83 protein-coding genes (2 of these 83 only partly in view) are annotated in these 115,343 nt (G+C 41.6%); 54 read left to right on the plus strand and 29 right to left on the minus strand.

Features of this window, described 5'->3' with window-relative positions:
• Window positions 1-54, minus strand: partial view of a hybrid sensor histidine kinase/response regulator gene (locus QTN47_RS22450; RefSeq protein WP_369331678.1) — the 5' end (the start) only. 1,428 nt of this gene lie to the left of the window's left edge; 54 of the gene's 1,482 nt are visible here — the first part of the coding sequence; its start codon is at window positions 52-54; the stop codon falls past the left edge of the window.
• Window positions 55-170: 116 nt separating this feature from the next.
• Here QTN47_RS22450 and QTN47_RS22455 point away from each other — a divergent pair, with 116 nt between their 5' ends.
• The 4 genes from QTN47_RS22455 (at window position 171) to QTN47_RS22470 (ending at window position 7,985) form a co-directional block, all read left to right on the plus strand.
• On the plus strand, window positions 171-1,706 hold the full coding sequence (locus tag QTN47_RS22455; protein ID WP_369331679.1) for a malate:quinone oxidoreductase: 1,536 nt from the start codon (window positions 171-173) through the stop codon (window positions 1,704-1,706).
• A gap of 323 nt (window positions 1,707-2,029) precedes the next feature.
• Entirely contained in the window at window positions 2,030-4,825 is a 2,796-nt protein-coding gene (locus QTN47_RS22460) for a TonB-dependent receptor (RefSeq protein ID WP_369331680.1), read from the plus strand.
• Window positions 4,826-4,906: 81 nt separating this feature from the next.
• Entirely contained in the window at window positions 4,907-6,298 is a 1,392-nt protein-coding gene (locus QTN47_RS22465) for a beta-helix domain-containing protein (protein ID WP_369331681.1), read from the plus strand.
• Window positions 6,299-6,908: 610 nt separating this feature from the next.
• The gene (locus QTN47_RS22470; protein WP_369331682.1) at window positions 6,909-7,985 is read left to right on the plus strand and encodes an aldose 1-epimerase family protein; all 1,077 of its coding nucleotides are present in this window, start codon (window positions 6,909-6,911) and stop codon (window positions 7,983-7,985) included.
• Window positions 7,986-8,017: 32 nt separating this feature from the next.
• Here the strand turns inward: QTN47_RS22470 and QTN47_RS22475 are convergent, their stop codons facing one another.
• From QTN47_RS22475 to QTN47_RS22495, 5 genes are all read right to left on the minus strand, one after another.
• Entirely contained in the window at window positions 8,018-8,785 is a 768-nt protein-coding gene (locus QTN47_RS22475) for an SDR family NAD(P)-dependent oxidoreductase (RefSeq protein ID WP_369331683.1), read from the minus strand.
• Window positions 8,786-8,822: 37 nt separating this feature from the next.
• Complete coding sequence (locus QTN47_RS22480) at window positions 8,823-9,944, minus strand: BT3233 family polysaccharide utilization protein (protein WP_369331684.1); 1,122 nt, start codon at window positions 9,942-9,944, stop codon at window positions 8,823-8,825.
• 1,037 nt (window positions 9,945-10,981) lie between these two features.
• Complete coding sequence (kduI, locus tag QTN47_RS22485) at window positions 10,982-11,824, minus strand: 5-dehydro-4-deoxy-D-glucuronate isomerase (RefSeq protein WP_369331685.1); 843 nt, start codon at window positions 11,822-11,824, stop codon at window positions 10,982-10,984.
• Between the two features lie 30 nt (window positions 11,825-11,854).
• Complete coding sequence (locus QTN47_RS22490; RefSeq protein WP_369331686.1) at window positions 11,855-13,108, minus strand: DUF2264 domain-containing protein; 1,254 nt, start codon at window positions 13,106-13,108, stop codon at window positions 11,855-11,857.
• A gap of 32 nt (window positions 13,109-13,140) precedes the next feature.
• The gene (locus QTN47_RS22495; RefSeq protein WP_369331687.1) at window positions 13,141-14,328 is read right to left on the minus strand and encodes a glycoside hydrolase family 88 protein; all 1,188 of its coding nucleotides are present in this window, start codon (window positions 14,326-14,328) and stop codon (window positions 13,141-13,143) included.
• A gap of 174 nt (window positions 14,329-14,502) precedes the next feature.
• Between QTN47_RS22495 and QTN47_RS22500 the strand changes: the two genes are divergently transcribed.
• From QTN47_RS22500 to QTN47_RS22515, 4 genes are all read left to right on the plus strand, one after another.
• Complete coding sequence (locus QTN47_RS22500) at window positions 14,503-14,754, plus strand: DUF3098 domain-containing protein (protein WP_369331688.1); 252 nt, start codon at window positions 14,503-14,505, stop codon at window positions 14,752-14,754.
• Window positions 14,755-14,823: 69 nt separating this feature from the next.
• Window positions 14,824-15,618 (plus strand): undecaprenyl-diphosphate phosphatase, encoded by a 795-nt coding sequence (locus QTN47_RS22505; protein ID WP_369331689.1) that lies wholly within the window; start codon window positions 14,824-14,826, stop codon window positions 15,616-15,618.
• Between the two features lie 547 nt (window positions 15,619-16,165).
• A complete protein-coding gene (locus QTN47_RS22510; RefSeq protein ID WP_369331690.1) occupies window positions 16,166-17,530 on the plus strand; it encodes an MFS transporter in 1,365 nt (454 codons plus the stop codon).
• Window positions 17,531-17,556: 26 nt separating this feature from the next.
• The gene (locus QTN47_RS22515) at window positions 17,557-18,420 is read left to right on the plus strand and encodes an MBL fold metallo-hydrolase (RefSeq protein ID WP_369331691.1); all 864 of its coding nucleotides are present in this window, start codon (window positions 17,557-17,559) and stop codon (window positions 18,418-18,420) included.
• 123 nt (window positions 18,421-18,543) lie between these two features.
• On the opposite strand, the gene QTN47_RS22520 is transcribed toward QTN47_RS22515, so the two are convergent.
• From QTN47_RS22520 to trmB, 3 genes are all read right to left on the minus strand, one after another.
• Complete coding sequence (locus QTN47_RS22520) at window positions 18,544-18,927, minus strand: MGMT family protein (RefSeq protein WP_369331692.1); 384 nt, start codon at window positions 18,925-18,927, stop codon at window positions 18,544-18,546.
• Window positions 18,928-19,241: 314 nt separating this feature from the next.
• Window positions 19,242-19,451 carry a C1orf53 family protein gene (locus QTN47_RS22525; RefSeq protein ID WP_369331693.1) on the minus strand — a complete coding sequence of 70 codons (210 nt, stop codon included), beginning with the start codon at window positions 19,449-19,451 and terminating at the stop codon, window positions 19,242-19,244.
• Window positions 19,432-20,136, minus strand: a complete 705-nt coding sequence (gene trmB / locus QTN47_RS22530; protein ID WP_369331694.1) for a tRNA (guanosine(46)-N7)-methyltransferase TrmB — start codon at window positions 20,134-20,136, stop codon at window positions 19,432-19,434. Before trmB ends, QTN47_RS22525 begins: the two co-directional genes overlap by 20 nt.
• Window positions 20,137-20,748: 612 nt before the next feature.
• On the opposite strand from trmB, the gene QTN47_RS22535 reads away from it, so the two are divergent.
• Window positions 20,749-21,414: a GDSL-type esterase/lipase family protein gene (locus QTN47_RS22535; protein ID WP_369331695.1), complete on the plus strand. Its 666-nt coding sequence runs from the start codon at window positions 20,749-20,751 to the stop codon at window positions 21,412-21,414.
• A gap of 201 nt (window positions 21,415-21,615) precedes the next feature.
• Here QTN47_RS22535 and QTN47_RS22540 read toward each other — a convergent pair whose 3' ends face one another.
• Window positions 21,616-23,301: a GH39 family glycosyl hydrolase gene (locus QTN47_RS22540; RefSeq protein ID WP_369331696.1), complete on the minus strand. Its 1,686-nt coding sequence runs from the start codon at window positions 23,299-23,301 to the stop codon at window positions 21,616-21,618.
• A gap of 472 nt (window positions 23,302-23,773) precedes the next feature.
• Window positions 23,774-24,697, minus strand: coding sequence for a helix-turn-helix domain-containing protein (locus tag QTN47_RS22545; RefSeq protein WP_369331697.1), 924 nt, complete (start codon window positions 24,695-24,697; stop codon window positions 23,774-23,776).
• 222 nt (window positions 24,698-24,919) lie between these two features.
• On the opposite strand from QTN47_RS22545, the gene QTN47_RS22550 reads away from it, so the two are divergent.
• From QTN47_RS22550 to QTN47_RS22565, 4 genes are all read left to right on the plus strand, one after another.
• On the plus strand, window positions 24,920-25,384 hold the full coding sequence (locus QTN47_RS22550) for an RDD family protein (protein ID WP_369331698.1): 465 nt from the start codon (window positions 24,920-24,922) through the stop codon (window positions 25,382-25,384).
• 57 nt (window positions 25,385-25,441) lie between these two features.
• Window positions 25,442-25,906: an RDD family protein gene (locus tag QTN47_RS22555; RefSeq protein WP_369331699.1), complete on the plus strand. Its 465-nt coding sequence runs from the start codon at window positions 25,442-25,444 to the stop codon at window positions 25,904-25,906.
• Between the two features lie 277 nt (window positions 25,907-26,183).
• The gene (gyrB, locus tag QTN47_RS22560; RefSeq protein WP_369331700.1) at window positions 26,184-28,163 is read left to right on the plus strand and encodes a DNA topoisomerase (ATP-hydrolyzing) subunit B; all 1,980 of its coding nucleotides are present in this window, start codon (window positions 26,184-26,186) and stop codon (window positions 28,161-28,163) included.
• Between the two features lie 152 nt (window positions 28,164-28,315).
• The gene (locus QTN47_RS22565; RefSeq protein WP_369331701.1) at window positions 28,316-28,522 is read left to right on the plus strand and encodes a hypothetical protein; all 207 of its coding nucleotides are present in this window, start codon (window positions 28,316-28,318) and stop codon (window positions 28,520-28,522) included.
• 90 nt (window positions 28,523-28,612) lie between these two features.
• On the opposite strand, the gene QTN47_RS22570 is transcribed toward QTN47_RS22565, so the two are convergent.
• Together QTN47_RS22570 and QTN47_RS22575 are read right to left on the minus strand one after the other, a co-directional pair.
• Window positions 28,613-29,683, minus strand: coding sequence for a phosphotransferase enzyme family protein (locus tag QTN47_RS22570; RefSeq protein WP_369331702.1), 1,071 nt, complete (start codon window positions 29,681-29,683; stop codon window positions 28,613-28,615).
• A 157-nt stretch (window positions 29,684-29,840) separates the two neighbouring features.
• Entirely contained in the window at window positions 29,841-30,875 is a 1,035-nt protein-coding gene (locus QTN47_RS22575; RefSeq protein WP_369331703.1) for a LacI family DNA-binding transcriptional regulator, read from the minus strand.
• A 278-nt stretch (window positions 30,876-31,153) separates the two neighbouring features.
• Here QTN47_RS22575 and QTN47_RS22580 point away from each other — a divergent pair, with 278 nt between their 5' ends.
• Window positions 31,154-32,290, plus strand: coding sequence for an acyltransferase family protein (locus tag QTN47_RS22580; protein WP_369331704.1), 1,137 nt, complete (start codon window positions 31,154-31,156; stop codon window positions 32,288-32,290).
• A 324-nt stretch (window positions 32,291-32,614) separates the two neighbouring features.
• On the opposite strand, the gene QTN47_RS22585 is transcribed toward QTN47_RS22580, so the two are convergent.
• A complete protein-coding gene (locus tag QTN47_RS22585) occupies window positions 32,615-33,553 on the minus strand; it encodes a DUF3078 domain-containing protein (RefSeq protein WP_369331705.1) in 939 nt (312 codons plus the stop codon).
• A gap of 415 nt (window positions 33,554-33,968) precedes the next feature.
• On the opposite strand from QTN47_RS22585, the gene QTN47_RS22590 reads away from it, so the two are divergent.
• Window positions 33,969-34,808: a hypothetical protein gene (locus tag QTN47_RS22590; RefSeq protein ID WP_369331706.1), complete on the plus strand. Its 840-nt coding sequence runs from the start codon at window positions 33,969-33,971 to the stop codon at window positions 34,806-34,808.
• Between the two features lie 371 nt (window positions 34,809-35,179).
• Here QTN47_RS22590 and QTN47_RS22595 read toward each other — a convergent pair whose 3' ends face one another.
• On the minus strand, window positions 35,180-36,673 hold the full coding sequence (locus QTN47_RS22595) for a TlpA family protein disulfide reductase (RefSeq protein WP_369331707.1): 1,494 nt from the start codon (window positions 36,671-36,673) through the stop codon (window positions 35,180-35,182).
• A 330-nt stretch (window positions 36,674-37,003) separates the two neighbouring features.
• Between QTN47_RS22595 and QTN47_RS22600 the strand changes: the two genes are divergently transcribed.
• The 3 genes from QTN47_RS22600 (at window position 37,004) to QTN47_RS22610 (ending at window position 43,319) form a co-directional block, all read left to right on the plus strand.
• Window positions 37,004-39,874, plus strand: coding sequence for a helix-turn-helix and ligand-binding sensor domain-containing protein (locus tag QTN47_RS22600; protein WP_369331708.1), 2,871 nt, complete (start codon window positions 37,004-37,006; stop codon window positions 39,872-39,874).
• A 301-nt stretch (window positions 39,875-40,175) separates the two neighbouring features.
• Window positions 40,176-41,831: a DUF4983 domain-containing protein gene (locus tag QTN47_RS22605; RefSeq protein ID WP_369331709.1), complete on the plus strand. Its 1,656-nt coding sequence runs from the start codon at window positions 40,176-40,178 to the stop codon at window positions 41,829-41,831.
• Window positions 41,832-41,987: 156 nt separating this feature from the next.
• Complete coding sequence (locus QTN47_RS22610; RefSeq protein WP_369331710.1) at window positions 41,988-43,319, plus strand: hypothetical protein; 1,332 nt, start codon at window positions 41,988-41,990, stop codon at window positions 43,317-43,319.
• Between the two features lie 258 nt (window positions 43,320-43,577).
• Here the strand turns inward: QTN47_RS22610 and QTN47_RS22615 are convergent, their stop codons facing one another.
• The 4 genes from QTN47_RS22615 to QTN47_RS22630 form a co-directional block, all read right to left on the minus strand.
• Window positions 43,578-45,275, minus strand: a complete 1,698-nt coding sequence (locus tag QTN47_RS22615; RefSeq protein WP_369331711.1) for a SusD/RagB family nutrient-binding outer membrane lipoprotein — start codon at window positions 45,273-45,275, stop codon at window positions 43,578-43,580.
• A gap of 36 nt (window positions 45,276-45,311) precedes the next feature.
• On the minus strand, window positions 45,312-49,055 hold the full coding sequence (locus QTN47_RS22620) for a SusC/RagA family TonB-linked outer membrane protein (RefSeq protein WP_369331712.1): 3,744 nt from the start codon (window positions 49,053-49,055) through the stop codon (window positions 45,312-45,314).
• 261 nt (window positions 49,056-49,316) lie between these two features.
• Window positions 49,317-50,381 carry a FecR family protein gene (locus QTN47_RS22625; protein WP_369331713.1) on the minus strand — a complete coding sequence of 355 codons (1,065 nt, stop codon included), beginning with the start codon at window positions 50,379-50,381 and terminating at the stop codon, window positions 49,317-49,319.
• Window positions 50,382-50,438: 57 nt separating this feature from the next.
• Window positions 50,439-51,059, minus strand: coding sequence for an RNA polymerase sigma factor (locus tag QTN47_RS22630; protein WP_369331714.1), 621 nt, complete (start codon window positions 51,057-51,059; stop codon window positions 50,439-50,441).
• A gap of 715 nt (window positions 51,060-51,774) precedes the next feature.
• Between QTN47_RS22630 and rlmD the strand changes: the two genes are divergently transcribed.
• The 7 genes from rlmD (at window position 51,775) to QTN47_RS22665 (ending at window position 63,069) form a co-directional block, all read left to right on the plus strand.
• The gene (gene rlmD / locus QTN47_RS22635; RefSeq protein ID WP_369331715.1) at window positions 51,775-53,199 is read left to right on the plus strand and encodes a 23S rRNA (uracil(1939)-C(5))-methyltransferase RlmD; all 1,425 of its coding nucleotides are present in this window, start codon (window positions 51,775-51,777) and stop codon (window positions 53,197-53,199) included.
• 16 nt (window positions 53,200-53,215) lie between these two features.
• Window positions 53,216-53,920 carry a rhomboid family intramembrane serine protease gene (locus tag QTN47_RS22640; protein WP_369331716.1) on the plus strand — a complete coding sequence of 235 codons (705 nt, stop codon included), beginning with the start codon at window positions 53,216-53,218 and terminating at the stop codon, window positions 53,918-53,920.
• 46 nt (window positions 53,921-53,966) lie between these two features.
• A complete protein-coding gene (locus tag QTN47_RS22645; protein WP_369331717.1) occupies window positions 53,967-54,905 on the plus strand; it encodes a rhomboid family intramembrane serine protease in 939 nt (312 codons plus the stop codon).
• A 308-nt stretch (window positions 54,906-55,213) separates the two neighbouring features.
• Window positions 55,214-56,326, plus strand: a complete 1,113-nt coding sequence (locus QTN47_RS22650; protein WP_369331718.1) for an endonuclease/exonuclease/phosphatase family protein — start codon at window positions 55,214-55,216, stop codon at window positions 56,324-56,326.
• A gap of 84 nt (window positions 56,327-56,410) precedes the next feature.
• Window positions 56,411-57,532, plus strand: coding sequence for an endonuclease/exonuclease/phosphatase family protein (locus QTN47_RS22655; RefSeq protein ID WP_369331719.1), 1,122 nt, complete (start codon window positions 56,411-56,413; stop codon window positions 57,530-57,532).
• Window positions 57,533-57,663: 131 nt separating this feature from the next.
• On the plus strand, window positions 57,664-59,166 hold the full coding sequence (gene cysS, locus QTN47_RS22660; protein ID WP_369331720.1) for a cysteine--tRNA ligase: 1,503 nt from the start codon (window positions 57,664-57,666) through the stop codon (window positions 59,164-59,166).
• A 381-nt stretch (window positions 59,167-59,547) separates the two neighbouring features.
• A complete protein-coding gene (locus QTN47_RS22665; RefSeq protein WP_369331721.1) occupies window positions 59,548-63,069 on the plus strand; it encodes an SNF2-related protein in 3,522 nt (1,173 codons plus the stop codon).
• A 309-nt stretch (window positions 63,070-63,378) separates the two neighbouring features.
• Here QTN47_RS22665 and QTN47_RS22670 read toward each other — a convergent pair whose 3' ends face one another.
• Complete coding sequence (locus tag QTN47_RS22670) at window positions 63,379-64,266, minus strand: sugar phosphate isomerase/epimerase family protein (RefSeq protein ID WP_369331722.1); 888 nt, start codon at window positions 64,264-64,266, stop codon at window positions 63,379-63,381.
• 173 nt (window positions 64,267-64,439) lie between these two features.
• Here QTN47_RS22670 and QTN47_RS22675 point away from each other — a divergent pair, with 173 nt between their 5' ends.
• From QTN47_RS22675 to QTN47_RS22745, 15 genes are all read left to right on the plus strand, one after another.
• Window positions 64,440-65,921: a BAR domain-containing protein gene (locus QTN47_RS22675; protein ID WP_369331723.1), complete on the plus strand. Its 1,482-nt coding sequence runs from the start codon at window positions 64,440-64,442 to the stop codon at window positions 65,919-65,921.
• 104 nt (window positions 65,922-66,025) lie between these two features.
• A complete protein-coding gene (locus QTN47_RS22680) occupies window positions 66,026-66,922 on the plus strand; it encodes a hypothetical protein (RefSeq protein WP_369331724.1) in 897 nt (298 codons plus the stop codon).
• Between the two features lie 7 nt (window positions 66,923-66,929).
• The gene (locus QTN47_RS22685) at window positions 66,930-67,769 is read left to right on the plus strand and encodes a hypothetical protein (RefSeq protein ID WP_369331725.1); all 840 of its coding nucleotides are present in this window, start codon (window positions 66,930-66,932) and stop codon (window positions 67,767-67,769) included.
• A gap of 19 nt (window positions 67,770-67,788) precedes the next feature.
• Entirely contained in the window at window positions 67,789-68,958 is a 1,170-nt protein-coding gene (locus QTN47_RS22690) for a hypothetical protein (RefSeq protein ID WP_369331726.1), read from the plus strand.
• 27 nt (window positions 68,959-68,985) lie between these two features.
• The gene (locus tag QTN47_RS22695; RefSeq protein WP_369331727.1) at window positions 68,986-70,212 is read left to right on the plus strand and encodes a hypothetical protein; all 1,227 of its coding nucleotides are present in this window, start codon (window positions 68,986-68,988) and stop codon (window positions 70,210-70,212) included.
• 2 nt (window positions 70,213-70,214) lie between these two features.
• Window positions 70,215-73,721 (plus strand): hypothetical protein, encoded by a 3,507-nt coding sequence (locus tag QTN47_RS22700; RefSeq protein WP_369331728.1) that lies wholly within the window; start codon window positions 70,215-70,217, stop codon window positions 73,719-73,721.
• 5 nt (window positions 73,722-73,726) lie between these two features.
• Window positions 73,727-78,829: a DUF6443 domain-containing protein gene (locus QTN47_RS22705; protein WP_369331729.1), complete on the plus strand. Its 5,103-nt coding sequence runs from the start codon at window positions 73,727-73,729 to the stop codon at window positions 78,827-78,829.
• 11 nt (window positions 78,830-78,840) lie between these two features.
• Window positions 78,841-79,593 carry a hypothetical protein gene (locus tag QTN47_RS22710; protein ID WP_369331730.1) on the plus strand — a complete coding sequence of 251 codons (753 nt, stop codon included), beginning with the start codon at window positions 78,841-78,843 and terminating at the stop codon, window positions 79,591-79,593.
• Between the two features lie 110 nt (window positions 79,594-79,703).
• On the plus strand, window positions 79,704-80,021 hold the full coding sequence (locus QTN47_RS22715) for a hypothetical protein (RefSeq protein WP_369331731.1): 318 nt from the start codon (window positions 79,704-79,706) through the stop codon (window positions 80,019-80,021).
• Window positions 79,984-80,610 (plus strand): RHS repeat-associated core domain-containing protein, encoded by a 627-nt coding sequence (locus QTN47_RS22720; RefSeq protein WP_369331732.1) that lies wholly within the window; start codon window positions 79,984-79,986, stop codon window positions 80,608-80,610. The genes QTN47_RS22715 and QTN47_RS22720 overlap by 38 nt, the downstream gene beginning before the upstream one ends.
• Window positions 80,520-81,260 carry a hypothetical protein gene (locus QTN47_RS22725; RefSeq protein WP_369331733.1) on the plus strand — a complete coding sequence of 247 codons (741 nt, stop codon included), beginning with the start codon at window positions 80,520-80,522 and terminating at the stop codon, window positions 81,258-81,260. The genes QTN47_RS22720 and QTN47_RS22725 overlap by 91 nt, the downstream gene beginning before the upstream one ends.
• The gene (locus tag QTN47_RS22730) at window positions 81,257-81,790 is read left to right on the plus strand and encodes a hypothetical protein (protein WP_369331734.1); all 534 of its coding nucleotides are present in this window, start codon (window positions 81,257-81,259) and stop codon (window positions 81,788-81,790) included. The genes QTN47_RS22725 and QTN47_RS22730 overlap by 4 nt, the downstream gene beginning before the upstream one ends.
• 1,447 nt (window positions 81,791-83,237) lie before the next feature.
• Window positions 83,238-83,735, plus strand: a complete 498-nt coding sequence (locus tag QTN47_RS22735) for a hypothetical protein (protein WP_369331735.1) — start codon at window positions 83,238-83,240, stop codon at window positions 83,733-83,735.
• Window positions 83,736-83,929: 194 nt separating this feature from the next.
• Window positions 83,930-84,607, plus strand: coding sequence for a hypothetical protein (locus tag QTN47_RS22740; protein ID WP_369331736.1), 678 nt, complete (start codon window positions 83,930-83,932; stop codon window positions 84,605-84,607).
• Between the two features lie 938 nt (window positions 84,608-85,545).
• A complete protein-coding gene (locus QTN47_RS22745; RefSeq protein ID WP_369331737.1) occupies window positions 85,546-88,578 on the plus strand; it encodes an eCIS core domain-containing protein in 3,033 nt (1,010 codons plus the stop codon).
• A gap of 195 nt (window positions 88,579-88,773) precedes the next feature.
• Here the strand turns inward: QTN47_RS22745 and QTN47_RS22750 are convergent, their stop codons facing one another.
• Window positions 88,774-90,285 (minus strand): DUF4832 domain-containing protein, encoded by a 1,512-nt coding sequence (locus tag QTN47_RS22750; protein WP_369331738.1) that lies wholly within the window; start codon window positions 90,283-90,285, stop codon window positions 88,774-88,776.
• 259 nt (window positions 90,286-90,544) lie between these two features.
• Here QTN47_RS22750 and QTN47_RS22755 point away from each other — a divergent pair, with 259 nt between their 5' ends.
• The 3 genes from QTN47_RS22755 to QTN47_RS22765 all read left to right on the plus strand — a co-directional run bounded on the left by QTN47_RS22755 (window position 90,545) and on the right by QTN47_RS22765 (window position 94,269).
• Window positions 90,545-91,756 (plus strand): acyltransferase family protein, encoded by a 1,212-nt coding sequence (locus QTN47_RS22755; protein WP_369331739.1) that lies wholly within the window; start codon window positions 90,545-90,547, stop codon window positions 91,754-91,756.
• A gap of 743 nt (window positions 91,757-92,499) precedes the next feature.
• Window positions 92,500-93,540, plus strand: coding sequence for a sensor histidine kinase (locus QTN47_RS22760; protein WP_369331740.1), 1,041 nt, complete (start codon window positions 92,500-92,502; stop codon window positions 93,538-93,540).
• A gap of 15 nt (window positions 93,541-93,555) precedes the next feature.
• Window positions 93,556-94,269 (plus strand): LytR/AlgR family response regulator transcription factor, encoded by a 714-nt coding sequence (locus tag QTN47_RS22765; RefSeq protein WP_369331741.1) that lies wholly within the window; start codon window positions 93,556-93,558, stop codon window positions 94,267-94,269.
• Window positions 94,270-94,355: 86 nt separating this feature from the next.
• Here QTN47_RS22765 and QTN47_RS22770 read toward each other — a convergent pair whose 3' ends face one another.
• Window positions 94,356-95,411: a phosphorylase family protein gene (locus QTN47_RS22770; protein ID WP_369331742.1), complete on the minus strand. Its 1,056-nt coding sequence runs from the start codon at window positions 95,409-95,411 to the stop codon at window positions 94,356-94,358.
• A 479-nt stretch (window positions 95,412-95,890) separates the two neighbouring features.
• Between QTN47_RS22770 and QTN47_RS22775 the strand changes: the two genes are divergently transcribed.
• On the plus strand, window positions 95,891-96,457 hold the full coding sequence (locus tag QTN47_RS22775; protein WP_369331743.1) for a carboxymuconolactone decarboxylase family protein: 567 nt from the start codon (window positions 95,891-95,893) through the stop codon (window positions 96,455-96,457).
• Window positions 96,458-96,524: 67 nt separating this feature from the next.
• Here the strand turns inward: QTN47_RS22775 and QTN47_RS22780 are convergent, their stop codons facing one another.
• Complete coding sequence (locus QTN47_RS22780) at window positions 96,525-99,287, minus strand: FG-GAP-like repeat-containing protein (protein WP_369331744.1); 2,763 nt, start codon at window positions 99,285-99,287, stop codon at window positions 96,525-96,527.
• A gap of 222 nt (window positions 99,288-99,509) precedes the next feature.
• Window positions 99,510-99,752 (minus strand): T9SS type A sorting domain-containing protein, encoded by a 243-nt coding sequence (locus tag QTN47_RS22785; RefSeq protein WP_369331917.1) that lies wholly within the window; start codon window positions 99,750-99,752, stop codon window positions 99,510-99,512.
• Between QTN47_RS22785 and QTN47_RS22790 the strand changes: the two genes are divergently transcribed.
• The gene (locus QTN47_RS22790) at window positions 99,682-99,918 is read left to right on the plus strand and encodes a hypothetical protein (protein WP_369331745.1); all 237 of its coding nucleotides are present in this window, start codon (window positions 99,682-99,684) and stop codon (window positions 99,916-99,918) included. The two genes, QTN47_RS22785 and QTN47_RS22790, sit on opposite strands and share 71 nt — an antisense overlap.
• Here the strand turns inward: QTN47_RS22790 and QTN47_RS22795 are convergent.
• On the minus strand, window positions 99,896-102,379 hold the full coding sequence (locus QTN47_RS22795; RefSeq protein ID WP_369331746.1) for an FG-GAP-like repeat-containing protein: 2,484 nt from the start codon (window positions 102,377-102,379) through the stop codon (window positions 99,896-99,898). The two genes, QTN47_RS22790 and QTN47_RS22795, sit on opposite strands and share 23 nt — an antisense overlap.
• Before the next feature lie 342 nt (window positions 102,380-102,721).
• On the opposite strand from QTN47_RS22795, the gene QTN47_RS22800 reads away from it, so the two are divergent.
• The 3 genes from QTN47_RS22800 (at window position 102,722) to QTN47_RS22810 (ending at window position 104,958) form a co-directional block, all read left to right on the plus strand.
• Window positions 102,722-103,177, plus strand: coding sequence for an SRPBCC domain-containing protein (locus QTN47_RS22800; protein ID WP_369331747.1), 456 nt, complete (start codon window positions 102,722-102,724; stop codon window positions 103,175-103,177).
• Window positions 103,178-103,219: 42 nt separating this feature from the next.
• Window positions 103,220-104,005, plus strand: coding sequence for a DUF5995 family protein (locus QTN47_RS22805; RefSeq protein WP_369331748.1), 786 nt, complete (start codon window positions 103,220-103,222; stop codon window positions 104,003-104,005).
• Between the two features lie 125 nt (window positions 104,006-104,130).
• Entirely contained in the window at window positions 104,131-104,958 is an 828-nt protein-coding gene (locus QTN47_RS22810) for an alpha/beta hydrolase (protein ID WP_369331749.1), read from the plus strand.
• A gap of 79 nt (window positions 104,959-105,037) precedes the next feature.
• On the opposite strand, the gene QTN47_RS22815 is transcribed toward QTN47_RS22810, so the two are convergent.
• The gene (locus tag QTN47_RS22815; RefSeq protein ID WP_369331750.1) at window positions 105,038-105,790 is read right to left on the minus strand and encodes an SDR family NAD(P)-dependent oxidoreductase; all 753 of its coding nucleotides are present in this window, start codon (window positions 105,788-105,790) and stop codon (window positions 105,038-105,040) included.
• A 217-nt stretch (window positions 105,791-106,007) separates the two neighbouring features.
• On the opposite strand from QTN47_RS22815, the gene QTN47_RS22820 reads away from it, so the two are divergent.
• Both QTN47_RS22820 and QTN47_RS22825 read left to right on the plus strand, forming a co-directional pair.
• Window positions 106,008-107,027 carry an alpha/beta hydrolase gene (locus QTN47_RS22820; RefSeq protein WP_369331751.1) on the plus strand — a complete coding sequence of 340 codons (1,020 nt, stop codon included), beginning with the start codon at window positions 106,008-106,010 and terminating at the stop codon, window positions 107,025-107,027.
• 232 nt (window positions 107,028-107,259) lie between these two features.
• Window positions 107,260-108,228, plus strand: coding sequence for an alpha/beta fold hydrolase (locus tag QTN47_RS22825; protein WP_369331752.1), 969 nt, complete (start codon window positions 107,260-107,262; stop codon window positions 108,226-108,228).
• Here QTN47_RS22825 and QTN47_RS22830 read toward each other — a convergent pair.
• From QTN47_RS22830 to QTN47_RS22840, 3 genes are all read right to left on the minus strand, one after another.
• Window positions 108,225-108,770 (minus strand): DUF6992 family protein, encoded by a 546-nt coding sequence (locus tag QTN47_RS22830; protein ID WP_369331753.1) that lies wholly within the window; start codon window positions 108,768-108,770, stop codon window positions 108,225-108,227. The two genes, QTN47_RS22825 and QTN47_RS22830, sit on opposite strands and share 4 nt — an antisense overlap.
• Before the next feature lie 188 nt (window positions 108,771-108,958).
• On the minus strand, window positions 108,959-110,737 hold the full coding sequence (locus tag QTN47_RS22835; RefSeq protein ID WP_369331754.1) for an acyl-CoA dehydrogenase FadE: 1,779 nt from the start codon (window positions 110,735-110,737) through the stop codon (window positions 108,959-108,961).
• A 103-nt stretch (window positions 110,738-110,840) separates the two neighbouring features.
• Window positions 110,841-111,287 (minus strand): MarR family winged helix-turn-helix transcriptional regulator, encoded by a 447-nt coding sequence (locus QTN47_RS22840; RefSeq protein ID WP_369331755.1) that lies wholly within the window; start codon window positions 111,285-111,287, stop codon window positions 110,841-110,843.
• 218 nt (window positions 111,288-111,505) lie between these two features.
• Between QTN47_RS22840 and QTN47_RS22845 the strand changes: the two genes are divergently transcribed.
• From QTN47_RS22845 to QTN47_RS22860, 4 genes are all read left to right on the plus strand, one after another.
• Window positions 111,506-112,309 (plus strand): alpha/beta hydrolase, encoded by an 804-nt coding sequence (locus QTN47_RS22845; RefSeq protein WP_369331756.1) that lies wholly within the window; start codon window positions 111,506-111,508, stop codon window positions 112,307-112,309.
• 125 nt (window positions 112,310-112,434) lie between these two features.
• Window positions 112,435-113,574, plus strand: a complete 1,140-nt coding sequence (locus QTN47_RS22850; protein ID WP_369331757.1) for a glycosyltransferase — start codon at window positions 112,435-112,437, stop codon at window positions 113,572-113,574.
• 338 nt (window positions 113,575-113,912) lie between these two features.
• A complete protein-coding gene (locus QTN47_RS22855; protein ID WP_369331758.1) occupies window positions 113,913-114,968 on the plus strand; it encodes an ABC transporter permease in 1,056 nt (351 codons plus the stop codon).
• A gap of 73 nt (window positions 114,969-115,041) precedes the next feature.
• Window positions 115,042-115,343: the 5' portion of a Riean_0653 family protein gene (locus QTN47_RS22860; protein WP_369331759.1), read on the plus strand. It continues 619 nt past the right edge of the window; only the first 302 of its 921 coding nucleotides appear in the window; it begins with the start codon at window positions 115,042-115,044; its stop codon lies off the right edge, out of view.

Genomic DNA, 115,343 nt, shown 5'->3' on the forward strand with positions numbered 1-115,343 from the left:
GATTGATTTTAAAGAAAATATATTTTCTTGTTTATCGTCAACAATAAGTATCATCGGTAAGTATAAAGATTAGCGATCAACGTATGTTAATTTTTAAAATAAATAATTATTTGTTGCAATATAAACAGCGTTCGAACCATGGCTTGGTTTTAGCTGCTTGTTAGATAATTATGGACACAGCATACAATTCCGCAAAAATAGAGCCGCAAATAATACTTATTGGTGCGGGAATAATGAGTGCTACCCTTGCCATATTGGCGAAGGAACTACAGCCGGGAATAAAAATTGATGTTTTTGAACGATTGGATGTAGCCGCAGCAGAAAGCTCAGATGCGTGGAACAATGCTGGTACAGGGCATTCCGCCTTCTGTGAATTAAATTACACACCTGAGAAAGCTGACGGAAGCATTGATACTGCCAAAGCCGTTAAAATTGCTGAAGCTTTTGAAGTTTCCAGGCAATTCTGGTCCTATCTGGTTCAAAAGAAAATGATTGCCACGCCGGGCGATTTTATCCAAAATATTCCACACATGAGTTTTGTGTGGGGTGAAAAAAATATTGAATACCTGCGTAAGCGATATGAGGCCCTGACCAAATGCCATCTTTTCAAGGGCATGGCCTATACTGAAGATCATGACCGGTTAAAAAAATGGATTCCTTTAATGATGGAAGGGCGCGGTGATGATGAAAGGCTTGCTGCCACCTGCATGGAAATGGGAACGGATGTTAATTTCGGCAATCTTACGCGGATCCTGTTTCATCAACTCAAGAAGAGAGGTGGTTTTGCCCTGCATTTCAACCATGAGGTTAAAGATATTTATCGTGCAAAAAATAACGAATGGTGCATAAAGGTAAAGGATACGTCTAACGGGCATAAGCGTGTTGTTCAGGGCCGGTTTGTGTTTATCGGCGCAGGAGGCGGTTCGCTTCCGCTGTTGCTTAAATCCGGTATTCCGGAAGGAAAGGGTTTTGGAGGATTTCCTGTTAGCGGCCAGTGGCTTAAATGTTCCAATGTAGATGTTATTGAACAGCATCACGCAAAAGTGTATGGCAAAGCTTCTGTGGGAGCTCCGCCAATGTCTGTCCCTCACCTGGATACGCGCATCATTAATGGTCGTAAGGCATTGTTGTTTGGACCGTATGCCGGATTTTCAACCAAATTTTTGAAGAATGGATCATTCTTCGATCTGATCAAATCCATCAAATTCAGCAATATTAAAGCAATGCTCGGGGCAGGCATGCATAACATACCACTTACGCGTTACCTGATTGAGCAGGTGCGTCAATCACCGGAAGACAGGCTGGCCGCGTTGCGCGAGTTTTATCCGGAAGCGAAGATGGAAGACTGGCATCTTGAAATTGCCGGCCAGCGTGTGCAGGTAATTAAAAAAGATGAGGAAGAAGGCGGTGTGCTTGAATTTGGCACTGAAGTGGTGAGTTCATCCGACGGAACAATCGCTGCATTACTGGGTGCTTCTCCCGGAGCCTCAACGGCTGTATCAATAATGCTTGATTTATTAAAGCGCTGTTTTCCCGATAGAATAAACAGCGAGGCCTGGCTAGCTAAATTGAAGGAAATGATCCCTTCCTACGGTCAATCGCTCGCCAAAGATGAAAAACTCTGCAACGATATCCGTAACTGGACAAGCCGGATGCTGGCACTGAAGACGGAGGCTGTGGAGGAGGAGGTAAAAGACATCATTTAGAAGACAGTAAGAGAGTAAGACAGTAAGATCGTAAGACGTGTAAGACCGTAAGACGCGTGAGACTGTAAGACGTGTAAGAATGTAAAAGAAGAAGAGAATAAGAATATCTAAAACACCTGAGCTGCAAATAATAGCTAAAGAGTCTCGCCCTGAATCCTCAAATTTCAAATCTCAAATCTCAAATCGCTGAAACCTGGAAACCTGAAACCTGAAACCTGATACTTCATGCCTCATCCCTCACCCCCCATTTCATAACAATCAAGTAATAGCCACGTAACAATTTGTTAATGCACGGATAAGAATTTCGCCCCAAAATTTTTTACGTGAGAAACATCCGGTTAATACCCCTTATTGTATTGTTATTGAGTTTTACACAACTATCTGCACAGGCCTTGAGATTATCAGGTAAAGTGGTTGATGAAGAAAACGGGTCGCCCGTAGTTGGAGCTTCCATTGTAGTTACAGAAACTAAGAAAGGTGTGAGAACAGATGTTGAGGGAAGATTCTTTATTAATATAGAACAAGGGAAAAATTACACTTTGACCGTATCCAGCATAGGGTACGCATCAAAAGCAATTAATGAAATAAGCCAGGATAACATAAAGTCTGGCACGTTAGGCGACATTTTGCTGAAAAGAAGTAATAATCAGTTGCAGGCAGTGGTAGTTACATCCAGCGCGAGAAAAGAGACTGCAGCCTCATTATACCTTGCGCAGAAAAACAGTTCTTCTATTTCGGATGGCATTTCCTCTGAAATCATTAAACGCTCTCCGGATAAGAGCACCGGTGAAGTATTGAAACGTGTAAGTGGTGCTTCTGTTCAGGATAACAAATTCGTTGTTATCAGGGGATTGAATGAGAGATACAATGTTGCCTTGTTGAACAACTCCATCCTGCCCAGTACAGAACCTGACAAGAAAGCTTTTTCTTTTGATATCATTCCTTCTTCACTGATTGATAATCTCGTTATTTACAAATCGCCGTTGCCTGATTTGCCAGGTGATTTTTCCGGTGGTGCCATTAAAATAACAACGAAGGATTATCCTGCTAAGCCCATCAGTGAATTATCAGTATCAATAGGTTTTAACTCATTAACTACTTTCAAGAACTTTTACAACAGTTACCCCAAGGGTTCATTGGATTGGTTAGGTTTCTTCGATGATTCCCGTCTTATGCCGGGTTCTTACTACAGGCACAGGGGAGCAAGCTTTATCAATTTGCCTAACGATCAAAAGAATGCCATCACAAAGCAGTTTCCCAACACATTTGGTACGGAAGCGGCATATCAAAGCCTTCCCAACTTTGGTTTCTCCTATACGGGCGGTAATACCAAAATCCTGAAAGAGAATAAAAAGCTTGGCTACATCTATGCCATTAGCTACAACGAGGGCAGAAGAGTTTCAGACAGAGTAAGAACAGACTACCAGACACAGGCAGATCAGGATTATACCTATCAATATAATACCAACAATTACGATGTAAGAAATAACCTGTCTGCATTGTTGAATGTTACCTATGCTTACGGCCGCAGCAAAATTTCTCTTAAGAACCTCTTCAATAACGACTTTGTTAAGACTGCCGGCATTCGTGAAGGAGTTAACAAGCTGAATTTTGATCCGTTCTATATTAAAAGTAATAACAGTGAAGCTACAGGAAACGGTATCGTAAACTCTTCACTGGAAGGTACGCACAGTCTTAACAGCGGTTGGACAGTTGACTGGAACGGTTCATTCGGTTATACATACAGATGGCAACCTGATCAGCGTATTCTCGCTTTCAGATCTCCCGAAGGAATCAAGGATAATTATTATTTAAGTCTTTCTAACGAAAACTCTCCGGAGATCCGCAACGCGGGCCGTGTTTATTCTTACCTGCAGGAGTACATCTACGGAGCAAACGTGAATGTTACCAAGCAGTTCAGATGGCTGGGACAAACACAAAAACTTAAAATGGGTTCTGCCAACTACTATCGCGACAGAAATGTTGAAGTAGATGCATTGGGTTATGCAGGCTTTACAACCAATGTGAAGATCAATGAAACAAAAGAGACAACGTTCAACAATATATTCAGTCCTGAAAACATTGAGAAATATAATCTTACTGTAGCTAACATAGGCACGAACTCAACAGATTATAATGCGCATGCTTTGCTGAATGCCGGCTACATTATGCTGGACAATAAATTTTCCGACAGGGTTAAGTTGACCTGGGGTGCGAGAGTGGAGAATTATTCACAAAAACTTATAGCGCTTAATAAAGCTGATGTGAATGTAAGTAACCTGGATGTATTGCCATCCTTCCTGTTCACGTTTGCGTTGAATAACAAATCCAATCTTCGTCTGGCTGCTTCAGAGGCTGTAAACAGGCCTGAGTTTAGAGAGCTGGCTTCTTACAGCGTGTATGATTATGATAACAATCTTTCCATCACAGGTAATCCAAACCTTGTCAGATCAAAGAACACAAATGCTGACTTAAGGTATGAGTGGTTCCCTTCAGCAGGTGACATTGTTTCGATAAGTGCATTCTATAAATACTTTGATAAACCTATCGAACAAACAAACCAGGGTAACGATGTGCTGTCTTACGCCAACGCCAACAACGCATACATCTACGGAACAGAATTAGAGTTGAGAAAGAAACTTGATTTTTTTGGAAGTAGCATTTTGGACCATTTCACGTTCTATGCTAATGCGGCGTATATAAGAGGTTCTGTTAAGTTCAGTACAATGACAGTTAACAGTCCATTACAAGGGCAGTCGCCATATCTTGTTAATGGAGGCATTACTTATAGTACAAAGAATGATGATTTTGTAGTGAATGCATTATATAACAGGATTGGGCCAAGACTTCGTTTCAGAGCTGTTAGTGATGCCGGTAAAAATATCTTCGAGAAGCCAAGGGATGTGATAGATCTTCAGCTGACAAAGAAGTTCTATGGCAGCAAGTTAGAGATCAAACTTACCGTGAGTGATCTTCTTGCACAGGCCAATCAGTGGTATTACAAGTTTGAGTCTGGTACCTCAAATACCGGTTACAATCCATCTACAGATAAAATTATTTACGCTTATAAATACGGTACTACATCAACACTCGCAATTCGTTACAACTTTGGCAGATAATGATTTGGTAACCTGTGGGTAACATGCCGTTAATACGGCGCGGATAGATTTGCCGAAAATTAATAATTTACAAAACACACTATGAAAAGAATTGCTTTTACACTTGTACTCGGTGCCCTTATTGCCGGTACAGCATGTAAGAAAAGTGACAGTCAGTCGGATCCCAACCCGACACCTCCAACGCCTGTGGATACCGCTAAAAATCTTGATGTCCGCGGTATTATCACATCAGATCAACACTGGACAAAAGACAAAACTTATCGCCTACGCGGATACGTTTATGTAACTAACAATGCAACAATCACAATAGATCCGGGAACGAAAATCGTTTCTAACAAAGACTCTGCTGGCGTATTGGTTATCTACAGAACTGCCAAAATTCTTGCACAGGGTACAGCAGATGAGCCTATCGTGTTTACTTCTAATGAAACAACTCCTCAGCCTGGTGATTTAGGTGGTGTGGTACTTGTTGGTCAGGCGAAAGGTAACACCAACCACTCAGTAATTGAAGGTGGTGTTGATGCCCAGTTCAGCGTGTTTGGCGGAACGAATGATGCAGACAATTCTGGTGTAATGAAATATGTTAGAATTGAATATGCAGGTAAAGCAGTAAACCCCGGTGATGAGATCAATGGTCTTTCTCTTTACGCTGTAGGTTCTGGTACAACTATCGATTACGTACAGGTTGTACGTGGTTTGGATGACGCTTTTGAATTCTTCGGCGGTACGGTTAACTGCAAACACCTGATTGCTTACAATTGTGCTGATGATGATTTTGATATGGACGACGGTTACAGAGGTATGATCCAGTACGCTATTTCAATCAAAGACCCTAAGTTTACTGATAACAAAGGAACAAGCGGCGATATCTCTAACAACTTTGAAGTTGATAACGTAAACCCTTCAAACGGTTTCTTGTGGACAAAGGCTCCTATCACTTCTCCTGTATTGTCAAACTTCACAGCGGTTGGTCCTAACAACGCTACCGGTGTAAGCGCTGACTACGGTTACGGCATGCGTTGGAGAAGAGGTTCTAAATTTGTTCTTGCTAACTCAATCGTAATTGGTGGCCAGAGAGCTGGTTTAGATATCGATGACGATTCTACAGCTTCTTACTACAAACAGGATATCAGCAGGTTCTACAACAGCTTTTTGAATGCATATGGCAAACCTTTCCAGGTTGATAAACTGGTTAGCAGTCCTAAATTGTTTGATTCAGCAAGCCTTGCTGCAAAAGTAACTGGTAACGACAAGAGCGTTTACTATGCAAACGGTGCAGATATTAAATTGACTGATCCATATAACAACGCCGCTCCAAACATTAAGCCTGCTACCGGTTCTCCGGCTTTAACAACTGCAGGTAAGTTTGATTTTGGTGGATTGGATAACGCATTCTTCGATAAAACAACTTACGTTGGTGCTATTGATGCATCTAACGACTGGACAGCTAAATGGGCTGTTTGGGGTAAATAAATCGGCACAACAGAAAAGTACCTTGCATTAAAAAAGAGGTACTTTTTTGTTAATTTTCTCCCGCTAGTCATGGCGGGAGTTTTTGTTTTTAGAAACCACGGAGACATAACGACACGGTGTGACACGGCGGTTTTTTTGCCGCGAAGACTCGAAGGCGCAAAGAAACACAAAGGCTTTTAATTGATAGTGCCTGCCCGACTAAAATCATTCAGGCGGGGAGAATTGAAAATTGGAAATGATCGGAAGACGCAGAACTCCGTGTTCTCCGTGTCTTCTCCTGCCTCTTCTCTGTGTAACAATAACTCTACATTAATGGTACGCTTTACATCCAGGACTTTTCAGTCCATTTGCTCCAATAAGCGTATAACGTAAAACTTACAACACATCACTAGTTCTCAGCTTTAAGCTTTAAGCTTTCAGCTTCTCCCTCCCTTCGCTCCAATAAACGTATAACGTACAACTTACAACGTATCACCAGTTCTAAGCTTTAGGCTTTAAGCTTTCAGCTTCCCTCCCTCCATCCCGTACTGTCCTGAAATGCAAATCGTTTGCACAATTTGATTATTTTAGATGTTCACATTATACCTAACGATAAAAGCCGGGCACTCTTATGAGCAATTCAAACGCTTCGCAGCAGAAATGGCACAATAAAGTATCTCATGTGTCGCAACTTGGAGGAATTGAGACTTCAGTTCTGGACAATGGTCTCGGACGAGGAAGCCGTATCGCATGGATCAATACCGGCAGCGGTCTGCGTTACAAAATTTTATTAGACAGAGGGCTTGATATTGCCGATGCGTTTTATAACCAACATGGCCTCGCCTGGGTAAGTCATACAGGTGTAACACCTCCTCATCCTTTTATTTATCACGGACTCGACTGGCTGAAAACTTTTACTGGGGGACTACTCACTACATGTGGCTTATCACACGTCGGTGGTCCGGAAAAAGACGATTATGGTGAAAGAGGTCTGCATGGAGAGATCGGTAATACGCCGGCTGAAGTCATTTCTATCATACAACCGGATATTGCTGCAGGACAATTGGAAATGAGCATAACAGCAAGCATGCTGCAAACAAAAGTGTTTGGACCAACGCTTGAATTGCGAAGGACAATTTCCAGTACGCTGGGTGAAACCACCATTCGCATTCGTGATGAAGTGATCAACCGGGGAAACACGCCCGCGCCGCATATGTTATTGTATCATTTCAATCTGGGTTATCCGTTGGCTGATGAGGGCGCGGATATTGTGTGGAAAGGACAATGGCAAACCAGGCACAAGAACCTGGAATATAAGATCTTCAATGATCAACATAACTTCCGTAAATGTCCCCCGCCGTTAAAAATGCACAATGGCACCGGAGAAGAAGTCGCCTTTATTGATATAGAAGCAGATGATAAGGGTATGGCAACCTGCGGACTTCATAACGCAGACATTGGTATTGCACTGGCTTTCCGTTTCAAAAAGGAACAACTGCCCTGGTTAATCAATTGGCAGCATTGGGGAGAAGGGGAGTATGTGACTGGCATCGAGCCGGCAACCCATCCGCCGATAGGACAAGCTGCAGCGAGGGCAAACAATACGCTTATCTTCATTGAGCCTGGCGAAAGCAATATTTATGATGTTGAACTGGAAGTACTGACACAAAAAGATGCACTTGATGCATTCTTAAAATACGGGGGCTAATTTGTGATCAGGTAAATGCAGGTTGCGGTCAGCTATCTGCCCATCCATCCGCCATCAACAGTCAAAATAGTGCCGTGAACATAATCAGATGCAGACGATGCCAGGAAGACAACTGGTCCTTTAAAGTCCTGAGGCTCGCCCCATCTTGCGGCTGGTATTCTGTCAAGGATTGATTTGCTCCTGTTTTCATCACCGCGCAATGCACTGGTGTTGTCTGTCGCGATATATCCTGGTGCAATGGCATTTACATTTACACCTTTGGACGCCCATTCATTCGCAAACGCCTTTACCAGTGATCCCACTGCTCCTTTGCTGGCTGCATATCCCGGAACATTAATGCCGCCCTGGAATGTTAATAAAGATGCCGTAAATATGATCTTTCCGGATCCTCGCTGTATCATGTCTTTTCCAATCTCGCGTGTCAAAATAAATTGCGAAGTCTGATTGATGGCAATGATCTCATCCCAATATTCATCCGGATGTTCAGCGGCTGGTTTTCTTAAAATATTGCCTGCATTGTTGACAAGAATATCAATTTGCGGATGTTCTTTCTTTACAAGAAGTATGAAGTCGTATAACGACTGGCGGTCAGAAAAATTGCATTGATAAGGATAGAAGCTTCTTCCGGCTTTTTTTACATTTTCTTCTACATCGCTTCCGGGTTTTAAAGATGCCGAAACACCTATGATGTCTGCACCTGCCTCGGCCAGAGCTTCGGCCATGGCTTTGCCTATTCCGCGACTGCAACCTGTTACCAAGGCAATCTTATTATTCAGAGAAAAGTAAGATAGTATTGACATGAATTGTTATTCTAAAGTTTGAAAATGTTTTACAGGACTATTGTACTGTTATGATCAATGGCTGCTTTAACTTCTGCTGAAAATGTTGTACGTACTCGAACCACTGGTGTGCAGATGTTATTCTGTTTGCTTTGTTCCAGACCGCACCGGTAAAATATGTAATTGATTTTTGCGCATCGGTGGTTGTGATGGTCAAAACCTGCTCTTTAGTTACCAGCATTTGTCTGATTGGCTGGAGGTGGATTGTTGCTACGCCTGTAACACCATCATTGCCATGCTGCGGTTCCCAGTACGCTGAAATGCCATTCTGTTCATTTAAAAACAAAACGCCCGGGTCTTTACGCTTCGCAAGACCTGTTGCGACGGGTAAAGCAGCATCAGAAGTGTGATTATATGCAGCTGTTACCCTGTTTAATTGTGAACCTGCATCTATCGATATCGTTTTGATAACGGATACCGGCTTGCCGTCAACATTCCATTCATCATAGATCAGTTGAAATGAGGAGCGAAGTGGACCATTATCCAATACTTTGAATCTGTGATAATTTTTGGAATAGTAAACGGAGTCATTAACGTAGGGAGCTATGTTTCCGGCTCCAAGTGTATAGCCTACCTGGTAATAATCAAGTCCATCACCATGATCTTTATGATAATCATTTTTTTTGTAGCGGTCATCTACAACCAGTTTGTCGGTGCTTTTCACCCATACATCAAGACCATATGCATCTTCATTGCTTCCTTCTAATGCTTTGCCATACATGCGAAAAGCGATCTTGTCATTTTCCCAGGCAAAATCATCTTTTCTTTCGGGCACATAACGGCAAAATGTTTTTGGCGGGGAAAAAGCATGTTTTCCCTTTACCAGTTTGAATGACCGGGTTTTGTTTGCCGGGATTGATACCTGCAAGAGCAGATTTTGTATTGTTGGGTTACCTGCGTATTCCAACTGGAATGTTATTTCCTGTTGTGTTTTTGAATCAATCACCTTAAAGTCCGCGGTATCTATTGATGGCCATTTGGCGACAATGTCTTTCCACGGCACTTCAATTACATAATCCGAATAATCCAGTTGACTGTTATTGGTAATAGTCACACCAACGGATTGCGCATTTGTGCCCATCCATAAGAAAGTCAATAGTGAAAGAAATAGTTTGTTCATAATAAAAGGCTATGAGCTGTCAGCTATTAGCTTTCAGCTTGTTGAATATCGAATGATTATCAATTAATTTGGAACCTGGTGAACTTGTTTGCTTTCGTCCTTTCAGGGCTTGATCCCCATTTTCTATTTTTCGCCAGGGCGTTGCCCTGGGCTAGTGCTATGAGGCCTTCAGCCTCAGTCGAAGTGCGGTTATTTCGTAATTTGTACTTAAACCATGGAAATTACCTTCTTACGCCTCAAACCTTACGCCTCACACCTCCATTCTCATCGTACATTCTCACGCCTTCTCGCACATCGTACCCGCCCGAACGTACCGCCGGTACGGGCAGGCATCTAAAATCGTACCTCGTAATTCGTAATTAAACCTATGCGTTACACCCTTACGCCTTCACTCCATCGTACATTCTCATCACGCTTACCATCTCCCCGGCTTCCGTACCTCGTACTTCGTAATTCGTACTTAAACCATGCATGTTGCTTCCTTACGCCTCAAACCTTAATCCTCGCCCCTTCGCTCACACCGTACCCGCCCGAACGTGCCGCCGGTACGGGCAGGCATCTAAAATCGTACATCGTACATTCTCGCGCCTCCTCCCATATCGTACATCACACATCTAGCATCGTACATTCTCATCATGCTTACCATCTCTCCGGCTTCCGTACCTCGTACTTCGTAGTTCGTACTTAAACCATGCATGTTGCTTCCTTACGCCTCAAACCTCACACCTCAGGCCTCCAATCACATCGTACCCGCCCGAACGTGCCGCCGGTACGGGCAGGCATCTAAAACCGTACATCGTACATGCTTACGTATTCCCTACATCGTACATCACACATCTAACATCGTACATTCTAATCATGCTTACCATCTCTCCGGCTTCCGTACCTCGTACTTCGTAGTTCGTACTTAAACCATGCATGTTGCTTCCTTACGCCTCAAACCTCACACCTCAGGCCTCCAATCACATCGTACCCGCCCGAACGTGCCGCCGGTACGGGCAGGCATCTAAAATCGAACATCGTACATTCACACACCCTTACCTCAGTTCCGTAATCTTACAATGATCCATATCTCCATAATCCATATTCTCACCGGCCATTCCCCAGATAAAGCTGTAGTTGGACGTGCCTGCGCCGGAGTGTATGGACCAGTCTGGCGAGATTACGGCCTGTTCATTTTGCATCCAGATATGTCTTGTCTCTTGCGGCTGTCCCATAAAGTGACAAACACTTTGTCCTTCAGGAACCTGGAAATAAAAGTACACTTCCATTCTTCTGTCGTGTGTATGCGCAGGCATTGTGTTCCATACACTGCCCGGTTGCAACTCTGTTAATCCCATTTGGAGCTGGCAGGTTGGTAATACACTGTTGACAAGCAATTTATTGATTGTTCTGTGATTGGATTGTTCAAGAGCCCCGAGTGTTACCTTTTCCGCATCATCTTTTGAAACTTTGCGTGTCGGATACTCATGATGTGCAGGTGTTGAGTTAATATAAAATTTTGCCGGAGCATTGGCGTCTGCGGATGCGAAGGTTACTTCTTTTGTTCCTTTGCTTATGTACAATGCCTCTTTGTATTGCAGGGTGAAACTGTTTCCATCGGCGGTAACTGTTCCTGTTCCTCCAACATTGATAATGCCCATTTCTCTTCTGTCAAGGAAATAAGGCGCTTTAAGGCTGTCGGGATTTGGCAGCGCAAGTGTTTCTTTTACCGGCATTGCACCACCTGCTATAAAGCGGTCGTAGTGTGTAAGTGTAAAGTGAAATACATCAGCTTCGAAGATCTTTTCTATTAAAAACTTTTTTCTTAACCGGGTAGTGTCCAGGTTCATCACTTCATCGGGGCTGCTTGCAAACCTGTTGTCGAATGATACGTTCATAGTCAATGTGTTTAATCAATCAAAATTTTATCAATAATCAACTGCATAATCCTTTTTAAATGGCTGGCCGTTCCAGGCTTTTTTGGAGGTCCAGTCTTCCGCGTTGTCCGTCCAAAACGGATGATTCTCCGGCAGTCCCAGGGGCAAAAAGCCAACTGATGCCAGGTACATACTTCCACTATTTAAATAATAATCGGCCACATCAGGCTGATGGCCTGCAAAGCCTAATTGAAGCCAACCTTCCTTTGAAAAATTTCCTTCAATAGAAAACATGCGTTTCATAACGGTGGTTATTGCATTCCGGATCTGTCCGTTACTAAGGCCGTCGGGCAATTGCTGTAAAAGGCAAAGTTGCGCTAGTGGTTGAAAAATTGCGGTTCTATAGGTAATGGATCTGCCAAAGACAGGAAAGGTTCCTTCCGGCGAGATCATCCTTTCCATATAAGAACTGTAGCGTTGTGCACGCTTCAGTGTTAGGTCGTAGTCGGCTTTGCTGCATTTATTTTTTTGTAGCTGAATCGTTCTGATATCCAGCATCATTGGCTGAATAACAAAACTGTTATAATAATCAAAGTGAAATTTGCTGCCGTCGGAATACCAACCATCACCAACATACCATTCACTCATTTTGTTGAGCGCTATCTGTAAACGAAAAGCATCATATTCCTCATTGATGGATAACAAAAATGTCTCGATCAATGCAGCAAACAACATCCAGTTATTGTAGGGCGGCGATACTCTGCGCAGCGCTTTGAATTGCTGGATATAACGGCTTTTGGTATTTTTATCCAATGGTTGCCACAAAGCTTCCGGCGCCCGGATAAAGCTTTGTGCCAGGAACGCCGCATCTACCAATGGTTGTCCCTCCTTATCCCACAAAAGAAAATCTGGTGAAGCGGGATCTACCGCATTGGCATAACTCTTTAACGCCCACTCACGCAGTTGTTTTCTTTGCTTGTCTTCCGGAGAATTGTCATCTGCCAATGCAAGCCATGGTGCAAGGCCCGACATAAGCCTGCCAAAACATTCCATGTAGGCCAGATCTTTATTCCTGTTATCCCAGGAAGAACTGTATTCAACAGGCATGTTCTTTTTGAGTTTCCCTTGGCTCATGTTGCTCAGCACAGGCGCTGCTATTTTATAGAGTAATGATGTCCAATAGCTGCGGTCACTTTGCACTTCACCATTTACGTGGGTGCGGTTTGCCACTTGCAATGATGTTATGGGCAGACTTCCGGCCAAACCAAGCAATGATGAGTAGTGCAAGAACTTTCTTCGTAACATAGTGAAGATTTTCTCCGGGTGTATTTATCTGCTTACAGGTACCATTTCTTATATCTCGCCAACGCCTCGATAAAATAATAGTCGGCGTAAGTAAGCGGCACATCAACTTCTGATTTATGCGGAATTGATCCTACGCTATGCATCAGTAAAAATCCGCCGTTTGTTCCCGGCTGCGCACGATAGGCAGAGGATGATAATGCAGTAAGGATCTTCTTTGCAGCCGCTACATAAGTTTCTTTTTCTTTACCCTTGCTGTACTGACCAAGCTCTAACAATGCCGAAGCCATAACGGAACCTGCAGAAGCATCACGGTATGTATCAGGAATTCCGGGAGCGTCATAATCCCAGTAAGGGATAAGATCTGAAGGCAAATTCGGATTGGTCAACAGGAAATGTGCAATATGTTTTGCCTGGTCCAGGTAAGTTTTGTTTTTGGTGAAACGATACATCATTGTAAAACCGTAAAGGCCCCACGACTGACCGCGGCTCCACGCAGAGCTGTCCGCCGCTCCCTGGGCAGTTTTTTTAGCAGCCACTTGCCCGGTTACCAGGTTATAGTCAACCACGTGATAAGAACTGTAGTCTGGTCTGTAATGATTTTTGATGGTGGTATTGGCATGTGTTTCTGCAATGTTCTCCAGGTTTTTGCCGCCACCATTTCTGCCGGACCATTCCAATAACTCAAGATTCATCATATTATCAATTATCACGGGGCATCGAAAGCTTTTGCTTGAATCCCATGACTGAATGGACTTGATGGATGGCCTGTATCTCGTTGTGAGCGATTGTGCAGCGGTAAGGATCACATCCTTATAAGCCGGATTGTTTGTCAGGCGGTAGGCGTTTCCAAAACTGCAATACATCATAAATCCAAGATCGTGATTGCCGGTATAATGCTTTTCTTTTTCCAATATGCCAAGACGTTTTTCAGCTTCGTGTCGAATGGCTGTATCACCTGTGTACTCATATAGGTACCACAATGTGCCGGGGTAGAAGCCGCTGCACCACCATTTTGTATCACTTGTAACCAATTGGTTTTTAGAGGCATCATAGGTTTTGGGCATTACATCCGGTGGCAGGGTGTTCATCAGTACTTTGTATTGCTCAACAGCAAATCGCATATTGTCATCGATAAGCTGTTTCATATCATCACTCTTTTGCTGAGCAAAAAGTGTAAGTGTAAGCAGGCAGGCTAAGGCTGCGGTGCTGATTTTTTTCATGCAGTGGTTTATTTATACAATTAAAGCAAATCGTTTCTGAGCCAAAAAATTGAGTGAAAGTAAGCCTTTTTGATAAAATGAAAACGTTTTCATTTTAAAAAATCGGTAAACTCCTCCGGCTATTATAGCTTCTTTTAAAAAAAACATATATTGCAGCACTGAAAACTTAAAAAAATGTCAGAACATAAAAAAACAATCGCTCCTTTATTTACCAAAGACAATTATACATGGATGGGTATCGGGGCTGCCGTTATTGCCCTAGGCATGTTTTTAATGAGTGGCGGCAAAAATGAGGATCCGAATACATTTGATCCAAAGCTGGTGTACAGTGCTACGCGTATCACTGTTGCTCCAATTCTTATTATAGCAGGCCTGTTGATTGAGGTTTATGCTATATTTAAAAAGCCAAAAGCTGTTCAGCAATAAAAGAATTTCCTTTAAGATAAGCGGTGCTTGCACCGCTTTTTTGTTTGTATTAAAGTCAGCATTTTTAGTATGAATATTATACAGGCTATCGTCCTTGCAATTGTAGAAGGTCTTACAGAATTTTTACCCGTATCATCCACCGGTCACATGATCATCGCGTCCTGGCTGATGAAGGTTCCTAACAGCGACTTTACCAAGTTCTTTACGGTAGGTATTCAATTCGGAACAATTCTTTCCGTTGTTGTCCTGTACTTCAGACGTTTTTTCCAAAGCGTCAATTTCTACGTTAAACTTTTTGTGGCATTCATTCCCGCTGCAGTTTTCGGTGTTTTGTTTTCACATCAGATCGATGCATTACTCGAGAGTGTTTTAACTGTTGGCATCATGCTGCTGGTTGGTGGTATAATATTTATCCTGCTTGATAATTGGTTCAGGGCGACAGAAAATAACCGTGACAAAGAGATTAAATATGACAATGCATTTGTGATTGGACTGTTCCAGTGTTTGGCAATGATACCTGGTACTTCACGTTCGGCATCAACCATCATAGGCGGCCTTACGCAAAAGCTCAACAAAAAGCAAGCTGCGGAGTTCTCTTTCTTTCTTGCCGTACCAACCATGTTCGCTGCGACGGCCAAAAAAATGTATGACTTTTATAAAGAAGGCATTCATCTTTCTTCAGAAGAGTGGAAACTTTTTGGCATCGGCAACCTTGTCGGTTTTATAGTAGCGATCATTGCCATACGTGCCTTCATCGGTTATCTGACCAAACACGGCTTTAAGATGTTTGGCTGGTACCGCATCATCGTCGGAGCAGTTATTCTGATATTATATTTTATGGGGCACGATTTGCAATTGGTTTAAGAAGACAGTAAGATCGTAAGACAGTAAGAAAGTAAGAATCGGAGCTCTAAGCTGGTTGTACGTTTTACGTTTATTGAAGCGAAAAGAGGATAGTCCTGGATGTAAAGTTTATGACTAATGTAGGGTAATTGTTACACGAAGAAAAGGCAGGAGAAGACACAGCGAGCCACAGAGGGTTCCACGCAGCGGCTATTTTCGACTGGCAATTTTCAATTAATAATTCTTTGTGCTTCTTAGTGTCCTTCGTGTGTTTCAAAAAATCTTTGTGCTTCTTTGCGCTTTTGAGCCTTAGTGCCCGCCCGTGCCGGATCGGACGGGGCAACAGCTCGCCGTGTTTCTCCGTGTCGATTGTGCCTCCGTGCCCGCCCGTGCCGGATCGGACGGGGTTCAAAAAAACTTTGTGCTCCTTTCTGCCTTTGCGTCTTCGTGCCCGCCCGTGCCGGATCGGACGGGGCAAAAAATCACCGTGTTTCTCCGTGCCGCCCTGTCTCCGTGGTTCAAAAAAAACTTCATCTTTGCACGAGCCCCTGCGGCTAAAACTATACTTATGCAAACTGCTTCAAAACGTGTTATTAACGGTTGGGCCATGTACGACTGGGCCAACAGTGCTTACAATCTTGTCATTACCTCAACAATCTTCCCTGCTTATTATACGGCTATCACGGCCAACGACCGCACCGGTCACGAAGTAAGCTTTTTCGGAAAGAAAGTAGTGAATACAGTACTGTTCGATTATGTACTTTCCGCCGCTTATCTCATCATTGTTTTTCTTTCACCAATACTCTCATCTATTGCTGACTATAAAGGCAACAAGAAAAAGTTCATGCAATTCTTTTGCTACGTAGGAAGTATTAGCTGTTGCGGTTTATTCATTTTTGGTCCGCAGCAAGATGCTGGAGGTCACGCGGCAGGTTTTGCTCCTTATGTGCTTGAGGGTAGTATGTTGTTCTTTATGCTGGCTGCAGTAGGTTATTGTGGCAGCCTTGTTTTTTACAACTCTTACCTGCCTGAAATAGCCGGGGAAAAAGATCAGGACAGGGTTAGTGCAAAAGGATTTGCATTAGGATATATTGGCAGCATCATTCTCCAGGTAATCTGTTTTATTGTAGTGCTTAAGCCTGACTTATTTGGCATCAAGGATAATTTCCTTCCATCAAGAATTTCATTTTTCCTTGTAGGACTCTGGTGGGTCGGTTTTGCGCAAGTGACCTTTGCAAGATTGCCTGCATCACGTATTAACCCTGTCGAAAAAAGTGGTTCTGTAGTTGCTCATGGGTTTAATGAGTTGAAGAAGGTATATCGCCAGGTAGTTAAAATGCCGGTGTTAAAAAGATTTCTGCGTTCTTTCTTTTTCTACAGCATGGGCGTGCAAACCGTTATGCTTGTGGCTACAATTTTTGGAGGAAAAGAATTGGAGTTGCCATCTCAAACGTTGATCGTAACAATCATGATCATCCAGTTTGTTGCGATTGCAGGTGCTTATATGATGAGTAAGCTTTCAGAGAAGTTTGGCAACCTGCCGGTGCTGGCTTTTGTGATTATTATCTGGATCGGCATATGTATCGGTGGCTACTTTATTGAAAAGGGCAGTGCCAATCAGTTTTATATTTTGGGTGGAGTAGTTGGTTTGGTGATGGGAGGCATACAATCTTTAAGTCGCTCAACGTATTCAAAGCTGATGCCTGAAACAAAAGACACTGCTTCCTTCTTCAGTTTTTATGATGTTACGGAAAAGCTGGCAATTGTTATCGGTACATTCAGTTTTGGACTTGTTGAAGCTGTTGCAGGGAATATGCGTAATTCCGTTTTGGCATTAATGGTTTACTTTGTGATCGCTTTTGTATTAATGCTTTTTGCCATAAAGAGATTTAACCAGGAAAAAAGAGCAGCAGTGCAGGAAGCTGTATTATAACCAACCCTGACATAAAACCTTTTATTATGCAATTGTACACGATCGACACGGAACTGTTTAAACTGGACGGCGGCGCTATGTTTGGCGTTGTTCCCAAAACCATCTGGAACAAGCTTAATCCTTCTGATGAAAACAATCTTTGTACATGGGCGATGCGTTGCCTGCTGATAGAGGATGGTAACAGGTTAATGCTGATCGACAATGGCATCGGTGATAAACAGGATGCAAAATTTTTCAGCCATTATTATCTGCATGGTGACAATACGCTCGAAAAATCTTTAAAGAAACATGGTTTTAGTAAAGAGGATATAACAGATGTCATTCTCACCCACCTGCATTTTGATCATTGCGGTGGTAGTGTTGACAGGGTTGATGGAAAGCTTGTGCCGGCTTTTAAAAATGCAGTATACTGGAGCAATGAACGCCACTGGAAATGGGCAACGGAGCCGAATGCACGTGAAAAGGCTTCGTTCCTGAAAGAAAATATTCTACCAATACAAGAAGCAGGGCAGCTTAAATTTATTGAAACGCCGGAAGGTGATAGTGGTGACAAACTCGCTTCTACACATTTTACAGATAACATATCCATGAGATTTGTAAATGGTCATACCGATATGATGATGCTTCCGCAGATCGCTTATAAAGGGAAAACACTTGTGTACGCCGCAGATCTGTTGCCTTCTGTCGCTCACCTGCCTTTGCCTTATGTTATGGCGTATGATATGTTTCCATTAACCACATTAACTGAAAAACAGCAGTTTCTTAAAGAAGCGATCGAAAACGATTATATTCTCTTCTTTGAACATGACAAAGACATTGAATGCTGCAGCCTTCAACAGACAGAAAGAGGAGTAAGGCAGAAGGATATTTTTAAATTAATCGAGATATAAGCAAGTACAAAGTGAGAAGTACGAAGTACGTTTCGGCCAGCGCTTGCGTATATTCAAAATTGGATCAGGTGATGGAGCAAGCATGGACCTTAAGCTGACAGCTAATAGCTGATGGCTGATAGCTTAAAGCAGTTCTGTCGCCGGATCCCAATAAATTTTCCTGAAATCGACGATCTTATCATCTTCCACTTTTATTTTTTCTTTCTCGAGTAATTCCTGCATTTGCGTAGGAGTTTTAAAATGCATTTTGCCGGAGAGCATGCCGTTGCGGTTTACCACGCGGTGCGCGGGCACCTTAGGCTTTGCGGATGAAGCGCCATTCATTGCCCAGCCAACCATTCTTGCGGAGAGTTTTGTTCCAAGGTAATTGGCTATTGCGCCATAGCTTGTAACGCGGCCTTTGGGTATTTGCCGCGCAACATCCCACACATCTTCAAAAAAAGAGGGTTCTTCTTTGTTTTTCGATGGAAGCGATTGTTTGGAGGAGGCGGCTTTGGCTTTTTTCATTTTCTAAAGATAAGTTTTTTGAACCCCGTCCGATCCGGCACGGGCGGGCACGGAGACAGGGCGACACGGAGAAACACGGGATCTTTTGCCACTAAGACAGAAAGGCACAAAGAAGCATAAAGATTTTTTGAACCACTAACACAAAGAACACCACGAAGCACAAAGAATTAAAGAAAGCGCTGCGCTAATAAGGTCACAAAACCTTCGACAGACTTAGCTTACTAAGTACTTAACCTTCGTGCTGCTTTGTGTTCTTTGTGGTTCATCTCCGCAGGCTTAAACGTATAACGTAAAACTTACAACGTACAACTCCCTTATAGCTCCGCACCATCTTCCTTCTTCTGCTGCGCTTCTTCAACCAATGCGCTTCGTAAAGGTTCCGGAACATTTTCATAATGATAGGGACAATTAGTGCAGCCCTTACCACAACAGAATCCCCGTTCCAGCAAATAAAGGCGCGTGAGCACCATCATGCCGTCTTCATTATAATAGTAGTCTCTCTTTTCAATCAATGGCTTGCTCACGGAGTTGATCTTTTAAGATGACATCTTTTTCATGTGGCAGGTTTGCAGGCAGGCTGAACTGTAAATAGTGAATGCGGTTACTTTGCGCAATATCCAAACTTTCATAATGGGTCTTTATCTTCAAAACATCGCTTACATTTTCGTCCGCGTATACATCCTCTTTATCGGTTAGCAATTCCAGTTCATACAATTTGATCACAGTTTTTGTAAAGTGATACAGGTCGGGACTGTCAGTCTTTAGGTTAATACGTCCGCCAGTCTGAAGGAAGTGTTTGTATAAGCGCAAATATTTAGGGTGAGTCAATCGCTTTTTCATTTTTGAAAAACGAAGCTGAGGATCAGGAAAAGTGATCCAGATCTCATTCACTTCATCTTTTGCGAAATAATTGGTGATCTGGTCGATATGTGTCCGCAGAAAAGCAACATTTGTAAGTCCTTCATCCAATGCTGTTTTTGCGCCGCGCCAGATGCGATTTCCTTTAATATCTACTCCGATGAAATTTTTATCAGGAAATAGTCTGCCCAGTCCCAGTGCATATTCGCCTTTGCCACACGCAAGCTCCAATACAATAGGGCGATCATTTTTGAAAAAATCATTCCATTTGCCCTGCATGTTTTCCGGATGCTCCAATACGTTGGCAAAACCTTTTATTTGCTCAAACCTTTCAAGTTTATTTTGACCCATGCGGCAAAGATAATTCATAGCTGTCAGCTATTGGCTATCAGCTTTGAGCGAACAGCTCTGAACTTTGCTTGTTCATGAATTGGGAAATTGGAATACAATTTTTTTTATTGTCAATCATTTTCTCACGCCCAACGTCCTGAGAATGTTGCTATCGCCCCTTCAGGGCTTGATTGATCATATTTTCTTCCCACGTAGGGCGTTGCCCCACGCTAATGCTGGACGCCCCTTCAGGGCTGGCTAACCGTACCCCGTTCATCATTCATAGGGCGTTGCCCTATGCTATTGCCGGCCGTCCCTTCAGATAATTTATATGTGCACAACATGCGCCGCTTGCATCTCAGCTTCCGGCATCCGAGTTCAAAAAACTCCCTACATCGTAAACCGTACCCCTAACATCAAACATCGCTTCACATCGTACACCGTACATCTAACACCTTACATCCTACTAACTCCCGGCCTCTGTACCTCGTACCCTCCGAATGCACATTCGGTGCGGGCGGGCTTCGTAATTCGTACTTAAAATGTCGTCATTCCTCACATGGTATACCATACATCTCACATCGTACACCGTACATCGTACATTAATATTATTTTAGCATCAAATTACAACCCATGCGATTAAGTAAGCACCTCTTTTTGTTTTTTTGCCTGACGCTGTTGTTTTCTGGTTATGTCTTCTCGCAGAGACCTTTCCAGGCGGATATAAATGCCTTTAAAAAGCAGGATAGCATTCAAATGCCGCCTGCGAATTCAATTTTATTTGTCGGCAGTTCTTCCTTTGCCAAATGGAAAGATGTACAGGATTATTTTCCCGGTTATACAATTATCAATCGCGGTTTTGGTGGTTCTTCCCTGCCGGATGTATATGGATATGCCAACGATATAATTTTCCCTTACAAAGCAAAGCAGATCGTAATTTATTGCGGGGAGAATGATTTTACAGCTTCCGATACCGTAAGTGTTGCTACCGTGGTGGACAGAACTGTAAAGTTGTTTAATCTTATCCGCGATAAACAACCGAATGTAGCCATCCTTTACGTTTCCATGAAGCCGAGCCCAAGCCGCAGACTGCTGATGCCGAAATTTGAAAAAGCTAACGAGGTAATTAAAGCTTACCTGAGTACGCAGCCTAATACCGGCTATGCTGACGTGTATCACCCCATGCTTAACGAAAACAAAGAACCGCGTGAAAGCCTTTTTACTGATGATAACCTGCATATGAATGCTGAAGGATACGGCTTGTGGCAAACAATTATTCAGCCGCTGCTGGTAAGGTGATAATGAATAGCGCTTGTAGTGACGACTCAACAATCGTTGCGCTAGCGCTAAATGCAAATAAAATCAGCGTTGTTTATTGTGGTGTTTATTTCTGTAAAAATCGCAGGCCAATAAGCATAGCTTCCTAAAAAGATCTATTGCCATTGCTGACAATAAAGAAAATGGATTTTAAACGAAGACGAAATTGGATCTTTCATCCTTCTACTCCTCATATAACACCCGCACCAGATAAACTCCTTGTGCAGGCAACAAAATCTTCATGTTGTATGAACCATTGGTGATCTTTTGCTTTTTTACCATCGTCTCGTTGTACAACTGCCCGGCTGCTTCCAGTTGCTTGTATTGAGCATCGTTCACCTGCTGGGGAGAACCCATCTTTTTCCATACTTCATAAGCATTGCTGCGAGCACTGTCTATCTTGTATAGCAGGGCCGTTATTTTTTTTGCCGGAAGATGTTGAAAGTTGAGCGTAAGGCTCTGTGACGGCGCGGGCAAATCATCGTCATGATAATTCCATATCATAACGGATGTGGTTTTGCTGTCACCGGCCGCAAATGCGCCAAGATCCCTTTGTGTTCCCCGTACGCTGTTGTTTACTATGCTGTCAAAAGGAACTGCCGACGTATTGGCTATGTTCAGGCGATTACCTTTCATCATTGCATACATGCGGAATACGTTAAGAACAGGTTTGTCAACGCCGTTGGTTGCGAGGTCACGGAAGCCATAAAACCAGGGCTGGTTTTCAAATTCAAAGGACCAGCTAACAGCGCCTTCTATGGTAACGCCTGTCGATTTAGCTATATCATAAATGCGGGAAAAGGAAGCTGCTGTATAACTTGAGTACATAGTTCCATTGCGATATGCATTTTCAGGATTGGTTGCCATACCGCAGGCTGCACAACCTTCTGGATCGCACTCGCCAATGATTACAGGTAAGTTTTTGAAGGGTGAATTGCGCACCACATTGCAGCCTTTTATAATGTCCTTAAGCTGTGTTGCCATGTTCATGCGCACGTGGCCATTTAAAAACTTCGGGCTGCCTTTTGCATGGAAAGAAATATAGTCCAGTGGGGCGCCTGTTTTGCCGGTTGCAGCATTCGTTTCGCTGGCGCAATGCGTTAAAAAGTTTTGTAAAAAACTTTCTGCCTTATCCCAGCCGGGGCCGGTGCTTGTTGGTCCGCCAATGCGTGTTCCGGGGCAAGCTCTTTTCACAGCATCAGCGGCATAGTCATACAGCTTGTAATATTCAGTAGGTGTGCCCTTCCAGTAACCAATATTCGGTTCGTTCCATACCTCCCAGTACCAGCTGTTTACTTCCGTTTCACCATAACGTTGTACACAGTGCTTTACCCATTCATATACCAGGTTGCCCCATTTTGCATAATCTGTTGGCGGGTAAGCCCAGCCCGTGTACACTGAATCGTAAGCCACTCCTGGCTTCCAGTGGTGACGATAGGGATGAGGATGTGTTGAAAGAGCCTCTGGCATAAAGCCGATCTCTGCAATTGGTTTCATGCCGCGACTGATATATGCATCAAAAATGCTGTCTGCAATATGCCAGTTGTATACAGGTCTGCCGAGACTATCTTCGGTATAGGCATTGGTAGAGCCCCATTTTAGCGCAGCTTCTCCGTTTCCGCTGGTAAGCAGATTATGTGTCCGCACATATACAGGTATTTTGCTGAAGGAAGCGATTTCACTCAATAATTTTTTTCCATCCCTCATATACGTATAGTTCGGTTCATCATAGCCAAAAAAGGCCCATACAGGTTTCATCGGTTCGCCGGTTGCAGCGGCATCGATGGTAATAGAAATTGGTGTGTTGTTTTGTGCAGAGCCGGCTGTGAAAAGGCAAATAAGCAGAACAAGAAAACTGTACTGTTTCATGGTGCAAGTGGTTGTTACAGGTTTTTACAACTGTAAAAATGACTGGTAATTGGTAAGATAGCATGCAATGACATTTTTACCAAATTCACTTAAGTAATTCAATATACCTGAGTCAATGCTGTTCCTGTATCAAGTACGATTTACGAAGCCCGCCCGCACCGAATGCGCATTCGGACGGGTACGAAGTACCTGGTTCGGGCCTGCTTTGCTTTTTGCAACCTCTTAAGGAAACGACGTTCATACCTGAATTACGAAACTGTCACAAGCAGATCGATAAAATGCAGCTGCCGGCGGTCATCCGATCGCTATGTGCGACTGTCTCTTTAATGCAATTAGTTTTACATGATCAGCCTTTTTCGGTGCGATAAAAACAGAACGGCCGTAAATCGTTCACACTGGCAACAAGTATTTACGGGAATAGACAGATCTCTCCGGTGCCTGTGGCTAATAGCTAATAGCTGAAAGCTGATAGCTATCGAATCAGATCACAAGGCTTCAATCCCGTGTGTTTCTTAAATGCGGCGCTAAAATGGGAGATGGAAGAATAACCCAGCAATGCGGAAACATCGGTAACGCTCAATCCTTTTTCATACAAAAGATACTTGGCGTGTTCCATTCTTTGCTGCTGGTAAAAATCAAATATGGTTGTACCGAACACTTCTTTGAATCCTTTCTTAAGATAGCATTCATTCATTGCAACCTTACGGCTCAATTCCTTAATGGTGATTGGATCACCAATGTGCTGCAGCAGTATTTCCCTTGCCTGGTAAATACGCTCGCGGCCAGATTCATCAGCAAGAAACTTACATACAAATCCTTCTTCTTTTTCGTCAATCAAACATTCAAGGCTGTACAATAAAAGCTCATGAACTTTTGCATTGGTGAAGATGTTTTCAAGCGAGCCCGTATAGCTATGATTTAACAAGGCGTCAAGCGACATCCGTTTACGGCTGCAAACGGGAAATATTTTTGTAAATGAATTCGGGTGTTTAAAAGCCAGTACCTCATCCTTACGATTGCTCAGTTTAACATTGTGAACAAACTGATGCAGAAAGGTTGAAGAGAAATGGAAAGAAAAAACATCTATTGTTTCATGTTTGCCGCTGCAATTCTGCGTTGGAATTTCAGAACAGTCTGCACAACTCTTTTCAAAACAATATTTGTTTCCGCTAATGCAAAACCGCAGTTCCAGGAAGTTTTCTTCAGCGCGGGTCGGACTATAATGGTACACAAGCATTCCGGTATCATCGCTGTTCCACTTTTGATCGGGATAATAGCGACGAATAACGTACTGAATAGAACCTGGAATGTGCTGCTCCTTTAGGTGGAGAAGATTCATTGAAGGCTCGATGGTGTTCCGGTGGGCAACTTTCAGTATATCTAATACCTGTAACATGTGCGGGCAAAATTAATGTATCTACATATAAGTGCAAGCAGGCGCTTGTCATTAGAATGTAAAACGATTAGCCAAATGCTGCAATAAGCGTTCTTATTGTCGGGAAGAAAAGATCATTTGAAAGCTGCTGATCCCTATCTTTGGTTTTTACAGATCAGGCTAAACGCTTAAAATGTAATTATTGGAAGTTATGCTACCGTTAACCTTTTAAACACTCCCTGCATGTACCCGCCTGAAAATGAATCCTCTCTATTAGAAATAGAGCTCGAATTGGAGCTAAACAAAGAGCCTGCAACAAAGGGCCAGAGATTGGTCAATTGTATTATTGATACGATAATATACTTGATATCATGGTATGTGCTTATGGCGACAATTGTGACTGCATTGAATTTAATGGGAAGCATGACAGATAGCTATACGGACACGATCGCAATTTTATTCAGCCTATCCCCCTGTTTACTTTATGTTCCTTTTTATGCTTTTTCTGAATGGATTTCCCGGGGCAGAAGTGTCGGAAAATTTATCACAAAAACAAAAACGATCAGGCTCGACGGCAGCAAGTTTACCTTTAAAGATGCGCTATTGAGAAGCCTGATCCGCCTCATTCCCATAGAGCCATTTACAGCTTTTTCAAATCGCGGCCCATGGCACGACAGGTGGACCAAAACCCGGGTGGTAAAGAAGTAGCCAATCATCAACATCTAATAAGAAAATATTTTTCGCCTTAAATTAAACACCAACAACATGTACCCAACCGAAACAGAACCATCGCTATTGGAGATTGAACTGGGATTAGACCGGGAACCCGCGTCATTATGGCAGCGTTTCGCGAATTTTTTAATTGATCGCATAGTCTTCTGTGTCTTTCTTTTTTTCCTTGGCTTTATTGCCGCGCTTGTAGATGCAAGGCAGACAGCAATTTATGTTGAAGAAATAAAGGGTAACTTCTTTTTAAATTACCTTGTGACATGCGTCGTTCTTATGATTTTTTATACACTTGTAGAAGGCATGTGCGGCGGCCGGACATTGGGTAAATTGATAACGAGGACTCGTGTGGTTAGAGAAGACGGTGCACCATTTGGATGGAAGGACGCTTTGCTACGTAGTCTCTGCAGGGTAGTTCCGTTCGAAGAATTAAGCGCTTTTTTCGGAGACGGGTTTTGGCATGACAAATGGACGAAGACAAAAGTTGTAAAAATCATCAATTAAGTTGCCTCGGAGTTAAATTGATTTAGCCCAAAAAACAAAATTTTTGCGCTTTTTTGCTTATACATGCATTTATTTAAGGTCAGGTTGCCAAAAACATCTTCAATTAGAACAATATTGTATCTTACTTTGATAGCCACCGGTTAATAATCGCCATTTTGCCTAAAATCCTTCACTTTTTATGCACATTTCAGTGATAAAATTAAGCTATCCTTACCATGTTTTTGTTTAACTTCGCCCACTTGCAAAATACTAATTAAACAACGTTTGATTCAATAATATGAGCGAAGAGTTACAGCAGGAAGTTGCCCCAGCGCAAAATGTTTACGGTGCAGATAGTATACAGGTTTTGGAAGGTCTTGAAGCGGTTAGAAAACGTCCCGCCATGTATATTGGAGATGTCGGCATCAAAGGTCTTCACCACCTTGTTTACGAGGTAGTTGACAACTCCATCGATGAGGCGCTTGCCGGTTATTGCAAAAACATTACTGTTACCATTCATGAAGATAATTCAATTAAGGTAGTAGACGACGGTCGTGGTATCCCTACAGGTATCAACACCAAAGAAGGTGTGAGCGCCTTGCAGTTGGTAATGACCGTTCTGCATGCCGGTGGTAAATTTGATAAAAACACCTATAAAGTTTCCGGTGGTTTGCACGGTGTGGGTGTAAGTTGCGTTAACGCACTAAGTACAGTGCTGCACGTTACCGTTGAACGTGAAGGAAAGGTTTTTGAACAGGAATACCATACTGGTATTCCGCAATACACTGTTCGTGAGATTGGTACTACTGACAGAACAGGTACTACCGTTCACTTCTGGCCGGATCCTTCTATTTTCCCAAACACGGTTTATATTAAGGATATTTTGGAGGGCCGTTTACGTGAACTGGCTTATCTAAATAAGCGCATCAGCATAACGTTGAATGATCTTCGCGAAAAAGCTGATGATGGCACTACTTATTCCAAAAATTTTTACAGCGAAGGTGGTATTATTGAGTTTGTTCAGATGCTGGACAAAAATGGTAACCGCAACGCCTTAATAGCCAATCCGTTATATGTTGAAGGGCATGATGAAGCTACCAATGTAGCCGTAGAGGTAGCCATGAACTATAACGATGATTTTAAAGAGCACATTTTCTCCTACGTTAATAATATCAATACCATCGAAGGTGGTACCCACGTAACCGGTTTCCGCCAGGCACTGACGAGGGTATTTAAAACTTACGGAGACAGGGAAGGGCTTTTCGAAAAAGCGAAAGTAGCCGTTGAAGGGGATGATTTCCGTGAAGGTTTGAGCGCTATCGTTTCTGTAAAAGTTCCCGAACCGCAATTTGAAGGCCAGACCAAAACCAAGTTGGGTAACAGCGACGTGAGCGGTGTGGTTCAAACTACAGTTGCCCGCGTGTTGGAAGCTTACCTGGAAGAAAATCCGAAAGAAGCAAAAAATATCATCAGCAAGGTGATTCTTGCAGCCCAGGCGCGTGTTGCCGCTAAAAAGGCCCGCGAAATGGTTCAGCGTAAAACCGTTCTTAGCGGTGGCGGCTTACCGGGTAAACTGGCTGATTGCTCTGAAAGGGACCCTGAAAAATGCGAACTGTACCTGGTGGAAGGTGATTCTGCGGGCGGTACCGCAAAACAGGGACGTGAAAGGGCTTACCAGGCCATTCTGCCACTGAGAGGTAAAATCCTGAACGTGGAAAAGGCAATGGAGCATAAGATCTATGAAAATGAGGAGATCAGGAACATCTTCACAGCAATGGGCGTTACTATTGGAACTCCGGAAGATCCCAAGGCGCTTAACCTCGCCAAGCTCCGCTACCACAAATTGATCATCATGACCGATGCCGACGTGGATGGTTCTCACATTGCAACATTGATCCTTACATTCATTTTCAGATACATGAAAGAGCTGGTTGAGCAAGGCTACGTTTATATTGCACAACCACCATTGTATTTGATCAAGAAAGGGAAGGAAGCAGAATACGCATATAATGAGGAGCAACGCAGATCGGTTGTTGACAAACTTTCAGGTGGAAGAGAAGACAGTGTAAGCATACAGCGTTACAAAGGTTTGGGTGAGATGAACGCCGACCAGCTTTGGGAGACAACAATGGATCCATCAAGAAGAGCGCTGAAGCAGGTTACCATTGAAAGTGCAGCGGAAGCAGACAGGATTTTCAGCATGTTGATGGGTGACGAAGTTGCTCCAAGACGCGAATTCATCGAAACCCACGCAAAATATGCGAAAATTGACGTTTAACATTTGATTAATTTTTGATAAATGCTCAAAAACGGAACTGAATTTGCAACAGTTCCGTCTTTGTTTAAAGAATTGTTGAAACGCTGTTTGCGTTTGCTGAAAACAAAAAAAATTGTAGTTTGTGCTATTAATCATTCCAAAAAAATATAAATATGGATACTTCAAAAATGATCAAAGCGTATTGCCTTAAGACCAAAGAAAAAGACGTGCCCATGCATAATGCCGTAATTTCGAAAACAGCCAGGGGTGGTTATATTGCAAAAGGTGACGACGGAAAAGGTAATAAGATGAGCGCTATTTTGGGTGAAGAGAAAGCCTTACAGGCTATTAAAGACGGTGTGGCCAAGCAAGAGTTTTAATTTACCGCAACTGATATACTACGATACAAAAAAGCCGGAGAGTGATTTCCCGGCTTTTTTATTTGTTTTGGTTGATTTTGCGTTGCGTAATTAGACAATGGGTTGCTTTCCCATCAATTCGTACACTTTCTTCTGCAGCGTTTGCTCTTTTGAAAGGAGGGACTCCAATAAGGTAAGTTGGTTGGCGGCACGGTTAAAATTGTGCAGCTCGTATTTTGCGCCGTAATAGATATCATTATTCAGATAGTCCGTTAAAAAACGCAATGCCTGCATGTAAACCATAAACTTGCCTGCATAAACAAACATCTTTATTTCATCAGCAGAAAGCTCGTTGCTCATTTCATCCAGGTAGCCCCTAACGATAGCTTCAAAGTAAGCATCGCGAACAAACACCTTAGACAGGTCAGTTTCTTCTTCACCCGCGGCTGTCAGATATGTGCGCATCATATCACCAACATCACTGATAAAATAGCCCGGCATCACCGTATCCAGATCTATTACACAAATTCCTTCGTTTTGCTTATTGAACAACACGTTGCTGATCTTGGTATCATGGTGTGTTACCCGCACTTTAAAAGCCGGATTTTGCAGCAATTCCTCGTAAGAGTATACAATATTTACATGTGACTTAAGCGCTGCAATCAGGGCCTTTGACTTTTCCAGTCTCTCTTTCGACGCGTTTTCAATGGCCAGCCTGAATTGCTTATATCTCAGACTAAGATTGTGGAAGTCTGGTAAAGTGATCTTCAGCTCGTTAGCCGGAAAATTTGCCAGTAATTTGGTGAATTTGGCAAATTGCCTGGCTGCTTCATAGGCAAGTTCAGGATACTCAACAACATCGTAAGTAGTTGAATCTTTTACAAATTCAAACAATCTGTAGTAATCGTCTTCGTGCTGAATAAGTGTATTATGTTCGACCGTTTGGACCGGCAGGGTAAAAAGGTAAGCCGGGTAATGTTTACTAAGGTAATGGCCCAGGGCGTTAATGTTTTCGTCAATAAGTTCGGGTTGCTTAAAAACATTGTGGTTAATTCTTTGCAGAATGTAGCTTTTTTCTCCGGCCCCAATTAGCCAGGTATGGTTGATGAGGCCGCTCCCGAAGGCTTTCACTGTGCAATCTTCTATTGCCAGGCCATAATATTTAAGTATATTTTCAATCATATGTCGAAGACTTGTCCTTAACTCTCTCAAACATACTTAATAGGAAGGTATATAGTGCCGACAAACGTTTGCGCTATTTCCCGAAGTTTATTTCCTGCGAGGATCGCGCCAGAATGAAGGAGTTTAAGTACGGAGATGGATTTTCAATGGATAGTGGTTATGCGTTTTCGTCGTAAATCACCAACTTGGAGTCTACGATGATCTTGTAATGAATTGGATCTGTCTTTTCTTCATTTTCCTCTTTTTTATTTAACAGTTCCAGCAGCATTTGTGTTGCTTTTTGGCCCTGTATATATGGAAACTGCTCAACACTTGCGGCCGGCTGGTATTTAAGATATGTGGTTAACGGAAGGTTGGCGTAGCTTACAAACCATACATCTTTGTTAATCCGTACTTTCTTTTGCTGGGCATAGTGCATCGCGTCCATTGCCACATAATCATTAAAAGCCACTATAGCCGTTACTTTTCTTTTGTGCGAAAGCAGTTTCTGCGTGGCTTCATATGTGCTTTCAGCTGAGAGATCGGAATTGACGATCAGTGATGGATCAAATTTCAACCTGTTCTTAAGCATGGCCTGGATATAGCCTTCTTTTCTATCGGCAGTCGCAACCAGGTTCTCCGGTCCGTTGATCATCCCAATTACCCTGTGCCCTTTTTTCAGAAGATAATTGATGGCCTGTATGGTACCAGACAGCATATTGCACGCTACATAATGAATGTCGTATGTGTTGGGAATGCGATCAAAAAACACGACGGGAATATTGGCGTTTTTCAGCGATTCAAAATGCTCGTATGTTTCCGTGTTTTTGGAGATTGAAACGATTAGGCCGTCAACCCTGTGCTTTTTCATTGCGTTTACAATCTGTTTTTCCCGTTCCACATCATCATGGCTTTGACCCATAAGCACCGTGTAATTGTTCTTGTTGGCAACTTCTTCAATACCGCTGATTGCAGAAGAGAAAAAAGATTCGGCCAGCTTGGGCAGTATAACGCCAAGCGTAAAGGTTTTACGCTGCTGAAAGAAAATGGCCGTTTGGTTAGGCTCATAATTTAATTCTTTCGCCAGCTGTTGCACGCGTGTTTTCGTTCTCAGTCCAATAGACGGATGATTATGTAACGCGCGGGAAACGGTAGATACGGAAATATTCAGGCGTTTCGCAATTTCTTTGATCGTAGGTTGTTTATCTGCCATAGTACAAATTTGTGCATACACGTAACGTAAAATTTACGCAAACGTTTGATTATTCAGGTTTTCATTAATTCGGTAATTCTGTTGTATATTAATGAAGTTAAAAATTGCCTTGTGAAACTGTATAACTGCAGTTTGCCAAAATGACGTTTAACGTATGACGATTGCTGTTGAAAAATAACCACCAGGCAAAACAATTGCTGAGCCTTTCAATGGTTGCCGGAAAAGACATGTAAAGATGATAAATAAAAAATAATTTTTAGCCTTCCAAAACCAAACTGATGTTTACAACTACTGCTACGCAGGAAAAACAAACCACCAAAGTGGCTTCTGCGCGTTTATTATCGCTCGATGTAATGCGCGGCATTATTATGATCTTACTGGCAGGAGAAGCTGCCCTTGTCTACGATTCTTTTCACGAACTAAGCGAAGGGACTTTTCTTGAAGGAGTTGCCCGCCAGTTTGGCCACCATCCGTGGAACGGACTGCGATTCTGGGATCTAATTCAGCCTGCATTCATGACAATGGCCGGAACCGCGATGTATTTGTCCTTTAAGAAAAAACAAAGAGAGGGCGTAACATGGTCGCAGAACTTCAGGCATATTGCAATAAGGTGTCTTAAACTGTTTATCTGCGGAACCGGATTGCATTGCATTTATGCGGGTAAGCTTGTTTGGGAATTGTGGAACGTGCTTACTCAATTATCGGTAACAACCATTATAGCCTATCTTTTTATCAGGAAGTCGCCGCTTTATCAGATTGGTGCTTCAATAGCGCTTTTGCTTCTGACTGAACTGCTGTACAGAACGATCCTGGTGCCGGGATTTGATCAGCCGTTTGTTGAGTACAAAAACTTTGGGGCTTATGTTGATACTTTACTGATGGGGAAGATCAATAATGGAGGTTGGGTTACCATCAACATTCTGCCCACTGCCGCCCACACCATTTGGGGTTGTGTGATCGGCTGGCTTTTGGTGAGTGATAAATCCTCCGGTGAAAAAATAAAATTATTGCTGATAGCAGGTGGTGTTGCATTACTACTTGGTTTTGGGCTGGACTGGCTAAATATTACACCGATCATTAAACGCATAGCCACCAGTTCATTTGTGCTGGCATCCGGCGGATGGGTGTTTCTGATGATGGCTTTTATTTATTGGCTGGTTGATGTAAAAAAGAAAAACAAGTATGCATTTATTCCCGTTGTAGTTGGTATGAACTCGATATTTATTTATCTCGTTTTTGAAACAGTAGGCGTCCAATGGATCAATAAGGCTATGGGCATTTTTGTAAAAGGGTTCACCGGCATGATCGGCACGCCGGCCATCTGGCAAAACTTGCTTTCTGCCCTGGCCGTTTGGGTGTTTTACTGGTTTTTGTGCAACTGGTTGTATAAGAAAAAAATATTCTTCAAGCTATAGATACATCTTTCGCGAATTTTCTTGCGTCCTTACAGGGCTTGATCACCCTTTGTTATTTTTCCCGGGGCGTTGCCCTGGACTAGTGCTTTGAGGCCTTCAGCCTCAGATGTTGCTGGACGCTGATCGCCATATTTATGTCATTGCTCTTGCACAATTGCGTTGGTCGCCGTTGTTGGTATGCAACCGGGAAAAATGCGCAGAGCTTACCAACAACAAATTACGCTGACCTTTCAGTTAAGAACGGATGGGCGCTCGTTAATAAAAAAACAGAGCCGATAATAGCCCGGCTCTGTTTTTTAAAAAAGTTATCAGAAATTCCCATCATCAATAATTTCGGAGCTTGACCAGCAAGCCAACTCCAATAAGCGACTTGAGCTGCAGGCCGGGGGAATTGAGATTTGGTCCGAACTGTTTTACGTCGTCATCATAAATCAGATCAAGGCTCCAGGTGGCTGTGAGTATTTTTGAAAGTTTAACTGCGAACATGTTTGTCATATAAAGATCTACATTCTGCGGGTTGTGCCTGTAATTGGAGAACAGGTCAAGCCTTCCTTTATAGCTAATTGTTTTTGTGATTTGTGCCTTATAATTAATAGATGCAAATGCACCGAATTCAAAATTGCTCTTTTTGCCGGTATCCACTCCGTAAGCACCTTTGGCAGATAAACTATCATCGTTTACGATCACCCATCTCGCAGTTAATGGCGAAACAAATATTGAAAGATTGGGAACAGGATGCCAGTCAATACCCGGGCTAAGCATTATGTATGCAGGGGCCATAAAATTAGAAGTGTATTCTCTCGGTTTGTTTTCAGGATAATTATACCCCTTGGAGAATTGCGACCTGAAATCAAACAACGCACTCAGGTTGACTTTGGGGCTGAGGGCATATCCATACTTGGAGGTAAGATCAAACCGGTCGTCGTTTTTTCGTGTACCGAGGCTGGTTGTTTTTACATAACCATAGTACATGTCCAGGTTGTTATCCCACGAATGCTTCTCCTTTTTATAAAAAGCATACCCGTTGATATAGCTGTTAAGTGACAGAGAGAAATTATCACCACCCGCGGCCCAATTGCTTAAAGAACCTTGTGCCAGATTAAAACTAATGGTGCTACCTGTTTTCCAGGTTTTTACTATAGTATCATTGGGGTCTTTTTTAAAGTCCTTATTTGCATCTGACTGAAGGCCTTTAATTGTTTCATCCTGAGCAAGCGCATGCGTTACCACAAATAGCAACAAGAGTGTAATGATTCTTTTCATAATCGAAAGATTTGGTATTAGAAAATGCGGGGCTTGGTTTATGTTAACACAAAAAAAAGCCATTTAGTTTAAAATCAATATAATATGATTGTTTTGCCGATTCATTTACCGTGCCGGAAATTGATGAGCTGTTCTATTGATTGACGTACGGTTTCGATAATACTGTGTACCGCTATAATTTTGTGGTCCTCTAAAACCTTAAAAAATGATAATAAAGCAACTGCCACGGGTTGTTTTCGTGATGCCGAATCGTGCCGGAATGTATTTTTGTAATATAACCGGTGAACCTGTCTTTGAACAACATCCGGTAATTAGTACATTAGTCAATTACACGAAAGTCTTTACCTAAAACATAGTACGTGCAACCTTTTCAGTTGCAATAATTTTAACCTTGCTAACAAGTAAAAACTACAGAATGAAACACCTTATCCATGCGCTGATTCTATGCGTTTTCTTTGTGAATGTGCACGCGCAAAAAACTGTAAAATTTGATACGCTCTATATGCGTAGTGGCGAAACGAAAATAGGATCGGTAACAGAAATTGCCGATGATGCAATTAAGTTTACCCACAAAGGCGAAACACTTGGCTATTCATTTAAAAAAGCAGACATAGCCAAAATCGGTTTCTCCAGCGGAAGAACAGAAACTTTTGCTGCTCCTGTGCAGGAAGACACTTCAACCAAAAATGCAGCACCCGCCCAATTTGTTAATCAGCAGGATCATCATAACAATGTAGCGGTACTGCCATTCAGCTTTATCTCCGATCAGCGTTCAGGCGATGAAGAAATGGGATTTAAAATCCAGGAAGAATGTTACACTTATCTCAGTAAGAAAGCCCAGGCACTTAAAATACAGGATCCTTCTTCAACCAATGCCTTCCTCGGAAAAGCAGGCGTAAATTCAGGCAATTTCAGAAGCTTCACCTACCAGGAGCTTTGCAATATATTAGGCGTAGAATATGTATTAAGAGGAACAGTTACCATGGATAAAGGATCTGTTTCTACTTATGGAAATGCAGGTTCTAACACCACTTACAGTTCCAATAACAAGGACAACAAAAGCAAATCATCAAGCAGTACGTACGGTTCTGCCACTACCTCGCAGGATTACAAAACATCTGTAACAATGGAAGTGTATATGGATGACGGCAAAAAAGTATTCGGACAAAATCATGATGCCTTCTGGAGCACAACAGATGCATATAAAAGTACGCTGCAGTATTTGTTGAAAAGAACGCCGATTTATAACAGATAGAGGAAAGCTTAAAGCCTAAAGCTTAAAGTCTAAAGCTTAAAGCTTAAAGCCTAAAGCCTAAAGCTGAAAACTTTGGGAGTAGCGAAAAGATAAATTGTTATAGCAAACAGGCTTTGGTTCGCGGTGAACCAAAGCCTGTTTCATTTTATTGGAGTTCTCGCGCTTGTTTTACCGCTGTAATCGATTATGTCTCTACCTTTGACCTGGGTTTCGGTAGAGGCCGAAGCTTGCTGTTTCATAGTTAATGATTTTTTTCAGCAAAGTTCTTCCTTGCAGCCATTTATTTGGACTGCTGCCCGCCGAAACCTTTTACATATAGACTCTGTGCAACTCAGTGTCTTCTCCGTGCCCCTCCGTGTAACTGTCTTTTTTTATTTCTTCAATTTCGCTTTCATCAAATCTGTAAACTGCTCAAGCGAAAGCTTCTTTGCAATGATTCGTTTTTGGTCATCCAGCAGGTACATAGTTGGTGTTTGAAACACATCATACAATTGCCTGAAGCCTGCTTTGTTGGAGGCTACTTCCTGCTGACGTTGCTTTGGTGGTTGATACACATGAACCCATCCATTTAAATTATGCTCACGAATGAAAACTTTCCAATCCTGGATTGCTTTATCAAGATCCTTCCCATCCTTTAATAACTGTTCATCCGTATTTACAGCGTAAACCTTAACTCCCATAGCTTTCCATGAGGCTTCGTAAGCTGAGTCAACTTTCGGAACCTGCTCTTTGCAGTGTCCGCAATGAGGATCCCAAAAAACTAAAAAGGTAAAAGGAGCTTTGACCCCATATAACGGAGATGCCTTGCCGGAAGTATCTGTAAGATCAAGTTGCGCCCCCTGTTCTCCAATCTGGTTGGCCATTAAACTATATGCACGGTTAAAAATGTATTCTTTCTGTTTTGCATTCAGCCAGGTAGTATCACCCTTGGAAAAGTAATTATTGAAAAGAAAAACAAACACCTTATCCTGTCCCATTATCTCCGGATTAATATACTTATCAGTAAATTTTCCCAGCAGGTATTTAAACATGTCTTTTGATTCCCTCGCATAAAGCAACATGTAATTTACTTCAGCGATAACCGAATCCGGTTCAGGAGACACATAATATTTATAGTATTCGTCAACCTTAGGATCAAAGAATGGCGTACGTAACAACCGATCGTCATTGAATGGAACATCATCCCAATAATGTTCTTTCATGTATCGTGCAGGATACAAAGAGTCGATGCTGCCATTCGATAATTTGGGCGCGGCAGGAACTTCTGGCCTTTTCATAGAATTGAAGAACAAAGTAAGCATTGCATCCGGATGTTCTTTTGCGATTTGATCACGGTAATCATTCAACTCTTTATTTCCTTTTGTAAGTTCATCCTGTATCCTTGTTGAATCTTGTTTGGTTTTTGCATCTTTCAGTTCCTTTTGCAGTTGCTGAAGGTGAGGTACTTTGGTAGCAAGATGTTGCGTATATTCCTGAAAGAGTGAATTTTCATCAGAGCCGGTTATTACTACTGCATCTTGCCTGGTTGTATCGGCCTTGATTGAAAATTGTTGTTTGTTGTCCATCAGAAAGTCGAACAGCAACGTGTGGGAAGGAGATACCATAAAGTAAATGCCACCCGGTAATTTTTCTTTTCCTTTAAAAGTGCCGGAACCATTTTCATTTACGAAAACAGAATCTACCAGGTTCTTATATTTTCCATAATAGCAGCCCATATACAGCCAGCATTTTTTAAAAGGAGCAACTGTAACATTGATGTTATAGCCTGACGTTGCTGTGGCCGCGTTAGCTGCCGGCTTTGTAGTTTTTTGCGCCGGCAGTTGTAAAATTGGTATACATAGGATGATGAACAGTAAATGCTTCATTAAATAGTTTTTATTAAGAGCAATGTGTAAAGTGTAAAAATATTCAAAAACACCATCAGAAAATTTCGTCTGCTAAAATCCGCATTAATAACAATTTTGTTTAATTACTAATGATGAATGTTGCGAAGATCATTATAATTGGATTAAATTAATGGCCTTCCCCATATAAAACATATTGTAAAACTTAACTTGGCCACTTGTCAAATTGCTAACCGCGAAAGATTTTATCCGAAACTATTATAAAAACAAGTTGAGCCGTAACCTCATTGGTAATTCCTTAAAAACATAATTGATAAGCTGATTCCGTGTAAAAATTAACGCATAGCTATTATGCTTTCTAATAAGTTGTTCGCAGGCCTCATTATCCCGCTTCTGGTATTTTCCTTTAAAAATAGTTCAGGTCAGAAATGCAATCGGTTACCGGGAATTCCTAATGTCATAAATTTTTCAAAAGATGTATATGGAGGGAACAGCCAAAACTGGAGCGCAACACAAACTGCTTCTGGTATAATGGCATTCGGAAATGCAATAGGCGCCTTGTGCTTTGATGGTTCGCGGTGGGAGGTTCGTCCGTCTCCTTCTAATTCACTGGTAAGATCAGTGGCGGCATCATCCGACGGCAGGTTATATGTGGGAGGTTACAGGCAGATTGGCTACTGGTCCGGGCCGGCCTATAACCATTATACGAATCTTGATAGTTTATTTTTCAAAGATCCTTCCTGTAAGGAGGAGATATGGAAGATCATTCCAACCAGTGAATTTGTGTTGTTCCAATCCTTCTCGCGATTGTTTCTTTTATATAACGACGGAACTGCTGCGCAGATCGTACCACCTCATCCTTTCATTTTTGTGCATCAGGTCAATGACCGGTTGTTTCTTCCCATTGAAGGAGATCGCATGTACGAAATAAAAAACCGCAGGTTAGTGGAAGTGCCGGGCTCAGAAGCGCTGAAGAAGCTTACAATCCGGGTAATGCTGCCCTTTAACGGTAATAGTATATTGTTGGGCACAGATAAAAATGGACTTTGGCTGTTTAGTGAACAAGGTGAACTTCAAAAGATCAATACAAGCGCTTCAACCTGGTTAGCGTCAAACAGTCTTAGTTGCGGCATGCGGCTTAATACAGGTGATTATTTGTTTGCGACCACCAATAATGGTGTTTTAATCGCAGACAATGATCTGCAAGTGGTGCAGCACGTAAATAAATCAAATGGCCTGCAGTGCAACACTATACTTAATGCCACTCAGGATTGCTACAAGAATGTGTGGCTGGTGCAGGAAAAAGGGATCGATCTGTTGGTAATGAATGCTCCCTTGCGTTATGTACGTGATCCCGAGGATATGTTAGGTACTGTTTTACACGCAACAACCTGGAACGGCAAGCTTTACCTGGCAACAAATCACGGACTTTTTTCCCAGAAACTATCCGGTAATCTCAACAGCGGTTCGCAATTTGAAAAAGTAAAAAATTCTGATGGACTGGCCTGGCATGTCTCCGTATGGGACGATCAGCTGATTATTGGCCATGAAAAGGGGACATATACGCTGGAAAACGATCAATTAAGAAAGCTGGACGATTCGCCGGGAGGATGGGATATTGTACGACCGAAAATAAATACTGACTATTTATTGCAAGGGAACTATAATGGCCTGGTCCTGTTGAAAAAAAACAACAATGGTAAATGGACATTCTTCCGGAAAATAAAAGAGGCTGAGGGGCTGCCGTTGAGAAACCTGGTACAGGATAAGATGGGCAGGATCTGGCTAAAACATGCAAAAGAAGGAATTTATTGTTTGCGGCTCGACACCGCGATGAATGTTAAAGACTTTAAGTTGATAAATGAAACGCAGGGCGTCATTGGCAACGAGAAACCTGGCCTGGTGCAATACAACGGCGACATCTTTTTGACTACTCCGGATGGAATGAAGAAATGGGATGACCGTGCAGCCCGTTTTATAAAAGACACATCGTTAAAGCAGATCCTGGGCGCGTACTGGCGTGCGCCAAAAATGATAGCAGGCGATAACGGAGACTTGTGGGCCATAAATAAGCGCAACGACATATGTTTTTTTGTGGCTGATAAAAACCATGTGCTATCCTATCCTTACGTGGTCAATCCCAAGAATTTTTCACTTAACTATGATTTTGAACAGATAGTGCCTACTTCTGAAAATTACTATGTGCTTTGCGGGGAGGAGGGCATTGCTACGTTCTCTAACATGAGTTATGCCGGATCGTTGAACACCGTTAAGCCATTTTTTTTGCAGTTGTTGATTCATAAAAAGGGCGGTTGGCAGGAATTAGACATTGAAAATGATCAAAAAATAGTTATTCCTTATGGTGTATCGCAATTTAGATTAAAGTATGCGATGCCGGTTTTTGACAGAGACACTCGTTTCAGGTATAAGATTCAAGACGGAGGATCGGCCCAGCCGTGGTCGGAGTGGACCGCATTATCAGAAAAAGAGTTTATCAACATGCGGCCGGGTGATTATGTCTTTCTCCTTGAAACGAATGTTAATTCAAAGTCAGCCATGGTCACTTTTACCATTCTACCGCCATGGTATTGGTCCATTTATGCGCAGATCTTCTACCTGGCCTTTCTCTTTACGGGCGCATTATTAACCGTAAAATGGGCACAGAACAAAATGCGCCGTCAAAAGGAGAAAATTCAGAGAAAAATGAACGAGGAGCTGGCAACGCAAAAAGAACAATTTGAACGGGCGCAGGAACGCGTAAAAAAAGCGCAGCTGGAACGGGATCTTGAATTAAAAGAAAAAGAACTTGCCAACTCTGCAATTGGTCTTGTAAAAAAGAACGAATTTCTGGAAAAGCTTCGAAATGACCTTGCGCAGGTTAAAGAGAGCAACCGGCAAATGGAGGCTGATGCGCAGCTGAACAAAATAATCAGGCAGATCAACAAAAATATTCAGACAGAAAAAGAGGATTGGGAATTGTTTGAATCACGTTTTAACGCAATTCATGATGGTTTTTACCAGGGCCTGTTGAATTCATATCCCGGTCTTACTCCGCAGGATCTCAAATTGGCAGCCTGCCTTAAAATGAATCTTACGTCGAAAGAAATTGCTCCGATTTTTAATATTTCCGTAAAGGGAGTGGAGTTAAAAAGATATCGTTTAAGGCGCAAATTGAATTTGTCTGCCGAACAAAATCTAACAGAGTTCTTTTTAAGACTCTAAAAAACAGGTTAGCTGGTGTGAGATATCTTTTCAAACAAAGAAAGTTTACTATTGTATAATTAATTGTTCTACAAATAAATAAACATCTAAATCGATTTTTATGATGTGATAGTGAAGGGGTGTTTGGACGTTTTTTTACAAAAGTTGATGTGGTATTGTAGATGGCTAAAATTGGGAAACGTAGTTGTTACGAAATAGTTTTAGGTCATCCAATTGGAATCGATTCAAGCCGGACAGAAGTTGTTCCCGGGTCAGTAACTGGAAGTCTTGGCAACATCTTTTTTATCAACAAACTTGCGTAATGAAAAAAACATCTCTTCAAATTTTGGCAGCAATATGCCTGCTCCTCTTTTCCGGAGTCGTCATAACATCCTGCTCAAAGCAACTTTCAACGGGAAATGACAAACAGCTGGGTGCCAGACTTTCGCCAGCAACCGCGCTGGCTGGTCCTTCAAAAAAAGTGCTCATATTGGGCATAGATGGTTGCCGGCAGGACGTAATGATGGCCTCTAACACGCCTAACATCAAAAGTTTGCTAACTAACGCGGTGTACAGCCTGGATGCACTAACACTTGCTCCGACATGGAGCGGGAACGGATGGTCAACCATGTTAACCGGCGTTACTCATTTAAAGCATAGGGTTACGGACAATAATTTTACAAATCCGGATTTTACAGACTATCCTAACTTTCTAAAAAGGGTTGAAGCATTTGATTCTTCAAAGAGAACTATATCAATCGCCCATTGGGCTTCCATTAACCAATATATTATAGACGGAATAGATCAGGAAACTACTACAACAACCGATCTGGACGTAAAAAATGCGGCTGTAGCCAGCTTAACGAACGATAGCCCGGATGTGCTGTTTATGGCCTTTGATGATGTTGATCATGCCGGCCACACCTACGGTTTTAGTCCATCAACACCGCAATATGTTTCGGCTATCGAAACTACCGACGGATATATAGGCCAGGTTTTAACTGCCTTGCGCAACCGTCCAAATTATGCCAACGAAGACTGGTTAATCATTTGTTCACCGGATCACGGCGCAACTGATGTTGGTCACGGAGGAGAAAGTTATCTTGAGCGTAATATCTTCACAATCTTTAACAACAGGGATTTTCCGGCAAATCAAATTGCGTCAAAAACATTCGTGTCTGAATCTACTATCAGTGGCAATGTTGTTAATTATAATTCTACAAAAGTTTATGCATCCGTATCTAATTCGAACTACGATTTTGGACAGACGCAGGATTTTACAATTGAATGCAGGGTGAAATCGAATGGCTTTAGCGGAGACCCGGCTATCCTGGCCAACAAAGATTGGAATAGCGGTAACAATAAGGGGTTTGTGATTGCTGGCATTCCTGGCGGAAGCTGGAAAGTGAATATAGGTGATGGCACAAACAGGGCCGATCTTGGTGGAAACACCATTACGGATGGCAAATGGCACCATCTTTCGGTTTCATTCACAAGAGGTGGAACGATGAAAGCCTACCAGGATGGTGTTTTGGTTGGACAAACCAGCATCGCCAATGTCGCGGACATTAATTCTTCCCTCCCCCTCGTCACTGGCCAGGATGGAACAAAAAGCTATTCATACACCTTTAATGGCCAGGTATCTGAAGTGCGGGTGTGGAAGGCCGCACTTGATTCAACAACAATTGTAAGTAATTGTGGTACTGCGGTTACATCCAGCCATCCCTTTTACAGCAGTTTGACCGGCTATTGGAAAGGTATAAATGAAACAACGGGCTATCTGGCCGATTCTGGTCCAAAGCATATCAACATGCCGCTGTCGGGGAAATATACCCGAACGGCTCAAAGTGCAGGACTTACCTGTTACCGGGGAAATACCGTTCCGATGATGGTGGATATTGCATATTCTGCATTGTCCTGGCTCGGCGTGCCAATTTCACCGGCGTGGACGCTGGATGGCAGGTCCTGGCTACCATGATCAATGGGTAGTCAATTTTTCAAAGATCGCTGGCGTTCCCCCGGGAGCATTTGAGTAAGGGTAACAAGGGGGTGCTTGTTTTACTTCAAAGCAGGCCTGGCGGGAGTCGCCGGATCTTTAAGAATCATTTTCTAACACTCATCAACAAATGACACTATGTTAACCAATAAAATCGCAAAACATTTCATTGTTATAATTTTTGCATCATTATTTGCGGGCATCACTGGTTGTAAAAAGGACTTGCAACCTGTAACCGCGGAGCAACCAGATAATAAAATCAAACATGCAGAAGCCAAGACAGGGATCAGCCTTGCTACGCTTTTCAGGAACAGTTACCAGGTGTATGAATTGCAGCGGAATGCAAAAGGCGTTTATCGTGATTCAAAATTGTTCAGCGGCACCGACTATCATCCCTGTTCCGTAGCAAATATCGGGATGGGGCTGGTGTCGCTTTGTATTGCAGATAAAATGAGCTGGATTACAAATGCCGGGCAATTGGCCAGAACTACACTTCAAACAGTGTTGGGATATGATACTACTTTTCATTTAGCAAAAAATGTAGCGGGGTTTCCGCGTCATTTTGTCGATATGCAAACAGGGGTACAGGCATGGAACTCGGAATTCAGCACCATTGATGCGGCTATCATGGTTTCGGGCGCCTTGTTTTGTAAAAAATACTTTGCATCTGACACAACGATAAGCAGACTCGCAGATACTTTATACAACTCAATCAACTGGTCAAAAGCCATTGCCGATCCGGTAGCCGGAACGATGTACCTTTCATTGGATAGTATGGGGAACGGACTAAGCACAACAAGTGTTTACAATGAGTACATGCTGGTTGCCAATCTTGCATATAACGCAGAGAACGGTGCCGGAGGTAACGCCACAACATTATGGAATAATTTTTTTGTGAATCCTGATAATATGCCAAAATCCAACTATTGGGGATATTCATTACTTACCGATTATCCGGGTTCATTTCTTTCAGATTTTATTCCGCAATTCTGTTATTATCTCTGTCATCCATACAACACCGGTACCAGGTATCTTACGTACATGAACAATTCCATGCTGGCTGATAAAAAATGGTGGACATTCACGAGTGGTTTAGGGGCCTACGAATGGGGACTTGGCGCTGGTAGTGCTCCTTCAGGATATCATGCTGATGGTGAAGATAATAATCCTGACAAAGTAGTATCCCCACACATTATCGCAGGATTTATGCCGGTAAATTCGGCATCTCAAAATGATCTGCTTAGTCTTTACAATGCAAACAAGGGCGTTTATACATTACCGGGTTCAACAAATAAAATATTATGGAGATATAGCGTTACCTCGCCTTCATGGACAGCGAATGAAGTTCAGGGCGTGGATTTTTCAAGCATGTTGTTCGGTTTGGCATCGCTTCCTGCGCATTGCGGAACTGCATTTTTTACAAATAATAATGATTATATATTCCCCCGGTATTCGTTTCTGCCAAGGTGAATAAAGGGTGCTGCCCTTCGGGGCAGCATTTCTAAAATGCATTATACCTCTATTATGTTTGCAACAAAGCTAGTGGAGGCGTCCAATATCAAATTAGTTTAAAGTAGGTCAGTTTTTATCCATCCATAGATGTTCAGCTAAAATCCAATGTCCAGGCAGTAAAAAGCCGCAGTGTTTACAACAATTGTTGTAAACCTGCGGCAACTGCTATTTATAAACGAGTGGGTAGCCTAAAATATGCTCAGGCTGGAGACACCACTAATTTCCTTTTCCAAAATCCGGTGCATTTTTATCGTACCAAATCCTTTCTGTATTAAGCGTTTGAACATCCTGGGCCAGCGGTGTAAAGCCTTGTGCCTGTAAGGCCGCATTCCAGTTTGCCCTGTTCACTTCACCCGGATCTGTTGTCCAGAACCTGCGTGGAATAGTTTCGTTAAATGTTTCACGCGGATAGTATGTTGAACTCAACTTAGGATAACCTGTTCTTCTACATAACACATAACCTTCGTTAATGTTTCGGAAGGCGTTCAAATATTCCTGGATATATATTCTTTCCAGGTCATTTACTCCGTTGAACTTGACCATCGGCTGATTAAGATAGTCGGCAATCACTGTAAGGCCATCTCCACTGTAAGCAGTAGTTGAGTTAGCCGTTACCGCTATCTGGTTCATGGTTTTGATAGAAGATGTAATACCCTTTTTATACCAGTCTTCAGCGGTTCCACGTGTATCAACACCGCTTCCATAACCCTTTTGGATAAACTCTGCAACCAAAAGACAAGACTCTGCGTTTGTCACAATCACATCCGTAAACTGACCATCGGTAGCACCATTCATTCTCGGTGAAAAGAATTTGCGGTTGATCTTGGAAATAAGAAAGTATTTGGTGTAAGGACCAACAGGATAAGCATTACTCAAATAAGACGCACGTGCTGGGTCTGTTGTCCAATCTGCCGGACCACCCTGGAATCTTACCAGCGGATCATTCGGATTAATGAATGCAGGTAAAGTTGCATTGTAAGCAGCAAGTGTATCCTTAAAGCTGCCTTGCAGATCATTCGGTTCGAAATACACCTGTATTCTTGGATCATTAGCTGCTTTCAAAAAATTAACGATTGAGGTAGAAGCGTAACGGATGCTTCTATAGTTAATATCGCCAGATGTACCAAAAGGCAAATAATCCACACTGCTATAAGATACCTGCGCGTCATCGCTATCAATCGGACCGGTAGCATCTTTCATTACTTCCTGGAAGATTGCCTTGGTCTTAGTCGCATCCTGGTTTTCCAGTCTTGCAGCAATTCTCAGTTTAAGTGTGTTAGCCAGTTTTACCCATTTGGTAAAATCACCTTTGTAGAAAATATCAGAATTACCGTAGCTCTGTTGTGTCGGCAAAGAGCTGTTGGAAAGAATGGCGATGGAACTATCTAATTGGCTCAGCCATGTATTGAATAAAGTTTGCTGGTCATCATATACCGGGCTGAAGTTGTTTTCATACCTACCTTGCTCAGCCTGAGAGTAAGGGATGGACCCGTTCATATCAGTGACCTTAATACCATGCAGAATTTGCAGCACCAATGTAACGGCACCCATTTTCTGATAAGATTCTTTATCCGTTTTCATATCAATCTGCCTTCTTATCTCAAAAAGATTGGGCAGTATTTGCTGATAATAATTGGAATAGCGCGTATTAACATTGTTTGTTATTTCGTACGGGCTGGATGTGATGTGCTGTGTAAAGCGCCACAACTGTTCCATGCTTTCCCATACCCATTCAGTTCCCTGGTAAGTTACAAGCCTGTCCTCTGAATAGCTTAGCAGGAATTTAATATCAGGCGTGGTAACAACTGCGGGGTTGGTATTCATCTCCCCGAAATTCTTTTTACAGGAAGACAGCGTTCCTGCTGTTACTGCCAGCACTGCCAGGATGATATATGTTGATATTGACTTTCTCATAATTTGAAAATTGATGTTTAATGAATCGTCCCTTACTTAAAATGAAGCCCTTAATGTAAACGTAATGGTGCGCATCATAGGCAGAAAACCTTCTTCTCCGGAGTAAGCAGTGTTATTGGAATTGTTAGATGCCGGATTGTAGTTGTACGGCAATGTTCTGTACAAATAGAACAAGTCGCGGCCAATAACTGAGAATGCAAGGTTGTTCAGCTTCATCTTTTCATATAACTTCTTCGGGAAGCTATAGCTAAGTGCTACCTGTCGTAACGAGATCCATGAATTTTCTTTCACCCAGTAATCGGCAACACCTGTTGAAGATGATCCATACCTGTAAAAGAACTGTGGAGTATGTGTTGGCTCAACAAGTCCTTTGTCATAAGCTTCTTTAAACGTCATGCCGCCTACGTTAGCTTTAGAACCATCAGGCATGGTAACAGTCTGGCCATCCGCAAAAACACCTTCTACTATTCTTCCGTCATCATATTGCTGATTGTCATATTTGCTTGTCCATACAATACCTCCGTGATCTGCATCGCGTCCGGGCAATGAATTCGGGAATACACCTGTGTGTGTACCGTAACGATAACTCAATAGTACAAAGTCGCCGCCGATTTTTGCATCAAGCAAGAAGTTTAATGCAAAGTTTTTATAGGTGATGGTGTTATCCCATCCGCCTCTGAATTTGGCGTTGATATCACCAACATCCTGCCATTGGTTGCTGCGAGCGGGGAAAGCTGCACGTGCATCATCTCTCCATGCAAGGATTGGAAGACCATTTTTAGGATCGGCGATTGGTTTGCCATTTGCGTCAACCGCCTGGAATGCTGTTGAGTGAATTTGTGTTCTCAATGTTCCATATGACTTGCCAACAACTGCCCATGTGCTTATTTCTCCGATGTTTGCGCCTAAGTTGAACTCTGTTCTACCCGGGTATAGTTCAACGATCTTATTCCTGTTAACTGCATAAGTAAGTGCAGTGTTCCAGCTGAAATTCTTTGATTTAACGGGCGTTCCATCAAGCCTTAATTCAATGCCTCTGTTCTGAATATTTCCCGAATTAATAGTTTGGTTACTAACTCCTGATTCATACGGTGTTATAATAGGCAAAATTTGGTTCCTCGTGTTATCCTGATAAACACTTACATCAAATCCTAAACGGCTTTTGAAAAAACGCATTTCAAGTCCAAGCTCTTCCGATATTTTACGGCTGGGTTTTAAATTTGGTTGGATAACATTCGGACTGGTATATGTGGATAAAGAAACAGTTGATCCGTTGGCGTTACTATAACCGCTAAATGCAAACCCGGGATTTATAATGAACGGATCAGTGCCTCCTCCCAGTGCTGCTACGTTAGCCCTGAATTTTCCAAAAGTGATCCAACCTGGCAATTGTTTAAATGTTTCAGAAAAGATCCACGACAAGCTAACTGCAGGATAGCTGAAAAAGTTATTGCCGGTTCCGTTGGTATATGTCAAAGTTGATGTCCAGTCGCCGCGCCATGTCGCCTGGAGGAACAGCATGTTTTTATATGCGAGATCTGCACTGGCATAAATTGAGTTAAGGCCGTATCTGCTTTTTATGCCACCTTCTGTATATGGCTGGTTTACTGAATTGGCGAGGAAATAGTTGCCCGGATAGTTTAAACCGCCCCTGGTCTCGCTATACTCCCAGGAAGTTTTGTAACGTTGAAATTCACCGCCAATATATCCATTTAGACTAAAGTCACTATTAAAATCCTTGTTCATCATCACCATCCATTTCAGCATGTTGCTTTCCTTGGTGGTAAAACCTAACCCATATAGGCCACCGGCATAATTTTTAGCCTGACCAAGTTCCTTGTTTTCGTTTTTTGTATAGATGTTACTTACGTTGCCTTCGAGTATCAGCTTTGCCCATTCAGTAAGTTTCATATTAAGCGCAAGTCTTCCTCTCACAAGTTGTTCGGTTTGCAAGTAGTTGTTTTCATACAAGCTATACCAGAACCTTGCTTCAGGAACTTTATTAGGTTCGTTAGGATCGTTAGGATCAGGAACACCGCCAAACATGCTGGTATAATGTTCTTTCTGCATCCAGTATTTTGTATCATAGTTACGTGGAAGCATCCACGTAAACAATTTGCCAAAGTTGTAAGAAGCAAATGCGTCAAGACCTCCCAGGCGAGGAGGATTTTTGCCTTCAAAATTGCTATAAGCAAGACTCGCATCTACGCTAAGGAATTTATTAAATGTGTGTGTGGCGCGGAGGTCAAATGCATTTTTAGTGAATTTGTTGTTGGAGACTACACCTTCACCCTGGTTGCGATTATAAGAAACACGGAAGGTTGATTTTTCAGTTCCTCCATCCAGGGCGATATTGGTATTATAACCCCATCCGTTTTGGAATGCATCCATAAAATTATTAGGCTGAGGAAGGTATTTTGTGGTGGTGCCATCGTAGTTAGTCACCTCCTGTCCAACCATTTTCGGTCCCCAGTTTTCAAGCTCACGTCCAATTTGCCTGTCTATATAAGGTTTTCCGGTTACAGGGTCAGTAGGAAATACTTTTGTTGTCCAGTTTTCAGTTGGCTTGTAATTGGGATCCCTGTTGTCTGTAAAAAATGCGCCAACAGAACCTCCGCCATATTCATTCTGAAAATCAGGACCAGCATAAGGTTGAGTAACATTTACAGACTGGTTCACAGTTACACCAATTCCCCTGCGTTGTATACCTTTTTTTGTCGTGATAAGAATAACGCCGTTTACTGCTCTTGATCCATATAAAGCAGCGGCCGCAGAACCTTTCAGCACAGAAACACTTTCAAAATCTTCCATGTTCAGGTTCTTCAGATCGTTACCAAAATCACGACCCGTACCGCTGAAAATATCGTTGTCCATAATTACCCCATCAATCACAAAGATTGGCTGGTTATTGGTTCCCAATGTGGAGTTGCCGCGTATAAGTATTTTGGATGAACCGAATAATCCACCGGCACCCTGATCAATTTGTACACCGGCAACCTTTCCCTGTAATGCATTGATCGGGTTTACTTCGTTGGTGCGTGAAAGTTCTGCTCCTTTTACCTCCGTTACAGAATAGCCGAGTTGTTTCTTTTGTTTAGATACACCAAGCGCGGTAACCACAACTTCTGCAACATCCGATGTTCTTTGCTGCATTTTTACGGTTAGTGTGTTTTCGTCAACAATTTTCACTTCTGCACTATCATAACCTACTATTGTAAATACCAATGTGCTTTGCAATGGAGCATCAATTTCAAAATAACCTTTGTTATTGGTCGTAGTTCCTTTGCGTGTGCCTTTTACCATAACACTTACACCTTCTAATGCAACGCCTTCATTATTGGTAACGGTACCGCTAACTTTATCAGCATAAGCGGCCTGGGCAATAAAAGTGCCGGCGTCAAGGTCTAAAACCGCTACCTGATTTTCCTTTTTTAGGATAATCTGTTTACCTACAACTTCATATTCAATTTGAAGCGGTTTAAAAAGTTGATCCAGTACATTACCCAATCGTTGATTTTTGGCTGATAATGTAATGCGCTTGTCGCTTTTAAGTACGCCGGATGCGTATGTAAATTTTACATCGGCTTGTTTGGCGATGGAGCTCAAGGCAGTTTTAAATTCCTGGTTAGATAATTCCAGGGTGATTTTTTTGTCCAGTATTTCCTGTCCCTCAACCTTGTGAGCATAGGTTGTGAAAACAAACATAAACGATAGGATGAGCTGAACAAGTGTGAATTTCATAATAGCAGTACTAAACGTAAACAGGTTACATTTTTTCATAACTTTAGTTTGTTTTGGATTCTCTCAATAAGTTCAAAACCTGCATTTAGGTAAGCCTGTAATGCAGAAGCTTGTATAAGTCCGTGCCCCTGAAATTGCAATTGCATTCCTGACCGAATACAACGCACACTAAAAGTTTTATGGGAGTACGACTTATCCCTGGCTAAATATCATTGGCGGTGTAGCAGCATCGCCAATTTTTTCCAGTTAGTGAGCATTCATTTTTTCATCATCTCATTGGTTTTTGGTTTAATAATCAGGTTAGTCACATCCCTGGCTTAGGATGGTTACACTACTTTCATCTATTGTATAGGTTGCATTTATAGCTGAACAAATAATTCGGATCTTGTCGGAAAGTGGTTCTTCTCCAATTGAAGTGGTAATTCTGCAGTTAGTGATCTTATCCTTGTTATAGTTTATCTGAACGTGATAAGTTGCTTGCAAATCGTTAAGGACCGTAATAAGTGGGGCATCTTCATACTCGAACGATAGCGGTTTGTAATTGGGTTGTTTAATAAGAAGGGTATCTTGTACCGCAGTTTTCACGGCGGTATTATTTGATGCGTTGATGACCACCTGCTGGTTAGGCAATAGCACCATTTTGCCGGGATCATTTTCTTTTTCAGTGAACACCGCCACCTTTCCCGTACGTACGGCAACTGTTACATCATTACTCGCAGATCGCGCATTTACCCGGAAGCTTGTTCCCAGAACGCGTGTAACTATATTATGGGCGTGGACCAGGAAGGGGTGCTGCGGATCTTTGGCTATTTCAAAAAATGCTTCACCTTCCAGGTAAACTTCCCTGGTGCTGTCGTTGAAAATTGGCTGACTTTTTAGTGCACTGCCCGGGGCAAGGAAAACACGCGAACCGTCTGATAAAAGAATGATTTCATCTTTGCCTGAACTATTCTTTCTTTCGATCAGATGTTTGGCTTCTTTAACGGCGGTGTTTATAACCAAACTGACTGGTGCTGTTTTTTGCAAAAAATAATATCCCATCGTGGAGGCAATCACCGCGATCCCGGCAGCTGCCCACCACCATTTTTTACGATGTATGGGAATTGTTTTATTGGCTTGAGAATGGATAGATTGTTCTATCCTGTTCCAGATGTCATTTGAGTTGCTGTCCTGCTCCTCTGTAGCATGGCTCTCACGGAAAAGCAGGGTCAGTTTCCGTGCTTTTTCTACTGCGTTTGCATGTGCATCGCTGGCTGTTGCGTAGTTTGCCCAATAAATATTTCCGGCTTCCGTTGGTGAAAATACCCAGGCAACAAAATCGTCATTTTGTAACAGCTCATTCAGCAGTAGATTGTTATTGGTCATGAGATATATGCTTATCTATACCTAAGTGTATCTCACCACGATTTTATACTCACCTTTTTAAAAATAAATTTGAGAAGCGAAAATGAGTGCAGAAAGCAACTCGAGACTATAGCCGGGAATAGTTCTTTTTAAAGAATCGATGGCTCTTTGCTGCAGGTTGGAAACAGATTGATAGTTGATGTTCAGCAGATCGGCCACTTGTTGGTTGGTATATCCTTTAAAGAACCTGAAATAAATAACTTCCCGCTGACGCAACGGCAACCTACTTATGGCATCCTGCATAATGCGAATGGTATTTTGGCGGCTTTCTTTTTCTTCCAGCAAATTGTCAATTGTAAAATCAGCATTATCCGTGGATGTTTCGCTTTCCTGGAAATGAACCGAAACAAGCGGATTGTGCAGTTTGAATAATTTGTAGCGGAGCGCCTTCAGCATATAAAATTCAATGTTGTGGATCTCGGGAAGCGATTGCCGTCTGTTCCACAGCTCCACAAACAGGTCGTGAATCGCATCTTTTACAATGTCTTTATCGGCTAAGATCCTGTTGCCGTAGTGCAGTAACGATTTTATATGAGCCTGGTACAGGTGAGAAAATGCAGAAAAGTCACCAGATCTGAATTGATCAAGCAGCACTTGTACGTTTAGATATTTCTCATCATCAATGCCTGCAGTCGTCATGGTAGAATTGAAGATATATGCCTGGTTCTCCTAATACATCAAGGAGCCACTACTAAAATAAAAAAACTACCAGTACTTTTTGCATAAGTTTTAGAAGCCTGATTATAAATGATAAAATTCAAGAAACAATTGAAGGAAGGGTGGAGAGGTGGGGTGAAAAACGGTTAAGCGGAAGCTAAAAGCCCAAGCCCAAAGCTCAAAGCCCAAAGCCTAAAACTGGTTATACGTTGTAGGTTATACGTGCTACGTTTTATAAAGCGAAGGGTTGTGAGTTACAGTGCGCTTTGGGTCCTTAAGCGCATTAGGGCCTCTTATTTCTTTGTGCCACTTCGTGTCCTTCGTGTGGTTCAAATGCCTTTTCTAATGGGGTCATTTTCAATTTTCCCCGCCTGAATGATTTGTCGGGCAGGAACTTTCTATTGTCAATTAAATGAACCTTCGTGCTTCTTTCCGTCTTAGCGCCTTTGCGGCAAAAGTCGTAGTGTTTCGCTGTGCCACCCGTGCCTCTGTGGTTCAAACCTTCGTGCTTCTTTTCGCCTTAGCGCAGTGGCAGAAAACGCGGTGTTTCGCCGTGCCGCGCGTGCCTCTGTGGTTCAAACCTTCGTGCTTCTTTCCGCCTTAGCGCCTTTGCGGCAAAAGTCGTAGTGTTTCGCCGTGCCGCCCGTGCCTCCGTGGTTCCACTTTCGCTTTAGCTCGTTTACGTTACCTTTGCGCCGTGAGAAAGAAAAAAACACCGGTAATTTTAGAAGATGTGCTTGTTGAGCACTATGCCGCGGAGGGCAAATCACTCTCTCGCGTGGACGGAAAAGTTGTTTTTATTGAGAACGTTGTTCCCGGTGATGTAGTTGACATCCAGCTGGGAAAAAATAAAAAGGACTGGGCCGAAGGATGGCCATTGAAGTTCAAGAAATATTCACAGCAAAGAGTTGAGCCTTTTTGTGAGCATTTTGGTGTTTGCGGCGGATGCCAATGGCAAATGCTTCCCTATGCCCAGCAATTGCAGTATAAACAACAACAGGTTGTTGATAATCTTTCCCGCATTGGAAAACTGGAGCTTCCGGAAATAAGTCCCATCATCGGCTGCGACGAAACCAGGCTATACCGCAATAAAATGGAATACACTTTTGCTACAAAGCGCTATATTCCCGATGCGGAGTTTAAGGCCATGAAGGCAAATAACGTTTTTGAAGGAGATGAGCCGCAGGGGTTTGCCGGTTTTCATGCCAAAGGCTATTTTGACAAGATCGTTGAGATCAACACCTGTCATCTGCAACCTGAACCTACGAACACGATCCGTAAAAATCTGGCAGCCTTTGCCCGGAAGAATAATCTTCCTTTTTATAATATTAAGGAGCACCATGGCTACATGCGTAATGTTATGGTTCGCATGGCAACTACCGGCGAATTGATGGTGAATGTTGTGCTGGGTTATGAGAACGAAAAGAACCGTAAGGCGCTTTTAGATAACCTGCTTGCCGGGGTTCCTGGTATTACATCTTTATTGTATACAATCAATACAAAAAGAAACGATAGCATCTTTGACCTGGAGCCTGTTGTTTATAAAGGCAAGGATCATATTATAGAAAAACTGGAAGATTTCAGTTTTAAAATAAGTCCGAAATCTTTCTTTCAGACAAATACGCGACAGGCCGAGCGGTTGTACCAGGTAACACGCGACTTTGCAGAATTAAACGGTTCACAAACTGTGTATGACTTATATTGCGGTACTGGTAGCATTGGAATTTTCGTGAGCGGACAGGCTAAAAAAGTAATTGGAGTGGAAGTAATTGAAGAAGCCATCAAAGACGCAAAAGAAAATGCAGCTTTAAATGATATTCAGCATGCCTCATTCTACGCAGGCGATGTTATTGCTATTTGTGATGATAATTTTTTCAACATTAATGGCACTCCGGATGTAATTATTACAGACCCTCCCCGTGCAGGTATGCACGAAAAACTGGTGAACAAACTGCTGGACATTGCTGCTCCAACCGTTGTGTATGTTAGTTGTAATCCTGCTACACAGGCGAGAGACCTCTCTTTGCTGGGGGAAAAATATTCAGTAGAGAAAATTCAACCGGTGGACATGTTTCCACATACCCTGCACATTGAAAACGTAGTTCAGTTAAAATTGAAATAAGTTAAAGCGAAAAGATATGTCAGAATTCAGGCCCGGCGGTTTTCAGATCTTACCTTATATTATTAAGAACCTTATTATCATTAATGTGTTAATATTCTTAGCGCAGCAGACATTTGGTGCGGGTGGTAATACCAGGTTGGAAGACTTGTTTGCGCTGCATACCTGGCAGAGCTCATTATTTAAACCATGGCAGTTTGTAACGTACATGTTTATGCACGGAAGCTGGGGACACATTTTCTGGAACATGTTTGCTGTCTGGATGTTTGGGGCTGTACTGGAGAACTTATGGGGGCCGAAACGTTTTCTGACATTTTATGTCGTGTGCGGATTAGGCGCTGCGCTGGCACATATGATTGTGCTTTATTTTGAAAACCAGGGTTTGATAAAGGAGTTTAATTCGTTGTCACCTATGGATAAGGAGGTTTATTACACGCTTTTCGTCAGGCATTTGAACAGTGCTACGTTGGGCGCTTCCGGCGCAGTGTTTGGCTGCCTCGCCGCTTTTGGTTATCTTTTTCCTAACAGGTATATTTCGATATATTTTCTGTTCCCCATTAAAGCTAAATGGTTTGTTATAATTTACGCTGGGATAGAATTGTTTTCGGGAATAAAAAACTCTGCAGGCGATAACGTAGCTCATTTTGCGCATTTGGGAGGTGGCCTGGTTGGAATTATTTTGGTATATTACTGGAACAAAACGAACAGGCATAATTTTTATTAGTATAAATGATGCGTTCTAACATATATCAATTAGAAAAACTGATTTTATGAGTGTTATGGAGCAAAACAGGGGCAATCGTTTATTACTCGGACAAAATAATAATGCCCTTACCTGGCTTATTATCATCAATGCGGTCATTTTCGTTATACTCAACTTTATCAAGATCATTTATCTTTTCTCTTATGACATTAACGCGGAAGCAACCCTTACTTTTCAACGACAAATAGTTGAATGGTTTTCTTTACCGGGTGGCATTCAAAAGTTCGGATCAAGGCCCTGGACTATCTTAACTTATATGTTCTCCCACGTAAGCGTATGGGATCTGATAGTTACATTACTGTGGTTGTGGGGCTTCGGATTTATTCTGCAGGATATGATGGGTAACAGTAAACTTATTCCTATTTATCTCTATGCAGGTTTCGCAGGTGGTGCAATATTTCTTGCGGCAACCAATCTGATTCCTGCTTTTAAAGTAAACGCCGGTGAAAATTATGCGTTAATAGGCGGTGGTGCTGCAGTGATGGGTGTGGCAGTGGCCACAACAGCTTTAGCTCCAACTTACCGCATTTTCCCGATGCTTAACGGTGGTATACCATTATGGGTGCTTACGCTTATTTTTATAGCAATTGATTACGCAACTGTTGCGAGTTCGAGCATGGGGTATGCACTGGCCCACCTGGCTGGTGCAGGCATGGGATTTTTGTTTGTATATCAGCTAAGGCGCGGCAGCGATTGGGGCGAATGGATGTTACAATTGTTTTATTGGACGGAAGATCTTTTCAACCCGGAAAAAAAACATTCAACTGCAAGCAAAAAACAACAACACTTCTATAAAGCAACCAAAAAGCCTTTTGAGAAAAAGCCTCATATCACCCAGCAACATATCGATGAGATACTGGACAAGATCAATCAAAAAGGCTACCATTTTTTAACCGACGAAGAAAAAGAATTTTTGAAGAAGGCAAGTGAGGGAGATTTGATGTGAAGAACGTAAGATGGTAAGACAGTAAGATCGTAAGACCGTAAGATGGTAAGACATGTAAGATATTAAGGCCGTAGGACATGTAAAAAAAGAAAAGAGATGTTGAGAGTTAGTGATGTTGTTAGCACTTTCAATTATCCCCGCCTGAATGACTTCAGTCGGGCAGGCACTGTCAATTTTCAATTAACAATCCTTTGCCGCTTTGTGCCCTTGGTGCCTTCGTGCCCGCCCGTGCCGGATCGGACGGGTTTCAAAAAAACTTTTAGCCTTTCGTATCTTCGTGGTTCTTGTTAACAAACCCGGAATTCCTGATGAGATTTTTTTCACGTGTTTCAGGCACAATTGTCTGCATACTTCTTTCAATAGTTTATGTGCTGTGTTCGTTGCCCGCGTACATTCCATCTTCTACCTGGACGAGATTCAGTTTGTTTGCATTGTTGTTTCCTTACGCTGCCGGCTTTATGTTTGCCGCGATCATTTACTTTTTATTCCGCAATCGCAGGTTGGCAATTTTTCTCATACTTGTTTCTTTTGCCGGTTATAAAAACATTTCAACCACATTTGCTTTTCATCCTTTTTCTTCATGGAGCAATAACAAGCAGCCCGGGGCGTTACGTATACTGACCTGGAATGTTCAGGGATTTGATAATCTGTCGGGAAAAAAGTTGCAAAGCGAACCGGGATGGATACAGGTGCCTGACCATGTTAAAGAATGGCAGCCTGATGTTGCCTGCTTGCAGGAATACAAAACCGTATTCGGCCATAAGAAGTTGGTAGATATGAAAGACAGGTTTGATTCTGCAGGTTATAAATATTTCTATTGTTCGAAGGATTTTATATCGACCACGTACAGCGGCGTTAAGATTGTGCATGGTGTAGCCATATTTTCAAAACATCCGTTGGTGGATAGTGGCACCGTGGCCATTGTGAATGAAAACGGGTATACAGAAAAAATGGCTTATGCAGATCTGATGTTGAACAATCGCAGAATGCGCATTTTTACTGCACACCTGGCGTCGTACCAGCTTTATAGTGAGCAAACCTATATCGACAACAAAACATACCAGGAAACAATAGAGCACAAACGGTCTATTATCGGAAAAATCCAGCAACGCGAATTGTTGCACGAACAACAGGTGAAAACAATTCGTAGAAGCATAGATAGTAGTCCTTACCCTGTAGTTTATTGCGGAGATCTGAATAATACGCCGGCATCATATACATACCATTACCTGAGAGGAAAAATGCAGGATGCATGGCTAAAAAAAGGTTTGGGCCTGGGTAAGACTTACTATAACCTGGCGCCATCATTGCGGATTGATGTATGCCTTGCTGATCCGGCGTTTAGCGTACAGCAGAGCGTAGTGAAGCGGGTGTATTCATCAGACCATTTTCCTGTATTAACAGATCTTTCCTGGAAATAAGCAATTGTGTCTGCGCATATAATGGTAATGAAAACTTTTGTATATAACGTCGCCAATTAAACCGCATTTTTTTATATTTACCACATGGCCGGCAGCTACTTTAGAAGTTTTACCAAAATAATTTTTATTGTAGCCAATATTCTGTTGAGTATTGCTTTTGTAACCGCGTGTTTTGCTCCTTTCCTTAATCCCGCAACATGGTGGATCGTTGGTTTTTTGGGATTGGCAGTTCCGTATCTTATTACATTACACATCTTCGCCATTATTTTCTGGCTGATTGCCAAACCACGATGGGCGCTTCTTTCTTTTTTTACACTGATAGTTGGCTACAAACAAATAAATGTGCTTTTTGCACAGCACCTGAAAGCTGGGTTTACACAGGCTAAAAAAAAAGAAAGTATACGTATTGTGGACTGGAACGTGGGTAGTATGTACGGCCTCAGCAAAAACAATGATCAGCGCAAACACAACCGCACAGAGATAGCCGAGGCAATAGAAAAATTAAGCCCCGATGTTATTTGCCTCCAGGAATTTAATCACTCGTTGAAGCAGGGACCTCAGGCTGACAATATTTCGTTGTTCACGGATAAATATCCTTATTACTTTTTCTCGAAAGATTACGATAAGGACAACGGTTTTTATCAATACGGTTCGGTTATCTTTTCAAAATTCCCCATTGTTAAAAAAGGAAGAACCAAATATCCCTCATCTTCCATCGAAAGCCTGATTTTTGTAGATGTAGTTAAAGGTGAGGACACGATAAGGGTTTTTACCACGCATCTTCAATCCTTCAAGTTTACCCAAAATGACTACCAGGGAATGCAAAAAATACGGGAGCAGGACAATGAAATGCTCGAGGCTTCCAAAGGGCTTTTCAAAAAAATGAAGCTGGCATTTTCACGCAGGGGCGTACAAGCCGAAACGGTAAGAAAACAATTGGATGCCAGCCCATACGCTTCATTTATTTGCGGCGATTTTAACGATGTTCCGAACTCCTACGCTTATTTTCACATTCGTGGCGACTGGCAGGATGTTTTTCTGAAAAAAGGATTTGGTATTGGAAGAACTTTTAATGCGATTGCGCCAACCCTGCGGATTGACTACATTTTGCCCGATAATCACTTTGTTGTGGAGCAGTTCGACATGGTAGATGAAGATTTAAGCGACCATCTGATGCTTGTATCCGATCTAAGTTTGAAAAAATAGAATATCTTCGCTCCCCATGAGGTTTTATCACTTATACTGTTGTTGCTGCTAAGCAGCTAAATACCTGAAAGAGCCGGTAACCGGCCAATCCGCAACTATCATTAACCTTCAACAAAGATTCAATCAGAAATATGTCGCTTAAAGTTCATAATTCATTAACCCGTCAAAAAGAAGTATTTACACCTATAACGCCCGGACATACTGGCATGTATGTGTGCGGCCCGACTGTTAGCGGCGAGAGCCATCTTGGCCACGCCCGTCCATTTATTACATTCGATATCGTTTACAGGTATCTTCTTCGCCTCGGCTATAAAGTAAGATATGTAAGAAACATTACCGATGCCGGCCATTTTGAAGAAGAAGGACGAGAAGCTGAAGACAAGATCAGCAAAAAAGCAGTGTTGGAAAAACTGGAACCGATGGAACTGGTGCAGAAATACACTAACCTTTTTCATTGGGCCATGCAACAATTCAATAACCTGCCTCCAAGCATTGAACCAACTGCGACCGGCCATATTGTGGAGCAGATAGAAATGATCAAGAAGATTATTGCAGACGGTTACGCATACGAAGCAAACGGATCAGTATACTTTGATGTAGAAAAATACAATACCGATTTTTCCAAACAAGGGAAGCCTTACGGAATGCTGAGTGGCCGTGTGCTGGACGATATGCTGGAAACAACCCGCGAGCTGGACAACCAGGACGAAAAAAGAAATAAGGCTGATTTTGCTCTTTGGAAGAATGCCCCCGCAGAACATATCATGCGCTGGCAGAGCCCCTGGGGTGAAGGATTTCCCGGCTGGCATATTGAGTGCTCCGCGATGAGTAACAAATATCTTGGTGATGAATTTGATATTCATGGAGGCGGTATGGATCTTCAGTTCCCGCATCACGAATGCGAGATTGCGCAGAGTACCGTTTGCAATCACAAAACGCCCGCCAGATACTGGTTGCATAACAATATGATCACCATCAACGGTAAGAAGATGGGAAAAAGCTATAACAATGTAATTAAGCTAAGTGAGCTGTTTACGGGTGATCATCCTGCATTGGAGCAGGCTTATCATCCCATGGTGATCAGGTTCTTCATCTTACAAACGCATTACCGCTCCACGCTGGATTTTAGCAATGATGCGTTGAAGGCTGCTGAAAAAGGATTGAAGCGCCTGATGGAAGCGTATGAGAATTTGTCAAAAATAGAGGCTGGAAGTGATGTAGCGAGCGACGCTGAACTGGATGCAAAAGCGTTGAAGCTGGTGAATGAGTTTGATGAATTTATGAATGATGATTTTAATACGGCGAAAGCACTTGCGAACATGTTTGAGTTAGTGCCGATCATCAATGGTATTAAAGACAAACACATCAGCCCAGATGCATTGAGCTCTTCTACATTGGAACGCGTGCGTGAGCAAATGAAATCATACGTCGAAGATGTATTTGGTTTGAAAAATGTTTCTGCAGCCGATAATAGCAAGTTAGACGGCGTTATGCAGTTATTGGTAAACATCCGCAGGGAAGCCAAGGCGAAAAAGGATTATGTTACAAGTGATAAAATAAGAAATGAACTCGCTACGCTGGGCATTCAGTTGAAAGATGAGAAAGATGGAAGTATGAGTTACGTGATTAATTAGAGTTTTAAATACATTGAAATGTAAAGCGGATGGGGTAGATCTCCATCCGTTTTTTCTTTTGCGGTGCATGCCCTTGTTGGTATGATGAGCTGGGATATCTGATTGCCTGCCAACACGAATGTGGTTGGCAGGCCAACGCAATCTGACTACATCAAAAACGCTGCAGTTCTTTGTCTCGGTGAAGCTTTTTTATTTCATAGAAAAAGCCTGAAATAAGCGGAGATGTCAGATTTTTTTGACGATCTTAATAAAAAGAGACGATGATTGGAATTCTAACGCAAGCCGGATCCTATTTACTCACAAATGTGGAATTCCCGCCGTCAAATATCATTCTCGCGGCTACGGATATTTTTATATTTGCCATTCATCAATCAATAAACAATGGCTCAGTCATTTGGAAAAACATGGTGGGGGGAGCAATGGCTTAATTCTTTGAATAACATTGACTATGAAAATCGTTTACCGCGAGGCGCAAGCTATGCCCGCAAAGGCGCGGTAACAAAGATTGATATCAAAGAAAACCGCATCAACGCAAAGGTGGCCGGTAGCCAGCCGAAACCCTATAATGTTGATATTATCCTGCCCCCATTTTTTGATCCTGAGCTGAGTGCTTTTATTGAAGCCCTGGCGGAACGCCCTGTGATCATTTCAAAAATGTTGAACCGTGAACTTGACCCGGAAGTACTTGCCATAGCGGAAAGAATGGGGCTTAAAGTTTTTCCTAAACAATGGACCGATTTTAAGATGCAATGCAATTGCCCGGATTGGGCCGTGCCTTGTAAACACCTTGCCGCCGTTATCTATAAAGTGTGTGCAGAGATCGACAATAATCCGTTTCTCGTATTCAGTCTGCATAACGTAGATCTGATTGCAGAGATGAACAAGCGTGGTTTTTTTGTAACAAAAGAAACTACGGATATTCCGAATATTACAGATTTGTATTTTGATAAGCCTCATAAACCGGGCAGAAAGAAAGCAAAAAAGCCTGACTACAATCCGGAAAACGCTTACCAAAAATTGTCTTATACAATGCTGCCGTTCTTACATGAGCCACTAACAGCTTTGCTTGCAGACTTTCCGGCCTTTTACACTGGTAGCGGTAATTTTAAAGAAAAATATACAGCTGCGTTAAGCCGTACAGTAAAAAATACGCAGAAGATCTTACAGGGAAGGATAAGCTTGCAGGCGGTGCTGAAACGTGCTGAGAAAGACGAACAGTACATCGGCACTCATAGCCATAACAGGATAACGATAGATGAAAAGTACCGGTCGCAAGTATTTGTTAATGACAGGGCTTTTTCATTCCCGCAATTTATTGCGCAGCTTGTGCAAATACCTGCCGCCAAAACGCTGGATTATCAGCCATCCACAGCATCGCTTCACACTGTATTTTATTTTGCGCTGCACCTGTTGGCCAAAGGGGCCGTGGTACCGCAAATAGTCCAGCAGGCAGATAAAAGCTACGCCATCCGCTGGTTACCGGCTATGCTCAGCAAAGACGTGAGGACTCTAACAGATAAATTGCAGGAAGTTTTGCCACCGGATATTTTTTTCTGGCAGGAAAAAGACAAACAAAAGGAGATAAACAAAAACACGGCGATGAACCTATTGTCTGTTTTTCTCACGGAAATGATCGCCATGCTGGAAGAAAAGAATGCAAATGAGCTATTCCCCGACTTGTTTTTCAGAAAACGCACACACCGTTTTAAAGGTCCCGGAGAAGAAGCTTTGTGTGGTGGAATACAGGCATGGCTGCAAAAATATTACCTGGCTCAAGGCAATTATAAGCCACAGATTGTGGTAGAAGAAACTACAAATGACCGTTTTCTTGTAAGTATTAACATTGGCGAAAAAGCAACACCCCTGGATAGCCCGTCCGCATTGCGGGATGTACTTACGCAAAAGAAATTTGATAAACAACGTTTTGAAATACTGCGTTCTCTTACACAACTAAGTGGCTTTATTAATGGCCTGGATGCCTATATCAATACTAAGGGTGAAGAGCTGATAATAATGGAGAACAGCACTTTTACGCCTTTTCTTTTTCAGATGATACCTGCTATACAGTTGTTGGATATCGACATTCTGTTGCCGAAATCATTAAGAGAAATACTTAAACCAAAGACAAGCTTAAAACTGAAAAAGAAAACAGGAAAATCTTTTCTGCGTATTGATCAATTACTTGATTTTGACTGGCAGGTGGCGATTGGTGATACAGTGATGGGGGAAGAAGAGTTTAAGAAGCTACTAAAGAAATCTGATGGGCTGATCAAATATAAGAGCAGCTATATCTATGTAAATAAGGACGAGCTGGAAAAGTTACACCGTTATTTCAGCAGTGAAAAAGAATTGACGCCTTTTCAATTACTGCGTGCGGCACTAAGCGGTGAGTTTTTTGGGGCGAAAATAAGTCTTACAGAGGAAGTGAAAAATCTGATAAAAGAGCTATCGGATTTTAAAGAAATTCCTTTGCCCAAAGGAATCAATGCACAACTTCGTCCTTACCAGCAACGCGGCTTTTCGTGGATGTACCGGAATGCGCAGATTGGCTTTGGTTCAGTAATAGCTGATGACATGGGTTTGGGTAAAACACTTCAGGTGATCACCACTCTGCTGAAATATAAGGAAGAAGGATTGTTGAAAAATAAAAAAGCATTGGTTATAGCGCCAACAGGACTACTTTCTAATTGGCAGACAGAGATTGAGAAATTCGCACCTTCATTAAAGCCGCATTTGTTCCATGGCACGAACAGGAAAATGGCAAAAGACTTTGATGTATTGCTTACCTCTTATGGAATAGCAAGAACTGATGCTTCCAGGCTTAAGAAACTGCCATGGCACTCCCTGGTGATAGATGAAGCGCAGCACATTAAGAATAACGAGACAGCCCAGGCAAAAGCTATTAAAAGCATCGGCGCCAGCAATTTTATTGCCATGAGTGGCACGCCTGTTGAAAACAGATTAAGTGAGTTGTGGAGTATTATGGATTACAGCAACCGGGGCTTTCTCGGCACCAATAAAGAGTTCAATGAAACTTTTGGCGCTCCCATAGAAACGTATAATGATGCCAACGCTGCTGAAAAATTGAAAAAAGTAACCGCACCTTTTTTAATGCGACGGCTCAAGACTGACAAGTCCATCATTAATGACCTGCCTGATAAGCTGGAAATGGATTGCTTTTCTATATTGGTAAAAGATCAGGCAAGTCTTTACGAACAAACGTTAAAGGAAGCCATGGATGCTATAGAGGCTATTGATGCATCAAGCAGTCGAGGTTTATTTGTTCGGCAGGGGTTAGTATTACAAATGATACTTGCGTTAAAGCAAATATGCAATCATCCTTCTCAATTCTTAAAAAATAATGTGCTGGATGCCTCCCTAAGCGGAAAATTAGATCTGCTGTTTGAAAAGCTGGACAGTATTGTTGAAAATAACGAGAAGGTACTGGTTTTCACTCAATTTGCCGAGATGGGTAAATTACTTCAGCATTTTATTACAGCGCGATATAAAGAACAGCCTTTGTTTTATCATGGTGGATGCTCACTCAAGCAACGCAAAGAAATGGTAGATGCCTTTCAAACCAATCATGCTGATAAGATCTTTATTCTTTCACTTAAGGCTGCCGGTACAGGTCTTAATCTTACTGCAGCCAACCATGTAATTCATTATGACCTGTGGTGGAATCCTGCGGTTGAAGCACAGGCAACGGACCGGGCTTATCGCATCGGGCAAAAGAGTAATGTAATGGTCCATCGTTTCATCACAAAAAACACTTTTGAAGAACGCATTAACGAGATGATCCAGGCCAAAAAAGCATTGGCTCAAATGACTGTAGCAACCGGCGAAAACTGGATCGGTAACCTTAGTAACAAAGAGCTGAAAGACCTGTTTAAGATGGGGTAAAAGTAGCAGATGACTTTTGCAAGAGTCAGGTATGATTGGCTGAATGCAAATGTTAATTCCTTTATCAATGTTCTTGAAATAAGGAGCTCCGGCGGGAGCTTCGTATTTATAGAATTTCAGATAATTTGATTCTAAAGACTTCGGCGGGGTTGCCTGTAAATTTTCACAGGTAGCTCTTTTGGAGTTATGTGCAAATGGGTATCTGTTTTTCTATAAACAAGCGGCTCTTTCGGAACCAATTCCAATTCATAAAGCATGGCGTTATGTATACAGGTGCTTGTTTTAAATGATATTGATTCGTTGTAAGCACTAGTTAATTTTTTTGATGAGGACATTCCATGCATCCATAGACTGCTTTAGTATAGCTTTTTTATCACCCTTTATGTTATAGCATTGTAGTCCGACAGGTCCATCAAACTTTATTTGCTTTAGCGTTTTCAAAATAGTAGCGTTATCGAAATTGCCCTGCCCAAGCGGTTGGATCAGGCTGTCCCAAATGTTCGCGCGATCCTTTTTTTCTGTTATTGTGGCGCCGCAAATGCTTACAGCAAACAATTTTTTTCCGGCCTTTTTTAGCAGTCCTGCAATTTGTTGTTCCTCTCCAATCCTGGCCTGCGCCAGGTAATGAGGAAGATTAAAGGTAATGCCAACATTTTGCCTGTTGATCATTTCTACCAATTGCAATCCATGATCAAATCTTTCCAGCCAAAGCCATGTGTGCGGGTATAATATAATTCGTATTCCCTGCGTATTGGCAAGGTCCGCGACATCTCTGATGATGCGAACGGCTGCTGTATCGCCCGCGTGAGACGATGGTGGATAAATACCTTCACTACTTGTAATGTTTATCCAGAGCATCGTTCCTCTACCCTTCAACTTTTTTAGCGTTTCTGCAAGCCTCGCATCATAATACGGCTTACCCGGATCAAGATTTACATTCACGTAAATGCAGAACAACTTCTTTTGCTGCTTGTCAAGTTCTTGCAATAGTGTATCAAGGCCATCAAAGCCTTCTTTTTCCATGCCGTCATATCCTAAGGAATGTAAAAGGTCCACCTGTTTCTCAGCCGTGTTATACATATTATCTCTTAATCCATTGTTGAAAACAAAAAATGGTGGCTGATATTTCTTCTGCCCATAGCTGCTAATTGCAAATATTAACTGTAAGAAAAAGACTGAGCAGAAGAATGATTTCATGTTACCGGAATGAGGTTAACCTAAAATAAGATATGTTTTGTTTGTGGGCAAATACAGGATGCAAGATGGAATCGTTGATTTTCTATTTATTTTTTTTAAACAAATATAAATTTACATACATTTGACATCTCTTGACCCTGCTTGCCTGTAAAAACGAAGCACCGCCCTTAAATATGCCTGCTTGCGTTAAAAAAAACGGATTATCCTTAATCATCCTCCTCTCATTTCTATCTGTATGTGCACAACAAAATACAACTGTAACTACTGATCGCGTTACTGAGATCAGCAACAAGACGCTTAAATCCATTGATAAAAAATACACCCGGCTTACTGCTTCTGTTGATAATCAAGTCGAAAAGCTGCTGACACGCATGCAGCTTAAAGAAGAGCGGTTACGTAAGAAACTTCAGTCAAAAGACAGCACAAAAGCAGCTTCATTATTTTCAAATGCGGGACAAATATATCAGCAATTACAAAGCAAACTAAAAGCGCCACTGGATAAAGCGGCTCGAAATCCTTTGAGGGAATATATTCTCGGTTTGGATAGTCTACAAACAGCGATGCGGTTTTTAGAACAGGGTGGCAACAAACTTCCGTTGGACAAACTGAATCAGGTAAAACAGATCAGCAACCAACTACACGAACTTCAAGGCAAACTCCAACAAGCCAACGAAATACAGGCATTCGTTCGCCGCCGCGAGCAGGAATTAAAAGAACAGCTCACTCAATATGGCTTACACAAAGAATTAATGAGCATAAACAAGCAGGTAGTGTATTATCAGCAACAACTGGTGGAATACAAAAGCCTGCTGAATGACAGAAAAAAGCTTGAAGCAAAGGCAATCTCCATGATAAGCGAAGTTCCTGCCTTCAAACAGTTTATGCAACAAAACAGTTACCTGGCACAGCTCTTTGGTACACCCGGTACTTACGGCACACCACAGGCATTAGAGGGGCTACAGACAAGAGCGCAGATCGAAGGTATGATCAGCCAGCGGTTAGGTTTGCCCGCAACACCGGCTTCTTCAGGTAGCAGTAGCGGAGAAGCCTTTATGCAGCAACAAGTACAACAGGCGCAAGCGCAAACGGACGAACTCAAAAATAAACTTAACCAAATTGGTGGTGGCAGCAGCGAGATGACGATGCCTGATTTTAAGCCCAATAATCAAAGAACAAAAAGCATTTTTCAAAGAATAGAATATGGGCTCACGATCCAAACTACCGGCGCGGTCAATTATTTGCCAACAATAGCAGACTTGTCAGTAAATCTTGGCTACAAGCTTAGTGACAAGGCCGTTATGGGTATTGGTGCCGGCTACAAGTTAGGATTAGGCAAAGGATGGGACAAGCTGGCGTTAAGCAATGAAGGCGTGAGCCTGAGAAGCTATATGGATATTAAAGCCAAAGGTAGCATTTGGATCTCGGGCGGTTTTGAATATAACTATATGCAATCATTCACATCGCTCAGAAGTCTTCCTTCTCCCATTGCACAAAATATCAATCTATGGCAACACAGTGCGCTTGCCGGCATAACCAAAAAATATAAGATCGGTAAAAAGAAAGAAGGCAAAATGCAATTGCTGTATGATTTTTTGGCGGGGCAACAGTTGCCGAAGGCGCAAGCCCTGAAGTTTAGAGTGGGATGGAATTTTTAGATCGCGATTTGAGGGATTCAGGGATTTTGGGATTAATACGGTAACCACCAGTCTCCAGATTCTAATTTTTAAAAGAATAATAAACAAGAAAATAACAATACCAAATGAACAGGATACTTATAATACTAATGTTGGCAGGCACTATTCAGAGTAATGCACAAAATGTTTTCCCTTCTAACGGAAATGTAGGGATAGGTACATCGACGCCTGAAGTAAAGCTGGATGTAAGAGGTGCAATAAATGCTTATAGTGAAAGTCATTTTAGCAGCACTATTTACCAGGATCCTGATGTCGGCGTAGCATATGCAATAAAGATCGGATCAGGAGGCATTGCTGCTAACGGAAATGCTGTTTTTATGAACGGTTCTGTAGGCATTGGTTGTAAATCACCGGCATCTGATCTCCATATCCAAAAAAATGCTGTGGGCGGAACAGTGGCAACTATTGAGAATACTTATGATAGCTATGCTCACCTGGAATTAAAATCAAATAACAAAACATGGCAATGGAGCAAGAGACCATCATATGAAGGGGATGGTTTGAATTTATGGTATCGAAACAATAATGATCCCTGGCGACAACATTTGACCATTACGACAAGCGGAAATTTTGGGATCGGTACTGTCGATCCGAAAGACTACAAGCTTGCCGTCAATGGTCCTGCAATCTTTACCAAAGCAGTGATAAAGAATTACAGTAATTGGCCGGACTATGTATTTGATTCAAACTACCAATTACCCTCACTAGAATCCATTTCAATTTTTATCAAGGAAAACAAACATTTGCCGGAAGTGCCTTCTGCATTAGCTATTGAGAGAGATGGGCATGACTTGGGTGAAGTGCAAAAGCTATTGTTGAAAAAGGTAGAAGAATTGACATTGTATGTGATTGAATTAAAAAAGGAGAATGAAAATATAAAAAATGAAAGCCAAAAACAAAGAAAGCAAATTGAACAAATGAGACATCAAAACTCTATTATAAAAAACTACGTAAAACAATAAGTATCCAATGCGAAACAAAATTGCCATTTTTATCGCAACCTGCATTATTGCATTTAATTGTTGCGTATGTGCACAAAATTATCCCGCAGTATTGAACTATAATTTTAATGGAACGCCTGTAAATGGAGTGAAGATTAAAACAAATCTGCCTTTTCTTAATTATACACAAATGCCAACCATTACATTAGAAGGTTACAATTATGGAACTGGACAAACGATAAGCATTACATTGGTGTGGTACATATTTGATGGCACATTCATCAACTGTTCAGCATCTTCCCAGGGAAGTTATACGCCAGAGATAATGCTTAGTAATGAAGAAGGAAAGGTTATTATTTTCATAAATGATAAGCAATATTTTCAGCGGTTTACTATTCGGGCATATGCGCAAGGGATACAAGAAACATCACATTGGTTTCAATCATGGTCCACAGCGGATGAAGCTTTGCGAGGAAATAATACAGTAACCGTTCCATATAAGAATAATTTTGCTGGCAATGTCGGCATCGGAACAACCACTCCTTCCGAAAAACTTTCCGTCAATGGCAATATCCGTTGTAAAAAAGTAATTGTTACACAAACAGATTGGGCAGATTACGTCTTCGACTCATCTTACAACTTACCTTCCTTAGAATCCATTTCTTCTTACATAAAAGAAAATAAACGCCTTCCAGAAATGCCCTCTGCATCTGCTATTGAGAGAGCTGGGCATGATCTAGGTGAAGTGCAAACGCTATTATTGAAGAAAGTGGAGGAAATGACGCTGTACATACTACAACTCAAACAAGAGAATGAAGATGCAAAGAAGCGTATTGAAATTCTTGAAGTAGCCTTAGATAAAAAATAGATAAACCCTAAAAATAGCCATGAGAAAGATAATTACTACAAGCTTGTTCATTTTAGCAAGCTTAATGCTGCGAGCTCAACAATCCGGAAGCTTTATCGTAAAAGGGGACTTGGATAAATTTTATCCTGTAACATTTAGTGATGGCAACTTTTGGACAAATATAGCAACAGAAGTAGAGATCGGACGTTCAGACGTTCACAGGGATGGAAGCTGGAGAGGAAGCCTGATCTCAAAATTCCGCTATCACACAAATAACTGGGGTCAGGGTGCCAATTTTGTTGACGCAGATATTCGAAACAATATAGGCGCTGTTGCCATAAACAATTTTATAGCAGGCTGGAAAGATGTTACTTCAGCAAACGGTGATGCAAAAATCATTATTTGGTTACGCGGAGGGACAAATACTTACTACTACAAGGGTAACGCAAACATAAGTCCTGTTGTGTTTGACGGCGTACAAAATCTATTGCCATACCAGGAAACAAACGGTCCAACATACTCCTACAAAACTGCTGTAGATAGTTACGTCAATACAAATGGTGCTACGTTGGGCAACAACTTATATGTAACAGGACCAAGCGCCTTGAACGGTACAACAACTGTTAAAGGTGTAATTACGAGTGATGTTACAGGCGTGGATATAGGAGGAACGCTGAGTCTTAAGAATCCCGCGAAGACAGCTGCTGGATCTGCAAGTGAATGGAAGATCTATAACATGTCTGGTATATATGGCAACAGCCTGCAGTTCTGGGCTTACGATAATATAAGTTGCGCCCCAGGTGGAATGTGTACCAATCGCTTTACATTAATGGATAATGGAAATGTTGGCATCGGCTCTATTAAGCCCACCGAGAAACTTTCGGTCAATGGAACAGTTCTGGCAAAGAAAGTCCGCGTGTCTCAGGCTGCATCTGACTGGCCTGACTATGTATTCGATTCATCTTATAACCTTCCTTCTTTAGATGCTGTTTCATCTTTTATTAGGGACAATAAACATCTGCCCGAAATGCCTTCTGTTTCAGTCGTTGAGAAGGAGGGTCATGATTTGGGTGAAGTGCAAAAGTTGCTATTAAAAAAGGTTGAGGAGTTGACATTGTACGTGATAAAACAGGACGATAAAATAAAAGCGCTCTCTCAACAAAATGCATTGATGGAAGCAAAAATAAAACAGATGGAGACTACGAAATAACTTTTCCTAAACCAATAAACATACAACATGATGAAAGCTGGTATTCTTTTAATAATATTCAATTTATTAATGGTAACTCTTTTGCATTCACAGCCGGCAGTTACCCCTAATCTCATAAGAAACAGCTACATGAACCTGACAGAACCTAACGGCTCTCCTTCAGGCTATACATGCACAAATAATCTTAACCTGGCAGCTGTGCATCCATTCACCAAAGGTTTTGAAGGCCCATATTTACAATACCGTCCGGCAAGTGCAAATGCATCTACAGAAAATGCAACTGAGCAATCACCGTATTGGTTTGGTACCTGGAACAAAGGGCCTAGAATTGGCAGAGGAGGCCTGGCCGATGGATGGGGAAGTTTCGGTGATGGCCATATCCTTAAGATCTCAGGAACCAATACTGGCGAGCATACGTTTATGACTTTTCCTTTTGAGCGCAACATCCAGGGAGATCTTTTTCGCTTGCAAGGCTGGATAAAAATTGTTTCTGCAGATTGGGTAAATTTTGGAGTTGACGCAGGTTATCAAAACCAGCCTTATGGAAGTTTTACATTATCAAAAACGCAAACGGATGCTGCGCCGGATGGCTGGTATCGTATTGATAAGATAATGGGTATGTCCCGCATTACTGCCTTGGGCGGTCACGCCTTTAGCATGGGTTTTGGCGGAAAGAACATTGAAGTGTATTTCGCTCTGCCACATCTTAGCCTGGTAGAAAATAATTCCTGGCTGCCAAGCGTCAGTGATATGTTGAGCCGCGATGGCTTGACCATTCATCCAATAAATGGAAACGTCGGCATCGGAACGATTAGTCCAACAGAAAAACTTTCTGTAAACGGTAACATCCGCACGCAAAAAGTAATTGTGACGCAAACAGGATGGCCTGATTATGTGTTCGATTCGTCGTATAACCTTCCTTCATTAGAATCGGTTTCGTCTTTTATCAGGGATAATAAACACCTGCCTGAAATGCCTTCCGCATCAGCTATTGAGCAAGACGGACATGATTTAGGGGAGGTGCAAAAGTTGTTGTTGAAGAAAACCGAAGAACTAACATTATATCTCTTGCAGCAATCTCAACAAATAAAAACACTGCAGAATGAAAACAATAACCTGAAGTTGAAGGTAGAAGAATCCAATAGATCACGACAATCCCAGGAATCCAAATTTAGTCAGCAAAAGAGCGCGATCAAAAAGCTCCAGGAACAATTGCGACAACTCACGGAAAGCAAGCAACCCGAAAAAAAATAAATATGAATTACTTAAAAACAAAAGATTCGAAAGTATTACTTAAATCCATAAGCCTGTTCATTTGCATTGGCTTATGCACTTCTATATGGGCGCAGGTAAATATTCAAACTGGCAGTGCCGAATACACCATTCCAGTTTTTAGTCATATCGATCCGAAAAGTGGCCTCTCACACGATGTAACCATTAGTTATTCCTCCGGCCAGGGCATTAAGGTAAACCAGATTGCCTCTAACATAGGTTTAGGATGGAGTCTTAGTTGCGGGGGTGAAATTATTCGTGTTCAACACGGAGAACCTGACGATCAGTACAATCCTGAAGATATAGTTAGAAATTTGAGTGATGCAGATGCGGAGAAGTTTATCTATGAGCAAACGAATCCAACGCTTTATAGTAAATTTTATCCTAATGGATTTTTGTACAAGAAGTATGACATAAACTATCTTCCTAAACAAATAGCATTTCAACCACGATTTGGGAATGATGAGAAAAACAACTACAAAATGGGTCCCAAGCCAAGTGAAGATACTCAGCAGGATGTCTTTATTTTAAATATCGGAGGGCTTGTCAAAGAATTTGTTATAGGCAAAAATTTCCAGGTTAAATCTCTTGACGGCGCATTATTCAGAACCGAGATTTTGCGGGAAGCGGACAACGACAGAACTTTTTACAATCAAAATATTCTCACCAAGATTAAAGGATTTGTGATTACTGATGAAACGGGAAGGAAGTATACTTTCGATAAATATGATGTGGAGGAGCTGCATCAATCCCAGCAACAGGCTTATTATTTCTTTTATCAAAGACCGACCGGTAAATTCATTATCAATCGTTGGATACTGACCTCAATAACAGAGCCTGTAACAAATAGAAGCATATCCTTTGAGTATAGCCAGGAAGATTGGAAATATATTACCGATATTTCAGAGGCGCAGGTATGGAAAGATAACGGAAACGGAAGCCAAAGCGTATTGCAGATGACTCAGACTGCCGGGGCTGCGCATGCAACCCAGTACGTAATTAAAAAAATAAATTTTCCTGATAATGCCAACATTCAGTTCATCTACAATAACGCGTCGCGAGTGGATTTGCTGGGGTCTGCCTATTTATCAAAGATCGAAGTATATCAGAATGAGCAACTGATAAAAAGGGTGGTAACAGACCCCGCGTACTTCTATCAAAAAGATATATTATCCCCAGGTCAGGCCATTCTGAACTCGTATGATCTGTATCCAACCTATAATATGAGTCTGCAATCTTCTACAAATGCGTACCGGTATAGACTTGCACTAAGGTCTTTGTCGGTATACGGCAGAGACCAGAAAGAAGAACTAACATATTCTTTTGATTATTTTACCGGTAAGGAAAATGCAAATACTTCGGTTGCTGTACCCTCCAGGTTAGACAATTACCGGGATCATTCAGGACTTTACAACTCAAAACGATATTCAGCCTCTCTTTATACCCAGAACGAAAACATAAATCCTGACCAGGATTTTGCGGTGCTCGGGTTGTTAAAACGCATCAAGACGCCTTTATCCGGAACGATCACTTTTGAGTATAAAGCAACAAGCTCTACAAAGCTTAATGAAAACCTGGTGTTAGTAGATAAGTATACAATTTCCGACTTAATTAATGGCTCAGCTTACACAAAAGCATTTCGTTATTGCCTCAATCTTAGTCCGGTTGTAACAAATAATTGTTCTTATGCAAATTCTGTATATCAGAATGCATTTGTAGGTGAAAGTCCAGGTGCCACAGGCTATTTAGGGCAGCAAATGACTATAACATATTTTAAGGACTCTAAAAATAAGGTTGGACAGTATCTGTTTTATTCTGCTCCCACGCCGGAATTGAAAGCCGTGCAGGGTATTGTAACAACAGCACTCGCGGCGTTTATCGGGCCGTACCTTGGTCCTTTCTCTTCTTTTATTGTCAATATTGCGGGTTCAGTATTGGATGATCTTTTTGGCAGCCAGCTAAGTATTTATACAATTACCAATAAAATGAACCAGGCGCAATTGAATACTAATCCGTTGCCGTCAACATTAGGAATAACTATAGAATTTGATTTGATCAACAATACTATGTATCCAAGTAAGCTTTATCAATTCAGTACTACGGCAAATCAAAATGTAATACAACCAAGCTATTTTCCTTATTCGGCAAAACAAAGAACAGATCCGGGAAAATATGGTAATCTTATTCAGGTGCAGTATTACAATAGGGATAGTAAGGTTGTGTATTCTAAAGCGCTGGAATATAGTTATTCAAAAATAACACTGGACGACAACTTCAAATCAGCTAAGTATGGACCAAGAAACTATTATTCAGGACCATATACCCAAACTCCTTATGTTGCTGGAGGAGCTATTAGTGATTCATGGATTGTTTCAGACTTTTACAACTACTCCCAGGGATGGTCTTCAGTCAGTAAAGAAACAGAAGAAACTGCTAATACGGCAAATACAACAAAAACAACTACTTCGAAAAGCTATGTCTACAATAGTAGAAATAATTCTGTTAAACAGAGTTGTTCAACGGAAAGTGATGATAAATTATCCGGATACAATACTTTTTATGCAATAGATTATTGGGACACATATGCGAATAATACGGTGCTGAAAAAGATGAAGGATAATAATATGGTTGCTACTCCTTGTGCAACCATTGCCTGGTATAAAACATCTGCGTCCGCAACAATGTATAATGTAACCGGTATTGTAGTTACAGATTACGATATCAATTGCTTGAAACCGGCAACGGTTAAAAGTTATAGAATTGACAATCCAATACAGGTCACAGAGGCAGTTTTAAATTCCTATGATCCGTTTAGCTCAACTTCGTTTGCAAGTTCATTACCCGCCGATGTTATTGCTAAAAACATTTATTCAGACAATATATTGACAGAAACCTACAGCAATAACAATACTGCGGTAAGCGCTATAAAATATGATTACAATAACTGGCTGCCATGTGCAAGTATTACAAATGCCGCCTTTAACCAGGTGTCTTACACTTCTTTTGAAAATGCTAATGTCGATGGCTGGCAATATAATGCCGGAGGTGCTGTAAGCGATGATAAGGCTGTTACCGGAAAAATGGTTTACAATCTTTCAGGATCAAACGGCACAATAACAAGAACCGGGCTTACAGCCAGTCAAACATACAGAATTACCGTCTGGGCAAAGGCGAACAATGTAACTGTAAATGGCATGGCTGGCGTTGTGCTGTTTAGTGCAAGCGGCTACAACTTATTACAGTTCATGATTACCGGTGCCGCTTCTGTTACAATAAGTGGTAACACCGTAATTGATGAATTGCGTTTACTGCCCGCGGATGCCAGAATGGCTACTATAGGCTACGATCCTGTAACACGTCTGAAAATAAGCGAATGTGACAGCAATAACCGGATGACTTTGTATGAATACGATAGCTGGGGGAGGCTGAGTGTTGTTCGCGATGAAAACAGAAATATTATTAGTACAACAGAATACAACCTTAAAAAATAACCCTTATGCAACTTAAAAAATACACGAGCCTTATTTGCATGTTGCTTTGCACATGGGTAAGCGCACAGTACAAAATTGTAGGACCTTTAATAGTGAAGCCAGGAACCAATGCTTTTTTTTATGTGTCCGACGGCTCCTCTCAATGTAGTTACTGTACAGGCAGTTGGTCCCTAATGACAGGAGGAGATCTGTCGTCAAAAACTAATAACTCCTGTTATTTCACAGCCCCTTCGTCCGACAATGCAGACGGTTATAGCGTTGGTATGATAAGTTATAGTTCCTACAATGGATACTACATGCCTGTTTATCAATTTGTAGTATCAAATAATTACCTGGATCAGCGTTCACAAATGGTGGAAAAAGGTAAAACGGGAACGATCAGTTTTAACTATTATATCAGGAACAACCAGGATATAAAAAATATATCCTGGCAACAATCATCGGACAAAGTTCTTGGATGGTATACTATTGCAGGAAGCAGCACAACTTTGCAGGTTCCATATCCTACAACATCGCCAACTTATTACCGCTGTGTGTTTTCCTATAACGGTCAAACTATAACTACAGAGCCGTCTGAGGTGCTTGCCGAAGGATATGAGAACTTAAGTTACGTGAGAACCAATCGTGTTTTGGTTCCGGGAATGCAGAACATAGAAGCTGTAAGCAATTTGCCAATAGGACAACGCTTTCAGTTAGTTAATTACCTGGATGGTCTGGGGCGCACTACAGAAACTATTCGGAAGGATGCTGCCATAACTACAACAGGTACATCAATGGATCTTGTTTCATTTAATACATTTGATGAGTATGGCAGGCAGGATAAAAGTTATTTGCCTTTTCCCACACTTGTAAACAAGGCCGCCTATAAGCCCAACCCTGAAGCGCTGCAGACTTCCGCTTTGAATGGTAAATTTGAATCTGACAATTATTTTTATTCGAAAAACGTTTTTGATAACAGTCCGCTTAACCGCATTACAAAATCAATGCGCCCCGGAGTTTCGTGGGTTGGAAGTAACGTCGGCGTTAATTATACTTATGACTGCAATAATAGCACCGAGATTATCAAGAAGTGGTCAATAGGCTATAGCAGTAGCGACAGGCCTGTTACAACCGGTAAATATGACGCAGCGAAGCTGGTGAAGAATACTGCTACTGATGAAAAGGGGAAACGTACAATTACTTATTCAGATTTTAGCGGACAAACAATTTTGGTTAAAGTTCAAGACAAAGAAGGTGCAGCATTGGAAGAAAACGGCCATGGCGGGTGGTTATGCACTTACTACGTATATGATGGCTTTGGAAGATTACGTTACAAACTTACACCCGGTGCGGTAGAGTTACTGCGGGTAATGTATGATGTAAATGCAACATGGAGCGTAAATGAAGATATAGCTGCGGAACTTTGTTATTATAATATTTATGACAACAGGGGAAGAATTATTGCACAACATTCGCCGGGCGCAGGAGAAAATGAGATCGTGTATGATAAGCGAAACCGCCCGATATTTACCAGGGATGCCAAAGACAAACAGCTTAGCCGATGGATGCTGACCTGCTATGATGCGCTGAATAGGCCCATTCTTTCCGGTTTTATATCTACCAGTTATGATAGGGCATATCTTCAAACTTACCTGGATGGCCAGGCCCTGGCTAACTCATCTGTGTCTTTTGAGCCGTCTACTTCAGCCGTATTGCCGCAATTGGTAGTTGGTGAGCGCGTAGCCGGAACTGAAGAATACACTGCAAGTGAAGAGATTGTTTTTAATCCCGGCTTTGAATCTGAAGCATCGGCAAATTTTATAGCTCAGATAAGTACCGGTACTGGTGGCAATGCATCGCCCGATATTTCATTGCTTGGAAATCCGGTACCTGCGGGTATAACCATTGTAACACTGTCTGTTAATTTTTACGATGATTACGCCTATGGCGGGGCTAAAACGTTTAGCGATAAATATGGCTTTCCGGCAACAAGCAATGCTTATGTACTTGCAACCAAAAGAACAGAAAGAACGCTGGATATGTTAACGGGCCGGCAAGTTCGTGTTATAGATGACAACAATTATAACAACGATGGTTTTTCCGGAACTACCATATATTATAACGAAGATGGCAATACGCTGCAGGTATTATCAGATAATTATTTTAAAGGAACAGATATATATACTAGTCAATACGATTTTTCTGGCAAAGAGTTAGCTAATTGCCTTTCTCAGACATTGCCCGGTACTTCCTTAAAAGATTTCAGAACAGTAACCGGTTATGAGTATGATATATTAGGCCGGCTACAGTCTTTGTCCAAAAGTTACGGTGGCTCCGTTTATAAAAAGCTGGTGCAATACACTTATGATGAATTGGGAAGAACGACGCAGCAAAAGTTATCTCCTTCTTATAATGGCAATGCCGGTATAGAAAGGCTTGACTACAACTACAGTATCCATGGCGCATTAACCGGCATTAATAAAAATTACGCTTTGCAAACGGCCAATAACCAACAATGGAATAATTACTTTGGTGAATATTTGGGTTATGATAACAGGGATGCGCAGTTTTCAGCCGCAAGCTTAAATGGCAATATCAGCGGAGTAATATGGAAAAGCCAAAGTGATAACAAGCCGAGACGGTATGATTATAATTACACAAATGCCGGATATTTGAATGCTGCGCAATTTGTACAAAAAGAAAAGCCTTCAGACTCCTGGTCCGCTGCGAAGATGAATGCATCTGTGCCAACGTTGCAATACGACGCAAATGGCAATTTGCTCGCCATGTCTCAAATGGGCCTGCGGGCGGGGCAATCTACACCCGCATTAATAGACGACCTTATTTATGGCTATGATAAAAGCGGGTACAGTAACAGACTTGTAAGTGTTACCGATAGAGCATCTAATCCGGCCAACCCTCCGGCGGGAGCAGATTTCACAAACGGAACGGGATTACCTGCAAACCATTACACATATGATGCGGCAGGTAATTTAACCCGCGATTATAACAAAGGAATGGGTAATGCAGCCAACGAAGGGATACTGTATAATATACTAAACAGGCCATGCCGTATAGAGATACAGGGTAAATACAGTCTTTCATATATCTACGATGCAGATGGAGCGTTGCTTGCAAAAAAGATCACCAATACTGCCACAGGTTCGTATAAATGGCAATATTTCGTGGACGGACTTGCACTTGAAAACAATACACCGCTTTATTTCTCTAACGAAACAGGGCGGTTGCGGATTAGTAAAGTAAGCAGTTATGCAATAAGCCCCGCTCCGTCTTTGACGATTGGCGGTAACGACGGCCTTGTGATTAATGGAAAGCCCGCTTTTTACGACTTCTATATAACAGATCACCAGGGTAGTACACGAATGGTACTTACTGAAGAACAACATGCAGAAATGCACCTCGCAACCATGGAAGACAGGAACGCCGACCAAAAAGCCTATGAAGAAAGCACGTTTGGTAAACAGGGATCAGGTAATGAAGTAGTGGCAAGCAGATGGGATACACCACCGGCCTGGGCAAGTCATTATAATGATGCTGCAAATAGAAAAGTGAGCAGACTAAATCAAGGCCTTCCGGTTGGCCCCAATGTGTTGTTGAAAGTAATGGCCGGTGATATGCTAAAAATAAGCACCGATTATTTTTACAACGAGGCTGTTACTACAGGCAGCAATGGTTTAAGTAATGTAGTAAATTCTTTGGTTGGGGCCTTATCAGGAAGTGGGCCAGCAGCAGGATTAAAAGGTGCCGCATCTCAATTACAATCGCAATTGCTTAATTCGGGAGATCTGGCGAATTTTTTAAACAATCCGGATGGCGTTACCAATAATAATCTACCCAGGGCTTATCTTAATTGGTTGTTCTTTGACGAAAACTTTAATCCGATACCTTCTGATGCTACTACCGGAAATGGTAGTGGCGCTATGAGAGTGACAGGTTCAGGAGATGGCAAAGCTCTTGTTCAATCTGGTATAAAAGTGCCTGCCAGCGGTTATGCTTTTGTGTATGTAAGCAATACAAGCAGCACCAATGTGTATTTTGATAATCTTAAAATAATACATGAACGCGGCCGTATTTTGCAGGAGCATCATTATTATCCCTATGGTTTAGAAATAGCTAGCATTAGCAGCAGGGCTTTTGGTAAGCTGGATAACGGTTGGCGTTATCAGGGAACATTTAGTGAATTTGAAGAAGAAACCGGATGGACTAATTTTGATTTGAGAAGTTATGATGCACAATTGGGACGATGGACAAGTGTAGATCCTTATGACCAATATGCGAGTGGGTATGTGGGTATGGGAAGTAATCCGGTGAATGGAGTGGATGAAGATGGGGGATTAAGTATTCCTCTCTTATTTGCTACAACTGCTGCCGGCGCTGGCATTGGTTATTTGATGGCTCCAGAACGAGAAAAAGGAAGAGGCGCATTAATAGGCGCAGGCATTGGATTAGGCGCAGGAATAATTGCAAATATTAGCCTGAACGGAATAATGGATTATGCCGATCCTCATAAAGGAGTGTACGCTCAGAATGTATATGACAATTATGCTGATCGATTCGAAAAATATACAAAAGAGTTTTCAAACGGATATTGGTCGCGTTCTTTCGATGCGTGGGTTGACGACAAGTTGTCTGATCTCTTCAGTAATAGTTATCATTTTTTAGGATCAGTTACTAATTCTAAATTCTCTTGGATAACAATTGATCAATTATCTTCATCAATGATAAATATTATAACCAGGGAAATCGGACGGACAAATTATGAAATGCGATATGTTCAAAGTTATGCTCCGGATTTTATAGAACGCTCTTACGATTTTAAGGGCATGGGAAGACAAATGCGCGTAGAAATGGGTAAAGGCGGACGCAATACTACTGTTGATATTTTTAAGAATGATGAAAAGAATGAAGTGCTTAACAATGATCACAATGTGTCACGCATATATAAGGTAAGAAAGAATGTTTTTAAAGTTAGATATAATCCCGGGTATAAAACGGAATATTTTTCGCTGCCTATTGTTAATGGACAACCTCAAATACCCCCTGTGACAGTATCTAATTCGAAGAAGATTAAAATCCAACTACGAGTAAAAAATAATCATACATACTAATCAAAACAAACATGGGAGAAAAGGTCTTATCGTGCCTGGTTATCTTTTTATTATTTCAAGAGGGAGTCTTTGCACAGAATAAAACTGTTTTCAAAGAAGACTTTGAGAAAAGGTATTTGAAGACGCCAAATAATTCAGAGACAGTTTTTTGTATTGGAACATACACTCCTAAACAAAAGGATGCTGCTCCATTAATTTCTAACTCATTACAAGTGCCATTTGGTGAATACTATACAAATTACTCGTCATGTGAGGATAGTACTGTTAAGAATTTTTATACTTCAGTTTTCGTCTATGATGAAGTCGTAGAAAATAACAGAGATTTTATGGTAATTAAAATGGATACAATTTTAGATGTTGGAAAGCAGTATAGGATAACTTTAAAAGTAAAAATTGATCCCTGTGCTGGCTATACAATTGACAGCTTGGGTTTTTCATTCTTTAATGATGAAAAAGCTATTGGGAAGTTTTTTAGAGAGGGTTTTGAAAACGGACATTTCGAAAACAATATATCCATGAAAGAAGCGAACACTTGCAAATGGCAAATATTTAAGTGTGAGTTTGTTTGCAATGGCGCCGGAGAGTATTTAATGATCGGGAATTATAGGTTAAATAATCAAATAAAATTGCCCAAGGAACAAAAAAATAATTGTCCATATAGGGACAAGCAAAATGATAATTACTCAAAAATATATAACAAAAAAGATGGCATGCTGGCAACTTGCTATCTTTTTTTAGATGATATAATAATTTCGGAACTGTGATTTTTTTGTCGCAGTTGATGTTGGGGGCAACATGCTAATGAAGCAAATCCTCACATACTTTTGAGGCTGTTACTACAGGCAGCAATGGTTTAAGTGATGTAGTAAATTCTTTGGTTGGTGCCTTATCAGGAAGCGCGTCAGCGGCAGGATTAAAAGGTGCCGCATCTCAATTACAGGCGCAATTGCTTAATTCGGGAGATCTGGCGAATTTTTTAAACAATCCGGATGGCGTTACCAATAATAATCTACCCAGGGCTTATCTTAATTGGTTGTTCTTTGACGAAAACTTTGATCCGATAGCTTCTGATGCTACTACCGGAAATGGTAGTGGCGCTATGAGAGTGACAGGTTCCGGAGATTGGCAAATCTCTTGTTCAATCCGGTATAAAAGTGCCTGCCAGCGGATATGCTTTCGTGTATGTAAGTAATACAAGCAGCACCAATGTGTATTTTGACAATCTTAAAATAATACATGAACGCGGCCGTATTTTACAGGAGCATCATTATTATCCTTATGGTTTAGAGATAGCTAACATTAGCAGCAGGGCTTATGGTAAGTTGGATAATGGTTGGCGCTATCAGGGAACATTTAGCGAATTTGAAGAGGAAACCGGATGGACTAATTTTGATTTGAGAAGTTATGATGCACAATTGGGGCGATGGATAAGTGTAGATCCTTATGATCAGTATGCGAGTGGGTATGTGGGTATGGAAAGTCCGGTGAATGGAGTGGATGAAGATGGAGGATTAAGCTTGAATTTTGGTGAGTTGGGAGGAGTAACTGGAAGTGTTTTGGTCGACAGATTATTGGTGACTGCAGGCGGAGCAGCCCTTGGCTACGGAATTGACAAGTTAACGGGAGGTAAGGATATGTGGGCGCTGCAATTGGTGCCACTGTTGGTTTTGGTGCGACGTTTATACCTCCGATGGATTTTGAAAAAACTATTTCTGAACTGTATTACAAATACGGCTCATTTAATGTACGCGATTTGGTTAACAATAACCCAGATCTTTTAAATGCTTTAATAGACGATTTAAAGCGATTGACAGGGTTATCTTTTAATGTTGCTAATGGCCTACTAGGATATTCCAGAGTTCGACATTTAGGAAGCACTGGTTTGGGCAGCATTGGCTATAATAGACGTTCATATAGCAGCTCTTATGCCCGGAAATTGGTGGTTGAAATGTTAGATAATATTCGTACGACAACCGTAGTATCCAATACGGGTTCCGGCAATTATGTGCCAAATGCCAATCTCGATGAAATCAATCTTGATGAAGTGGAAGGAGAAGTGTTGCAAAACGGAGTAAGCTCTAACTTAAATCCTAATACGTTCAGCATGGGTATGATTTTACTGCATGAATGGGGGCATACAATTTCAGGAGGGCAATATGAGGATGTAGATTATGATAATAACGGCAACGCAATTGATGGTAAGAATGAAGGGTTTAATGAACTTGCACATGACTATAACAGGATCAGGAGGCAGATGGGGCGTTATTCACTTCAATCTTGGCGCAGGAGGAAGACTTATAATTTAGATACTATGGGACAAACTGGCTATATGGCAATGAATAGAACTTCGCGAAGAAGGATATTGAAAACATATTATCGTCACAGACCATTTCGACTACCAAGTCATTCGAAATTTATAAAAATACCATGAGACAATTAATATACAGCGCCTTCCTTGTTTGTCTATGTACAGACTTACAGGGACAAACCTTTGAAAGTAGGAATGTTTTAAAGAACGTACTCGGCTTACCTTGGGTTGATGATGCCCTAAAGAATAAAAAAAGTATTTGTATTGAGGTAGAAATACCTAAGCAACTCGATGAATCCAAATTAGTTGGCTTTTCGGATACTGTATTGCCAGTAAAGTATTCAAGTTTATTTTACAACAAAATGATGCGTTCAGGAAAATTTTGTTCATCATTTTTTAATAAGCCATTATTCACGGATAATTCTTCGAACGACTCAATAGTCATCGAGCCACAAAGCTGTAAAAAGTATAAGGCTTTAACAGCTTATCAAGTCCAAAAAAATAACGAATTGGAGTCTTGCCTTATCGTGTCAAGTAGACAGTTAGTGTTGCCATTTGAGAAAGTTAAAATGGGTGAAATTACATATCTATTTTTGCGTCGTATAAATGATGTGAAATATTATCTGACGATTATTAACGTTAAGTATAATTAGCAGTCAGTGAATTGAATGGCGATCGTTTCTCCCTTGTTGGTGTTGGACATTTACATTGCAACCTTCGGTCGTGTGTTGGGCTGCCAGTTGAGCGTCGGCAAACCAGCAACTAACTTGGGTGTTTGAAAAATGGCCCAACAGGGCAGGAATGTTTTGGAGAATAGCGCTACAATTCAATCGGTCTGTGACTCCAGCCTATTTCCTGTTACGTGAGATTTTACAATTCCAATCCCAATGTACGTAGAATTAATTTTATGAAACTATTTCTATTTGTTGCTGCTCTCCTTTTTTGCGGATGCACTTCTTTTGATAACATGAGTAGAGATGTAATGCACGAAACTCGAAAGTATAATCGAAAGCCAATACTTGTGGCTGCCAATCAAGACAGTATTCAACGATTTTTTGTATTAAACGCAGACAGTCGATTTTATTATTGTGAGGATCCTTTAAAATCTCGAAATCGTCATCAAAAATTCTATGATGGCTCATATCTTGAGCTCGGTAATACATTGCATTTAATTTTTCATAAGGATCATAAACCTGAAAACATGATGCCTTATATGATTCATCTGGCAAATACCTGATCTATCCCTTCAAGTCAGGAAACTTGAAAACTTACCTGCAGATATCGCCAGCAAAGTAATGAGAAGGGAATCAATGTCATTTGCTGTTGGGTGCAGGGATAGAGTATTTGGCCGCGCGGCCAATATGCGAGTGGGTAATATTAAATCAAAAATAATGAGTAGGTATTCTATTTTTTTGTGGGTGATTTTTATTAGCTGTTTTAGCTGCGAAAGTATCAGTAAGGCAAGATCGACAAGTGGCACTAAGTTGGAAGGTTCGCACTGGAAATTGCTTTATAGCAGGGTTGGTGATAGCGTAATAAATTTTTGTCCAGATTCCACAAAGTATTTTACACTTGTGTTCTATGCAAAAAAATTTAAAGGGTTTAATGGCAGCTTTAGTATAAAAGGGTTTTCAGATGACACCACTTCCGCCTTTTACACTCATAGACCTTATACCGGCTTTTATAGGCTTTATGGTGATCAAGGGATAAGTCTATATTGGTTCAATAAAATAAGCTGGTCAATGGATTTTAACAAGCATGCATTAGGTCAAGCCATTGCCCAAATTTTTAGATTGGACGGCCAGTATCGATTTGTTAATAGGCAACTTATTCTAGAAAGTCAGTCACATGAAATAGACAAATTTATCGTAATCATATCGGAGCTAGTAGAATAAGGATATTTAGTCTCCTGTTTTTTTCGAAGCCTCATGTTGTGCAATTCAGTGTATGCTGTTTTGCAGTTTTTGATGTTGCACATTTGCGCTACTGCTGTTGTTGAATGCGTCGGCATCTAGTCAGTGCCGGCATACCAACAACTACTTTATGTTTGAGATGCTATGATAACTAAGTATAGTGAATGATTTATTTTAGAAAATATTTATGAAAACTAATTACATAATATGGGTATATGTTTGTTTGGCATCTTGTTACACTATCCCCAAAAAGACAGCTTCAAAGCCGTTTATTAAAAATTACATTCAAGAATTTCGATTAGCCAAAGGAGATAGTGTAATTGATAAGCTATCTTATATAGACTCAATGCAATTAGTTGAAAAACGATTTATAAGAAGCAGAAAGGTTTATTATATATTGAATTTCTATTTCAAAAACCATGATGCAGACATGTTAGCCAAAGACAGTACTGGTTCATATTTTGGATATTGTGGAGGTAGTTTGCTGTTAATTCCTTACGATATTCGAAATGATAGTGCTATCTGTAGTATTCAAAAAAATTCAAAAATGCCATATGGAGTATGCGATTATTCAAAAGTGTTAGATGAGATAATCAGAGTAGGTCATGTGAAGACTGTATATATCAGTGAAGAGAAGTTGGCTATTACAGATTCGATAGGACGAAGTGCTATTTTTATTAGATAATGTTTGTTACAGCCATTGGTTTTGCACATTCACGCCTCCGCCATGTTAGTGTGTCGGGCTGATAGCTAATAGCCCGCACACTAACAACTAATTTGGGTGTTGCATGTTTATAAAACAATAGCCCATATACTTTTCTAAAAATGAAAAACAATCGTGTGTTTTAAATAATGAACTATTATGAAACTAATTAAATTATGTTTTGCCTTGATGTTGTTTTTTTTCAAAGCGCGATTAGTCAAAACAAGAAAATTCTTGCATTAAATTTTGACGAACCGGAATATTTAAGAAAAGAAATGCAAAAAAAATATTACATGATTGATCCCTATTTACCAGCACAAAAAGCTTTCGTAACAATTCTTTCTAGCGCGGACGACACTGTTTACGCAAATACTTCTTGTTTCGATACCAGTAGCTATAAATATGGAAATTATATTAGCTTGACATTATATCGTAAGGGATCACTAAGTAGAAATCTTTTTGTAATAAAACTGGATACTGCTTTATGTACTGATAAAAGGTATCGAATAAGGTATGACTCCAAATATCATATGTACACAAATTACCAGGTGGATTCTTTGCAAGTGCTGTTTGTTAAAGAGGAGAATGATATCAAGCGTTGGCTGGCAGGGAAACCATTCAATGGAATGTATGTTGATTTTTCTCTGGCGAGGGTGAATAACAGACGCTGGCAATCAGTAGCCAAAGACTTTGTGAGTGATGGTGATTATCGCTATATGGTTATTGGCAACCTTAAAGATGATGAACCAACAGGGGTAAATAAAGTAAATAATTGTCCATATTCTAAAAAGCCCAAAGGCTACTGGGATTATAGTGAATTGTTTGTCGGTAACATTTTTATAGATGAATACTAGCATTGTTAATTGCGTGTTTTTTTCTGATGAGACTTAAGCGTGATAGCTTCTGATGCTGCTACCGGAAATGGGAAGGGCGCTAAATCCAATGATTGATGCCTTTTCTCCAAATGTTGTTGGCGAAGTCAAAATTTCAAAAATTGGATTTAAGTGGACTAAGCTCTTACCAAAATGGGATCTTGAACCTCGTAGAGAAGATGGCCCAACGGGTGCAGGGATGCTTTGGAGAATGGTACTGCAGTTCAATCCCCCTGTCATCCCAGCATATTTTTTATTGCGAGAAATATTATGGCTGCCTATTCCGCATGTAATACGATAGTTTTTAAAGCTTAGATAATGAAAGTTTATTTATTGATTATTCTTTGTATTTGTCGCTGCATTTCCATGGACAAAACAAGTCGGGATGTTAGACATGAAACAAGTAAATATAACAGAACGCCAATTCTTGTTGCGGTAGGTCATGATAGTACGCCTCGCTTTTTTGTTCTTAATGAGAATAGCCGATTTTATTTTTTTGAAGGCGTGTATAAAACCAGGCACTATTATCAAAAATTTTATGCGGGCACTTATCTTGAACATAAAGACACGCTGCATTTAATTTTTTACAAAGACCATAAACCGGAAGACATGAAGCCTTATATGATAAGGGATTCATCTGGCAAATACCTATCTATCCCTTCAAGTCAGAAGACTTAAAAGCTTATTCGGAGATATCACAAGCAAAGTAATGATAAGGGAAGCAATGTCGGGTCCTTAAGAAAAAAGCCCCCTTTCTACGCAAAGTGTCTGACTGTTATAATTTTGACTGTAGTGATCTACGTAAAAAGATGGATGCAGAAGCACGAATTATGGAGCAGCCTGTGCCAATTTCAAATCTCATTACAAAATATTGTATATTGTAACAAGCTTCGCCCTTACCAACGCGTTGCAATTTCTACATGAATACTTTTGCCGACCAATCTCAGAAAAACCATTCCCGTGAAGCGGATCACCTTTCCGCGGCACTTTCTGCAAACAGTGAAAGTCTGGGTTTTACAGATAACAGGCCGGAAGCCGTTGCTCAAAGGCAATTGCAGGAAATGGCCAACAATAGTCCGTCGGTAAAAAAAGTTGCAGGTTTGCAGGCTATGGCTGATCAATTTGCGGCCAGCAAAACCATCCAGAAAAAAAGCAACAAAACAGGACTGCCTGATGATCTGAAAAACGGCATAGAAAATTTATCCGGTTATTCAATGGATGATGTGCGCGTACACTATAACTCCACAAAACCCGCACAACTACAAGCACATGCATTTGCGCAAGGTTCTGATATTTATGTTGGAACCGGTAAGGAAATCTATTTGCCACATGAAGCATGGCATGTTGTTCAGCAAAAGCAGGGACGGGTAAATGCGACCATGCAAGTACATGGCATAGGTGTTAATGACGATGAAGGATTGGAGGCTGAAGCCGATGTGATGGGAGCAAATGCGGCAAGAACAATGCCTGCAAATGATGGTCATACAACTGCATCACAACAATCGGCTACCATTCAAAGGCAGGTTAAAACCGGCGGTGAATCGAACGTGATCCAGTTAAAGCTTGATAAAAAAGCTGCATTGATCATAAGGAAATATATAAGAGACACGCTTAATTCGCTGAGCAACCTAATTGATACAAAAGCGTTGCGACAAATGCCCGAATTATTATCAGGCATACTAAGACGTATTGCTGAGATTGAAACACAGGCTATCAATAACTATAATACGTTGCCTGAAGCTGCGGCATTTGTTGATCACCAGTTAACGGGCGGCTACTTAAGTGTTATGGGCAGGTTGGCTCCGGCAATTCAGCAAGCTCCTCCCGGCGACAAAGTATTTAAAAAGCATCAATGGGATTTCCTGGTACCGCCTTCTATGCATATACAGGCTTCCGGCATATTAGAAAATGCTATGCTGGATGCCGGTACTTCGCTCACTTATCTTTCCCGGCGGAACCAGGTAGATGAATGGATGCAAGACTCTGGCGTATCATTACAGATCTTTAAAAAAATGCATGAAAGCATTCAAAAGATCCTCTGGCTGGTGAATATAAGGCAATCACGAAAAAAAGAATTTACGATTACTGATGGCGAGGAATTGTTGAATTCGGTTGGCCGTTTATCCATGATGATCGCAGATATTGATTTTCTACCGTTTTGGGATACAAGACCGCTGCCAATGAACTGGACTACCAATACTTATCTGACAAGCAGAGAGAATGCAACGGGCCAGTACACTGATGAACAGATCGAGCAACTGAAACAAAATACTTTCGCGCTGCGTAAAAAATTGAACCCGGAAAATGCGGATGAACTTAATGCAAATAAAGAATTCAGGTATGAAGGTTCTGTTCCTGTTGGCCGGGGTCACCAAATGGCGTTGCATAGTGAGGGAGCCCTCCGGCTGGATTTTCATGAAGGAGACAGGATATTAGAAGAAGTTAGTCCCGGTGCGGAAAATGCTGATCTCAGTTACGAGAACATCGTTAAATACCTTCGGAAAATAGATGGCCCACTGTTGCGAAATCAATTAAGAAGAGTGTTTGCAGATATGAGTGCGGCCGACCCTTTCATTCGTGAACTGGCCATTTTGCTGGTGGGCATTGAAGGATCTCAAAATAATATGATGGCTTTGCACGGCCCAATGATCACAGATCTGGTTGGTGAAGGTGCAATAAACTGGCAGCAGGCACTATTTACCGGCGGGCGTACACCTTCGCTTGAACAAATGCCGCTGTTTGTGTATGCTTCAGATGCAACACAGAAGGGTACTGACAACAGTAAAAGCAAAGGACCAATGGTGAGGCAGTCAGAACTGATGTTAAGCGGCAAACCCAATGAAAAAGAATTGGAACAAGCCCGGAAAGCCAGTAAGGACAAAGCACTCAGACAAGAGGACACAGATGCCCGAAACACGGTTGTTAACGCTTCGGTTGCAGAATTAAAGAAAACTCAGGAAACAGCATTGAGTGAATTTATTGCCGGGCAAAAGCGGGAGAGTGCAGAGCAAGTCAGGATTTGGAAAGGAAAGCAGGAACAGTGGATGAGGGAGAATGTGCCTGCTGAACAAATTGAAGAGCAGTTGAAAAGAGCTCTGACTGAAAAAATGGATGCAGAGGACCTGAAAATAAAAAGGAAAATTGAACAGTTTCAAGCCGAACAGGAAAAAGCAAGGATCAGGTTGAGCAGTACCAAAACCAAAGAGTACAATCAATCTGCCGAAGCAGCGGAGATTAAGAAGCAATTAAAGATGCTTGACTTTAAACCATCAGACGAAATGTCCCAATCTGCCGGCTACGATACTTTTCTTGAGGTTTATATGCAGCAGCAATTCAATTTAATGAACATGTTTATTAATGCCTTCTTCCCTCAGGTGCATTATCTTGATTTTGGACAGGGTGCTAAAGGGTTGGCTAACTATGTGAATTTTGCGCAGCGCCTGATTGAATACTATATGCTTTACAGGTTTTACAAGGAAGGTGATGAAGCGAAAAGTGAACAGGCCCGTTTTCATATCAACCGCGAAAAGGTGGAGAAATTCCTTGATCTTAGAAAAAGCGCGAAAAAAGAAGAAAAACCGCAAGTGGAACACGATTCCAGTCCAAACCTGTCTTTGCAATGGTATCTCGCAAGCCTGGCCGGTTCTGAATTTCTAATAAACAATTGCCTTATTTATGCCATTGCCAGGGCGATGGGTATAGAGCCTACACGCAATGACATTTATACGCTTCGCATTAAACTGAAGAAGATGGCCGGAGAGAACCTTGGCAGCATGCTGGATTTTCAGCAGCATACCGTTGGCATTATTATGGCTCATTTCGGACGTGAAGGCACTATACGGCTCTTTACCGGAGAAGGAGGAATGGCAACAAGTGAATTAACAATAGGGGTTAGTGATAACGTTTATGATATTTATTACGCAAATTGGCATTTCACACCATATAAAAAATAACAGGAAGCTTTAATTGCTAAAGGTTTTTTTGCAGTCTGCAGATCAAGTGTGCTATTCCCACCATATCGAAATTAGTTTTCGGCGTTCCTCATTCTTCAGTACGTTGACTGAAGGATTAAGCGTTATCCTGTTAATCTTGGTTTTTCTGCACCCGGGAAACCGCCTTAGACCGGATAAATGCGATCAGAATTTTTTTTACCTCACCTCTACAAAAACATTCAGCTTATTATAACCTGTTGCCGCCTCCCAGCAATTTTTGTTTGCCAATCGGATCGAATACGCCGGACGCTGGTGAAGCAACACATCCGAATCCGGTAGCCATAGCAGGAGTTCATATCGTCCCGGCATCATATCTACCGGTACCTTTAAATGCTCTTCAACCCGGGTAACGCCGGTAAACCATGTTCTGATATCAGACCTGCATTTTAAAGAATAAATTTTGTTGTTTGATGAATCCCGAAGGACGAAATAAACAGGCCGCAATTTAAAAGGCGATGCAAAGCCTTCGTTTTCCATCGTTAAATGGATATTGATATTGTCTCCCTTCCGCGCCACTTTAGGAAATATCCCATTTTTTAACACAAGACGGTAACCCAGCTTCTTGCGGATCGTGTTTATGCAACCCATCGAATCCCAATCGTTGTTTACATCGTTGTTGTAGGTTGTGTTGAGAAAACTATAATGCATTGCCTGCATTTCATCTATTGCGCGACCGGCGGGCGGACAATCATTTTGTGGACTGTACGCATCATCGCAGGTTTCGCCTCCTACCACTACATATTTACTATCCTGTTCAACATACCGGCGTAAAGCGTCATTGGCAGATTGCTTTGGCTGGCTACTGCTGCCATAATCGTTGTAAGTTCCATAGTCATCAGGACTTGCAAGAAAACAGTCGTTGTGAAAGCCGATCCTGGAAGCGGGAGCTCCGGAAAGCGCTATAGTTTTATCCATAGGAGCTGATTCTACGGGGGCTTCCGGACCATATAAAAATTTCTGCTTGATTTGCGGCGTTCTTACCTGAACCATCAGGCTTGGAGGCAAGCTGTTTAACAACGCTGTCAATACTTCTCTCCGGGCATTCCAGTCTTCATTCAACAATTTGCCGTTGCCATTATCTGATGCGTCCCCGAAATAGTCGGTATAATAATTCTCGCCCCAAATTCCGATAAAACCTTCCTGCACAAGCGCTATTATGGAAACATGCTTCGCAAATAATGGTCTTAATTGCCTGATATGATTGAGCACAAACTGCTTCGGCGCATCACCATAAGGCGGACAAATGCCTTCCTTATCCGGGCAGCTGCCTTTGTGTGTTTTATTCACGTAGCAAAAGCGGAGAATAACTTTTATGCCCGCATCTTTCACAGCCTGAAGATCCTTGTCAACCAACTGCAAAAAACTTTCACTCAGCAATTTGTCTTTAAAAGTGTCCAGTACGTATTCCCTCAACAGCAGTGTCGGATATATGGCGTAGGAGGCAGATCCATGCTTTGCAGGCCCGCGAAACTGATTTTTCAGTTCGGGACTTTCCAGGGGTTTAAAACTGCTGGCATATGTTTGCGATGGAAGATAGAAACCTCTTTCGGGATTTGCAAAGTCGGTTGAATCAATCGTATAAATCACCGTTGTATCCTGTGCAAATGCGGAAATGCCGGTTATATTCAGAAGTATCAATAAAACGAATGTGCCGTAGCGCTGCGCCATAAACAAGTTATTTCATTTAGCCAGTAAGTTACGGCTCTTTGCAAAGCTTTTCACCGATGCATGTATTATCGCTCTGCCTTTTTTACCGCATTTTGAGATCTGTCGCTTGAAGTGCCTTTTCTGCCTGGATCCCTTTTAACGATTCCCGTGTATTCCGAACTCAGCAAAACCGTCTATTCACCCGTGCTAATTGTCCTGTTGTCAAAGTAATTTTCTTAGCGGTAGTAGCACTTTTAGCTTTACGGTACAAATCATTTTTATGCAACCATTGCTATACAAAACAGCGCCTTCAACATTGAATGCCGGGGTAAATGAGAGACCGTCTTCAAGCCGGATCTTATATATTGATAATCTTCGTTGGGTAATGATCATGCTGGTTTTAAGCATGCATGCCGCAGTAACATACAGTCATCTCGGAAGCTGGTATTTTATGGAAGACACGCCGGTAGGTAAGCCAGAAACATTCATTTTTGCAACATACCAGGCCTGGCTTCAATCTTTCTTTATGGGATTTCTCTTCTTTATTGCAGGGTATTTTGTGCCTAAGGCATATGATACCAAAGGCGCCTTGAAATTTCTAAAGGACAGGGCTTTCAGACTGGGATTGCCATTGCTGTTCTTTGTGTTCGTTTTACAGCCAATTTCCATTTATTGTATTTATCTTTTTAACGGTCCGGGTGTTCCGGGTTTTGTCGACATATTCACACATTATATCACCGAAGGTCATTGGTTGGGAGGTACAGGACCTCTTTGGTTCTGTGAGGCGCTTCTTATATTTTGTTTGGCTTATGCTGCAGCCAGATCCATTAAACAAAAACTAACCGGATCAAAATCATCCGCAGGCAAGGTGAGCAAAATCCCAACTAAAACTGCGATATGGATTTTTACCGGATTGATAGCCGCATCAAGTTTTCTTGTCAGGATCCCATGGCCAAACGGCACAAATTTTTACAACCTGCAATTTTGTTATTTCTCTCAATACGTGTTCTTTTTTTGGGCAGGTACACAGGCATTCAGAAAAGATTGGTTAAGGAGATTTCCGTCACGCATGGGCCGTTACTGGGGCTGGGCTGCATTAACAGGAGGAATGATTTTATGGATAGCCAACATTGTGTGGGGTGGTGCATTGGACGGCGACCTAAAACCTTATACCGGGGGGATGCATTGGCAAAGCCTTGTAGAATGCTGTCGCGAGCAACTGGTTGGCGTCGGCTTATCCATATTCTTTTTGATCTGGTTCAGGGAGAAGTACAACAAGCAGGGAGAAATGGCTAAATTCTTTTCCGTGAATGCCTTTGCCGTTTATGTGTTTCATACACCGGTACTTATTGCACTCAGCAAAATAATGATTGTGCTTCATTGGCCTTTGTTGCTGAAATTTGTGTTGCTTACTATTCTAAGTATTATCATTACTTATGTTTTAAGCGCGGTGGTTTTTAGAAAAATTCCACTGCTGAAAAATATCCTTTAAATTGTTAGATCAATGTCGTTTACTAAGGCATACACCGTCAGATTTAGGAGATGACTCCTGTCGCGCCAATTGCGGAGTTTGGAATAGCAACGGGTTTTCCCGTAGGGAATTAAGCTCAATAGAAGTGATCGAATCAAGGACCTCATAGCCCGTTAGGGCTTTAACCAAATAAAAAGGGTTAATGTCCTACGGACAATAGGAACGCTCTATGTTAGGGATTCTATTGAACTTTAAGCCCTATGGGCTACCACCAAAAAAAGCCTGTCATTCTGCTTTTTGATTGTGGCAAACCAAATTATCCAGTAGGCATGACGATCCTGGCTTATTGGAAAGAGTGAATGCAGCTAGGCCGACGACGAGTGAATAATAAAGGAATCTGAGCCTGCGTTGTCAGTTCCTGGGAGTTAGGGTGCCACAGTAAAATATAATGACAGATCGGTTGATAATGGAGCAGGTTAATTTAGTTTCATTGCCGTCGTGCTTTAGCCGACGGATAATGATTGATCTTCTAATCCTGGGCTTTAGCCCCTAAAAACTGTTTGTGGCTAAAGCCATATTGAATGGTGTTGCATTTTACCGTTCGCTAAAGCGGAACGGCAATGAAAAAGAACACCATTATAATCAAATCTGTCATTGGTACGATAGGAGAGTCTCCCGAATTTAGATCTGATTGTAATTGTGTGTATTTGAGAGTGATAACTATTAATAAACGACATCGAATTGTTATAAATAAAAATCAACCTGTGCGTCACCGATTTTTAAAATACATTTTTCCGCCTTTATATGGCCTGGTTATTTATTTCACCATCCGTCTTTTATTGGATTCTGTTACGGGTATGAAATTCTGGGAGCGGAAAAGATGGGGGCAGACTTCAACTGAGCTGGTGTACTGCATCCTCATCAGCTATATTTTTATGTGGGTTTACCAGAAGCTGTTCCGGTGGTTTGACAAACGCTGGTCATCAGAATTCAGCTATCGTCGCCTGGGTTATGAATTGATTTGGCTGCTGGTGGTTTCCCTGCTGATGCAAAATGTTTTCCTCACGACATTTACTGCCGTGACAGACGATGGTGCGCAATGGTATGATGTAGTGGATATAAATGTTGTTCCTACATTGTATATTCTGATCTACTATGGCATTATGCGAAGCCGCACATATCTAAACGCCTACATTGCAGGAAAGATCCAGCTGGAGAAAATTACCAATGATCAGTTACAAACAGAGTTGAAGTTTTTGAAAGCACAATATCATCCGCATTTTCTGTTTAATGCGTTAAATACGATCTATTTTCAGATGGATGATAATATAGGTGAAGCAAAAAAGAGCATTGAGAAATTCTCAGAGCTGTTGCGCTATCAGCTATATGATCAGCAACAAACCGTTGCCGTTAGCCAGGAGATCCACTACCTGAAGAATTTTATTGAATTGCAGGAAGTGCGCTCATCTGACAAACTGCAGCTTACTGTTGATTTTGACGGTAAATTGAACGGGCAGCAAGTCTACCCGCTGTTGATGTTGCCGCTGGTTGAAAATGCCTTTAAATATGTAGGGGGAGCATACTGGATAAATATTAAAGCAGTAATGAATGATAGCGGGTTTATCTTCAGTGTTGAGAACGCGGTGCCTGAACAAAGCCAATTGCCCGTTCAAAGGACTGGCGGTATTGGATTGGAAAATCTGAGAAGAAGACTTGAATTACTGTATCCGGGCAAGCATAAGCTGGATGTGGGAAAGAAAGATAATGTTTTCAAGGCCAGTTTGCAGATCGAGGAGCTAACGTAGTTAAAAATAAAGTTTATGAGTGAGGTGATTAAATGCATAATAACTGATGATGAACCTTTTGCACGAAAAGGATTGCAGGGATATATTGAGAAGATTGATTTCATGCAGCTTGTTGGTGTGTGTGAGAACGCGGTTGAATTAAACTCACTGCTCAAGAAAGAAAAGGTGGATCTTTTGTTTCTTGATATCGAGATGCCATACGTAACAGGCATTGAGTTTCTGAAAAGTATTGCAAATCCGCCCAAAGTAATATTTACAACTGCCTACGAAAAATATGCCGTGCAGGGGTTTGACCTGGAAGTGCTGGATTATCTGCTTAAACCAATATCTTTTGAACGGTTTATGAAGGCGGCCAATAAAGCCTTCGATTATTTTAATAATCAACACACCAATGCAGCACAGCGGGAGTATATTTTTGTTAAGGCAGATAACAAGCTGGAGAAAATTCATTTTGCAGATATTCTTTTTGTTGAAGCATTGGAAAACTACGTAGCTATTTATACCAGCGAGAGAAAAATCATTTCTCATCTTACACTTAAAATGCTCCAGGAAACATTACCGGCGACTGCTTTTATTCAACCACATAAATCATATATGGTAGCTGTTGATAAGATCAATTCAATTGAAGGAAATATGCTTAATGTGCAACAACATAAAGTGCCGATAAGTAAATACCAAAAGGAAGAAGTGATGGAGAAGATTGTTAATAGCAAATTGCTTAAACGATAGCCCATGTATCTGTCCTGCACTTTCAAAGTGTAGGACAGATACATTAGGCCCCTCAAAGTGTAGGACAGATCATGCGGTTAATTTAGTCATACCTGGTTATTCGTAATTACCGCCCAGCATGCAATTGCACTGCAAACAGTTGTCCAGTAACCATATTGTTCATAGATCTGTGCTGCTTTGCGAGCCTGATCTTTTAACGGTATATTGTCTTTAATTTCCGGATCGGAAGCATTCCGGATACATAGCCACTGGGGAGCGTTGTTGCCCTGCTCCTTACAGACCAATGCAAGTACAGCATCGCCCATTTCAACTGCCGATCCGAGGTTTTGAAGCTTGTATGTGTCTTCTATATCATCAAAAGCAAAGAAATCTGTTGTAACAATACCGGCGGCTTTATTAACAGGATGCTTATCATTATAAAACCTTGGTTTGGGCGAATCTACAGGTAATGATCCCGCATTCGCTGCCAGTAATTTTTTGATCGTGGCATTATTGCCCGGTACTTTTATGCCATTTTTAGCAGCAATGAAAACCTCATCATGAAATGGCTGATTTTTAAAAGTTCGCGTGCAGTCAAAACGCACCTTTTGGGAGATGACAACATCTCCAAGATTTACATTCGCGCCAATGCCCCCTGCAGTCCCTGTTGTGATGACCATTTGAGGAGCGCTTTCAGATATGACTTGTTGCCATAATTGTTTTACAGGTAGCTTAATACCATCGGTGCTCATGTGTAGTTCAGATTTAAAACAAAGCACTTTTTTGTTCCCGATTTTAGTCATGAAATAACTGCCCAGGCGTTTGCTTTGCAGCGCAGGGGATTTGTGAGTAAGCGTTGTCTTTATTGTGTCATAACCTTTGGTGTATGAATACCAGGATGTTTTACTATTAAACCCGGGCGTTAATACATCAGAAAGTGCTTTTGCTTCTTCAACGGTCCACGTAACCACAAGTACATCACATCTGGGAAGGGCATCGCTACTACGCTGACCGGAAATAGGTTGTGGTTGAGGCTTTTTAGCCGCGGGCCAGGGAATTTGGTTAAGCGTGCGCCTGGGCGCCCTGATGGAAAATGCTTCATGTGTAGCAAAATTATCAGCATCGAATGTGATAATGTGCCTGCTTAGATCTTCGATTTTCATAAAGTGAATTTTTAGGATTTGTTATTTAAAAAGGGTATAACTTATTTCATCCTACGGCGAGTATTAGCTGTCGAAAGCGCTTGATAATTATTCATTCAAATCACCAGGAAAAAGCCGGCGTGATGCTTATAACAAGGTCGGACTGTTTTCCTCAAACCATATGTTGCTGATTAAAACCAGTCTGTCAATCGTGAGAAGCATTTTCTACAGGCTTTTTGCCGGATTTCGCATTTAAAGTAAACGTAAATCATTGCAGGCAGGGCGGTTGAGAAAGTTTGCGATTTAGGTTTACGGTTTAGCATTATTGTTAATGCCGGTCACTTTTCATCTGTTGATAAAAATATTCTGGTTTTTACATTTTGTCAATGTGTAAAACCACAGTTTCGCTTTTCTTTTACTCGACCACTTAGGCTTGCGCTGAATTTTAAATAACTATATGTCCTGTTTTTCTCCTATCTTTTAAATAAAAAACACCAACTATGCCACACATTGACTTGCCCGCGGGCTATCCGGGCATTCGCAGTTTATTTATGTACAGCCCCGTAACAGCGTTGCCGCTCAATAACCTGGTTCAAACACTTTTGCACGATAAGGAAACATCTACTTTAACACCCGGAGAAAGAGAGCTCATCGCAACTTACACATCTTCTTTAAACAATTGTAAATACTGTGCTTCCACACATGGCGCGATTGCCAAATATCAGTTAGATGGAAATGAAGAATTGGTGAGAAATGTTGTTGCAGATTTTGAACATTCAGATCTTTCACCCAAAATGAAGGCACTACTTAAAATTGCTGCCAAAGTACAGCGTGATGGAAAAGATGTCACTGCACATGATATTAGTTTTGCCAAAGAGCAAGGTGCAACTGAAAAAGAAATACACGATACAGTGCTGATAACAGCCGCATTTTGCATGTTCAACAGATACGTTGATGGCCTTGCCACATGGGCCCCCAATGATGAAGCGGTCTATGATGCAATTGGAAAACAAAGGGCGACCGAAGGTTATATGACGAAACCGTTTGTGGTAAGTGAGAGCAAGTAGCGGCTTGTGTTGAAGGAAAAAATTTGTCCTACACTTTCAAAGTGTAGGACAAATTTTTTCCTTCATTCTATTTAACAATCATCAATTGTTTGCTGGTTGTCTTGTTATTCTGGTCGATCAATACAATGTAGTACACACCAGGGGCGTACGCAGCGGTATTTATATTCGTCTTCATTTCACCTTTTACGGTCTGCACTTTCTTATACAGCAAAAGTTTGCCATTCGCATCTCTCAATTCCATGGCACTATACTTATTGTTAGTGCCGTTGAAAACAACAGTTGTTTTGCTGTTTGCAGGATTAGGATAAATAACAACTGATTCAGTTTCATTGGTAAATTCTTTGCTTATTTCTTTTTGAGCTATGCGTGTGTTAGTAGATGTAACGCGAACAGTTTTGGTGATTACCGGAGAAACACCGCATGCATTACTTGCTCCTGCGGAAATTTTGGCTGTGGTGCTGCTCCAGTTAACAGTGACTGAATCGGTTCCATTGCCTGAAACAAATGAGGTGCCTGATGGTATCTGCCATTTATAGCTTCGCGCGCCGGCTACCTCCGGAACACTAAATATTATGTTTGATTGAAAAGGTGAGACTTCATCCGGACCATTAATTGTTACTGGCGCCAGCGGCCTGGATTCATCAACGGTCATTTGTAAAGACGCAGCCCGGGGAAGCGTTACGCAATGTCGGGCCCTTACTATTAAACAACGAATTACATCACCATTTTTCAAATTGCTATCAACGTACGTATCAGTAGTATCTCCCACAACGATGTTATTTTTTTGCCATTGGTATGCCTGTTTAACATCAACATAATTAACTATTGCTTTAAAAGTAACGGAAGCGCCTTTGCATATCAATGTGCCCTTGCTTGATTCAATACGCAACTTGAGTGTTTGCGAAAGATCCATTTTGAATTTTATTGTGTTGCTTCTCCATACTCTATCAGTGGGCAAGTTTCGGAAAGATATAACGCACCAAACAGAATCTCCATTCTTTACATTTTGAGAAGCGTAAAAATTGTGATTGCCAAAATCAACATTGCCGTTCCTGTACCATGTATATATAATGTTGTTGTAAGCATTGGTTACGGTTACTCCTGCGTGCACAGTGATGCCTGTACACACCAGCCCGGTATCTTGAGTTTCTATTTTGACTGTAGTGTCAGTCAGGTATTTGAATACGGGCTTTGTTGCCGTTCCCATTGTTGTGGTCACCCGCACATCGCCTGTACTTCCTTGCGCCACCACTGCGGAAATCTTATTGTTAGATGCAATTTTGAATGATTGAACCGCAGTACCACCAAGCGATACATTGGTTGTGCCGTTAAAATTATTTCCCTGGATTGTTACGGTATCGCCCGGCAGTGCGGCCGCGGGAGAGAACGATTCAATAGAAGGAATGCCTCTTGCTGTATCCGTTTGGTTTCTTAGCACGGTTATAAAAGACAAATAGGTAGTTGCCGAAAAAGCTAAATCCTGTCGGCCATCGCCGTCAAAATCGCCATACTCCATACCGCGACTTTTTATATTAGGAAAGCTTACCGGTGTTGCAAATGACAAACGTCCGGCTGTGCTGGTGTTCTTTACAATTTCATAGTTTTTTGAGACGATATCATAACCGGTGATATCCAGTTTTCCATCGCCATCGATATCTACAAACCGCGTATTCTCTACAAAAAAACCGAGGGGAACGGTAAGGGGTTTACCAAAACTTGGAGTGCCGAACGTACTCGCATTTAATAGAAAATACCAACTGTCTTGTTGATTAGACATAATGATATCAGGCTTACCATCTTTATTAACATCTGCTACGCCATAAAATAATCCCAAAGTACTCACGTAAACACCTACCGGGTTGCCAAATGACACAACTCCGTTCTTGCTGGTATTGATTCTGATGACCATTGAATCACCTTCCGGGTATAACATGTCCACCTTTTGATCTCCATTAAAGTCAACAAATGAGTAAAGTGCAGCAGCATGAAAGGGTAAAGCCATTGGTTGCGAAAAAGAAACCTCATCGCCTGAACTTGTGTTTAAAACGTAAAAAATTGAATCCTGATGAACAAACTGATCTTGGAAGTAAATATCTGCTTTACCATCGGCGTTAAGATCTACGGCGTTCGCGGAAAAGATGTAGAAGTCGTCGCGTTTGTTCAGATTCATTAATATTGTTTTATTAAAGCTAATAGCTCCATTTAAACTTGTATTTAAACGAATATCGAATTGGCCCTCATTAAAAAAAAACATATCTTTTTTCCCATCTCCATTAAAATCAGCGAGAAGAGGCTGATTGGTGGTATACGAAATCGGGATGGCCGCCGTCACCGGCTTAGTAAAGCTGATGTTGCCCCGAGTGCTGGTGTTTCTATAGGCAGCATAAAAAGGATCATAAAAGTAAGCCATTGCAAGCATGTCCGGTTTGCCATCTCCGTCAAGATCTTCAATTGCAAGGCCGTCGTGTACAGTCGTCCTGGGGTTCATATAAAAATTTTGTGGCGTAGCAAATGTGCCTGGTGAAAAAATATTTCCTGTTTTATACGTTGTAATGTAAGCCACGGAAGAAAAACCGGTAAGGTGATTAACCGTTACGCTAATGGGTTTAGTAGTTATACCTCGCGGCACCTGAACCGTGAGTTTATTCGCCGATGCTGCTATTACATAGGCGCGTGTGCCTCCTATAAGTACAATATTTTCAGCAGCCATTGAACTAAAGCCACTGCCATTGATGGTAACTGTGCTTCCGGGCAAGCCACTCAACGGCGAAAATGAAGTGATGACTGGTTGCGCAAAAAGCTGCTGGCATAGTAGGCAGACTATTAACAAAGCAGTTGATTTAATCAGCCTCGTTTTCTTAAAAAAAAATTGTTTGTAAAAGCAATTCAGGAGTTTTGCAGCTGGGGTATCTGTTAAGTAAACCTCTTTCATAACGTATAGCTTTCAATAAAGAATTGGGTTACTAGTGACTATTTGGAATTGCAGCAAAGTCTAATGAAATAAACTTGTCCAACATTTTTAAGCGCGGGACAAGTCTATTTTGCATTTCATCTATTTAGCAATCATCAATCGCCTTGTGGTTGATTTGTTGTTTTGATCTATTAATACCACATAGTAAATGCCAGGCGCATATATTGCTGTATTTATTTCTGTTCGCATTTCTCCTTTTACAGTCTGCACTTTCTTATACAGCAAAAGTTTGCCAGTAGCATCTCTCAATTCCATGGCACTATACTTATTGTTCGTGCCGTTGAAAACAACAGTTGTTTTGCCATTTGCAGGATTAGGATATATAACAACTGACTCAGTTTCGTTGGTAACTTCTTTGCTTGTTTCTTTTTGGGCTATGCGTGAACTGGTGGAGGAAACACGGACAGTTTTCGAAACTACAGTTGAAACGCCGCAGGCATTACTTGCACCTACGGATATTTTAGCCGTTATACTACTCCAGTTAATCTAATGGAATTAGTGCCAATACCTGAAACAAATGAAGCGCCTGAAGGGATTTGCCACTTGTAGCTTCTGACCTCCGGAACCTGAGCAACACTAAAGATAACGTTTGACTGAGAAGGCGATACTTCATCCGGACCAATGATCGATACGGGCGTATGTGGTCTTGATTCATCAACCGTCATTTGCAAAGAAGCTGTTGCCGGAAGTACGGTGCATTGTTGTGCCTTAACTATCGAACAACGAATGACATCGCCATTTTGCAAATTACTGTCAACATAAGTATCTGAAGTATCACCAACAATTATTTCGTTTTTTGCCCATTGATATACCGGTTTAAAATCTCCATTATTCACAATAGCTTTAAATATAACCGGTGTGCCTTTGCATATTAATGTGCCTTTGCTTGACCGAATGTGTAATTTGGGTGTTTGTGAAAGATTAACATCGAATTTTAGTACTTCGCTCTTTAACACTTTATCAAGCAGGCCTGCGAAAGATACAAGGCAATAAAGAGAATCACCATCCTGTATAGAATGTGATGTGTAAATTTGATTGGAAGCAGGTTCAAGTTTTTCGTTCCTGTACCATCGGTAGGTTATCCCACTGTATGCGTTGGTTACCACTGCTTTAACCCGTACAACTTTACCCGAACACACTACACCCGTAACTGTGCTTAACAGCTTGATGGTAGTATCTGTGATCAATGTAAATGTAGGTTTAATTACCCATCCCACCCTGTTTAGAAGCTCCAGATCTCCAGTACTTCCCCTGCCGACAACGGCGGTAATCCTGTTGTTGGAAACAACTTTGAAAGATTCCACTGCTGTACCTCCCAGCCTTATGATGGTTGTGCCGTTGAAATTGTCGCCTTCAATTGTTATTGTGTCAGATGGCATTGCCGCTGTTGGATAAAATGATGTTATAGACGGCCGTCCTCTTGCTGTATCCATCTGGTTTCTTAAAACAGATACAAAAGACAAATAATCTTTTACTGCAAACGCCATATCCTGTCTGCCGTCTCCATCAAAATCGGCATACTCAATGCCTCCGCTTCTTATAAAAGGAAAACGTACCGGTGGAACAAACGACATGCGTGTGGCAGTACTGCTATTCCGCACGATGTCATAATTGCGAGACGCACCTTCATAGCCGGCAATATCTAGTTGACCGTTTCCATCTATGTCAACCAGGCGAGCATCTTTCGCATTAATTCCGATAGGAAATGACACGGGTGCGGCAAAGCTGATATTACCAGAGGTACTGGTATTTAGTAAAAAACGCAAGCTGTCATTTTTGTTGGATAAGGCACTAACAGCAATGTCTGGTTTGCCATCTTTGTTGATGTCTGCAACAGCCAGAAATGTTCCAGAGCTTGTTGGGAAAATATTTTCAGGTTCGTCAAATGATGTAATCCCATTATGACTAGTATTGATGCGCACGGCCATTGCATCTTGCATAGTATATAAAATATCTGCTTTTTGATCTCCATTCAAATCAATAAAAAAAGGGTGGTAAGAAACCTGAAGCGGTAAAACTATTGGGTTGGCAAAGGAAATCTCATTTCCGGAACTTGTATTTTGACTGAATATCAATGAATCAGTATTTGGATAGGATCTAAATCCGTACAGGTCAGGTTTGCCATCAGCATTAAGATCAGTGGCACCTACCGCATAAATTTGGGAATTAAAATCAAGCGGTATCAACAATTCATCGTTAAAACTGATAGATCCGTTTGAGCTGGTATTGAGTAGAATGGCGAAGTGATCATCAGCCCACACAATAATATCCTTTTTGCCATCGCCGTTAAGATCGGTGAGAGGCATTAAATTTCTATTGTATGAAAAAGGTATATCTGAAATTGTTGGCACTGAAAAGCTAATATTTCCCGGAGTGCTTGTGTTGCGGTAGGCCGCATAAAAATCGTCGAAGGTTGAAAATCGTCCTATGGCAAAAATATCGGGTTTGCCATCTCCGTCAAGATCGTCAATAGAAAAAATTTCTTCCGCATTTGCCCTTGTGTTCATGTAAAAATTTTTAGGCGTTTCAAAAGTGCCCGGCATTATTACCCCTGCTGTTTTGCTAGTTGTTATGTATGAAGTGGCAGAGAAGCCGATGAGGTTATTAACCATTACGCTGATAGGTTTATTGGTTATGCCTCGCGGCACCTGAACCGTCAGCTTGTCTGCGGAAGCGGTTTTTACATAAGCGCGGGTACCTCCTATAAATACAATGTTTTCAGAAGGTGTTGAACTAAAGCCGCGTCCATAAATCGTAACAGTGCTTCCAGGTAAACCACTTAATGGAGCGAAGGAAGTAATAACAGGCTGAGCATAAACCTGCTGGCATATTAAGCCGGTTAGCAGCAGCGCAGCATATTTAACCAACTTTGTTTTAAAAGAAAGAAACTGCTGGTAAAAACAATTGAACAGTTTTCCAGTATGGGCATTTATGAAGTGGGCGTCTTTCATAATGTATAGTTTACAGGTTGAGAATAACATCTAAAACAATTGCGGATGTTGGATAGCAAGTGAATTGTATTGCACATACGTCATTTTGTATGGCAATGCCTGAAAAAAGTAATAACCGGGTGCAAATAGGAATGGGATAGTATGAGTTATGCTAGTGAAAAGGCTCTGGATTGTTGTGTGTATCTTCCGGTGCAGGTAACATTTCCAAAGTAAATTTATGTAAGCCTGAAACAATTATCAATATGGATTATTAAACGGCGCTTCGAAAAGATTGTGCAAGAATAATAAGTTGCTATTGCTGGACGGCCGGATAACAGTTAACTTCAACATAAAAAATTGAATATGAGCTCGCAACTGCTTGAAATAAAAACCGCCATACAAATACAAAAACCTGTTTCGGAAGTCTTCGAAGCAATTGTCGACCCTGCAAAAATGAGCAACTATTTTATTGCAAAAGGCAGCGACCGGATGGCTACGGAGAAAGAAATCTCCTGGCAGTTTCCTGAATTTGATATGGTTTTCCCAATAAAGGTGAATAAAGTTGAGCGGGATAAAGCCGTTTCCTTTTACTGGGATATTGACGGGAGACAAACCCTCGTGGAAATATCACTTCAACCCAAAGAACATAATTCGACGTTGGTGACTGCTACAGAAAAAGACATGATAAATGATGAAGCCGGCATTAAATGGTTGAAGGGTAACACTGAAGGCTGGGCAAACTTTCTGGCTTGCCTGAAAGCTTACCTGGAATATGGCATCAACCTTAGAAAGGGCGCGTTTGATTTTATGAGACATTAATTTTTACTCAATAGCATACTGGAAAAAACAATACCTATAAGCATGGCTATAGCTACAATTGAGGATGTGATCACTGCTCTCGAGAAAATTATTGATGAATCTATTGAAACCAGCAGTCCGTTAGGATATTTTGCCGCACTTTACCATATGGTGACTGTACAGGTAAAAGAAGGCGCAGACAAACAGCAATTTGTAAATAACGGGATGATGAAACAATTTGATGTAGTGTTTGCATCACGATATCTTGACGCCATGGAGGCGTGGAAAAACAAACAACCATTGACCGGCTCGTGGAAAATTGCGTTTGAAGCAGCGGAAAAATCGTCTTACCTGGTACTGCAGCATTTGTTGCTGGGCATGAATGCGCACATCAATTTCGACCTTGGCATTGCCGCGGCTGAGATAGCCGGAGCCGGGCCGATGGATGCTGTAAGAAAGGATTTTGACAGCATTAATGATTTGCTTGCAGCGTTAACCTATCCCGTTTTAAACGGATTGAGCAGGGTTTCGCCTTTGCTTTCATTGCTTGGAATGCATTCGGGTAATTCATCTTCCATACTAATACAGTTCAGCATTGCCAATGCAAGAGATGGAGCATGGGTGTTTGCTGAAGATCTGCATGCAAAACAAGGCGCAGACCGCGATGCGTGCATGGCAAAAAGAGACAAAACAATTGCAACGCTTGCAGGTGGATTGATTCATATGCCCAGCTTTTTTATGCGACTAACAGTTTGGGTGATCAGGCTTTTTGAAAAGAAGAATGTTACAGATAACATAAGGGCTTTGCAGGAATACAAAAAGACCTACATTACCATTAATAAGGATTAGTTATCTGATCAAAGCAGTTGTCCTACACTTCGAAAGTGTAGGACAACTGCTTTGATCAAAAGCGCATAAGTGTACTACACTTTTAAAGTGTAGGACACTTACGCGCTCTTAAAACAACCATCATCATGAAATATTTCTTTATCATTTTTTTGTTTTTCAGTACAGTTCAACTACTCGCACAACAGGAATATGTAACGGAAAAAAATGTGCACTATTATGCTGACTCGATCAACAAGAAAGACGCCTACATAAATAGCCAGTGCGTTATGGATATCTATTATCCAAAAGGAAAGAAAGATTTTGCAACAATTCTGTGGTTCCATGGCGGAGGTATTACAGGTGGTAGTAAAGAGATTCCCAGGGCGCTTATGGACAAAGGGTATGCTGTAATTGGTGTTGGGTACCGTTTATCTCCAAAAGTTAAAGCGCCGGCTTATATAGAGGATGCGGCAGCGGCCGTTGCCTGGGCGTTTCAACACATAGCCGGTTATGGCGGATCTGCCGATCTGATATTTGTCTCCGGTCATTCTGCCGGAGGGTATTTGGGAATGATGATAACGCTCGATAAAAAGTATTTGGCAAAATATGATATCGATGCAAACCGTATTGCCGCCGTTGTTCCTTTTAGCGGGCAAGCCATTACGCATTTTACCGTGCGGGATGAGCAGGGAATAAAAAACACGCAGCCGACTATTGATGAATACGCGCCGCTTTACCATGTACGCGCAGATGCTCCCCCAATGCTGTTAATTACAGGCGACCGTGAAATGGAGCTGCTTGGCCGTTATGAAGAAAATGCCTACTTAAACCGAATGATGAAACTAGCTGGTAACAAACGTACCACCCTTTATGAACTGGGTGGTTTTGATCATGGTGGTATGGCTGAACCTGCTTTTCCATTACTATTGAAAGAAGTGGCTGCGGTGAGCAAAGAAATTGCCAGCAAGAAATAAAGTGCTTATACTTCATCAGCTCGGAAACTTTTTTCGGGATCTCGTGAAACGCCTGGTGCTCTTTTATGCTGCCGGCATTTTAGCCCAGGGGGTCTACTGTTAGGCCGCCATCAATTGTAATTTCTGTTCCGTTTATAAAAGAAGCATCCTCCGAAGCCAGGAACTTAACTACATTGGCTATTTCATATGCTTGCCCAAACCTGCCGAGAAGGCTTCTGCCCGACAGCACATTGCCAAATCCTTTTAGTTGCTCTTCGTTTAGACCCAGCTTGCTATAAAGCGGCGTCTCTATCGGACCGGGGGAAATTGCATTTACCCGTATCCTGCGGGGCGAAAGCTCTTTCGCCAATACACGGTTGAGTGATATTATTGCTGCTTTGGAGGCGGAATAGACAGCACTACCTGGTGCTCCCAGCGAAGCATTCACCGATGCCATGAATATTATGGAGCCGCCATCCTTGATAATTGGCAGGAATTTTTGAACAGTAAAGAATGTACCTTTTACATTAGTATTCATCATACTATCGTAATGTTCTTCTGAAGCAGTTTCAATAGAACTAAAAGTTGTAAGCCCTGCATTGAGAAAAAGAATATCTATTGCTCCAAATTTCTCCTGAACTTCTGCTGCAAATTGTTCAATGCTTTTTAATGAGGATTGATCTGCTACAATGCCTGTGGCAGACAGCTTTTCCGCTGCACTATCTACGTCGTTTTTCCGGCGGCCGGTAATTATTACTTTGGCTCCTTCGTTGATCAATGTCTGTGCCGAAGCGAAGCCAATACCGCTGGTGCCGCCTGTAACAACGGCGACCTTGTTTTCGAGATTACTCATAATAGTTGGTATAAAATGAAGTTTAAAATTCTATAAACAGTTGAACACAAAAATTGTTATGGCAGGGATTTTAATGTCAGGTTTACAGGATCACTAACCATGTATTTGGGCTGCCGGCAAGGCTTTCAAACACTTGCTGTATAAAAATATCACCAGAAAATGAATTTATTCAGCATCGAATATTTTTATATATTCGATGTACGAAAAATTACGTAGAATGTTGTTTTTTAAAGGCATCTCAGGCAAGGTACTGTCTGCATTAATTCTTTTATCAGCTGGCACCGCAGAAGCGAAGGGGACATCGGATTCAATTCAATTTGTAGCTCCGGGAAAAATGGTTGATATAGGAGGATACAAGTTGCACCTGTATTGCACCGGCAGTGGAAAGTCAACTGTTGTGTTTATTTCCGGCGCTATGGGATTTTCGTTTGACTGGACTTTGCTACAGCAACGGCTGTCACCGGATGCTAAAGTTTGTTCGTATGATCGCGCTGGTCTTGCATGGAGTGATGTTGGTCCACTACCCCGTACCATTGCGCAGGAAGCTTACGAACTGCACAAGCTGCTGCAATCATCCAATGTAAAACCGCCTTTTATTTTGGTTGGACAATCAATCGGCGGATTGATCGCCCGCAAGTTTGCAAGCGAATATTTCTCGGAAATTTCAGGGATGGTACTGGTTGATGCAACTTCAGAAAACGGGTTGTTTGGTATAAAGGGGAAGATTCAGCGTATGAGGGAAACTGCTTCGCCGGGAAGAGAAATTCCGCCAGTGAAACAGGCCATCGACTCGTTCTCGATCATTACCGCCGCTCAAAAAATGCAGGAATTTGAAAAGAACAGGCAGTCGCTTCAGTTCAAACCCGGATGGGATAGTCTGCAAAAAGTCCGGGCATGGGCATTGTCCCTTCCAAAATCCGCCACCGCCGATGGAAGCGACTATTGGCCGGAGGAGTTTAAAGCCATTTATGATGACAGCCTGCATTACAAAATGGTCGATAAACCGCTGATAGTTTTGTGCAGCATTAAAAATAATTACCCACAGGGCTGGGATATGCGTGACAGTATGATGAATGACAAGATCCGTAATCAACAACGTTTCCTCGCTTCCTCAACCAACAGTAAGTTCATCACGACCGGGAAAAGTGGCCACGAAATACACGTTACAGAACCTGAACTCGTTATTGACGCGATTAAACGTGTAATCTTCGCCGCTGAAAACAAGTCCAGGCTTTGAGTTTTTCTCAGAGCTGATGATTCGATGATGTAGTCTTAAGTTGGCCCGAAAAATTGAGCAAGGTCGAACCGGGTACTTCGTAATTCGTACTTCGTACTTGATAACGCTCTTTGTGTCAGGAAAATAACGAGGTTAGTTCGATCTTGAATATTTAGGCCATTAAAGTCTTTCTTAACAGAAAATCAACCTTGTTTATAATGCAATTGTTATCACTATACAGTAAGTTTATTATATGAAGAAGGTTGGCAGATTTTTGCTCCGGCTACTAATTGTTTTATTGCTGATTCTGATTATTTCGTTGCTGGTTCTGGACCGGTTTATACAGTTCAGAATGGATGATGGACAATATGCCACCTATTTTTATCAGAAAGGCCTTACGCCCCACATCAGTTATTACAGCTCCCACAACCGCGAGATCCGTTATGCTTCTATTGGGAAAGACACTTCTGCCACGGTTTTTTTCATTCATGGGGCACCAAGCTCGTTAAGTTATTATCGCGATTACATGTCGGACAGCACGTTACTGAGCAGGGCTTCGATGTATGCAGTTGACAGACCGGGCTACGGCTATTCCGGCCTTGGCAAACCGGAGCCCTCCATAGAAACACAGGTGCAATGTATAGTGCCGGTGTTGGATAGTCTGAATAAAGTGCACCATCCCTTGATCATTGTCGGTGCTTCTTATGGCAGTTCAATTGCGTGCCGGCTTGTAATGGATCACCCGGAACTGGCGGATGGCCTGGTGATCATTGCTCCGCCGTTGGCGCCCGGCGAAGAAAAAGTATTCTGGTTTAGCCCGTTGGTTGAATCTCCCGTGCTTAACTGGATCGTTCCCCGTATGCTGCAATCTGCCAATACCGAAAAACTGCATCACAGGGAAGAACTGACCAAGATGTTGCCCTTATGGAAGAACATTAAGATCCCGGTGATCTATATGCAGGGAGCCGATGACGGACTGGTATACACTACTAATGCCGATTTTGCACGAAAACATTTTACCAACGTTCCTTACCTCAATATTGAAATGATAAAGAACCGGGGCCATTTGCTGGCTTTCGTGGAAAAAGATAAAATAAGAAATGCTATTGTTCAAATGATCGATCTCGCCAATAAGAATATTGCCGGACAATTGAATATGAAAGGGAATGCATCAAACCTGGATAACGCAGCTACAAAAAGTGCGCTCTCCGTTACCCACTAGGGTTTCTGTAAGGTTTGTAATTGTTGTAAATAAGTATCTGCTCTCTTTGATGCGATGAAGTCTGCAGTAAGCAGAATAACTCCCTGAATGATCAACGCGAGTCCAAGTCCGTAAAGCAATGCTTTTTCCGGCCGGCTCCTGTATGTAACAAACAATATTATGCCGGCAACAATTAATGCGACTTCGGCCCATTTGTAAATGATGAAATTCTTTGTTACTTTTTGCATACGTGGAATTTCCTGTTTGATTAGTTTGTCGGGATTCATATCCACAGCATAAACATTAGACACTCTTTGTTCGTCACTTTTGTTATAGACAGCATAACCTACCGCAGCTTGTATAACACCGAGAAGAATCAGTGGAATAGCTGCACCTTTCCACACATTTGTTTTTATGGTGAAGACGGCAATCAGCGCAATAATAATGGCGGCAGTGCCAAGTATAAGAAAGATCAGACCTGCCTGTTTTTCTGCAAGAAAATATTTTTCAATGTCTGTTCTTGATATCATTGTTCCGGGCATATTGATAAAAGAATAATACAAAGTACGTTTTTTATAACAAGGATAAAAGTTTGCGGCACTTCACACCATCACCTGTATATCTAAACTGGATGCTCTTACGGAGCAAGACCAGTGGGTATGCTTAACTAAATGACATTGGCCTGTATATAAATAAAAAGTCCCGCCGGAAAACCAAACGGGACTACCACTTAACAACCAACCAAAAAATCTTAAAAACAATATTTTCTTTGTTCAATCAGTTTATCCGCAATATTTCTTCTTGCGGTTTTGGTGTTGAACGGATCTACTTTCGTAAAACGTTTTAAGCCAATGTGCATCATTCTTAGCTCATCGCCTTCAGCAAAGCTATTCAATGCATCCTTACCACATTTGTTAATTATGTCAGCGGCATCATACAGGTATGTGCGCATCATATCTGCCTGTAAAGACTGCTCGTTGCCAAGTTTTATGGCACGCAGCAATGCACATTCAGCGTGATAAGTATTGATGGCCATATCTGCAATGTTCATCAACAACTCCTGTTCCTTATCAAGGTTCATCATCAGCTTTTGTACAGCAGCTCCCGCAACCATCAAGATAGCTTTTTTAAAATTAGCCACGTGTTTTTTTTCACGGGCAAAAGCACTTTCATCATCGTTGCTAAAATCAGGAATACTCATCAACTCTTTTTGCACAGCCATTGCAGGCCCCATAAGATCGAGTTTTCCTTTTAATGCGCGCTTCAAAACCATGTCAACCGTCAGCAGGCGGTTGATCTCATTTGTGCCTTCATAAATGCGGTTAATGCGGCTGTCGCGATAAGCTCTTGAAATAACATACTCATCACTAAAGCCATTGCCTCCGTGTATTTGAACGCCTTCATCCACCACAAAATCAAGTGTCTCACTGCCAAATACTTTCAGCATGGCGCACTCTATTGCATATTCTTCAGCAGCTCCGGTCATTGACTTGTTGTGAGGAATGCCTTCTTCTTTCAATTCTTTTTCTTTGTCATTGATCAGCTTTGTGGCCCGGTATAGCCCGCTTTCTGCAACCCAAATCCGGATGGCCATTTCAGCCAGTTTATGTTTGATGGCGCCAAAATTTGCGATGGAAGTTTTAAACTGCTCTCTTGTTATCGCATATTCAAGGCTGGTATTGAAAGCTGCCTTGGAGCCGCCTATTGCAGCAGCATCCAGTTTAAGACGGCCAATATTGAGAATGTTAAAAGCGATCAGGTGTCCCTTGCCAATTTCGCCAAGCAGGTTTTCAGCAGGCACTTTACAATCCTGGAAATACAATTGTACTGTTGAAGAACCTTTGATACCCATTTTATGTTCCTCTGCTCCTTGTGTAAATCCTTCAAAACCACGTTCAACAATAAAAGCAGTGAACTTGTCGCCATCAATTTTTGCGAAAACAGTATAAACGTCTGCAAATCCGCCGTTGGTGATCCAGCATTTCTGCCCGTTCAGCAAATAATATTTTCCGTCCGCGCTCAGCGTCGCCGTTGTTTTAGCACCCAATGCATCACTTCCGCTGTTGGGTTCAGTTAATCCATATGCGCCCTTCCATTCGCCACTGGCCAGTTTGGGAATATATTTCTGTTTCTGCTCTTCCGTACCAAAATACAATATGGGAAGTGTTCCAATGCCTGTGTGTGCAGCCATTGCTACAGAAAACGAGTTGCCACCGCCAAGACCTTCATTAATAATTGTAGCTGTAATAAAATCCTTGCCCAATCCGCCGTATTCTTCTGGTAGTGATGTAGCCAGCAAGCCTTGTTCACCTGCTTTTTCCAACAGGGAAGGCATTAACCCCGGCTCCAGTTTGTCAATTCTGTCAACTACCGGTTTTACCTCAGCTTCCAGGAACTGATGGCACATATCCATGATCATCTTCTGCTCTTCATCAAAATCTTCGGGAATAAATGTATCTGCAGCTTCGGTAGGCTTAATCAGCCATTCTCCACCTTTAGTGGCTGTGGTTTGCTTTAATGTGGTTTCCATGGCGTGAGTTTTTTTACTGTATCGTCAATACAGCATCGTTATGGTAATAAATGCGTACCTCAAATATTTAAATGCATAGCCAGAAATGAATGAGTGTAACAGTTTACAGTTGCTTCAGATTATCATAAACCTGTTGCAGCACTTTCTTTACAATTTCAATATCTGTTTTGTTTACACCAATCAGTGCTTCATCCATTGTCTGATTCGCTATCTCAACAGTAAGTTCCTGTAACTCCTTTGCCGCATCGGTCAGGCAAACCTGGTTAATGCGCCTGTCTTCTTTCGATGTTATACGTTTTACGAGGTGCTGTTTTTCCAGGTTGTCAATTAGTCTTGTAATGCTCGGTTTATCCCTGAATGTACGGTTACACAGCTCTTGCTGATTAAGGCAATCTTCCTTCCACAAATGATACAATACACTCCATTGCTCAACGGTTATTTCAAGGCCGGCCTTTCTGAAATTCTTTTGCAGCCGCCTTGCAACTGCCGTGCTGGCCATCCCGTTTATTACGCTGTATAATTCGCCCCTTCTGAATTGACTATCGGCCATATAGTTAGTTATGCAACTAATTCAAAATTGATTAGTTTTATCCAATAAAACAAGCATTTAGTCATTATTTTTTATGTTTAACAAATCGATACTAACGGATAGGGTTTGACATAATGTTTTTTAACGAATTAAGAAAGGCCACGATTGAAGTGTGCATATTTTTTTATTAATAATGACTAAAATCGGGGTTAACAAAGAAGTAATCTGAACAGGAAGATATGCAGCATTTTTTTCTGCCATATAAATCATCTTTAATAAGCTATTATACCTGGGGGACTGGCGACAGAAAGCTTATTTGTTTTCACGGATACGGGGAGAATGCATTGTCTTTTGGTCTGTTGGCCCCGCATTTACCGGATTGCCAGGTTGTGGCGATAGATATGCCCTTTCACGGAGAAACAAAATGGGAGGAAAGCGGCGATCTTTTACCTGAGACATTGATGCATATCGTTCAACAGATCTGCGGAAATAAACAGGAGCGTATCTCCCTGATGGGATATAGTATGGGAGGAAGGGTTTGCATGCAGTTGGTTCAATTGTCACCGGATCTGGTGGACAGGCTTGTATTGCTTGCTCCTGACGGGTTTCACCGGAATCCCTGGTACAATGTGGCCACACAAACAATTATCGGCAACCGGCTGTTCAGATTTTCGATGGAACACCCCGCACCATTGTTTACTTTAATGAAAATGATGAGCACCGCCGGCTTGTTACAGCCTGCTGTAAATAAAATTGCACACTATTATCTGGATAAGGAAGAGGAAAGAATGTTATTGTACAGGCGATGGACGTTGATGCGCAGGTTTAAAGTAGCTTCTGCGTTGTTGCGAAAACAGGTTGCAACTAACAAAATAAAAGTTCGAATGCTTTTTGGGAAATATGACAAAATAATTATCAGCAACAATGCACTCCCGTTAGTGCAAGGTTTGGAGGATCTGGTGCATATAAACATCATTGAAGCAGGCCATCAGCTTCTCAAGGAAAAACATATACAGGAAGTAGCTTCGCTGATGTATGAATAAATTGGTTTTCTTTGCGCCTGTTACTGTACGTTATAAGTCATGCGTTTTACGTTGTACGTTTTTTGGGGCGGAGTTTTTAAACGGAAAAGATACTTGTCTGGTACAGTTATAAAACTCATTACTGAATGATTGTTGTTATTGTTACAGCTGTATTACTTTGTTGTTATGCGGCTTTGATTCATACTTACAGGATCTGGTACAGGCGGCTGAAACCGTTTGTAATACCGGATATTGAACCTGCTACTTCATTTTCCATAATCATACCTGCAAGAAATGAAGAAACTTCTATCAGCAATTGCGTTTTGTCCATTATAAACAACCATTACCCTTCAGATCTTTTTGAAGTGATCGTAATAGATGATCATTCAACCGACAGAACGCCCGTTATTGTAGAGGAAATTTCAAAGAAATATAGCAATGTTAAGCTGATCAGGCTGGCTGAAGAGTTAGACGGAACTTCGCTCAATTCTTACAAAAAGAAGGCGATCGAAATAGCCATTTCTTACTCAACCAAAGACTGGATCGTAACAACGGATGCGGATTGCCGCGTAACTCCGCGCTGGTTAAAAGGGTATGACGCGTACATCCAACAAAATGATCCGGTATTTGTAGCGGCACCGGTTATGTTTGTAACTGATGGCTCTTTTGTAACCATGTTTCAGTGTCTTGATTTTATCAGTCTGCAGGGTATAACTGCCGCATCCGTCTCTGCTGGTTTTCACAGCATGTGCAACGGAGCCAATCTGGGTTATAGAAAAGATGTGTTTTACGAGGTAAATGGATTTAAGGGGATTGATAATATTGCCAGTGGCGATGATATGCTGTTGATGCATAAGATGAACATGCATTACAGCGATCGTATAGGCTATTTATTTGCACGCGAAGCAGTTGTTCTAACTGATCCGATGCCCGACTGGAAAAGCTTTTTCAATCAACGTATCCGGTGGGCAAGCAAAGCCGAAGCTTACGATGACAAGCGCATCATTTTCGTGTTGTTGTTTGTGTACACGCTGAATTTCTTGTTGCTGTTCCTTCCCGTGCTGGCACTCTGGAATCCTTATATATTGCTTTACTGGCTTGGACTGGTAATTCTTAAAACATTCAGTGAATATACTTTTATGTTTTTTGTCGCCAGTTTTTTCCGCTTAAAACCCCTGCTCCGGTGGTTCCCGTTCATGCAGCCGGTCCATATTTTCTATACCGTAATAGCCGGCTTTTTCGGTAAGTTTGGAAAATACCAGTGGAAGGGGAGGACGGTGAAGTGAGGTACGATGTTAGATGCCTGCCCGTACCGACGGCACGTTGGGGCGGGTACGGTGTACGATGTGGGCTGAATTTGAGCCCTCATGTTTTAGGTACGAGTTACGGATGCCTGGAGTTAATAGAATGCATGATGTTTGTGAAATTGTTTTCGCGCCTAGTGATTAGCCCTGAAGGGGCGTCCGGCATTAGCGTAGGGCAACGCCCTACGTAAGAAGAATATACATTCAACCAAGCCCTGAAGGGGCGTAAGCAATTATTTACCAAAAAAGATTTCCAATTAATCAACAACTCAATCATAAAACCAAAGCTGACAGCTGATAGCTGACTGCTGATAGCTATTATGGATCGATTCTGGAGAAAATTTTTTAAAAACAAAGGTGCTGTTGCCGGGCTCGCAATAATCATTTGCGCCCTGCTGATGGCTGTGTTTGCTTATTACATCGCTCCGGATGGATCACCCAACGCAAATAGAATTATCCCTGAAATTGCCAACAGGAAACCCGGCTTCTCCATTTATTTTCTTCAACTCAAAAAGAGAGATGTTAGCACAGGCTGGCTTGAAAAATTAATCAACGGAGCTTCTGACAAATACGAATTCATTCCCATCACGCAATATGAAAGATCCGGAGATAGTATAATCGTTTTGAAATATATCGATGATGGCGTTACGGAGCGACAGTCATACAATGCAAAAGGGCAAACAGATGATCTTTTGATAACAAAAAAGACATTTCATCTTGGTACAGATAAATTCGGTCGGGACATAGTCAGCCGCTTGATTATTGGTGTGCGCGTAAGCATTGGTGTAGGCATTATTGCCGTGGTTATTTCCCTGAGCATCGGCATAATGCTCGGCGCACTGGCGGGATATTTTAAAGGTTGGGTAGATGATGTAATTATGTGGTTCATCAATATTATCTGGAGCATCCCCACTTTGTTGCTTGTGTTTGCCATTACCATTGTATTGGGAAAAGGATTCTGGCAGGTATTTATGGCAGTAGGACTAACCATGTGGGTGAATGTTGCGCGCCTTGTACGCGGACAGGTACTGGCTGTAAGAGAACTTGAATATGTTGATGCAGCAAGAGTACTGGGATTTTCCAACGCTCGCATTATTACCCGCCATATTTTGCCAAATATCCTGGGGCCGGTTCTTGTAATAGCCGCCGGTAATTTTGCTTCAGCCATCGTAATTGAAGCAGGCTTAAGTTTTTTAGGCGTAGGGGTACAACCGCCACAACCCAGCTGGGGCCTCATGATCAAAGAAAATTACAACTTCATCATCACCAATAATCCTATGCTTGCGCTCGCTCCCGGTATAGCTATCATGCTTTTGGTTCTTGCTTTTAATTTGTTGGGTAATGGTTTAAGAGATGCATTGAGTGTAAGGGTATAATTTGTTTGAGAAAACAAGGACTAGTTTTATTTAACTCCAATAGCCCTATTTTTGTGCTCCCTAATTTAATAATATGAGATTTTTTTATGTTTTGATTTCCCTGGCCCTGATGCTGAGTTCTTGTCAGAAGGAGATTAGTGTAGAAGTTCCGAACCCTAACCAATCAGAGTCAGATATTCCTGCTGGTACTTTTACTGCTACTATTGATGGCAAATCCTGGATAGCAGCTACTGACAAGCAAGATGTTTCTATTATAGGAGGGGTTATTACAATTCACGGAGTCGCTTCGAATGGAGAAACGATTGCCCTGCAATTGATTGCCACAAAGCCTGGTACATACGATCTTAGCCAAAGCAGCTATAACGTACTGGCTTA

The organism is Danxiaibacter flavus (assembly GCF_041060425.1).
In the GTDB taxonomy this organism is placed as follows: Bacteria; Bacteroidota; Bacteroidia; order Chitinophagales; family Chitinophagaceae; genus Danxiaibacter; species Danxiaibacter flavus.

What these genes read in the sequence shown, in the direction of transcription:
- QTN47_RS22805 (WP_369331748.1), top strand. Translation starts at nt 103,220, where the DNA reads ATGGCTATAGCTACAATTGAGGATGTGATCACTGCTCTCGAGAAAATT.
- QTN47_RS22595 (WP_369331707.1), bottom strand. Translation starts at nt 36,673, where the DNA reads ATGAAGCATTTACTGTTCATCATCCTATGTATACCAATTTTACAACTG.
- QTN47_RS22495 (WP_369331687.1), bottom strand. Translation starts at nt 14,328, where the DNA reads ATGAAAAAAATCAGCACCGCAGCCTTAGCCTGCCTGCTTACACTTACA.
- QTN47_RS22490 (WP_369331686.1), bottom strand. Translation starts at nt 13,108, where the DNA reads ATGTTACGAAGAAAGTTCTTGCACTACTCATCATTGCTTGGTTTGGCC.
- QTN47_RS22810 (WP_369331749.1), top strand. Translation starts at nt 104,131, where the DNA reads ATGAAATATTTCTTTATCATTTTTTTGTTTTTCAGTACAGTTCAACTA.
- QTN47_RS22570 (WP_369331702.1), bottom strand. Translation starts at nt 29,683, where the DNA reads ATGATTGAAAATATACTTAAATATTATGGCCTGGCAATAGAAGATTGC.
- gyrB (WP_369331700.1), top strand. Translation starts at nt 26,184, where the DNA reads ATGAGCGAAGAGTTACAGCAGGAAGTTGCCCCAGCGCAAAATGTTTAC.
- QTN47_RS22585 (WP_369331705.1), bottom strand. Translation starts at nt 33,553, where the DNA reads ATGAAAAGAATCATTACACTCTTGTTGCTATTTGTGGTAACGCATGCG.
- QTN47_RS22725 (WP_369331733.1), top strand. Translation starts at nt 80,520, where the DNA reads ATGGATTTTGAAAAAACTATTTCTGAACTGTATTACAAATACGGCTCA.
- QTN47_RS22695 (WP_369331727.1), top strand. Translation starts at nt 68,986, where the DNA reads ATGATGAAAGCTGGTATTCTTTTAATAATATTCAATTTATTAATGGTA.
- QTN47_RS22710 (WP_369331730.1), top strand. Translation starts at nt 78,841, where the DNA reads ATGGGAGAAAAGGTCTTATCGTGCCTGGTTATCTTTTTATTATTTCAA.
- QTN47_RS22590 (WP_369331706.1), top strand. Translation starts at nt 33,969, where the DNA reads ATGAAACACCTTATCCATGCGCTGATTCTATGCGTTTTCTTTGTGAAT.
- QTN47_RS22645 (WP_369331717.1), top strand. Translation starts at nt 53,967, where the DNA reads ATGAGTGTTATGGAGCAAAACAGGGGCAATCGTTTATTACTCGGACAA.
- QTN47_RS22790 (WP_369331745.1), top strand. Translation starts at nt 99,682, where the DNA reads ATGGCACTATACTTATTGTTCGTGCCGTTGAAAACAACAGTTGTTTTG.
- QTN47_RS22620 (WP_369331712.1), bottom strand. Translation starts at nt 49,055, where the DNA reads ATGAAAAAATGTAACCTGTTTACGTTTAGTACTGCTATTATGAAATTC.
- QTN47_RS22825 (WP_369331752.1), top strand. Translation starts at nt 107,260, where the DNA reads ATGAAGAAGGTTGGCAGATTTTTGCTCCGGCTACTAATTGTTTTATTG.
- QTN47_RS22685 (WP_369331725.1), top strand. Translation starts at nt 66,930, where the DNA reads ATGCGAAACAAAATTGCCATTTTTATCGCAACCTGCATTATTGCATTT.
- QTN47_RS22740 (WP_369331736.1), top strand. Translation starts at nt 83,930, where the DNA reads ATGTTTTGCCTTGATGTTGTTTTTTTTCAAAGCGCGATTAGTCAAAAC.
- QTN47_RS22575 (WP_369331703.1), bottom strand. Translation starts at nt 30,875, where the DNA reads ATGGCAGATAAACAACCTACGATCAAAGAAATTGCGAAACGCCTGAAT.
- QTN47_RS22515 (WP_369331691.1), top strand. Translation starts at nt 17,557, where the DNA reads ATGCAATTGTACACGATCGACACGGAACTGTTTAAACTGGACGGCGGC.
- QTN47_RS22690 (WP_369331726.1), top strand. Translation starts at nt 67,789, where the DNA reads ATGAGAAAGATAATTACTACAAGCTTGTTCATTTTAGCAAGCTTAATG.
- QTN47_RS22455 (WP_369331679.1), top strand. Translation starts at nt 171, where the DNA reads ATGGACACAGCATACAATTCCGCAAAAATAGAGCCGCAAATAATACTT.
- QTN47_RS22470 (WP_369331682.1), top strand. Translation starts at nt 6,909, where the DNA reads ATGAGCAATTCAAACGCTTCGCAGCAGAAATGGCACAATAAAGTATCT.
- QTN47_RS22750 (WP_369331738.1), bottom strand. Translation starts at nt 90,285, where the DNA reads ATGGCGCAGCGCTACGGCACATTCGTTTTATTGATACTTCTGAATATA.
- kduI (WP_369331685.1), bottom strand. Translation starts at nt 11,824, where the DNA reads ATGAACGTATCATTCGACAACAGGTTTGCAAGCAGCCCCGATGAAGTG.
- QTN47_RS22540 (WP_369331696.1), bottom strand. Translation starts at nt 23,301, where the DNA reads ATGAAACAGTACAGTTTTCTTGTTCTGCTTATTTGCCTTTTCACAGCC.
- QTN47_RS22845 (WP_369331756.1), top strand. Translation starts at nt 111,506, where the DNA reads ATGCAGCATTTTTTTCTGCCATATAAATCATCTTTAATAAGCTATTAT.
- QTN47_RS22480 (WP_369331684.1), bottom strand. Translation starts at nt 9,944, where the DNA reads ATGAACAAACTATTTCTTTCACTATTGACTTTCTTATGGATGGGCACA.
- QTN47_RS22555 (WP_369331699.1), top strand. Translation starts at nt 25,442, where the DNA reads ATGTACCCAACCGAAACAGAACCATCGCTATTGGAGATTGAACTGGGA.
- QTN47_RS22610 (WP_369331710.1), top strand. Translation starts at nt 41,988, where the DNA reads ATGTTAACCAATAAAATCGCAAAACATTTCATTGTTATAATTTTTGCA.
- QTN47_RS22835 (WP_369331754.1), bottom strand. Translation starts at nt 110,737, where the DNA reads ATGGAAACCACATTAAAGCAAACCACAGCCACTAAAGGTGGAGAATGG.
- QTN47_RS22510 (WP_369331690.1), top strand. Translation starts at nt 16,166, where the DNA reads ATGCAAACTGCTTCAAAACGTGTTATTAACGGTTGGGCCATGTACGAC.
- QTN47_RS22605 (WP_369331709.1), top strand. Translation starts at nt 40,176, where the DNA reads ATGAAAAAAACATCTCTTCAAATTTTGGCAGCAATATGCCTGCTCCTC.
- QTN47_RS22655 (WP_369331719.1), top strand. Translation starts at nt 56,411, where the DNA reads ATGGCCGGCAGCTACTTTAGAAGTTTTACCAAAATAATTTTTATTGTA.
- QTN47_RS22665 (WP_369331721.1), top strand. Translation starts at nt 59,548, where the DNA reads ATGGCTCAGTCATTTGGAAAAACATGGTGGGGGGAGCAATGGCTTAAT.
- QTN47_RS22545 (WP_369331697.1), bottom strand. Translation starts at nt 24,697, where the DNA reads ATGTTACAGGTATTAGATATACTGAAAGTTGCCCACCGGAACACCATC.
- QTN47_RS22700 (WP_369331728.1), top strand. Translation starts at nt 70,215, where the DNA reads ATGAATTACTTAAAAACAAAAGATTCGAAAGTATTACTTAAATCCATA.
- QTN47_RS22840 (WP_369331755.1), bottom strand. Translation starts at nt 111,287, where the DNA reads ATGGCCGATAGTCAATTCAGAAGGGGCGAATTATACAGCGTAATAAAC.
- QTN47_RS22735 (WP_369331735.1), top strand. Translation starts at nt 83,238, where the DNA reads ATGAAAACTAATTACATAATATGGGTATATGTTTGTTTGGCATCTTGT.
- QTN47_RS22565 (WP_369331701.1), top strand. Translation starts at nt 28,316, where the DNA reads ATGGATACTTCAAAAATGATCAAAGCGTATTGCCTTAAGACCAAAGAA.
- QTN47_RS22520 (WP_369331692.1), bottom strand. Translation starts at nt 18,927, where the DNA reads ATGAAAAAAGCCAAAGCCGCCTCCTCCAAACAATCGCTTCCATCGAAA.
- cysS (WP_369331720.1), top strand. Translation starts at nt 57,664, where the DNA reads ATGTCGCTTAAAGTTCATAATTCATTAACCCGTCAAAAAGAAGTATTT.
- QTN47_RS22745 (WP_369331737.1), top strand. Translation starts at nt 85,546, where the DNA reads ATGAATACTTTTGCCGACCAATCTCAGAAAAACCATTCCCGTGAAGCG.
- QTN47_RS22705 (WP_369331729.1), top strand. Translation starts at nt 73,727, where the DNA reads ATGCAACTTAAAAAATACACGAGCCTTATTTGCATGTTGCTTTGCACA.
- QTN47_RS22600 (WP_369331708.1), top strand. Translation starts at nt 37,004, where the DNA reads ATGCTTTCTAATAAGTTGTTCGCAGGCCTCATTATCCCGCTTCTGGTA.
- QTN47_RS22535 (WP_369331695.1), top strand. Translation starts at nt 20,749, where the DNA reads ATGCGATTAAGTAAGCACCTCTTTTTGTTTTTTTGCCTGACGCTGTTG.
- QTN47_RS22855 (WP_369331758.1), top strand. Translation starts at nt 113,913, where the DNA reads ATGGATCGATTCTGGAGAAAATTTTTTAAAAACAAAGGTGCTGTTGCC.
- QTN47_RS22550 (WP_369331698.1), top strand. Translation starts at nt 24,920, where the DNA reads ATGTACCCGCCTGAAAATGAATCCTCTCTATTAGAAATAGAGCTCGAA.
- QTN47_RS22800 (WP_369331747.1), top strand. Translation starts at nt 102,722, where the DNA reads ATGAGCTCGCAACTGCTTGAAATAAAAACCGCCATACAAATACAAAAA.
- QTN47_RS22680 (WP_369331724.1), top strand. Translation starts at nt 66,026, where the DNA reads ATGAACAGGATACTTATAATACTAATGTTGGCAGGCACTATTCAGAGT.
- QTN47_RS22615 (WP_369331711.1), bottom strand. Translation starts at nt 45,275, where the DNA reads ATGAGAAAGTCAATATCAACATATATCATCCTGGCAGTGCTGGCAGTA.
- QTN47_RS22755 (WP_369331739.1), top strand. Translation starts at nt 90,545, where the DNA reads ATGCAACCATTGCTATACAAAACAGCGCCTTCAACATTGAATGCCGGG.
- QTN47_RS22505 (WP_369331689.1), top strand. Translation starts at nt 14,824, where the DNA reads ATGAATATTATACAGGCTATCGTCCTTGCAATTGTAGAAGGTCTTACA.
- QTN47_RS22795 (WP_369331746.1), bottom strand. Translation starts at nt 102,379, where the DNA reads ATGAAAGACGCCCACTTCATAAATGCCCATACTGGAAAACTGTTCAAT.
- QTN47_RS22640 (WP_369331716.1), top strand. Translation starts at nt 53,216, where the DNA reads ATGTCAGAATTCAGGCCCGGCGGTTTTCAGATCTTACCTTATATTATT.
- QTN47_RS22465 (WP_369331681.1), top strand. Translation starts at nt 4,907, where the DNA reads ATGAAAAGAATTGCTTTTACACTTGTACTCGGTGCCCTTATTGCCGGT.
- QTN47_RS22650 (WP_369331718.1), top strand. Translation starts at nt 55,214, where the DNA reads ATGAGATTTTTTTCACGTGTTTCAGGCACAATTGTCTGCATACTTCTT.
- QTN47_RS22580 (WP_369331704.1), top strand. Translation starts at nt 31,154, where the DNA reads ATGTTTACAACTACTGCTACGCAGGAAAAACAAACCACCAAAGTGGCT.
- QTN47_RS22500 (WP_369331688.1), top strand. Translation starts at nt 14,503, where the DNA reads ATGTCAGAACATAAAAAAACAATCGCTCCTTTATTTACCAAAGACAAT.
- QTN47_RS22675 (WP_369331723.1), top strand. Translation starts at nt 64,440, where the DNA reads ATGCCTGCTTGCGTTAAAAAAAACGGATTATCCTTAATCATCCTCCTC.
- QTN47_RS22850 (WP_369331757.1), top strand. Translation starts at nt 112,435, where the DNA reads ATGATTGTTGTTATTGTTACAGCTGTATTACTTTGTTGTTATGCGGCT.
- QTN47_RS22630 (WP_369331714.1), bottom strand. Translation starts at nt 51,059, where the DNA reads ATGACGACTGCAGGCATTGATGATGAGAAATATCTAAACGTACAAGTG.
- QTN47_RS22815 (WP_369331750.1), bottom strand. Translation starts at nt 105,790, where the DNA reads ATGAGTAATCTCGAAAACAAGGTCGCCGTTGTTACAGGCGGCACCAGC.
- QTN47_RS22475 (WP_369331683.1), bottom strand. Translation starts at nt 8,785, where the DNA reads ATGTCAATACTATCTTACTTTTCTCTGAATAATAAGATTGCCTTGGTA.
- QTN47_RS22770 (WP_369331742.1), bottom strand. Translation starts at nt 95,411, where the DNA reads ATGAAAATCGAAGATCTAAGCAGGCACATTATCACATTCGATGCTGAT.
- QTN47_RS22765 (WP_369331741.1), top strand. Translation starts at nt 93,556, where the DNA reads ATGAGTGAGGTGATTAAATGCATAATAACTGATGATGAACCTTTTGCA.
- QTN47_RS22670 (WP_369331722.1), bottom strand. Translation starts at nt 64,266, where the DNA reads ATGAAATCATTCTTCTGCTCAGTCTTTTTCTTACAGTTAATATTTGCA.
- QTN47_RS22820 (WP_369331751.1), top strand. Translation starts at nt 106,008, where the DNA reads ATGTTGTTTTTTAAAGGCATCTCAGGCAAGGTACTGTCTGCATTAATT.
- QTN47_RS22730 (WP_369331734.1), top strand. Translation starts at nt 81,257, where the DNA reads ATGAGACAATTAATATACAGCGCCTTCCTTGTTTGTCTATGTACAGAC.
- QTN47_RS22775 (WP_369331743.1), top strand. Translation starts at nt 95,891, where the DNA reads ATGCCACACATTGACTTGCCCGCGGGCTATCCGGGCATTCGCAGTTTA.
- trmB (WP_369331694.1), bottom strand. Translation starts at nt 20,136, where the DNA reads ATGGGTCAAAATAAACTTGAAAGGTTTGAGCAAATAAAAGGTTTTGCC.
- QTN47_RS22625 (WP_369331713.1), bottom strand. Translation starts at nt 50,381, where the DNA reads ATGACCAATAACAATCTACTGCTGAATGAGCTGTTACAAAATGACGAT.